The sequence below is a fragment of the Emcibacter sp. SYSU 3D8 genome, from assembly GCF_039655875.1.
Lineage (GTDB): Bacteria > Pseudomonadota > Alphaproteobacteria > SMXS01 > SMXS01 > RI-34.
Genome location: NZ_JBBYXK010000006.1, coordinates 1 through 115,343, shown reverse-complemented (window position 1 = coordinate 115,343; position 115,343 = coordinate 1). Strand labels below are relative to the sequence as shown.

The following is a 115,343-nucleotide window of genomic DNA, read 5'->3' as shown; positions in this document are numbered from 1 at the left end:
ATCGCCGCGCTGGGCATCGATCCGGTGACGGGCAACACCAACAACTGGGGCGGTGAATCGACCGTCAAGGGCGACACCTATTCTGCCTTCGGCCAGGCCATCTGGAAGATCGTGCCGGAAGTGGAACTGGCGGGCGGTGCACGCTGGACCAAGGAAAAGAAGACCTCGATGCAGGTGAACACCTATGTGAACCCGCTGATGGAGTTCTTCTTCGGCAATCCGGCGGCGCCGTTCATGAAGGGCGAGAACGATCCGATCTTCAGCGACTTCAAGGATAGCGACATTTCACCCGAGGTGACGCTGACCTGGACGCCGATGGACGAGTTGACGCTCTATGGTGCGTACAAGACGGGCTACAAGTCGGGCGGCTTCTCGACCAACACCGTGATCGCCTGGAATGCCGACAGCGATTCCGTCCGCTTCGATTCGGAATCCTCTGAAGGTTTCGAAGTGGGCCTGAAGTCCATGCTGCTGGACGGGGCGATGCGCTTCAACCTTACCGGCTATCGCTACAGCTTCAGCAATCTCCAGGTGAGTGCGTTCGACTCCGCCACGACCTCGTTCCAGATCCGCAACGCCGCAAGCGCGCGGACCACGGGTATCGAAGCGGACATGAACTACATGGTGACGCCTGGCCTCGTGCTGAAGGCGTCGGCGGGCTACAACCGGGCACGCTATTCGGCGTTCCCCGGCGCGCCATGCTACCGCGGCCAATCCGCAGCAGCAGGGTGCGTCGGCGGCGTGCAGGATCTGACCGGCCGTCCGCTGGTGTTCGCACCGGACTGGTCGGGCAGCCTGGGATTCACCTACGATACGCCGATCTTCAACGGCTGGAACCTGGGCCTCACCGGCGACCTGGTCTTCTCGAGCGGCTATTACACGTCGCTGGCCGATGACGACCGGGCGCGGCAGGATTCGTTCCAGAAGGTCAACGCCAGCATCCGGCTCTATTCGGATGACGAGCGCTGGGACTTCGCCGTGATCGGGCGAAATCTGGGCAACAAGCGGACCCTTGGTGGCACCGCCGACAAGCCGGGTGGTTTGTCGGGTGACATTTTCGGCAATTCGCTGCGTGCACGGGAAATCACTTTCCAGGTCACGTCGCACTTCTAGGACATCCCTTCGGGATGCGGAACGGGCGCGCCAATACTTGGCGCGCCCGTTTTACGTGGTAAGGTTCCGGGGAGCGCGGAGACGAAACTGGGGAGTGAACGTCGATGCCACAGACAAACACCTTTATCGACTTTGCGGGCGGGCTGCCGGCCAAGGCCGCCAGGCAGGCGACGCTGGACGCGGCGCGCTATACGTCGCGGGATTTCATGCAGCGCGAATGGGACGGCATGTGGACGCGGAACTGGCTGCTGGCCGGGCTCGAATGCGACGTGCGCGAGCCGGGTGACTACTTCGTGTTCGACATCGGCCGGGAGTCGATCATCGTCACCCGGACCGACGAGGGTGCGCTGTCGGCGGTGTATAATGCCTGCCAGCACCGGGGCAACCGGATCCTGACCAACGAACGCGGATCGGTTACGGCCATCGCCTGTCCGTATCATGGCTGGACCTATGAGCTGGACGGCGCGCTGAAAACGGTTCCCGACGCCGAGCGCTTCAGCCAGGGGCTGCCCTGCGAGAGCCTGTCGCTGAAGCCGGTCCAGGTCGACCATTGGGCCGGCATGGTCTGGATCAACATGGATATGGAGGCCGGGCCGCTATCGGAATTCCTAGGCGTGGTGCAGGACCTGGTGGCGCCCTACCGGTGCGAGGACATGACGCTGGTCGGCGATCAGACCGTATGCCTGGATGCCAACTGGAAGACCTGCATCGACAATTTCAACGAGCAGTATCATGTGGACTTCATCCATCCGCAGCATGCCAGCTTCGTGGATTGCTGCAATGCCAGCAACGAGCTGTGGCCCTATGGTCACCGGCGGGTGCTGGTGGAAGGTTATGTGACAAACCCACGCTACGGCGTGCCGGACGAAGTGCCGCCGATCCTGCAGGCGGCGATCCGCCCGCTTGGACTCGATCCGGCCGACTTCAAGGGAAGGGTGTCCGATATCCGCAAGGCGGTGCAGCAGCGCAAGCGGGACGTGGGCGCGGCGCTGGGATTCGACTATTCCGGGTTCACCGACGAGCAGGTGTCGGACGTTCTGCAATACGACCTGTTCCCGAATGTGATCATGACCATCAAGCCGGAAGAACTGTGGGTGATGCGGCCCCGGCCGCACCCCACCGATCCGGACAAGTGCTTCTTCGACAAGTGGACGTTGCGGATCAGTGTGTCCGCGGACGCGGCGCGCGGTCTGAGCCTGGTGGGTGATCCCATGGCCCCGCCGGCCAATGCGGGGGATCGTCCCGCCCATGAAGTGTTCACCCAGGAAGACGTGATCGCGGGAAACAACTCCATGACGATCACCATCGACCAGGACATCCACCTGCTGCGGGACATGCAGGCCGGGATGCATTCGCGCGGCTTCAGCAGGGCCTGGCTGAACGAGGACGAGTCCCGGGTGCAGCATTTCCACGACTGGCTCGACATGTGGCTGGATGGAGGCCCGATGTGGCGGCGCGCTGCCGATGCACAGGCGGCGGAGTAGGCCTTCGCACCGGACCGGATGCGTCAATACTCGTCTGGCTGAGCAGTCCGACCCGCGGCGGGTCTATCTGGCCCGGGAGCCGCAAGCAGTGCGGTGCGTCGCAGCGGATCCGCTGGAAGACTGAGCCAGGCCAGCGGACGAAAAATGCGCTGACGTTACAATGCCCAGACTGCGTCCAAATCCCGCCACAGTTCGACGCGACATTCGTGTTGTTGGCCTCGTCAGTCGGGTCGCCGCATTCGGATCTGTAGCCCCCAAGCCCATTCCGAGTGCGGCGGCCCGACGCTTATCGGGGCGGCACTCCTCCTGGACAGTATCTGACGGGTCAGCGCGGCTTGCGCCGCAGCGGACGGTCGCCCGGCGTGGTGCGTGTGTCGTCGCGTTTCGGATTGAAGCGCTTGGGACGCTCGGCGCCGGGCTTGGCCTTGCCGAAGGCGGGTTTGCCATAGGGCTTGCCTGCGGCGGCAGGCTTGGTGCGATCCCGGAACGATCTTTCCGGACCGGCTTCATCGCGGTTGGGCCGCTGCGCCGGCTTTGAAGGATCACGCTGGGCGGAATCGGCGGCGGGCGCCGCGGTGCGGTCGGGCCGAGGGCCCTGCTTCCACGGCTTTGGCGCATAGCCTGGCTTCTTGCCGGCACGGTCGTCACGGGCCGGCCGCTGACGGTCCGAGGCGGCGTGGTCGACGCGTGATTCGGGGGCAGCGCGGTCGGTATATTCGCGGCGGACCTTGGCATCGCGGCGCTTGGCGCCGTCCCAGCGTTCCTTCTTGCGCGCCGGCTTCTCGCCGCCATGCGGATCGAACGGCGCGCTTGCTTCACGCTGGTACTCGACCTTCGGAGTGTCCTGGCGGGGGACATCGGCAGCGGCAGCCGGTTCATGGGCGACAGATTCAGGCGCGGCCGGTTCGGGCGCGACTGGCGCCGGGGCTGCCGATTGATAGGCCGGTGGCTCGGTTCGTGACGGGGTGACGGGATCAGCCGCACGGACCGGACGCTCGTACCGCTCGCGCCGTTCGGGCCGGGGTGCGCGCTCTCCGTCCCGCTGTTCGCGGTCGCGCGGGGCAGGGGCCTCGGCGGCCTGGACGGTGAATTCCTTGTCGTCGGACTTCTCGACCGCGGCCTTGAAGCGGTCAGCCATGTCCTTGGAAATCTCGAACTTGGTATCGCGATCGAAGATGCGGATGGCGCCGATGTCGCGCTTGGTGACATGGCCAAGTCGGCAGAGCAGCGGCAGGATCCATTTGGGATCGGCGTTCTTCGCGCGGCCGACGTTGAGACGAAACCAGACGGTTTCGCCAGCGGGCCCCCTGTCGTTGAACTGGCGGGGCTCGCGGGGTTCCCGGGGACCACGCTCATCGCGGCGCGGCTCGCGGGCGGCGCCATTGTCGAACAGGTCCTCGGGCTCGGGCAAGCGCGACCGCTGAATGCGGGCCAGCGCCAGGGCAAGCTGCTCGGCTGTGCGGTTTTCGAGCAGCGGCTGGACCAGGCTGAGGTCCTCGTCGGCGCCGGGTTCATTGAAAATCGGGTCGGTGAGAAAGCGCTCGTTGTCGCGCTTGCGGATTTCCTCGGCGGTCGGCGGTCCAGACCAGACGGCATCGACGCCGGCGAGCGACAGGAGTTGCTGGGCGCGGCGGCCCTTGGTGTAGGTGACCAGCAACACGCAGACGCCCTTGCGGCCCGCGCGGCCGGTGCGGCCGCTGCGATGGAGCAGGGTATCCTTGTTGTTGGGCAGCTCGGCGTGGATGACCAGGTCGAGCTGGGGCAGGTCGAGGCCGCGCGCGGCCACATCGGTGGCGACGCAGATCTTGGTGCGGCCATCGCGCAGCGACTGGAGCGCGTTGTTGCGTTCGTTCTGGGTCAACTCGCCGGAAAGGGCGGTAGCGGCAAAGCCTCGCTCGACCAGGCTTGCGTGCAGATGGCGCACGGCGTCACGGGTCGAACAGAACACCAGCGCCGCTGCGGCGTCGAACAGCCGGAGCACGTTGACGACGCCCAGTTCGACTTCGTTGGGGGCGACACGGATGGCGCGATATTCGATGTCGGCATGGGGGCGATTGCGCTCGACCGTGTCGATGCGCAGGGCATCCCGCTGATAGGAGCGCGCCAACGCCGCGATCTCGCGGGCGATGGTGGCGGAGAACATCAGGGTTCGCCTGGCCCGGGGCGTGGCCTCGAGGAGAAACTCCAGATCCTCGCGAAAGCCGAGGTCGAGCATTTCGTCGGCTTCGTCGAGGACGACAGCGCGCAGGGCCGAGGTGTCGAGCCGGCCCCGTTCCATGTGATCGCGCAGGCGTCCAGGCGTGCCGACGACGATGTGGCAGCCAAAATTAAGGGCCCGGGCTTCCTGGCGCGGGTCCATGCCGCCGACGCAGGTGGCGATTTTGGCGCCTGTCTCGTCGTAGAGCCAGCTCAGTTCGCGGTGCACCTGCAGCGCGAGTTCGCGCGTCGGGGCGATGATCAGGGCGAGCGGCGGGCCGGCCTGACCGAAGACCTCCTCCTCGCCGAGCAGGGTCGGCGCAAGCGCCAGGCCGAATGCCACCGTCTTTCCCGATCCGGTCTGAGCCGACACCAGCAGGTCGCGGCCATCGGCGTCCGCCTCGAGCACGGCACGCTGGACGGATGTTGGTTCGTCATAAGCGCGGGCAACGAGCGCGCGGGCGAGGGCGGGATGGGTGGCGGGGAACGGCATGGATTTCGTACTCGTATGGGCCGATGGAACGGCAAGGGCGCGTTCATGCGCCCAACGGTCGACCGGTGCAACCGTATTGTGCCTGTTTGTTATGCAGTTGGCGCGTAGCAGCAGACAACTATGGCCTTCAGCCGGGAAGTAAAGCGAATAAGCGACAGGGTGCCCCTTGCGCGCAGCGGAAGGTGAAGTCCATATTATAGCGTATGAGCCGTGCGATTGCATTCCTGGCGCTGCTGGCCGTCCTGACCCTCCGGTTCGTGGACGGGGCATCGCATATGGTTGCACACGACTATGACGGAACCGTACCGACTGCCGCGGTTTTGCTCGACGTCGACGACGATTGCGAAGACAACGGACTGCATGGTGCGGCGCATTGCGCAAGCCATATGGCCGATTCCATGCAGCGGGCAACCGCACAAGCCGTGTCCCCTGCCGTGACGCTGTCCGCGGGAATTTCGGTGGCGTCGAGCATGATCGAGGACGGCCGAGTTCTCAGCCCGCCGGTTCGTCCGCCCCTAGCCTGATCTTCCGACGATAGCTCCGTGCGGCAGCACGCCTGCCGCGCTCCCCTGTCATCGCGAGAGATCTCGAAATGCGTTTCACCGTTCTGGCGGCCATGACCGCCTTAGGCTGGGCTACCCAGCCTGCAATCGCCTCGCCGACCGCGCCGCTGCTTACCCTTGAAGAGGCGGTCGCCCGGAGCGTGCAAGGGTCGCCCTTGCTCGATGCGCGCGAGGCCAGCATCGCCGCATCCGGCGCCGGCGTGGATCAGGCACGGGCCAGGCCAAACCCCGAACTGGAGGTGGAGTTCGAGAATTTCACCGGTAGCGGTCGCTACTCGGACTTCGGCTCGACAGAAACCACCATTTCCTATCGTCAGACGCTGGAACGCGGCACCAAGCGCCGCGCGCGGACGGCTCTGGCGGAAGCCGATCAAGGGATTGCGCGGCTGGAACGGACCCGGTCCACGGCCGAGGTCGCGTTCGAGACCCAGAAGGCATGGAGCGCCGTGCTGGAGGCCGAGGCATCGCTGCGCGACGCGAAGGAGCGGCTGCGTCTGGCAGAGGATTTGGCCGGGATCGTGCGGCACCGCGTCGAGGCCGCGCGCGATCCGCTGGCTGCCGGGCTCAAGGCCGACAACAAGGTGGCGGCCGCACTTGTCGGCGTCGATCAGAACAGGCTGCGGCTGGAGGCCGCGCGTGCGGCGCTGGCGGCGCGCTGGGAAGGGGATGCCGCGGAGGTTGCGGTGGATGCTACAGCATTCTTCCGGATGCAGGAAGGTCCGGCGGGATCCGGCGCGCCCGACCTGGTGGTGAGCGAGGCCCGGATCGAGCGCGCGGCCAAGGCCTATGAACTTGAAAAGGCGCGGGCAAAGCAGGATCCGACCATCGGTGTCGGGATGCGGCGGTTCGAGGATGGCGGGGAGGTAGCAGGGCTGGTGTCCTTCTCGATCCCGCTCGCCTTCTTCGACAAGAACCGGGGCAATATCAACAAGGCCATGGCTGAGCGGCAGGAAGCGCAATTCCTGCTGGCGGAAGACAGGCGCCGTCATGCGGCAGCCCTTCGCGCGGCGCGGGCCGAACAGGATGCGGCGCGGGCCGAGGCGCTGGCGATCCGTGACGACATGATCCCCCGAGCGGCGGAAGCGGCACGGGGTGCCCGGGACGGCTATGACCGCGGCGCCTTTGCCTATCTGGACGTGGCCGATGCCCAGCACGAGCTGGCCGACCTGCGGACGCGGGAGATCGCCGCCCTGAAGAAATTTCATGCAGCACAGGCCGTCATCGACCGGCTGACCGGCCGCTGGATCTCATCCGACGCGGCACAGGAGTTCTGACTATGCATATTCGACTGAAGTCGATGGTGGCGGGGCTGGCCGTAGTTCTGGCGACGGTGGCGGCGTGTGGTCCGGCTGCCGACAAACAACAGGATCATGGCGATCAAGCAGGGGAGTACGAGAAGGGCCCTCATGGCGGCCGCCTGCTCCGTGACGGTGATTTTGCCCTGGAGGTAACGATCCACGAGTCCGGGGTGCCGCCCCATTTCCGGTTCTATGCCTATGCGGACGGCAAGCCGCTGGCGCCTTCCAGCGTGACGGCCAGCGCGGCGCTGGCCCGGCTTGGCGGGGATGTGGACCGATTTTCGTTTCGGCCAGAGGGAGACTATCTGGTGGGCGACGGCATTGTTCGGGAGCCACATTCCTTCGATGTTTCGGTGGACGCCCGGCATGAGGGTAAACGCCACGCATGGCGCTATGACTCATATGAGGGCCGAACCACAATCGCTGCGGCTAGCGCGGCCCAGGCTGGTGTGGCGACGGAAAAAGCAGGACCGGCCAGCATGCCGGCCACCATCGAGCTGATCGGCAGGCTGGATTTTGCGCCGGGCGCCGAGGCGAGCGTGAAGGCTCGCTTTCCGGGCAGGATCTTGTCGCTGTCGAAGAATGTGGGCGATACGGTTCGAGCGGGCGAGACACTGGCGCGGGTGGAGAGCAACGAGAGCCTCCAGAGCTATCCGGTTGCCGCACCAATCGGCGGCGTTGTCGTCGAGCGGCCCGCCAATCCCGGCGACATAGCGGGCGATGAGCCGCTGTTCGAATTGGGCGACCCGAACCGGCTGGTGGCGGACTTCCATGTCTATGACCGTGACATGGCCAAGGTGCGACCGAGGCAGCCTGTCGACGTAATGCCGGTAAACGGCGGCGATCAGGTGCGCGCGGCGATCGAGGGAGTACTGCCCGTGCGAGAGGCATTGAGCCAGACGAGCATCGCGCGGGTGAGACTGCCAGCAGGGCAAGGCTGGATGCCGGGCATGACTGTTCGCGGCCTGGTCACCGTCGACGTGGCACAGGTGCCGTTGGCGGTGCGGACATCGGCATTGCAGCGTTTCAGAGACTTCGAGGTGGTGTTCGCGAAGGTGGGCGACACCTATGAAGTGCGAATGCTGGAGATCGGCCGGCGCACCAAGGAGTGGGCCGAGGTGCTGGGGGGCCTGAAGCCGGGGGAGGAATATGTCACCGCCAACAGCTTCCTGATCAAGGCCGACATCGAAAAGTCGGGCGCGTCCCATGACCACTGAGATGAGCGTGCCGGACGGGCGGCCCGGTGATGCGCGCGGCGTTCTTGAGCGGGTGGTCATGTTCTCCATCCGCAACCGGTTGCTGGTGCTGGCGGTGGTGCTGGCGCTGGCGGGGCTGGGCGCGTGGAACTTCACGCGGTTGCCGATCGACGCCGTACCCGACATCACGAACGTGCAGGTGCAGATCAATACGGAGGCGGCGGGCTATTCGCCGCTGGAGTCGGAGCAGCGGATAACCTACGCGGTGGAAACCGCTCTTGCCGGCCTGCCAGGGCTGGACTACACGCGATCGGTGTCGCGCTATGGACTTTCCCAGGTCACGGCGGTGTTCAAGGACGGCACTGATGTCTATTTCGCGCGCCAGCTGGTGAACGAGCGGCTGCAGGCGGCGCGATCGGGGCTTCCTGAAGGCGTGGACCCGCAGCCGGGGCCGATCTCGACCGGACTGGGCGAAATCGTCATGTATGTGCTCGAGGCAAAGCCCGGCGCGCGCAAGGCGGATGGCAGCGCCTGGAGCCCGATGGACCTGCGGACTTATCAGGACTGGGTGGTGCGACCCCAGCTTCGAAATATCCCCGGCGTTACGGAAATCAATTCCATAGGCGGCTTTATCAAGGAAATCCATGTGACGCCGTGGCCGGACCGGCTGGCAGCTTATGGGATATCCGCTGGGGAAGTCGCCGAGGCAATCGAGCGCAACAACGCCAATGCCAGCGCCGGATATATCGAGCGCAACGGTGAGCAGGTGCTGATCCGGGTTCCCGGGCAGGCGCAGACCGAGCAGCATCTGGCCGGCATCGTCGTGGGCCTGAGGAACGGCGTGCCAATCCGCGTCGCGGACGTGGCTGACGTGGCGGTGGGCCGGGAATTGCGAACCGGCGCCGCAACCATGGACGGCGAGGAAGTGGTGCTTGGGACTGTTTTCATGCTGGTGGGTGAGAACAGCCGCGCTGTGGCCAAGGCGGCGGTATCCCGGCTCGAAGAGGTCAACCGGAGCCTGCCCGAGGGACTGGTTGCGAGACCGCTCTACGACAGGACGACCCTGGTTGATCGCACGATCGCCACGGTAGAGAAAAACCTGCTCGAGGGCGCAGTGCTGGTGATCGCGGTTCTGTTCCTGCTGCTGGGCAATGTACGCGCAGCGCTGATCACGGCGGCGGTCATTCCCCTGTCCATGCTGCTCGCCGTGAGCGGCATGGTGCAGACCAGGGTGTCGGGCAACCTCATGAGCCTGGGCGCGCTGGATTTCGGACTGATCGTCGATGGCGCGGTCATCATCATCGAGAACTGTCTGAGACGGATCGGGGAGGAACAGCGGCGGCTGGGGCGCCTGCTGAACAAGGACGAGCGATCGGATCTTGTTGCGCGGGCGACGAGCGAGGTGGTCAAACCCAGCCTGTTCGGCGTCTTCATCATTACTGTGGTTTATCTTCCGATCTTCGCGTTGTCGGGTGTCGAAGGCAAAATGTTCCATCCGATGGCGCTGACCGTGGTGATGGCGCTGACGGCCGCACTTTTGCTGTCATTTACGTTTGTGCCGGCGGCGGTGGCGACGTTTGTCACCGGCAAGGTGGATGACAAGGACAACCGGGTCATGCGGGCTGCAGGCCAGGCCTATGCTCCGGCGCTCGCGTTCGCGCTGCGCTACCGGATGTTGGTCGTGGCGGGATCCGCCCTGCTGGTGGTGTTGAGCGGGTTGCTGGCGTCGCGGATGGGATCGGAGTTCATCCCCCAACTCGACGAGGGCGATGTCGCGTTGCACGCGTTGCGCATTCCGGGAACCAGCCTGACACAGGCCGTCGGCATGCAGGCGGCGTTGGAAAAGCGGCTGAAGAAACTACCCGAGGTCGCGATGACCTTCACGAAGATCGGCACCGCCGAAGTCGCAACCGATCCGATGCCGCCAAGCGTGGCGGACGCGTTCGTGATCATGAAAGATCGCAAGGACTGGCCCGATCCCCGCAAACCCAGGATGCAGCTTGTGGCGGAGTTGGAGGCGGCGACAGCGGAGATTCCCGGGAACAACTACGAGTTCACCCAGCCGATCGAGATGCGGTTCAATGAACTGATCGCGGGGGTTCGCTCGGACCTGGCGGTGAAGGTCTATGGCGACGACCTCGACACGCTGGTTGCTACCGGGGAACGGATCGAGGCGGTGCTGAAGGAGGTGCCAGGGGCACACGATGTGAAAGCCGAACAAGCGACGGGCCTGCCGATGCTGCAGGTGACACCGGACAGGGACGCGCTGTCGCGCTACGGCCTGGCGCTGGCAGACGTGCAGGATGTGGTGTCAGGCGCCCTGGGCGGACGGGTTGCCGGGCAGATGTTCGAGGGCGACCGGCGCTTCGACATTGTGGTCCGCCTGCCGGAATCCCTGCGCACCGATCTCGATGCCATCAGGCGACTGCCGGTGCCGCTGCCAAAGGGGACGGAACCGGGATACGTGCCCTTGTCCGAGGTCGCTGCGCTGGAGATGATCGAGGGACCAAACCAGATCAGCCGCGAAAACGGCAAGAGGCGCGTGGTGGTGACGGCGAATGTGCGTGACCGGGACCTTGGCTCGTTCGTCGGTGATGTTCGCGCCGCAGTTGAAGCCGATGTCGACGTGCCGCCCGGATATTGGGTGGAGTATGGCGGCACGTTCGAACAGCTGATGTCGGCGGCAACGCGTCTCCAGGTGGTGGTGCCGCTGGCCCTGCTGCTGATTTTCGGTCTCCTGTTCACCCTGTTCGGCTCCGGACGGGACGCGGCGGTGGTCTTTTCGGCGGTGCCGCTGGCGCTGACTGGCGGAGTCGCGGCGCTATGGCTGCGCGATATCCCGCTGTCGATCTCGGCGGCGGTGGGATTCATTGCCCTGTCGGGCGTGGCGGTGCTGAACGGCGTGGTGATGGTCTCTTTCATCAGGAACCTGATCGCCGGTGGCGCGGGGCTGGATGACGCCATTCGCGGGGGAGCACTGACACGGTTACGGCCGGTGCTGATGACCGCGCTGGTCGCGAGCCTGGGCTTTGTGCCCATGGCGTTCAATGTGGGTGCGGGCAGCGAGGTGCAGCGGCCGCTGGCGACGGTGGTGATCGGCGGTATCGTATCGTCGACATTGTTGACGCTGCTGGTGCTGCCGGCCCTGTACCGGATCGTGCACGGCGCAAAGGGACGGAAATTTCTATTTGGGTAAGTATCGGCTGCGGTAATTTTGTATTGCGAAAAAACACCGTTGACGGATGGTGGCGGCAGGTGTTTCTACCTGCGCCATGGCAAACGCAGCATCCCAGACTTCCTATCAATTGCAGACCGTCTCCCGGGCGCTCGAGACCATGCGCCTGCTGGAGGGGGCGGGCTCGCCACTTTCGCAAACAGAAATCGCGGCGGCCCTGGGCGAACCGGTGCCGGTGGTGTTCCGCATTCTGCACACGCTGGAGAATCATGGCTTTGTCAGCCGACTGCCGGACAAGCGCTATTCTCCGAAAGGCGCCGCTGAACCGGACGGAATGGGGCTGCCGCTCGATATCCTGAAGCTGCTCGCGGCGGCGGGGCCGCACGGTGCGCGGCGTTCGCAACTGGCATCAAGGCTGGACGCCGAACCGGGGCAGGTGGACGCAGCGCTGACCGTGCTGGCCGAGCGCAAGCTTGCGAGCGTGTCGGGACAGGATGTCTGGTCGCCCGGCTTTGGCTTGCTGGAGTTGGCGCGGCCGCTGCTGCGCGGGTCGTTGCGCACGGCGGTCAGGCCGTTGATGGAACGGCTGCGCGACGAAAGCGGCGAGACCGCGACACTTTTCGTGACGTCGGGCCGGCAGCAGGTGGTGGTCGACGTGGCCGCGAGCCGGGAGCCGCTGCGCTATGAACTGGAGATCGGCCGGTCGTTCGACCTGCCGACCGGTGCGGCCGGCAAGGCGGCGCTGGCCGCCATGGCTGATGCCAGGATCCGGGAAATCCTGAACGAGGCGGCGCTTCCGGCAACGGACCAGCGCCGCATCATGGTCGAAATCGGACGTGTTCGGGAGACCGGCTTTGCGACATCGACGGGTGAGCGCATCGAGGGCGCATCGGCGGTGGCGGCGTCGATCCGTGACGAGAGCGGCCGGGCGCGGGGCGTGATGGGGCTGATGATGCCGGCGTTCCGCAATCCACCGGACCGGCTGCAGCATCTGGGCAAGGTGATCGTCAGCCAGCTGGGCAAGTTGAGATTGCCGGAGGACATGGGCGTGAGTGAACCAGACGGAGAGAGCATTTGATCAGGAACCCGGAAGAATTCGAGCGCTTCCTTGCCGATGTCCATGATTGGGTGCGCCGCTACGCTGTTCCCAACGAGGAGCGGGTGGCGCAGGGCGAGTACATGCCGAAAGACATCTCGGCGGAAATGGCGCGCAAGGGATTCTTCGGCTGGAGCATTCCGGAAGAATTCGGCGGGGCGGGCCTGACGGCAGAGGAACTGGTGCTGGGCGCGCTGGAAATCTCGCAGTGCTCGGTGGCGTTCCGCGCCCATGTGGGCACGAATACAGGCATTGGGTCGGAGGCGCTGGTCGTCGACGGCACGCCCGAACAGAAGCGGAAATACCTGCCGAAGATGGCCAAGGGCGAACTGATCGGCTGCCTGGCGGCGACCGAGCCGGAGGCGGGGTCGGACCTGACCGCGCTGCAGACGACGGCGCGCCGGGATGGCGACGGCTATGTGCTGAACGGCACCAAGGCGTTCATCACCAACGCGCCCGTTGCCGACCTGATGACGGTGATGGCGCGCACCGACGAAAGTATCCCGGGCGCCGGTGGCGTGAGTGCGTTCATCGTCGAGCGCGATTGCGCCGGTCTGACTACCGGCAGGCCGTACAGGAAGATGGGCCAGGAAGGCGCGCCGGTTTCGGAGGTGTATTTCGAGGATTGCCGCATTCCGGCCGACGCCCTGATCGGCGGCATCGAGAATGTGGGCTTCAAAACCACCATGAAGATCCTCAACAAGCAGCGCCTGCATCTGTCGGCGCTCTCGACGGGACCGGCGATCCGGATGCTGGACGAGGCGGTGCGGCATGCCATGACCCGCAAGCAGTTCGGCCAGCCGATCGGCGAGTTCCAGCTGGTGCAGGGGCTGATCGCCGACTGCCAGACGGAGATCCATGCGGCGAAAGCGCTGATCCTGGACACGGCGCGCAAGCGCGACCGGGGCGAGGACACCAGCATGGAGGCCTCCATGTCGAAATATTTCGCAACCGAGATGTGCGGCCGGGTTGCGGACCGGGCGGTGCAAATCTTCGGCGGCTCGGGTTACATCGCCGACTACAGCTGCATCGAGCGGTTCTACCGGGATGTGCGGCCGTTTCGGCTGTACGAGGGCACCAGCCAGATCCATCAGACTACCATCGCGCGCATGACCATGAAGCGCGCCGCAACATGACGCGGACGTTCGAGGCATACCGGATCGAGCAGGACGGCAAGGTGGGCCGGGGCGGCATCGTCCCGGTCTCGCTGGACGGGCTGGATGAGGGCGATCTGCTGGTCCGCGTGCTCTATGCGGGCGTCAACTACAAGGATGCGCTGGCGGGCACCGGCCGCGGCCAGATCGTGCGGCGGTTTCCGTGCATAGGCGGGATCGAGGCCGTCGGCGTGGTGGCGGAGTCGGGAACGGACGAACTGCCGCCCGGGACGACCGTGATCCTGCATGGCTACGGGCTGGGCGTGGCGCGGGATGGCGGGCTATCGCCGTGGGTGCGCGTGCCGGGCGCTTTCGCTACCGCGCTGCCCGACGGGATGACGGCGCTCGAGGCGGCGGCGATCGGCGTGGCCGGTCACACGGTGGCCATGTCCATCGACCTGATGGAGTTGAACGGGCTTGCGCCGGGGTATGGGCCGGTTGCGGTGACCGGCGCAACGGGCGGCACGGGCAGCCTGGCTGTATCCATGCTGTCCGGGCTGGGGCACGAGGTCGTGGCGGTCTCGCGCAAGCGCGACGACGGGTTCCTGCGCAGGCTGGGCGCGGCGGACGTGATCGCCGTTCCTGAAGAGTCGGGAAAGCCGCTGGACACCGCGCGCTGGGCGGGTGCGATTGACACCACAGGCGGCGCGCCGCTGGAATGGCTGATCCGGACCACGAAGCAGAACGGTGTGATCGCGGCGTTCGGCAACGCGGCGGGGCTGGAGCTGAGCATGTCCGTGCTGCCTTTTATCCTGCGCGGCGTGCGGCTGATCGGCATCAACGCAGATACCCGCCCGCCGCTTCGGGAACGCCTTTGGCAGCGTCTTGCGACGAATCTTAAGCCCAGGTTCATAAACGACCTGCTAAACATCATAGATATCAAGCAACTGCCGGAGGTCATGGATGAAATGATCGCCGGCCGGACCAGGGGAAGGACCCTGATCCGCTTCCAACCCGAATGAAGAACAATGAAAGACGTACTTCTCAAGACCATCAAGAAACTGCAGGCGCACATCCAGAAGACGCCGCGCTACCAGCCGGAAAAGCACTATATGCGAGGTCCGGGCCCGGCCTGTGCTGCCAAGGTGCAGATCAGCCGTAGTCCCGAGACCCGCTGACCCCGAAGGCAACCTGCCCGAACGAGCCTTCAGGTCATGATGCTGGCGACAGTGCCACCGTCCATGACCGCGTCAGGCGGATGCGACTCGCAGAATTCGCGGACCATGCTGTAGAGCGCCCGAATTCCCTGTGATTCCTTGTATATCTCGATCATGTGTCCGTTGACGGCACTGGTGTCCATGTAGGCGGCGACACCGCCGTCGGGCAATTCGAAGAGCTGCGCGCAAGGGCAGCCTGCAGCTTCGAACGCGGCATAGGCTTTCTCGTAATCCGGGACGAACATGGCGGTGTGGTGGAAGCCCTCCTTGCCGACCGGATAGATGTCCCGGTAGCAGGACGGACCGTCACTGTGAACCTGGATCAACTCGATCTGCACGTCGCCGGCCTGGGTGAACGCGCCCGACATGTCGATGACGGCCGGCTCGCCGCGGTACCAGACGCGGGGCAATTCGACATGGCGGAGCATGAGCCACGGGCCGTAGCCGGCCTGGCGATTGAGGCGGCGCACCGCCTCGTCGAGATCGTTCACCAGATAGGCGTTCTGGATGACCTGGTACCGGGGCAGCGACATGGCCGCCTCCGTTACTTGGCGGTGAAGAAGTCGGCGCGCGGGGTGCCGGAGGGGTCGTAGACCGGTTCGATCAGATCGACGCGGAACTTGCGGATCTGCGAGCCCTTGCGTGGGAACTGGCGCAGATGGCCCCCCATATCCTTGTACCAGTGATTGTCGAAATGGTACTGCAGATCGGCGGTCTCGGACCATTCCTCGTAGACGTGGATGCGGCCGGGAACGAAGACATCCTTGGTCCAGATGTAGTGGATGCAACCGTTTTCGGTGTAGGCGCCGTCGATGTGCGCCTTGGCGCTGGCGATGATGTCGGTGACGTCCTCGACGTCGAGATCGATCCAGCCCGCGATAATGATAGCCATCGGAATCCCCATTCAGTGTAGTCAGCCGCTCTGTTGATCGGCCGATCAGGAGATTGGGGGAGCGGGCCGAGGATGGCAAGACTGGACCGCTACTGTTTCACTTCCACGAGCTCGATGATGTTGTCTTCAGGGTCGGCGAAAAAGCAGAGCCTGAGGTCGCGGTCCTTGCCGATGAGAGCGCGCTCGGACTTCAACACCGCGCCAGCGGCCTCAGCGGCGGCCAGGGTGGCGTCGAGGTCACTGCAATAGAACGTGAGGTAGGCGATGCCGGTGCGGCGGCTCATCCATTCGGGAGCGGGCGGGATCGTCGGTGGTACCGGCGGACGCACCAGTTTGATGACCTCGTTGTTCGGTGTCTTCAGCCAGATGTTGATGTAGCCGTCGGGCGCGACGCCAAGGCTGCGGCTGAGCGTGGACGGGATGTCGGCGCGGCGGGCCTCGGTGCAGGAGAGAACCTGGGTGTAGAACGCGTACATCCGGTCGAGGTCGACGACGGGTATTCCCACTTCCAACGGCATGGTCTGGCGCACTGGTTGACTCCCCTTGTGTCGGTATCCGCGGTGACGGGCCGATTCCGCCCGCCCGGCAGCGCGGTTCGGCCGCAATCCTAGTCGATGCCGGTAGCGCCGAACAGCCCCGCGCCGCTTGTGCGGTTTACCGGTCTAGCGGGTTTGAATCGTCTCGAGATAGCTGATGAGGCTCTGGATGTCGGCGGGTTCCCAAGGGTCGCCGGGCATTTCCGGATGCCCGGCGAAGATGCCTTCCGCCAGGGCCTCCTCCAGGGTTTCGAGAGGGTAGCGCTGGCCCAGGGTCCGGAACGGCGGCGCGGCGGGAAGGGCGCTGCTGTCGCCGCGATCGACGGCGTGGCAGCCGCCACAACGCTGCGCCGCAAGGTCATGGCCGGTCCCGGCGGCCGACAGCGCTTGCTCGGCGGCTGCGGCATGGCCGAGCCCGATCAGCAAGAGGAGGGCGGCCAAGAACATCTTTGTAGGCATGGCGTGTGGACTCCGACGGCAGACGTTCGGGGATGCCGCCATCATCAATGCCCGGATGCGTGAAGTCGAGGAAATGCAGCGGATCGCTTGCCTTAACCGGCGGACCGGAATCGATCGCCTCCGGCCATCCGCGCAAGAGCCCACAAGGCAGGCTGCGCGACCCAGCGAATTGACCCTGACGCAGGATGATCTATGGTGCGCGGTGAATGCGCCGACGGGTATGTTCGGCGTCGATGAATTTTTCCAGAAGGGATGCCTATATGAGCAAGGAAAGCCGTCAGTGGGTGCTGAAGTCGCGGCCACCAGGCCTGGTGGGCCCGGAACATTTCGAGTTGACCACCACGACCGTTCCCGATCCGGGGCCCGGCGAGTTTCTGGTGAAGACGCTTTACCTGTCGTTCGATCCGACCCAGCGCGGCTGGCTCAACGAGGGTCCGGGTTACATGGACCCGCTGAAGATCGGCGCGCCGATGTTCGGCGCGGGGCTTGGCCAGGTGGTCACGTCTAACGATCCGGCCTTCAAGGTGGGTGACGTGGTCAACGGCATGATCCCCTGGCAGGATTACGCGATCCTAAAGAACGGCGCCGGCCTGATGCCGCTTCAGGTGGTGTCGCGGGACTATCCGCTGACCTGGGCGTTCTCGGTATTCGGCATGACGACGCTGACCGCGTATTTCGGCCTGCAGGAAGTGGGTCAGGTGAAAGAGGGCGACGTGGTGCTGGTGTCCGGTGCAGCGGGCGCGACCGGTTCCGCGGTGGCGGAGATTGCCAAGATCCGCGGTGCGAGCAAGGTGATCGGCGTGGCCGGCGGCCCCGAGAAATGCAAGTGGGTGATCGAGGAAGGCGCCTGCGATGCGGCCATCGATTACAAGAGCGATGACATGGAAGCCAAGCTGCGCGAGCTGGCACCCAACGGCGTCAACGTGTTCTACGACAATACGGGCGGACCGATTCTCGATGCGGCGCTGGCCAATCTGGCGCAGGGCGCACGGGTCGCTATCTGCGGCGGCATCGCCTCGGGCTATTCGGGCTGGGGCATGCCGGAAGGGCCGAAGAACTACCTGTTCCTGATCCTCAAAAGCGCGCGGATGGAAGGCTTCCTGCTGTTCAACTATGCGGACAAGTTCCCGCAGGCGATCGCCGACATCGGCAAGTGGGTGAAGGAGGGCAAGCTGAAAGTGCACGAGACGCTTTCGGAGGGGCTGGAGAACGCGCCAGCCGCGCTCCAGGGCCTGTTCACCGGCCAGAACAAGGGCAAGACCATCCTGAAGGTCTCCGACCCGGACTGATATCGCCCGGATGGTGCGTCAGCGCGGCTCCACGGCCGCGCGGCGCAACGCCGCTTCAGGTGTCACTTCAGCATCCAGGCTGAAGCGCATCAGCTCGATCATGAACAGTTCGTCCTCCTCGGCGAGACGCCGGGACAGCTTCAGCCAAACCAGCGCGAAGACCGCCATGATGATGGGCACGATGGCGGCCGGCCAGAGCGGCCCCTTGATGCCCTGATTGACGCCGAACAGGTCAAGGGCCACGGCAAGGCCGACGCCCACACCGATGATCACAAACGAAAACCAGACGATCAGGAAGATCAGGGCGGCGGGGTGCAGGCCGAAGCGACAATGCAGCAGGGTGCCGTCGCCCGTCCGTTCCATGACGCCGAACATGTAGGTCTGGAACCAGTTTCGGTAGGCGAGCCGACGCCTTACGCGTAGCGCGCCATCGGCGATCATGCCGACGAGCGGGTTGTTGCCGCGAAACCGACGCCCGGGATCAGTGACTGTCCGCAATCGCCGGGCGCATTCCTCGGGCCGGTACGGCGAGAGAAGGTCAACGGTTTCGGATCCCATGGCACATCCTCTCCAACTGTGTCGAGGTCGCCTCGAATAAGCCTCTGTAAAAGCATAAGGTTGCCCGAACGCGTTTGGCTAGGGCCGTTCGCGGGACTACTTCGAATTCATAATGCCGGTGAGAAAAAAAAGCAGGTTCCCGACTGGTAAATTCCACTGGAAGAGACGCGTCCGCCATGCTCTAACTGCGGCACCGCCCCATTCAGGGCTTGATATTGGACCCGGACGCAGGGCCGGGAAGTCAACGGAGCAGATCATGACCGAAGCATGGATCATCGACACGGCACGCACGCCGCGCGGCATTGGCAAGGTAGGCAAGGGTTCGCTTGCGGATGTTCACCCGCAGCGGCTGCTGTCGACGGTGCTGAAGGCGCTGGGCGAGCGGAACAACCTGAATACCGACGAGGTCGATGACGTGATCGCCGGCTGCGGCTCGCAGGTGGGCAAGCAGGGCGCCTGCATTGCGCGCATGTCGGCGCTGGACGCGGGCTGGAGCAACCTGGCGACGGGCTTCTCGCTCGACCGTTTCTGCGGCTCGGCGCTGACAGCGGTCCATCTTGGCGCCATGGGCATCATGTCGGGCATGCAGCATCTGGTGGTTTCGGGCGGCGTCGAGTCCATGTCCTATGCCTCGACCCAGCGCGGCGGGTTGCCGACCATGGACCGTGACAATCTGCATCTGCGCGCCATCCATCCGCAGCCGCATCAGGGCGTGTGCGCCGACCTGATCGCGACGCTGGAAGGGATCACCCGCGAAGATACCGAGAACCTGGCGGTCGAGTCGCAAAAGCGTGCCGATAACGCCATCAAGAACGGCTATTTCAACAACAGCGTCGTGCCGGTCTATCACGAAGACGGCACCGTGGCGCTGGACCGTGAGGAATTCCCGCGGCCGCAGACCACGCTGGAAGGGCTGGCGCAGCTGAAGCCGGCGTTCACGGAGCTGTACCAGTATCCGCTCAACGAGGAAGGCCTGACCTACCGCAAGCTGGTCGAGGCGGCCTATCCGGACGTGAAGATCGATTTCATTCACCATGCGGGCAATTCGTCGGGCGTGGTCGACGGCGCGAGCGGCGTTGTGCTGGCGTCGCCGGAATACGCCAAGGCGCATGGCCTGAAGCCGCGGGCGCGTATCATCACGGTGGCGACTGCGGGCGATTCCCCGGAATTGATGCTGAACGCGCCGGTGCCAGCCGCCAAGAAGGCGCTGAAGCAGGCGGGCATGACCCTGAACGATATCGACCTGATGGAAGTGAACGAGGCGTTCGCCGTGGTGCCGCTGAAGTTCATGCGCGATCTCAACGTGGACCCGGAAAAGGTCAACGTGAATGGCGGCGCCATGGCGCTGGGTCACCCGATCGGTGCGACCGGCGCCATGCTGCTGGGCACGCTGCTCGATGAACTGGAGCGCCGCAACCTGGCGACCGGCCTGGTCACCATGTGCACCGGCGGCGGCATGGCGCCCTGCACGATCATCGAGCGCATCTGATCCGTTTTGCGTCCCCGGCGTGTTGCGCGCCGGGGACGTGACTTTCCCAGGCGCCGCAGGCCGCGCGGCTACCGGCGTTCGGGCGGAAGATCGGGCGCGCCGTCAGGCACCGGACGGGCTTCCAGACGATCGATCATCTGTTGCATCTGCCGGATTTCACGCACCTGCGCCTCGATGATTCCATCGGCCAAGCGCCGCACGTCCGGATCCCTGATATGCGCGCGTTCGCTGGTCATGATCGCTATGGAATGATGCGGGATCATGGCCTTCATGTAGCTGACGTCGGAGACGGTTTCCTGGCTGCGGACCAGCCAAAGAGCGCCCGCAAATGCGGCAAGGCTGACGGCCACAATGGCGACATTCAGCCTGGCATTGCCGTACATGCGCCACATGAAACCCATCATGACCACCGCCATCGAGGCGCCCATGACGACGGCCATCCACATCCGTGTCTGGCTGTATTCGACATGACCCAGCGCGTAGGTGTTCAGGTACATCAAGCCGAACATCAGCAGGGTCGATGTCGCGATCATCGCCGCGAAGCGCATGTAACTCATGACGGTTCCTCGCTTTCCTGTAAGGACAACGCAAGTCGTCCGTAAAGGTTGCGCGAGGGCCGGGGAGTCCTGTCCGGGATGGGAGCATGCGCCGAGGCAGTGGCAGCCCACGCTGACTCAGCGTGCGGCGGAGCCTCTGCGACGGGCGTCGTTTGGCTGGCGCCAAGCCTGCGGCCTCAATCGGCCCCTTGTTCTCTCGTGCGGTCGGCCGCCTCGAAATGGCCGATCTGGTCGGCCAGAGCCTTTCGGAAGGCAGGGCGGCTGGTCACGCGAGCGACATAGGCCTCGGTGGCGGGCCGGTTGCCGAAGGCGCGGATGTCCGAAACGCGCAGCACATCCGCCATCAGGAGATCTGCGACGGTGAAGCGGCCGGCGGCGAGCCAGTCCTGCTCGCCCAAAACTCTTTCCAGATGGGCGAGGCGTTGCGCCATCCATCCCCTGAGGCCGTTGTCTTCATCGCCGCCCAGCTTCAGGAACCACCAGGGTACGGTCACCATCTCGACCGAGTTGAGCGCGGCGATCGTCCATTGCAGGGTTTCCGCCTCTCCGACCGGATCGCGCGGCATCAGCTTGTCGCTTTTCCGCGCAAGGTGCAGCAGTCCCGCGCCGCTTTCGAATATCTCGACGCCGCGGTCCTTCAGAAACGGCACCTGGCCAAACGGCTGGTCCGCCAGGTGGTTGGTTGCGCGGCCGTCGAACGGCACCGTGCGCAGTGCATAGGGGAGGCCAGCCTCCTCGCACGCCCATCTCAACCTGAGATCGCGCACGAAACCGCGAGGGCCGGCGGGCACCCAGTCGTAGGTCCAGATGGTCAGTTCGCTCATAGCGGCGCCTCCTTCCTGGATCGGTTGAGGAAACGACCCCGGCTCCGGTCTGACGGAGCCGGGAATAGCGGTGTTCTAGAGCGCAGGATAGTCCACATAACCGGCGGGGCCGCTGGCATAGAACGTCTTCAGGTCGGGCTCATTGAGCGCGGCGTTCTCGGCGAAGCGGCGGGGCAGGTCGGGGTTGGAGATGAAGAGCTGGCCGAAGGCGATGGCGTCGGCCTCGCCGGCGGCAAGGGCGGCTTCGGCTGTCGCCTGGGTGAAGCGCTCGTTGGCGATATAGAGGCCGCCGAACTGCTTTTTCAGCTGCGGCCCAAGGCGGTTGTCGCCGACATATTCCCGGACGCAGAGATAGGCCAGGCCGCGCTTGCCAAGCTCGGCCGCCACATAGCCGAAGGTCGCGGCAGGGTTCTCGTCGCCCATGGAATGAGCGTCGCCGCGCGGCGCGAGATGCATGCCAACCCGGTCGGCACCCCAGACGCCGGTAACGGCGTCGGCCACCTCAAGCATCAGGCGCGCGCGGTTCTCGATGGAGCCGCCGTAGCCATCGTTGCGGTGGTTGGAGGCGGTCTGGAGGAACTGGTCGACCAGGTAGCCGTTGGCGCCGTGAATCTCGACGCCGTCGAAACCGGCACGCAAGGCGTTGCGGGCGCCGTTCTGGAAGGCCTCGACGATGCCGGGGACCTCGGACGTCGCCAGCGAGCGGGGTGTGGGGAAGGCGACCTTGGGGCGCACATGGCTGACATGACCTTCGGCGGCGACGGCGGAGGGCGCGAGGGGCTCGTCGCCATTGAGGAACATGGGGTGCGAAATGCGGCCCACATGCCACAGCTGGAGGGCGATGCGGCCGCCGGCGGCGTGGACAGCATCCGTGATGCGCTTCCAGCCTTCCACCTGGTCGTCGGACCAGATGCCGGGCGTATCGGCATAGCCGACGCCCATGGGCTCGACCGAGGTAGCCTCGGTGAGGATCAGGCCGGCGGAGGCACGCTGAACATAATAGTCGCGCATCAGGTCGTTGGGGATGCGGCTGGCGCCAGCGCGGGCACGGGTGAGCGGCGCCATGATGATGCGGTTGGGCAGGTGGAGCGGTCCGATATCGAGGGGATCGAAGAGTGTGGGCATGGGAGCAAGGCCTTCACAGAATTTACATGTTGCCGACACGTTAATGGGCGCGGCGGCAATGGCAAGCCAACCTTTCGCATGACCTGATGCGGGATGGGTTCAGAGCGGCGATCTGGCGCCGGCCCTGGTGAACATGATGCTTTCGCGCTCGGCGGCGGCGGCGAGATAGACCAGGATGCTGCCGTTCAGGCTCTGGAACCGGTCTTCGCCCAGACTGTCGCGGCCGTCATGGAGGGCGGTGATGGTCTGCTCGAGCACGGTCTTGAGCCGCTGGTTGAAGGCGTCCAGGTCCGCGACGCTCGGATATCCGGCAGGCGGTCTGGTGACATCAAGCGCGAGGGATATGGCGACGGCTGCCTCGGGCAGCGGTTCGGACAGATCGGTGCGCAGCCGGCCGAGCAGGGTGCGCATGTCGGCATTGTCCTCGAACAGAATGCGGCCTTCGTGGACGACCCGCTCTTCCAGATGGGCGAGGAGGCTGAGACAACTGCGGATGGAACTGGCGGTCCAGGTGGCGGTGGCCAGATCGGGCAGTACCTCTTCCTCAAGGGTGCGGGCGATGCCGGCGATGAGATCGCGCGAGGACGGGATCATTTCCTGCTCTCCCCGAAGCGGGCGTAGGTGCTGACCTGATCGCCGGCGATCTCGCGCCAGGCATCGACCAGGTCCTTGCCGAGGCAGCCTGCGAGCCGGCGCTCGTAAGCCTTGACGCTGACCAGACCGAAGGCCGGCCGGTTGAGGCGCGGGTTACCGCGGAGCCAGCCGCCGAGCATGTAGACATTGAGGCAACAGAGCGCCTTGAACATGATCCAGAACATGCAGAAAGCGAGGCGGTGGGGCGAAACCTCGTGGCCGACGCATTGTTCGTAATGGGTGATGGCGTCGCCAAAATTGTCGAGCGCCAGCGTGCCCTGTGAGAAGGCAAGATCGAGGGCGCCGTCGCCGAGGGAGGCCAGTTCCCAGTCGCTCATGGCGACGATCTTGCCGCCTCGCCAGATTTCCTCGCCGACACCGTTGTTGCCCTTGACCAGCGAGATCATGGGCGTGTCGGTGGGCAGGTTTTCCTCGAGCCAGTAGAGTACCTCGGTGATCAGCGGGAAGGGTTCGCTGCGACCGGCGACCCAGAGCTTTTTCCAGATATCGAATTCGGTGCGCAGGGACCGGGCCGGGGTTGCGGGCGCGTCGATGAAATCGCCGAAGCCATGGGCCCGCCAATCCATGCGGTGGAGCGCGGCCAGCTTCTCGACATGCTCGAATACCACGGCGCGGCGCAGGCGCTTGCCCTCGTCGGTCTGGTCGGTGAGGCCGGCGATGTGGGTGCTGCCGTCGACGAGGCGGCGCACCATGTGGGGGCGGCCTTCGGCGAAGTCGATGCTGTCGGCATACCAGAGCGGCTCGGCGACCGGAATTTCGGTGTTCCAGAGCCGCTCATAGACCTTCCATTCGTGTTTCATGTCCTGGGGCACACCGGGGCCACCGGGGCAATCGACACGGACGACAAAGCCTTCAGGCCTGCCGGAGACTTCGGCATCGACCAGCCAGGTTTCGCGGGAGGCGCCTGGAAAGGTCTGACGCAGCGTGCGGATGGCGACGGACGCGCCGAGACCCCGGGACAGATAGGCGGCGACGGCGCCGGGCTGGAGTTCGGGCATGGTTTCCTCAGGTGCGGCGGTTGCTGCCGGGCTTGGACAGGCCGTAGCGTTCGACGACGCCCCAGTTGATCACCGGGAAGTGCGCCAGCCCCTTCTCGCCGTTGACGGTGATCGTGGCGGGCTGCTCGCGGTGCGTGGGCTCGATGATGCGGCCGTCGGGCAGAATGACCTTTTCCGGGTGGGAGACGTCGTAGACGTCGTACTGGGCGGTTTCGCCGCGGTGAAAGCCGAGCCCCATCTCGTCGTCATAGCCGCTGTCGTAGCCCGATCCCTTGTAGCACCAGGGGGCCAGCAGGGCCTGTCCCTCGATATCAAGGGTCTCGCCGTTCTCGAGCAGGACCTTGAGCCGGCAGGTGTTGTAGACGCGGGTGCCGGGAACGAACTCGATATCGTGCTGGATGTCGCGGACCCGGATTTCCTGGCCGTCGCGGAGAATGTAGCCATCCTGCATGAGCGGCTTGCCGCGGCTGTCCTCCTGGCGTTGCATCTGGCCGGCCATGGACGGGGTGCGGAAGGCAAGCCAGATGAAGAGCTGGCCCAGGGTGGCCGGTTCGGCGGCGGCGGGGATGAAGGTGGCCGGCTCGTAGCCGCCCACGCCCGGGCGGACGCCCCAGGAATGGTCGCGGGCGCCGTACCAGTCGCTGATCTCGATCCGTTCGCCGGCGATCTTGAGCCAGCCGTCCAGCCGTCCGATCTGGTCGAAACGGCGGTAATCCTGCTGCAGGCGGCCGGTGATGCGGCGCAGGTGATGGGCTTCCTCGTGGGCCGGATAGAGACCGGTAAAGGTGATGTCGGCCTCGACCGGCTGCCCGTCGGGCGCGGCCAGGGTGAGGCGCAGTTTCTTCAGCGGCTCGACGACATCGAGGGCGAGCGGGCCGACGGACAGATCGCCCAGGCGCGGGATGAACGGGCGGGCGAAGCGGGCGTTGTACTGCCGGCCATCCTTTTGCACGCAGATGAAGCCTTCGAAGGCGTTCATGTTCTTGTAGGCGGCCATGCCGCTGATGAACTTGATATTGTCGGCGCAATGGCCGCCCAGCCACATGCGGTCGAAAAATCGATGGTCGCTGGTCAGGGCATGATCGAAGGTGACCGGGCCCTGATGCATCAGGGTTTCGTCGAGCGGACTGAGCATGTGTTCCCCAATGTTCCGGCACGCCCCTACGGGCATGCGATGGTGGAGCGTGCCCCAATTTTGTGCCGGGTAAAACACATTCCGGCGGGACAGGACGGGCCGATGCTGCATCAGGGCGCCGGGTGCGCGCACCTGTGGTTGTTGACAGGGTGGCGGTTGGCACCGGTAATTCCGGCACCGCAACACTGATCCATGTTAGGGCGATCGATCAAATTTACGTCAAAATGATTGCCGGCGGGCGCGACACCGAGCTGGCGCGTTCCAGGAGGGGGCTGAGTGAACTGGGGGTCCGGGTGTTGCGCCCCGGATCCCGCCACTCACGGCGGGGACGGGGCTGAGCGAACGGTTCATTATAACGCGACAGTGCTTATTGCTACGGTCTCCACGCATCAGCGCTATAGGCCGCTTAAAAATAGTCCAGATTTGCACGCATGGGGTTGCAAGTCTGTCGCTGAAAATATGCTAGATGAACGGTCTCTACGAGCAAGGGTAAGCCCTACCCATTGTTAGAGCCATTGGGGTCGAAACCGAACATTTGAGTTGCCGCACCGTCGGTACTATCGTCTGCGCCTAGCGCAGCGCAGGCACGAAGGAACGCGACTTTGTTAGCAAGATTTTCAGCACCGCGCGCGATAAGCGACGCTGTATTGTTTTTTTTTCCCGCGTCTGTCCTAATCATCATCGTCGTCGTAGGTATGACGTTAGGCAAGGTCGATATAATCGACTCTTCTCACTATCTCTTGCACTCGAATGTGGTTTTCGACGGTGTTGTGCCTCCTAACATGCCCTATGACTATGCCGCTTATCGACCGCCATTTTACTCGGCGGTTATCGCCGCAGCGGGCAAAATCTCGGGCACCTATCAAATTCAGATTGCGTTGCTCGGAAATCTCGCTGTCGCCCTACTCGCTCTCTGGATGATATTCAGAAGCCGGTTGATGGCTTTCGGGACGGTCGGCAAGATCGTGCTTGTTGGACTCCTGTTCACCAATGTCTGGTTTTTCCGCGAAATGCTGGCATTACGGGAGACGGCTTGGTACGCACTTTTCTGTGTTCTGTTCGTATGTCTTTGCCAGCGCCTCTATGCCAGCCCCTTGCTTGGACTTGCGCTCGGGTCGGTCACTGGCTTGGCCATGCTACTCCGCCCGTCTGGGGTCGTTTTCGCTATTGCTGCGTTAATCATTGGTGGTGGGTTGTGGATGACGAAAACCATATCCGCCCGACACCTCCTGCTTTTCCTAAGCAGTTTCTTGCTGATATCTCTCCTAATTCTGGCGCCCTGGCAGATGTACCTGCATGCCAAATTCGATCGGTATGAGCCGACCGGCAGTTGCACTGGCGGAATGAACCTATTCAAGGGCAATCATGAGATGATGGGTGACATAGAGTCGGCTGTGGATGTTGACGTCGCCGGCCAGTTCCTAAATGACTACGCGGACCGCCATGTCCGTATGCTGGATGAGCCGGCAAGTGTATGCGCTCGCGATGACTTTCTAAAATCCGAAGTAATGAGAGGCATTAAGAAGAGACCTGTTAGGTTTATCAAATCAGTCGCGGCATCTTTCACCTACTTCCTTGCTCCGTCGCCGATGCCGCTTGGTTCAGGTGACGTTTCTTTTGACAAAAATGCTCAGGAGCTCAAGATAATCAGTTTTCACCCACGGAAAATCACATCTTTCGTTTCCGTATTTTACTATGCAGGGTTGTTTGCGGCGGCAATTGGAGGTTTCCTCCTAACTCGCCGTAGAAAAGACGAAATACTTTGGGCGGCCCCGGTATTATTATTGTTCTTAGGGCATGCTGCGGTACACGCAGTGACATTTCCAGAGTCACGCTTCAGGATGCCGTTGGAAATCCTGCTCTGTGTTCCGGCCGCGCTGGCGATCCAACATCTGCTGGCCAATCGGACTGGTTCGCGGACGTGAACGAATGAGCGAGAGGGACACTAGTCCTGGGAGCGTGATGTCAACGACCGGACAGCCGGTCTTGGTCGTTGATCTGGACGGCACGCTGATTGGCACCGATCTGCTCTGGGAAACATTCTGGGCAGCGCTCTCCGCCAACGTCGCGCGACTTGCTTCAGTGTTCGGCGGCGGTAGGGCGCGCATAAAGGCGCGCTTGGCCAAGTGGGTCGAGTTAGACCCGGCGGCGCTTCCCTACAACCAAGCAGTGCTCCAACTTGTACGAGAATGGCGTGCCGCGGGTGGGCGGACGGCTTTGGTTACTGCGTCGGATGCTAAATATGCTCTTGCGATCTCTGAGCATCTCGGTCTTTTCGACGAAGTCCATGGTTCAGATGGCACCCGGAACCTCAAAGGCGGGGCAAAAGCTACATTCCTGACCCACCGCTTTGGCGTTACTGGCTACGATTATGTTGGCGACTCACGCGCCGATCTGCCGGTGTGGCGTGGCGCGCATCGCGCTATCACCGTAGGTGTGCCTGCTCGATTGCGTCGCGCAGTTGAAGCTGAGTGCGTAAACGTCGAGCATTTGCAAGCGCCAAGTGGTAGCGCACGAGATTACTTTCGGGCACTGAGACCGCATCAATGGTCAAAAAATCTACTCGTGCTGTTGCCTGCGGTCCTCGCACATTCCTATGCAGTGGACATATGGTTATCGGCACTTGTTGGGTTTGTCGCGTTTTGCATGGTCGCATCCAGCGTTTACCTTCTCAACGATCTACTTGATCTTGCAGTAGATCGTGCCCATCCGCGCAAACGTTATCGTCCTCTCGCGTCAGGTGCTATACCGCTTATTCATGGAATGGCGATGGCTCTCTTGTTATTGATTGGAGGTTTACTTTGCGGGTTAGCGGTTGGACGTTCTGAATTTCTGGTTGTGATTGTCGTTTATTATAGCCTGACTATTGCCTATTCTCTGGTGCTGAAACGCCAGCTAATCATCGATATCTTCGTGCTTGCCGGCTTGTACACCATTCGGGTTATCGCGGGCGGCGCAGCTTCGGACGTGCCACTGTCGGTGTGGCTGCTTGCTTTTTCCATGTTTATGTTTCTGTCTCTTGCTGCGGTGAAGCGCCAGACTGAACTGGTGGACAGCGTCGCAGCAGGTAATGCGCACACATTCGGCCGGGCATATCGAGCCGAAGACCTTGCCGTTGTACCGATGATGGCCGTGGCTTCCGGCTACGTTTCTGTATTAGTCATGGTGCTCTATATTGATTCACCTGAAGTAAAACTTCTTTATGAAAATCCTCCCTTGCTGTGGGGGGTTGCTCCAGTTCTTCTATTCTGGATTAGCCGGATGGTTATGATTGCGCACCGGGGGCTAATGCATGATGATCCAATCGTATTTGCATGGAAGGATCGAATTAGCCGCGTTTGTGGCCTAATTATTGTCAGTCTCGTAATCTCAGGAGCCTTCTACTAGGAAACAGCGTATATCAGTAAGAGTTTGTCATTGTGGAACGCACGTTGTGGGGCGGCGACCTATGGGGCTGGAGAAAATTAGGTTCCCCTATCGAATGCGTTGTCCACCATGGATTTTTCTATAACAAATTTCTTGAACAGGTCATGCAAGCAACCTGATGCTTCGTAAATCAGGCTGGAAATCCGGGCATTGAGCGCAAGCCGCCGAATCCAGCCTTCCTCACTAGATATCGAGGCCGATGGCCGTGATCGGCGAGTTCCCAGCAGGGTATTGGCCCCGGGGGATTTGGCCATGAACTCTGGACGGATCAGGAGCTAAATCATGGCGCGGAGTTGGTACCGAAATCAGACGCTGACTCGGCAGACAACCTCCAGCACCAGCTATGGGAATGTGGTCGATCTTACATATGTGTTCGGTGCGGCGTGGGAGGACATCAGCGCCCGGCGGACCGACCGATATGGCGCGGGATATGGAAGTGGATACTGAAGAGTGATTCTCATCTGATTGATTGAAAGTACTTTTCTGTATTCCTTTGATTGATCTGGTTGGCCTTTCCCATCTGGATCCCGGCGTTTCCTCTGAACAATCAGGAGAGGGCCATGTGGCTGACAGTGTTGCGCTGGGCGGGCGCGCACCGGGTGGCGCTTGCCGTCGCGGCGGCCGTGCTGGCGTTGGCAGGGATTGGCTGGGCCGTCTGGTCTGTACGGCAGGCGGGGTATGAGGCCGGCAAGGCCGAGGTGCAGGCCCGCTGGGACGAAGCGGGACGTGCGGCGGACCAACGGGCGAGAGCCGAGGAACGGCTGGTGCAGCAGGCGGTGGATGCCATCGGCGCCCGGCTGAGCGTCGATCTCGCGCGGCTGCGGATCGAGCACAGAACCATCAACAGGAGAATCGTGGATGAGGTTCATAGCGTACCTGTTTACAGCGAGTGCCGCCTTACTGAGCGGGTGTGGCGGGACCTCAATCACTTGCGGGCGACCACTGATCCCGGCGCTTCCGCCGGAAGCGGCGCAGCCGTGCCGGCCGTTGCCGCCGGTCGCTGATCCGTCCATGGGCGCGCTTGCCATTGCCGATGGAGAAGCCGTGACCGCCTATGCGGAGTGTCAGCGCCGTCATGCTGCGGCGGTGGCGGCCTATGAGTCCGCAATGGAAACTTTGAATGGGGAAAAACGGTGAAAGTAAAAGTGCTTAGATGGTGTGACTTCAAGTATGTGGCGAGGTTTGGTGAGTTCTGGATGGCGCTGACGGCGATGGCCGTGGCGGCGTTCGCGATGGGGCTGGGCATGGCATAGAGCCCGGCGATCCTGTTGACTCAAGATATATCGCGGAGTAGAACAAAAAGTGAACAAATATAATGTGACCAACCATGCCAGGGAACATGAACAGCAGCGTGACGGCGATGTTGCGGGACCGCATCCGCCGGATCGAAGGCATCGGCCAGGCGGCTGGTCATCCAGTTCTGCCGCTGGGCATGAAACCTGTGGATGGCGCGCTGCCGGAAGGCGGACTGCCGCTGGCCGGCGTGCACGAGGTGCGCGGCGACGGGGCGGCGACCGGGTTCTGCGCGGCGCTGCTTGCCCGGCTCCATGACACGGACGGACGGCCGGTACTGTGGCTGGAGCGGGGTAACGATCTCTACATGCCCGGACTGGTACGGTTCGGGCTGCAGGCGGGATCGGTGCTGACCGTCTCGGGCATCAGCCGTGACGCGGACATGCTGTGGGCCATCGAGGAGGCGCTGCATTGCGGTGCCCTTTCGGCGGTGGTGGGCGAGATCCGTGCGGCGGACTTCACCGCCAGCCGGCGGTTGCAGCTGGCGGCGGAGACGGGCGGGGTGACCTGCCTGTTGCTGGGCGAGGCCGGGCGCGGCGGCGCGGCGACGGCATTGAGCCGCTGGCAGGTGACGGCCATGCCCAGCCTGCCGGACGGTTCGGGCGTGGGCTGGCCCTGCTGGCGTGTAGAACTGGCCCGCTGCCGCAACGGCCGGCCGGCGACATGGACGGTGGTGTGGAGTCCCAAAGGCTGGACGGCGATCAGTGCGGCAGAAACCGAGGTTCTCCGGGAAAATCTCAAGATTGCCGGGTAAGCCATGAGAAGGAATAACAAAAAAAGAATTTTAACGATCTGGTTTCCGTGGCTGGTGAGCGAGCGGCTGGTACGGCGGGAGCCGGAACTGGCCAAGCAGGTGCTGGCGGCTATCGAGGAACGGCGCGGCCGACTGGTGCTGGCAGCGGTCAATCGCCGGGCATTTCATGGCGGTCTGAAGCCGGGCATGGTGCTGGCGGATGCGCGGGCGGTGCAGCCGACGCTGCAGACCCGCTTCATCAACGCGGCGGCGGATCGCGCGGCTCTGGTACGGCTCGCCAACTGGACGATGCGCTACACGCCCTGGACCGGGCTGGCGGAGGGTGACAGCCTGTTCCTCGACATTTCGGGCTGTGCGCATCTGTTCGGCGGCGAGGCGGCGCTGGCAGCCGACCTGGTGGCCCGGCTGAAGGGCTTTGGCCTGACGCCGCTGACGGCGATCGCCGACACGCCGGGCGCCGCCTGGGCCGCCTGCCGGACACGGCGGGAGGAAATGACCATCCTGGAGCCGTTCGCGGCGCTGACCGACGCCATGACGGCGATGAAGGACTTTCCGCTGACTGCGTTGCGGCTGTCACCGGATACGCTGGACAGCCTGACTTCGTTCGGGCTGCGCACGTTCGGTGCGCTCTATCCGCTGGAGCGGCGGGCGTTGACCGAGCGGTTTGCGGCCGAACCGGTACAAAGGCTGGACCAGGCGCTGGGCGTGGTGGACGAACCGATTTCACCGATCGTACCGGTACCGGTTCACGAGGCGCGGGTGGCGTGCCTGGAGCCGCTGGTGACACGCGATGGTATCGAAACCGGGCTGAGAAGGCTGCTGGAAGAACTTTGCCGCAACCTCACCCGGTCGGGCGAGGGCGCGCGGCAGCTGACCCTGGCCTGCTATCGGGTGGATGGCACGGCAGCCCGAATCCGCGTGGGGACCAGCCGGCCATCGCGCTGGAGTGAGCCCTTGTTCCGGCTGTTTTATGAGAAACTGGATGAGGTGGATCCGGGCTTCGGCGTAGAGGTCATGACGGTGTCGGCCACGCGCGTGGAAACGCTGAAGCCGGCCCAGGAGAACTGGCAGGTGAAGGGGGACGGGGCGGCTGGCCTGACCGAGCTGGTCGACCGGCTGGGCAACCGCTTCGGCTTTGGGCGGATCGCCCGTCCGGCGCCGCGCCAGAGCTGGCTGCCGGAACGGGCGGTGGAGGATGCCGCGCCGTTTACGGCAACGGAGACACCCGGGTGGCCGACCGGCCGTGAGCGGCCGCTGCGGCTGCTGAAGGTGCCCGAGCCCGTGGAGGCGACCGCGCTGGTACCCGACGATCCGCCGATGATGTTCCGGCGGGGAGGCAAGGCATATCGGGTGCGCGCCGCCGATGGACCGGAGCGGCTGGAAGGCGAATGGTGGCTGAAGGACGAGCCGCCGCGGGACTATTACCAGGTGGAGGACGAGGACGGGCGGCGCTACTGGCTGTTCCGGCAGGGCCTGTATGACGGAAGCACCGCGCCGCGCTGGTTCCTGCACGGGGTGTTCGCGTGACGGCTTATGCGGAACTTCAGATCACCAGTAATTTCAGTTTCTTGCGGGGTGGCTCTCATCCAGAGGAGTTGGTCGGGCAGGCGGCGGCACTGGGCATGGAAGGTGTATCGATCGCCGACCGCAACACGCTGGCCGGGGTGGTGCGGGCGCATCGGGCCGCCAAGGAAATCCATAAGGAGACCGGCACCAGGATCAGGCTTGCGGTGGGTGCGCGGCTCGATCTGACCGATGCGCCCAGCGTGCTGTGCTATCCGCGCAACCGGTCGGGCTATGCGCGGCTGGCGCGGCTGATTACCAGGGGGCGGCGGGCCGCGCCCAAGGGAGATTGCTGGCTGTCCCGAGCGGACGTGCTCGAGGCGGCCGAGGACAATCTGTTCATTGCCGTGCCGCCGGTGGTGCTGGATGAGGGGTATGGGGCCGAGCTGGGAGCCTGGCGGGACGGTTTGAAGGCGCCGCTCTATCTGGCCGCGACCCATTATTACCGGGGCGACGACGCCAAGCGGCTGGAGCGGCTTGAGACGCTGGCGGCGCGGTTTGGAGCGCCGCTGGTGGCGACGGGGGACATCCACTATCACGATCCGGCACGGCGGCGGTTGCAGGATGTGCTGACCTGTATCCGGGAACATTGCACCATTGCCACGGCCGGCTGGCGGCTGGCCGCCAACGCCGAGCGGCACCTGAAGCCGCCCGAGGAAATGGGCCGGCTGTTCCGCCAGCATCCGGAGGCGGTCCGGCGGACCATGGAGGTACTGGAGCAGTGTTGTTTCTCGCTTGACGAGCTGCGGTACGAATACCCCGACGAGATTACAGAGAACGGCCGCAACCCACAGGAAGAATTGGAGAATCTTGCGTGGAAAGGCGCTGCGTGGCGTTATCCGGGCGGCATTCCCGACACGGTGAAGAAGAGCATCAACGATGAATTGAAGCTCATCGCCTACAAGGACTACGCGCCGTACTTTCTGACTGTGAACGATGTGGTCCGGTTCGCCCGCGGCAAGGGCATCCTGTGCCAGGGGCGCGGATCGGCGGCGAATTCCGTCGTCTGTTACTGCCTGGGCATCACATCGGTCGACCCGACCATCGTCGATCTGCTGTTCGAACGTTTCGTGTCGGCGGACCGCAACGAACCGCCCGATATCGACGTGGACTTCGAGCACGAGCGGCGCGAAGAGGTGATGCAGTACATCTACGAGAAATATGGTCGCGAGCGCGCGGGCATTGTGGCCACCGTGATCTGCTATCGAAGCAAGGGCGCGATCCGCGACGTGGCCAAGGCCATGGGACTGAGCACGGACCTGATCGACAAGCTGTCGCAGACCATCACCTGGTGGTCGGGTCCGCTGGATGGTGACCGGGCGCGAGAAGAAGGACTGGATCCGGCGGACCGGACCCTGATGCTGGCGCTGACGCTGGCCGCGGAACTGCGTGGATTCCCACGGCATCTGTCGCAGCATACGGGTGGCTTTGTGATATCGCGCGGGCCGCTGTGCGAGGTGGTGCCGATCGAGAACGCGGCCATGGAAGGCCGCACGGTCATCGAGTGGAACAAGGACGATCTGGAAGAACTGGGACTGATCAAGGTCGACGTGCTGGCTCTGGGCATGTTGACGGCAATCCGGAAGACATTCGAGTTTATTCGCAGGTATCACGGCCAAGTATTTGATCTGGCAACAATTCCACAAGAAGACCAGGACGTCTATGGGATGATCCAGAAGGCTGACACGGTCGGCGTGTTCCAGATCGAGAGCCGGGCGCAAATGGCCATGTTGCCGCGCCTGAAGCCAGCGACGTATTACGACCTGGTGATCGAGGTGGCGATCGTGCGGCCCGGGCCGATCCAGGGCGACATGGTGCACCCCTATCTGCGGCGGCGGAAGGGATTGGAGCCGGTGGCGTTTCCCAAGCCGGAACTGGAGGAGGTGCTGAGGCGCACCCTGGGTGTGCCGCTGTTCCAGGAACAGGCGATGAAGATCGCCATCGTTGCCGCCGGTTTCAGCCCGTCGCGGGCCGACAAGCTGCGCCGCGCCATGGCGACGTTCCGGCATCTTGGCACCATCGACCAGTTCCGCGACGAGTTCATCGAGGGCATGGTCGCGAGAGATTATGAACGGGAGTTCGCGGAGCGTTGCTTCAGCCAGATCGAGGGCTTTGGCGATTACGGCTTTCCCGAAAGCCATGCGGCCAGCTTCGCACTGCTGGCCTATGTATCGTCCTGGCTGAAATATCATTACCCGGAGGCGTTCACCGCAGGACTGCTGAACTCCTATCCGATGGGGTTTTATGCGCCCGCGCAACTGGTGAGGGACCTGCGCGACCATAATGGCGCGGTGCGGCCCGCCGATGTGAACCTGTCGGATTGGGACTGCACGCTGGAGCCAGTGGATGGACAGCGCCCCGCCCTGCGGCTCGGGCTGCGGCAGATCAAGGGTCTGGCCGCGCGCGAAGCCGAGAAGCTGATGGCGTATCGCGGGAGTGGCTACCGGTCGCCGCTGGATTTGTGGCAGAAGGCCGGCTTGACGCCGAGGGCGCTGGAGCGGCTTGCCGAAGCGGATGCGTTCCAGTCATTGGGGCTGGACCGGCGCCAGGCGGCGTGGGCGGTCAAGCGGTTGTCGGAAGCCAAGCCACTGCCATTGTTCGAGGCGCTGGATCACGGCGGCGTGGTGGAGCAGGAATCCCATCTGCCGGGCATGGGACTGGGCGAGCACGTCGTCGCCGATTACCAGACCACGCAGCTTTCCCTGAAGCAGCATCCGGTGGCGCTGTTGCGGGAGCGGCTGTCGGCAGCAGGCGCGCGGCCGACACGGGCTCTGGCGACCGCACGCAACGGCAGCCGGATCATCGTGGCGGGCGTGGTGCTGGCGCGGCAGCGGCCGGGTACGGCCAAGGACGTGATGTTCATTACCCTGGAGGACGAGACCGGTGTCGCCAACCTGGTGGTGTTTCCGGGCGTATATGAGAAATACCGGCGTGAAACGCTGACCTCGCGGCTGATGGCCTGTGAAGGAAAGGTGGAGAGCGCCGATAACGTCATTCACCTGATCGTCGAGAAGGTTCACGAGATCAACGGCTGGTTGACCCTGTTGACCGACAGACCCGAGGACGCGCCGGAAGCATTCCTGGACAAGGGGCGGTTCTTCCACTGACGCTTGTCACGAGCGGCCGCAGCGGCCAATCTGCGCTCCGACGAAACAGGAGTTGCCCATGAAAATCCACGCCTCGCCCGCGTCGCCCTATGTACGCAAGGTTCGCGCGCTTGCCGTTGAACTGGGTGTGCCGCTCGAGATTGTCATGGCCGACGCCGGCGCGGCGAACTCGACCTATGGGCAGATCAATCCGATACACCGGGTGCCGACGCTGGAACTGGACAATGGTGACATGTTGTTCGACAGCCCGGTGATCTGCGAATATTTGGACGCGGCCCACGGCGGCGGCTTCTTTCCGCCGGCAGGCGCGGAACGTTGGCGGGTGCTGAAGCTGCAGGCCCTGGGCGACGGGATCATGGACGCGGCGGTTCCGCGGCGCGGCGAGGTGCTGCGTCCCGAGCAGCAGCAGTCGCCTGCGAGGATCGCCGCCTATGAGCGCTCGATCCGGCAGGTGCTGGATGCGCTGGAAAATGATGTGGCGGGGCTGGATGGCGTCAATATCGGCACGATCGCCGTGGCCTGCGCGCTGGGTTATCTGGATTTCCGGTTCCCGGACGATGCCTGGCACACGACGCGGCCCGCGCTGAAGGCATGGTACGACGCCTTTGCCCAGCGGCTGTCGATGGTCCAGACCGAACCCTACTGACGGCGGCTAAAGCGCCGTCATGATATGCACGTCGTCTTCCTGCCCCTCGAGGCTGAAGCCGATCGCGACCTCGACCTGATAGCTGTCAATCTTGCCGCCGGCGATATGGCCGCGGACCTGCTTGATTTCAAACCAGGACAGGTGCCGCAGGGATTTCGATGCCGTGGCGACAGCGTTCTGGACGGCGCCCTCGATGCTCTGGCGCGAGGTGCCGATGAGCGTGACCTTCTTGTAGACCGGCGATGACATGACTTTCCCCCGATTGCAGGATAACAGTTCTGACATGGTCCGAACGGGGGGTGAGGCGAGCAATTTGAGGGATCAACGCCCATCCTTCGGCGTCCGGGAGCACAGACGTCGATCAGTTGTCTCGCGGCGCCGGCGTCGGCATGGTTGCCGGGGAGACGGCGCCGCGTTAGTGTGCCGCGCATCCACTGGGGAGTAGCCGCCTCCGATGCAGGAGGGGATACGTCAACACACTTGGCTCTGGCCATGGCGTATCCGGCCCGCGGGCATGGCGAGACCATTGGTTCGGCACCCCGATCATGGGTCGGGCGGCGCGCCGGATCATTGTTCGCACCCCGGCCCAGGGTAAGTCCATGAACTCGTTCCTCGTCTCCACCGGTGTCGTCGCCATCGCCGAAATCGGCGACAAGACCCAGCTACTCGCCTTGCTGCTTGCCGCGCGCTTCCGGAAGCCGGGTCCGATTATCCTGGCGATCCTCGTCGCGACGCTGGCCAATCATGCGCTGGCCGCGCTGGCGGGGCTGATGCTGGCCGGATGGCTCAAGGGCGACCTGTTCCAATGGGTGCTCGGCGTCTCGTTCGTCCTCATGGGTTTGTGGACGCTCAAGCCGGACACGCTGGCGGAAGCAGAGCGGCAAAGGGCAACCGGCGCCAGCGCATTTCTGGTGACGCTGGTGGCGTTCTTCCTGGTTGAAATCGGCGACAAGACACAGGTCGCGACCATGGCGCTGGCCGCAAAATACCAGAGCGTCTTGTGGGTGACCGCCGGTACGACGCTGGGCATGATGCTGGCCAATGTGCCTGTCGTCCTGATGGGCGACCGGGCGGCAAACAGGCTGCCGCTGACGGCGATCCGGATGGCGGCCGCGGGGGTCTTCATCCTGCTGGGTGGCATGATCATGTTGAAAGCGGCGGGAATCGCCGGCGGCTGACGGCTGTTGGTACGGCTGGTTTCGCGCTAGCCTGTCGTCGAAGACAAACGGGAGCTGCCGCATGGACCTACCGGCGTTGAATTTTGGCCATGGTGACGAGATCGGCATGCTGCGCGACAGCGTCAGCCGCTTCGCCGCGCAGGAGCTTGCGCCGCGTGCGGCGGCTATCGACGCACACAATGATTTTCCGGCCGACCTCTGGTCCAAACTGGGAATGCTGGGAGTCCTTGGGATCACCGTGCCGGAGGAGGACGGCGGTGCCGGGCTCGGCTACCTGGCGCATGTCATTGCCATGGAGGAGATTTCCCGCGCCTCGGCCAGTGTCGGACTCTCCTACGGCGCCCATTCCAACCTCTGCGTCAATCAGATCGTGCGCAACGGCACGCCCGAGCAGAAGCGCCGGTTTCTGCCGGGGCTGATTGATGGCAGCGTGGTCGGCGCGTTGGCAATGAGCGAGCCGGGGTCGGGATCGGACGTGGTGTCCATGCGGCTGCGTGCCGAGAAGCGAAACGACCGGTTCGTGCTCAATGGGGCCAAGATGTGGATCACCAACGGGCCCGATGCAGGGGTGCTGGTGGTGTATGCCAAGACCGATCCTGCGGCGGGTCCGAAAGGCATAACGGCGTTTCTGATCGAACGGGGCATGAAAGGGTTCTCCAGCGGCGCCAAGCTCGACAAGCTGGGCATGAGGGGATCGAACACCAGCGAACTGATCTTCGAAGATTGCGAAGTCCCTCTCGTGAACGTGCTGGGCGCGGAAGGTCGAGGTGTCCAGGTGCTGATGTCCGGTCTGGACTACGAGCGAGTGGTGCTGGCCGGCGGGCCGCTGGGCATCATGGGCGCCTGCATGGACGCGGTGCTGCCCTATGTGCACCAGCGTGAACAGTTCGGGCAGCCGATCGGCACGTTTCAGCTGATGCAGGGCAAGCTCGCGGACATGTACAGCACCTGGAGCGCGTGCCGGGCCTATGTCTATGCCGTCGCGCAGGCCTGCGACCGGGGCGAGGCGAGCCGCAAGGACGCGGCCGGGTGCATCCTGTATTCTGCGGAGAAGGCGACCTGGATGGCGCTCGAGGCGATCCAGGCGCTGGGCGGCAACGGCTACGTCAACGACTTTCCGACAGGCAGGCTGCTGCGCGACGCCAAGCTCTACGAGATCGGTGCCGGCACCAGCGAGATTCGCCGGATGCTGATCGGGCGTGAACTGTTCGAGGCGACGGCCTGAGAGGCCGCAATTCCCGCGGACCGATCCCTGTCGAGCGGATGATCAGTGAAGCATCGGATCGAGGACGGTTCGCACCTTGGTGGCGAGTGTCTGGAGCGTATAGGGCTTCGGCAGCAGCTCGACATCGTTTTCGAGGCGCGAGCGCATTACCAGGTCGTCGCCGATATAACCTGACGTGAAGAGCACCTTGCCGTTGGGAAAGATCTCCAGGAAACGGTCGGCGACATCGGGGCCGGTCATGCCGCCCGGCAGCACCACGTCGGAAATGAGCAGGTCGATCCCGCCGGATTGATGGGCAACCTCCATGGCCTCGGGACCGTTCTCGGCGGACACGACCGAATAGCCGAGCCGCTTGAGGGCATTGACGACGAACTGGCGCACATCGGGATCGTCCTCGACCACCATGATCCGGTCGCTGCCCTTCTGAATCTCGCGCAAATCAGCCTTTTTGGCCTCTACTTGACCGTCTGCCGCCGCACCATAGGGCAGATACAGCGTGACGACGGTACCCTTGCCTGGCGTGCTGTCGATATCGACGTATCCGTCAGACTGGGCCGCGAAACCGTAGACCATACTGAGCCCGAGCCCGGATCCGACCGCTTCGGATGGTTTCCCCATCTTGGTGGTGAAAAACGGCTCGAAAGCCCTGTCGAGCACTTGCGGGCTCATGCCGGTGCCGGTGTCGCTCACCACGATGGCGACCAGGCGCTCGGCGCTGCCGGTGTAGCCTGCCGCGTGGCGTGGGCGTGCCTGTGTCGAGATGGTCAAGGTGCCGCCATTGGGCATGGCGTCGCGGGCGTTGAGCGCGAGATTGAGGATCGCGTTCTCGAGTTGTCCCGGATCGATCGCCGCGAGCACGGTCTCCCTGTCGAAATTCCGCACAATGGTGACCGTCTCCGGCAATGTACGGCCAAGCATGACGGTAAGGTCATCAAGCAGCTTGTGGACGTCGGTCGCTTGAGGGTGCAACGCCTGCTGGCGCGAGAACGCGAGCAGGCGGTGAGTCAGTTCCGATCCCCGGTTGGCCGCGCGCGAGGCCGAGTCCGCATAGCGTTTAATCTCGGAGTCCGCGCCGGCCAGGTCCAGGACCAGATCAATGTTCCCCAGGATGGTTGTCAGCAGATTGTTGAAATCGTGGGCGACGCCGCCGGTGAGGCGGCCAACCGCCTCGAGCCTTTGCGCCCGGTCAAGCCGTTGTTCGATCTCGACCTGCCGCTTGAGGTTACGCTCGAGCGCGTGCTCGGCGGCGACACGCGTAGACACATCGAGCGCGACGCCGACAATTCCTGTGACCTTGCCGCCGGGTGCGTGCCGCGGACTGATCTGGGCCTCGAACACGACTGAAGGACCGCATTGCCATTCGAATCGCGATGGTCTGCCGAGCAGGGCCCGGCTCACATGCTGCTCGATGTCGGGTACGTTTTGAAACAGATCGTACATCGATGTGCCCGGCGCCGGACGCGCGACGCCGACACCTTCATCGGCCAGCTGCTTGATGCGGTCGAAGCCGCGGCCGCACACCAGGCCAATCTGGCCATCGGAATCGGCGGTCCACAGCAGGATCGGCGCGGTCTCGACCAGATTGGTCAGGAGCGAATTGCTGAATCTCAGCTGACGCTCCTTCTCGCGGCTATGGCTCATATCGGCGAATGAGCCGATGATGGCCGTTGGCGTGCCTTCGGAATCGCGAGTCAGCGAGGCGTGAAGATCCACTTCCTTGCTGCTCCCGTCGGTGCGCCGGACGATTATCTCGCCGCGCCAGCTGCCCTTTTCCCGAATGATATCGAGAACGTCCCTGGCACGCTCAGGGTCCATGAAGAACTCGTGGGTGCGATGTCCTTGCACATCCTTGCTCTCGTCGGCCCCGACGAGTGTCAGGAACGAGTCGTTGGCGTACTGGATTTTGCCGTCGAGCGTGGCAATGGCGACACCGCTGATTGAATTGCCCAGCGCCGTCTCCTGAATGCTGCGCTGGTGCCGGTACTGCGCAGCCAGCAAGACCGACAGAAGCATTGGAATGCTGCTGAGGGTCAGCAACATCTGGCTGCCGCCCATGGACGTGATGTCGAAGCCGCTGAGGTCGATGCCGGTAACGTCAAGGATACCGGCCTGCAGGCTGGCGCCCAGCGCGATCAGGATCAGCGACGCTGCTCCCAGCAGAATCCGCATGCTGCGAATCCTGACCAGCATGAACAGGGATACGCAGGCGGCGGCGCCCCATATGACCGCGCCAACGGCGTTGATGCCGCCTAGATCAGCGCCCTCCAGCATATGCCCAAGCCTTTTCGTCGAACCTCGTCAGCAATAGCCGTACGCCGAGCGCAAAATTATGACAAATATATAGTTTTGGCTAAAACTTGCGCTAAATCCGCTGCGGTTCAACTTGGAGTTTGGTGGGGACACTGTGGTTCGCCGCCTCGATGGGGGCTTGCAGGACCGACCGCAGCGCGGCAATTACCTCGTTCCCCGGCCATATAGTCACATCTTCAGTCTCGAGAACATGCTCGGAGCAGCGCGCGGCGAGCGCGTGCAGGAAACGTGATTGCGGCAGGCCGGCGCCGAGCACGGTCAACTGGCACCGGTCTACGGGAAAGCCGGCCGCCGCGACGGTCTCGGGCGTTACGCACAGCAAGGCGGCGGCGCATTGCCGGTTCTGCAACAATTGCTGAACCTGGTTCTGGGGCCGGTCGCTGAGACAGGTTAGTTCGGTATCACCGACCGTCAGTTTACCGCCGCCCAGAACGCCGAACTGCCATGCATGGCTCTGTCCGATCGTGGCGCGTAACAGCCGGATCAGGACGTTCTGATCCGGTAGCGGGGCAATAATCACGGCGACGGGTATGCGGCCGACCTTGGGACCAAGGATTGCCGCCCCGATTTCTGCTTCGCTGACGCCGCTCGCGATGTGAAGGTCGAGCCCCGGAACTTCGTTGATTTCAATGACGCTGCCGGCAGTGTCCCGCCAGGACCTGGAAATGTCAGGGGTGATATAGTCAATGCCGGCCGCATGGAGCCCCACATTACGGGCAATGGCTTCGGCCATGTCCCGGACATGAGGGTGAACAATGTCCATGACATCCGTGGGTATGCCGCCGGTGCTGACATTGGCATTGCCGCGCAGCTTCAAGGCTACGCCTGCATCTGGAACCGTATCCATGTCGGCGCCCTGCCGGCGCAACTCGCCGAGGAGCGCCTCGTCGACAACGACCTTGAACAGGTATTTCGCCGTGATCGGGTTCGCGGTGCGCGTCCATTCGAGGTCGCGGATCAACCGCCTGACATTGCGCTTTCCGTCTCCGATGACCGTTGGTGTCTTGCGCAAGGCCGCCGCAACGAGCACGCCGTTGATGACCAGAAGGCGGTAATCTTCGCCTGGCACGAAGCGCTCCACGAGAACAGGTTCCGTGGTCCATTCTCGCGCTCCGGCGAATGCCCACCTGATGGCCTGCTCGCTTTCGACATTCACGAAGACGCCATGACCCTTGCCACCATCGGCCGGTTTGATGACGACAGGCCCGCCCATGCGGGCAGCGAGTGCGACCGCTTCGTCCGCGCTGGCTACACTCGCGTGATCGGGGGCCGGATAGCCGAGCGTGCGCACGAACTGGCACGCAACCCTCTTGTCCCTGGCAATCCGCATGCCGATCAAGCCATCGCCGTTGCTGGCGGTTTCCTGGATGTGTCGACCGGCGCGTCCCCAGCCATAATGCCAAAGCCCCGGGTGAAACAGCGAGCGCGCATAGGGAATGTCCCGTGAACGTGCACCCATGCTAACCACACGCCTAGAACGGCTGAGATACGCCGATGCCGCACCGGCCTTGAAATGCAACATCTCGCGCGCCATTGTCTCGGGGGCAACCGGCGTGCCGGCATTCGCTGCGATCGATGAGACGGCGATGACGAGAGCCTGGCGGGCTACCCTTTCATTCTCAAAGCCACACCAGCCGACGACCTGGCCGGACGCGCGATCGGTCGCGCCGGCGTCCTCGACCAGTCCGTTGGTGCTGTTCAGCAGCTCCTTGGTCCATGCAGCGATCAGGAGAGCGACGCGCAGTGTCGGAGAGGCGTTCGCCGCCGGCCTGAGCGGCGTTGCATGAGGAAATTCGGCGTCGAAGGCCGGCCAGCCGGCATTTGCGGCAGCACTGACCTCGTCAGCGTCGCCGTCCAGGGCCCAAAGGATCGCCGACTGCAGCGAGTACCAGCTGGGCCCATGATATATCCTGAGAATCCTGACTTTCACGGGGCGGTCCGGATTCGCGTAACCTCAGGCCCGGAATAATTCGGCTACGAAGCCGATGAGCGATCCGAGCACGAGGATGTAGACCGCTGGCATGCTGGCCAGCAATCCTGGCCTGCGAGCGGGCGCGGATCTGTAGTAGCCATGAGCATAGAACAGGCGGCCGGGTAGCCAGGTGGCGCCAATGACCGCCGCCACGACAGGATTCCAGGCCAGCGAAAAGAGCCACAGGCCAGGCAGGAACAGGACGAGGTGTTCAATGGTGTTCTGATGTGCCCGCACATAGCGTTCGTATTCTTCCGGTCCGGTGTGTGCCGGCGGCTCGATCTTGAATTTGCGCCGCGCAATTCCCGAGCGCAGCAGCGTGTAATAGCAGACCAGCAGCGCCAGGCTGCTGACGATGCCGGGATATACGTAATCACCCATGAATGCCCCTCCCAGATGGTCCCCTGCGCTTCTCTATAAAGCTCGTTGAGCGCCTTGGCCACGCCGGCCTCGCTGCCGTGCAGGATGACGTGTGGCAGCTGCGGGCCGTGAATCCTGATTTCGTGAGAATGATGCAGTTCGAACCATTGGCATTGGCCGCGCGCGTGGCATGATGTGCACCGAACGGAACGGGAGCAAATCATGGAACAGTTGAACGGCCGCGTGGCGGTCATAACCGGCGGCGCGAGCGGCATCGGTCTTGCAACTGCACGGCGCCTTGCAGCGGAAGGCATGAAGCTGGTGCTTGCGGACATCGAGCAGAACTCGCTGGACAAGGCAGTGGCAGAGTTCAAGGGGCAGGGGACGCCGGTTATCGGCGTCAAGACCGATGTCAGCAAGCGCGACCAGGTCAAGGCGCTGGCCGACGCGGCATGGGATGCGTTTGGCGGTGTCAACGTGCTGTTCAACAATGCAGGTGTCGCGGTCTATGGCCCGCTGCAGGAAATGAAGCACGAGGACTGGGAGTGGTCCATCAACGTCAATCTGTGGGGCGTGATCCACGGCATCGAAGCCTTCGTGCCGCGCATGCTGGAACAGGGCGAGGAAGGCCATATCATCAGCACTGCCTCGTTCGCCGGGCTGGTCCCCAATAGCGGCTTGGGGGTCTATTGCGTGACAAAATATGGCGTGGTCGCCCTGGCCGAGTGCCTGTACAGGGACCTGCGAGGCACCAAGCTCAGCGCGTCGGTGCTCTGTCCCATGCTGGTCAAGACGAATATCGGCGACAGTGCACGCAACCGGCCGTCGGAGCTGGGCGGCACGAGCATGGTGAGGCGGCGTAACCAGGAGGAGCAGAATTCCCTCCAGGGCCGCACGCTTGAGACGCCGGAAGTCGCCGAGCGCGTATTGCGTGCCATTCGCCGGCAGGAACTCTACATCATCACGCACGAAGAGAGCCGCGAGTTCGTTCGCCGGCGGTTCGAACGCATCGACCGATCCTTCGACCTCGACTGAGCCTGACAGGTAGCCCCGCTGCTCCAACGCTGCTAGTTCTTGCAGAATGGAGAAACGCGTGTCTAAGTTATCGTCAAAAGTCACCTCCGCTGAATTTTACGGAATTCGAGCGGTGTATGGTGTATTTGTGATGGCCGACAGTTCGTGCAACGGACGACACGCAGCAATGACGGAGGCAACGTGCAAACCCTGCTGACCACCGGCCGCGCCCGGTCCCGCGAAGGAACCCGGCAAGCGGAAAAGAGCGATCAGACCCGGCGGCTGATTCTGGATGCGGCGATCATCTGTCTGGGCGAAATCGGTTACACCAAGACAACCATGACCGTTATCGCCAAGACGGCCGGCTTGTCGCGCGGCGCCATGCAATATCACTTCGAGACCATGACCGATGTGTTGCGGGCGACGCTCGCGCATATCCAGGAGTTGCGCCTCGAGAGGTTGCGGCAAACCGCCCGGGAAACCATGCGCGGTGCGAACGGCGATGGCTTTGCCGCCCGAGTAGAGGGGTTGTGGAATTTCATGTTCGAGCCTCTGAGCGTCGCCTATCTCGAGATTTCGGTGGCGTCGCGGACCGATAACGACCTGGCGTCGCTGATGCAGCAAGCACATGAGTCCTTCTGGAACGAATGGGTTGCTACTGCGCTCGAGGCGTTTCCGGAATGGGAAGGGCGCCAGAGCGATCTGGAACTGGCATGTGGTCTCGCCCATGCGGTTCTCGAGGGACTGGCGTTGCAGCGGCTGACCCATCAGGGCAGTCTGGTGCGGTCTGAGAGTGTACGCACCTACCTGGTCGACAGGGTTCGTGAAATCTTCGAACACGGCACCCCGGGCGCTTCCCGCAACTGAGTTTCCTCAACGTCCGGCTGGGACCGGTCTTGGCGACGCAGAAAAGCATCGGCGATGAATTTATGTGTTGCATCTGCAAGCCTCTCGATAGAAGCTTTGGATACCTAATCGGTTCTGAGCGCGGCTCTCCCCTGTGCACGCGCGAAAAGGCCGCCCGGAGCGATCCGGGCGGCCTTTTCTTTTTTCGGCGATATGGCGGCGCAGCGTCGTAGCGCCGAAACGGCTCGGCGAACCGGTAAATGTCCCGATCCGTCAAGGCATGTGGATAACAAGCTTTCCGAAGTTGTCACCGCTGAAGAGCCTGGCGAACGCCGCTGGCGCGTTCTCGATGCCCGCCACGATCGTCTCGCGGTATTTCAGCTTGCCGTCCCGCAGCCAGCCCGCCGCCTCGTCGATGTAGTCGTTGATCTCGGCCGCATGATCGCGGACCGAGAACCCCCGCATGGTCAGCCGCTTGCCGATGAAGTCGGCGATGTTGGGCACGCAAGGACTGGGCTCGCGCTCGTATTGCGAGATCGCGCCGCAGACCACGATGCGTCCGCCCAGGCGCATGTTGCGGAACACGGCATCGAACACCTCGCCGCCCACATTTTCGTAATCGATGTCGATGCCTTCGGGGCAGGCGCGTGCCACGGATTCGGTAATGTCGGACGCTGTGCGATGGTTGAATGCGGCGTCGAATCCCAGTTCTTCGGTCAGCCAGGCAACCTTGGCATCGGTGCCGGCGCATCCCGCGACTCGCATTCCCCCGATCTTGCCGATCTGGCCGGCGATCGATCCGACCGCTCCCGAGGCGGCAGAGACAAACAGGGTTTCTCCTTCGCGGAGCCCGCCATAGTGGCGCAGGCCCGACCAGGCCGTGAGACCGGTGAAGCCGAGGACGCCCAGATAGGCTGACGCCGGCGCGATATTGATGTCTACGTGCCTTGCCGCGGCACCCTCGACCAGCGAAATTTCCTCCCATCGGCCCATGGCAAACACCCAATCGCCTTCGCGAAAGCCCGGATGGCGCGAGGCCATGATCTGGCCGACCACGCGACCCTCGATCGGCTTTCCCAGATTGTCGGCGTTGTTGAGGGCGCTTCGCATATATGGGTCCAGCGACAGATAATGATTGCGAATCACTACCTGTCCGGTAGACGCTTCTGGTGCCGGACGGCTGATTAATTCGAAACTGTCGGCACTAATAGGCCCTTTGGGGCGTTTGGTAAGCTTGATCTGCCTAGCGTCGCGGCTGGACATGTGGTGTTCTCCCGTGCAGGCCGGTCGTTGTGGGCGGCTGAGCCCAATTCTGTAACGGAGTACGACATGAAGATCACGACATGGATTGCCGCTGCGGCACTTCTGGGGGGCATGGCGGTAGCCGGCTGCGATACCAACGAAGGTCCGATGGAGAAGGCCGGCGAGCAGATGGATAATGCCGCCGAAGACGCATACGACGCCAGCAAGGATGCTGCCGAGCAGGCCGGTGAAGCAGCCGAAGAGGCGGGCGAGGACGCTATGGACGCCGCCGAGGGTGCGGCCGACAGCGCGGCTGGCGCGGCCGAAGAGGCCGCCGAAAAGGCCGACGAAGCCGCCGAGAAGGCTGGTGAAGCGGCTCACGACGCCACGCACTAACGGTTTCGACAGACTGACGTAAAAAGGGGCGCACCTTGCGGTGCGCCCCTCGATACGCGTCATGCCGAAAAAAGGCACTTAGGTGAAGGGGTTGGCCCTGACGGGTCTAGCCTCTTCTGCGCATCAGCCAAGGTCCACTCTGGTCGATAGGGCGCGGCCGGAGCAACCTAGCCGCTTCCGTAGGATTTGCCGCAATATTGCCACAGGATTGCCGCAACTACTCGCCGGGCGCGAGTTTTGGCGGGACGATTGCGGCCAGCGGTTTCAGCATGACCATGACCAGCGCTGCTGGCACCAATATGGCCAACAGCGCGATCAGGGCTGTCTCGAACGTGCCGCTGAGATCGCGGATGTGGCTGGCCGCCGAGGGTGCGAACGCGGTCAGCACCGTGAACGGCCCGACGAGGCCCATGACCCTTCCGAACGACCCAGGCCCGAACCGGGTGCTGATGATCGCGGCCAGTAGCGGCAGGAAGCCGCCGCCGGCGAATCCAAGCAGCACGCTGGCCACCAGCAGGATTGGATAGGCCGGCTGGAGAGCGAATACCCAGATGGCGACGAACAGCGTCAAATTCGCGCCCCAGTAGAGCCGGCGCAGGTCGACACGGTCCGTGACAAGGCCGAAGAATATCTTGCCCAGGGCCGCGCAGCCGCCAGCTGCCGATACCAGATAAGACGCGCGCAGCGGGTCGATGCCCGAGTCCTTCGCCAGCGGTGCAAGATTGTGCATCACGCCGGTAAGGGCGGTCGCCATGGGCACCAGTGAAATAACCATGATCCAGAAGGTCGGCTCGCGCAGAATCGTCGCGGTTGTCCATTCCGGAAACGCGGCCGTCGCCGCGCGAGCCACGCTGATATGCGATTCGGGATCCGGCTCGATGCCCATTTCCTCGGGACCGTTCCTGATGATCCACCAGACCGGCGGCCCGACAAGCAGCAGCGCGGCGGCCGCCAGGATCAGGTGCGTGTCGCGCCAGCCATATTCGAGAAACAGCTTGGTCACCACGGGCGGCATCAGGGTGGCGCCCAGGGATGTGCCGACCGTCGAAATGCCGATCGCGAAGCCGCGCCTGCCGCGAAACCACTTCGCCGCGAGCGTCTGAGCCGCCAGGGGGCCAGCGAGCAGGGTGCCGAAGGCGATCAGCGTGCTGTAGAGCGCCACGATCTGCCAGGGCGCCGTCACCAGGGAGATCAGCGCAATGCCTGCGGCGGAACCGATCACGCCGATGGTGACCAGCAGGCGGATCGAGAACTTGTCCATCGCCTTGCCCGCGAACGGAGCGAGGCCGCCCTGGATCATGATGAAAATCGTGATGCCGATCATGAAATCGGTAAGCGGCGCCCGGAAGCTTTCGGCCCAGACGTTCACCCACAGCGTATATGAGGAAATGGTGAAGCCGAACAGGATGGCCTGGAACGCAATCGCAATGGCGATGACATTCCACCCGTAATACCAGCGCATGGCTTACTCCCGCTTCGCCTGCCTATTCGGCCGGCGTGACCAACGGCTTTTCGTTCATGTCCGTGTCCCGAAGGAAGATTACCGCCACGCCCGCGATCACGATCATCCCCAGGAAGAGTTCGAACGCCTGAACATAGCTGCCGGTAAGATCGAAGATGTAGCCAGCCAGCGGCGGACCAAGCACTGCGACGGGCATGGTGAATGGGCCAAGCAGGCCCATCACACGTCCAAAGGCGATGGGGCCGAATTGTCCGGCCACGACGGCGCCGATCAACGGCAGGAAGCCGCCCGTCGCCAGCCCGAGAAGCGCGCTTGCCACGATCAGCACATCGAAGCTTGGCAGCAGACGCAGCAAGATCAGTGCCGCGGCCAGAACGACCGACGCCGAGTAAAACAGCAGCCGGTGACTCAGGCGGTCGGTGGCGGCGCCGAAAAGGATCTTGCCGATGATGCCCGCGAACGCCATGACCGACATCAGGATCGCCGGATTTTCGCCCGCAAGTCCTCTGTCCTGCACATAGGGCACCAGATGCGCCTGTACGCCGCCAAACACCATGGTGAGAAAGCCGAAGGCGATGGCGGCGGCCCAGAAGCTGCGTTCGCTCAGGATTTGCCCGGTGGTCCATGGCCTGGCTTTTGCCGCCTGGGCGATCAGGTGAGGCTTGGTGGATTCGGGCTCGGGCTCGATGCCCTTGTCCTCAGGCGTGTTGGCAACGATCAGCCATACCACAGGCACGATTCCCACCAGCACGATCAGCGCCATGGCGAAGTGAGCATTCCGCCAGCCTTCGTTCAGGATCAGCCAGGTGACGACGGCCGGCATGGCCAGTCCCCCGATCGACGTGCCGACCGAAGACCAGCCGATCGCCAATCCGCGGCGGGCGCGAAACCACTTGGCGGACAGCGTCGACGACGCCAGCGGCCCGGCCAGCAGGACACCCATGGAGACCAGCAGCGCATAGGCGCCGACGAATACCCAGAGGGCAGGGGCTAAGCCGGCGATCACGAATCCGGCAGCCATGGCGAGTGCGCCGCCGATGATCAGCAGCCGGATCGGCTTGATGTCCATCGCCCGGCCAGCGAAGGGCGCGGCCAGTCCCATGACCACGTTCAGCAGCATGAGACCGAGCATGATATCGAAGCGGCTGGCGCCAAACTCGTCGGCCAGCGGCTTGACCCAAAATCCATAGACGTAAAGCGTTAGCCCGAACGTGATGGCCTGGAATGACATTCCAACGCCGACCACGTTCCATCCGTAGTACCAAGGCATCCCGCTTGTCTCCCCGATAAGCGTGAGGCCAAGCTTAGGCAGGGCGCTCCCGCCCCGTCCACATTTATGTATGCTTTTCTTACCGGCCGGTAATCTTCGGCGTGGTTGCCTTGTAGACGACCATGGTCACGGTCTTTGAATCGATGGAGTCGGTCATGTTCAGCTTGCCGCCGCGCACCGCGCTCATCAAGCCGCCCATGGCGGTGTCCGCGTCGCCTTCGATTTCGTAAACCGCCATGTAGCGGTTCGGCGCATCATCCGACAGCGGCGCCGGCGCAAAGCGCTGGGCCGAAACGAAGCCGGGCAGGGCGAGCACTTCCGGCATGTGGATGGTCTCGTACCAGGTGCTGTATTCGTCGTCGCGTCCGGGCTGGGCGTTGCTGATCGCCACCAACAGATGATCGGCCATGATTGTCTCCCCAAAATGGCTTAAGTCAGCTGACAGGTTAGCGGATGCGGAGCGGTGAGGGCTAGATTTCTTCGGTCTTGCGGATCACCCGGCCAACCACCTCGACTCCGTCCAGCGGCACAATGGGACGGTATTCGGGATCGGTACTCTGCGGCTCCAGCCGTTCAGGCGGGCCTTTCCGCCAGGTCTTGAAGGTTGCGCGGCCCTCGTGGCGGAACACGTAATGCCTGCCGTCCACCAGGGCCCTGTCGTCCAGGTCGACGATCACCACGGTGCCTTCCGGCGCCAGCCGGTCCATGCTCTGACCCTTTACCCGGAGCGCGATGAGATTGTCGTGGTTGTGGACCACCGGCAGCCATTCCGCAGCGTCGCCGGGACCGTAGGGTTCCACAGCGTCGGCGAGGCCGCCGGCTTCCACCCAACTCACCAGCGGCACGCGCACGATGCCGGCCGGCACTTTCGTGCGGGGGGGAGACGCGCGGCCGCCATGGCCTGACAGCCAGGCCACGTCCACCTCGAGCGCCTCGGCCAATTCCAGCAGGTAACGCGGCGCGTCGACTCCACCCTGTTCCAGCTGGTTGACCGACTGCTGCCTGACTGCACCCTTGCCGCGGGCGCGCCGGCGCGCGCTGACTCGCCGCGCCAGTTCCGCCTGGCTCCAGCCTCGCGCTTCCCGGGCCTTGGCCACACGTTCCGCAAGTTCGCTCATAATGGCCTGAATACAATATTATTTGTGGGACATCAATCAAAACCAGCTGTACCTACCAGAATAATTGTTGACCGCGAGCCTGGGACTCGCCTAGCATGAGATTGTTCCTGTTTTGTTCGATTATGGAGGGTCCATTGAAGCAGTCCGCATATAAGAGCTGGGCCCGTTCAAAGGAGATGAAGGTCCGCTGCCGGCTATGCCAGATCGTGCTGGTGAAGGGGTGGCCGCCCAGCCCATGCTTCCGCCGGGAATGCCGGTTTGCCACGGACTCGCCAGTCACCGAGCCGGCCAGCGCGATATCGAGTTCCCTGGGCGGCGGTGATTATTCCGAAATCCGCTAGGTGATCGTGGCAGGGGCGGATCGAAGCACCTAAACTATGATGAATGATCAATAACGACCGGGAGCCGGAATGAAGCGGACAAGCACCCTACGCATGATAGGCGCCGCGTTTGCCTGCCTTATGGCGGCGCCGTCGGTGGCGCAAACCGCGCAATACGGCGGTGTCGACGTTCAGTTGCGCATGGATGATGTCGTCGAGTCGTATTGGTCGTCGAAGACGTCGCTGGCATTCATGGTGCGCGACATCAGCTTTGGCTACCAGATGTCGGGCACCGGCCGCGGCGCGCTCGGCTCACAGAAATTCAGCGTCGACCGTCAGGATGTCGATCAGCCGATCACACCGGGCAAGGAGCCTCGCGGCATCATCATCGAGAAAGGCGCGGGCGACCAGCCCACGTTGCGCATTCGCATGTCGGGCAAGAAGGGCGACGTCCTGGTGAAGGGCAAGTTCATCCGCAGCGACTGGAACATGCTCACCGAAGGCCGCACCATTACCATCATCGCCCCGGTCGAGGACATGCAGGTCTTGCGGAGTATTCTCGACCAGATCAGGGCGCCGATCACCAAGGAGGTCAGCAATCAACTGACGAGTCTTCCAAAACCCGGCCTTGAGATGCTGGAGTTGCGCACGATGCGCACCGACGGCGACCAGGTCATCATCCAGGGGAACAAGATGGGCTTCACCATCAGTTATCCCTCGGCGACGGCCACTTACAGCGCCGAACTGAAAGCCGCGCCCTGAGGCGCCCCCGGACATCCGCGCTGCTGCGCGTTCTGGCCGTCGCCGGTCTGGCCCTGACGCCGGCGCCCGCGCTGGCCCAGTCGGACACGGCCGGTATCGACGTTCATATTGGCATCAGCGGCGTCACCGAAGAATACGCTGGCGATCCTGCCCGGTTGAGTTATGCCGTAAGCCGTACCCGGCTGCACTACACCCTGTCGGCGAATGGTAGCGGCATGCTGGCAAGCCAGCGTATCGGCAGCGCACCGCAGTCCCGCGACGACAGCTTCGCGCCAGGTCAGGAACCGCGTGGATTTGTTGTGGGCAAGGCGGTGAACGGTCAACCGCTGCTGCGTATCTGGGCCCGCGATCTGCCGAACGAGGTGACGGTGCCCGCCCGGTTCGTCAAGGGCGACTGGGCGGCGCTTCGTGCCGGGCGCCGTATTGCGCTGGCCGCGTCGGCGCGAAATCTGCAGCAGGCGCACGGTGTGGCCGAGCGGGTCGGCCAGGTCGCGACGGCCTGGCTGCGGCAGAATTTCGCCGATGCCATACCGTTTGTGAGACTCAATTTCGGGGACCTGACGCTTCGCCGAATGAACCTGTCGAGGGACGACGTGGTGATCGACGGCACCGCCGCGCGGATGACCGCGACCTATCCCGATGGCGAGTTAAGCTACAGCGCTCCGGTGAGCATGGGCCGCTAGCTCACGCAGCGGTCGCGGCCCGTTCCCTGGGCACGACCAGGTTGGCGATCACGAAGATCAGGAAGAAGCCGGCCAGCCCGTAGACCAGACCGTCAGGGTCGACCAGATCCATGGCCTGCCCCAGCAGGGGGGGACCGCCCATGGCGCCCGCATTGTAGGCCAGGATCAACGCCGCATTGGCCGAGGCCAGCGCCAGGCCGGTATATTTGCGACCGAGCATGGTCAGCGCCACGGTGTACATGCCGGTGATGGTGCCGCCCCAGAAGAACAGCAGCGGCCACATCAGGAGCGAGTCCTTCACCGCCGGCAGCAGCAGGCCGCCCAGTACGCCGGTGACGGCGCACAACATCAGGACGCGGCGTGCGGGCGCCTTGTCGGCCAGCCAGCCCACCGGATATTGCAGCAGGATGTTGCCCGCCGCGATCACCGTCAATTGCGCCGCCGCCATGCCCTCGCTAAAGCCCGAGCGCACGCCGAAAACCGGCAACAGGCCGAAAATGCCGGTTTCGATGGCGCCATACATCAGGCCGGCCAGAATGGCGATTGGCGCCGCACGCATATAGGGCAGCGGCGACTTGTGGCCTTTCGGATCCAGGTAGGGCCGGTCGCTGCGCGCCATGGTGATGGCGCCGATCGCGACCAGCACCAGCAGAGCCGCGACAATGAAGGGTGTCCAGCCGTCCACGCCGGTCAGCTGCATCAGCAGCGGCCCGGCGCCGAACCCGGCCGATATGCTGGCGGCATAGATGCCCAGCAAGCGTCCCCGGTTCTCGGGCGTGGCGATCTGGTTGATCCAGATCTCGCTGATCAGGAAGGGCACGACAATGGCGATTCCCATCAGGAAACGCAGCGCGAACCACAACCGATAGTCGTCGAGCAGTTTGAATGCGAGCAGCAGGAGCGCGGTTGCGCTCAGGGTGAAGAACAGCACGCGGAAGGGGCCAAGCCTGACCGCGACCGACGGAATGAACGGCGTGAAGATCAGTGCGCCAAACGCCGTCATGGCGCCATTCAGGCCGATCATCCGGCCGCTCAGGCCCTGACGCTCGAGCAGCAGGTTGAGCAGCGGTGCAGTGAGACCGAACACCAGACCGACCACGCTGATCATGCCGATGATGGCCGCCAGACTGCGAGTGCGCGAGCGGCCGGTCATGGGGTCAGAGGTCGGCGTGGGCCTTGTGCTCGTCGCCGAAGCCGTGCATCTGCTTGGCCCACTGGAACGCCACAAGCGCGCCCTTGATCCGGGGCAGGAGGAGCAGGCAAGCGGCGATGGTGCCGAAGACCGCGAGAACCATCTGGTGCCAGAGCGGCGGCGTGGCCATCCGGTCATACACGATCATCAGCGGCACGATGACGTGGCCGACGATCAGGATGGTGAAATAGGGGGGCGCATCATCGGCCCGGTGGTGCGACAACTCCAGCCCGCACATTTCGCAATTGTCCCGGACCTTCAGATAGGCCCTGAAGATGTGTCCCTTGCCGCAGCGCGGGCACTTGCCCAGCCAGCCACGCTTCAGGCTTTCGCCGGTGGACCGCTCGGCGTGGCCGCCGAACTGCAGGGTGGTGTTGTCGGTGCTGGCCGTCATGTTGTTCCTCACCGTCGGCGCCGTGGCGGACCGCCCGATTTCCGCGGCTTTCCGCGAGACCGGCGTGGACCGGCATCATAGATGACTTCGAAACGAAGGCCACCCGTTATCGGCGCGGCCTCCGCCAGGCGCACGTCAACGGGGTCGCCCAATCGGAACATGGTGCCGCTGTCACGGCCGACAAGGGCATGCGTCTTTTCATCGTGGGTGAAGAATTCCCAGCCCAAGGTGCTGATCGGCGCGAGGCCTTCGGCACCGGTCTCGTCAAGCGCGATGAACAGACCGAAGCGCGAAACCCCGGAAATCCGCCCTCTGAACTGGCTGCCGACCTTGTCCGACATGAATTGCGCCATGTATCGGTCGTTGGCATCGCGTTCGGCGACCATGGCGCGCCGCTCGGTCCTGGAGATGTGTTCGCCGGTTTCGTTGAAGCTCGATCCTGCATCCTCGCGCAGGCCGTCATGCCCCAGACGCAGGGCTCGAATCAGCCCGCGGTGCACCAGCAAGTCCGCATAGCGCCGGATCGGCGAGGTGAAATGGGCGTAGCGCGCCAATGCGAGCCCGAAGTGACCCTGATTGTCGGGGCCGTAATAGGCCTGGCTCTGGCTGCGCAGCACCACGGTGCTGACGATATGCGACTGGGCGGTCTCGTTCGCCCTCTGCAGGACCTTGTTGAAGTGGTTCGGACTCAGCTTCTGGCCCTTGGGCAGCTTGAGACTCAGCGTCTCCAGGAATTCGCGCAGCGAGGACAGCTTCTCCTCGCCTGGCGGCTCGTGGACCCGGTACATGCACGGCGTGCGGTGCTTCTCCAGTTCCTCGGCGGCCGCGACATTGGCCGCGATCATGAATTCCTCGATCAGCCTGTGCGCATCGAACCGTTCGCGCAGCGCGATACGCCTGACCTTGCCTTCCTCGTCCAGTTCCACCTTGCGCTCCGGCAGGTCGAGGTCGAGGGGACCGCGCGCGGTGCGTTCCTTCACCCGGGCGAAATAGGCGGCATAGAGCGGCTTGATCACCGGCTCCAGCAGCGGGCCAGTCTCGTCGTCCGGATGGCCGTCATAGGCGGCCTGCACCCGCTCGTAGCTCATATTGCCGGCCGAGCGCATCAGGCCGCGCATGAACTTGTGGGCCAGCTTGTTGCCGCTGGCGTCGAACCACATGGAGACGGCAAGGCAGGCGCGGTCGACGCCCGGCATCAACGAGCACAGATCCGAGGACAGCTCATGCGGCAGCATGGGCACGACCCGGTCAGGGAAATACACGGAATTGCCGCGCCGGTAGGCCTCACGGTCGAGCGCGCTGCCCTGCGTCACATAGTGAGCCACGTCAGCGATGGCGACGATGACGTGCCAGCCGCCGGGATTCTTCGGGTCCGGGTCCGGTTCGGCCCAGACCGCGTCGTCGTGGTCGCGTGCATCGGCCGGATCGATGGTCACCAGCGGTACGGCGCGCAGGTCGGTGCGGCCCTCAAGCCCAACCGGCTTCGCCGCATTCGCCTCGTCGATCGTGTCGGCGGGAAATTCGGTCGGAATGCCGTGCGCATGGATGGCGATCAGGCTGGTGCTGCGCGGTGCGTTCAGGTCGCCCAGCCGCTCGATGACGCGGGCATGTTTCAGGCCCAGCCGGTTGTTCCTCGATCCTCTGACCTCGACCAGCACCAGTTCGCCGTCCTGGGCGCCGTTGCTGTCCTCCTGTTCGACGATCAGTTCGTGGCGCTCTCGCTTGTCGGTGGGAACGACGCGTGCGTCCTTGCGCCGGTAAACGCCCAGGGTGCGGTCGCTTGCCGCTTCCAGCTTCTTGAGGATCTTGGCTTCGTAACCGTCGTCAAGGCGCTCCAGCCGCACCAGAACCCGGTCGCCGGGACCCAGCGTGCCGGTGACCTGCTTGCCCGGCGCGACCAGGATGCGCGGCGGATCCTCGTTCTTGTCGGTCCATTTCACGGGCCTGGCCAGCAATTCGCCGTCCACATCCTGGCCAGTGATTTCGACCACGGTCACATTGGGCAGCGCCGAAGCCGTCTTGAGCGAGCGGCGATGGCCCTTCTCCAGCAAACCTTCCAGCGCCATGTCGCGCAGCAGGTCCTTCAGCACCGCGCGGTTGTCGCCGCGAACGTGAAAGGCGCGGGCAATGTCGTTCTTGCCGACGAGGCCCGGGTTCTCCTCGACGAAGCGGATAATGTCTGCCTTGGTCGGGAAGGGCGGCGATTTCGTCCTGTCCTTCGTCACCGGCCCTACTTCGCTTTCGCCGCCGGCTTGGTGGCCTTCGTGGCTGCCGGCTTCTTGGCAGCCGGCTTCTTGGCCTTTGCCTTTTTCGGCGCTGCCGCCTTTGCCTTGGGGGCGGCCCTGGCCTTGCCCTTCTTGGGCTGGCTTGCCTTGGCCTCGAGCAGCGGTATGGCGGCCTCCAGTGTGAATTCTTCCGGGTCGGAATCCCGCGGCAAGGTCGCGTTGACCTTGTTGTGGGTCACATAGGGCCCGAAGCGGCCTTTCATGACATTCACCGGCTTGCCATCGGCCGGATGATCGCCCAGCGCCTTGATTACGCTCGAACTGGCCTGGCGGCCGGGCCGCTCGGCGGCCAGCATGTCGACCGCGCGGTTGATGCCGATGGTGAACACCTCGTCACTGGTCGGCAGATTGACGTATTTCTTTTCGTGATGGATATACGGCCCGTAGCGCCCGACACCTGCCAGGATCGGCTTGCCCGTCTCGGGATGCATGCCCACCTCGCGCGGCAGCGCCAGCAGCGCGACCGCCTTTTCCAGGTCGATGGTGTCGGCCGGGAGATCCTTCGGGATCGATACGCGCGACGGCTTGACGCCGTCCTTGGCCTCGCCCCGCTGCAGATACTGGCCAAACCGGCCACCCCGCAGGCTGATCTCGTCGCCGTCTGACTCACCCAGAACCTTGGTGCTGTTGGCATCGCCATTGGCGCCGTCGCCATTGGTGCCAAGCTGACGGGTGAACTTGCATTCCGGATAATTCGAGCAGCCGATGAACGCGCCGAACTTGCCCAATTTCAGGCTCAGCCGGCCTGCGCTGCAGGATGGGCAGGCCCGCGGGTCGCCGCCGCCTTCGGGCGCCGGGAAGATATGCGGGCCCAGAATTTCGTTGATCGCTTCCAGTACCTGGGTGACACGCAACTCTGCGGTGCCCTCGATGGCGTTGCTGAAATCGCCCCAGAACTCGCGCAGCACCGACTTCCACTCGATCTTGCCGGCCGAAATCTCGTCGAGCTTCTCTTCCATCTGGGCGGTGAAATCGTATTCCACATAACGGCGGAAGAAACTCTCGAGGAACGCGGTGACCAGACGGCCCTTGTCCTCGGGCACGAAGCGGTTGCGGTCCATCTTCACATAGGACCGGTCGCGCAGCACATCGAGGATCGAGGCGTAGGTGGACGGCCGGCCGATGCCCAGCTCTTCCATCCGGCGCACCAGACTTGCTTCCGTAAAGCGCGGCGGCGGTTCGGTGAAGTGCTGTTCCGGTTTGACCGCGTGGCGGTTAACCGCGTCGCCGCTCGCCAGCGCGGGCAGGCGGCGGTCGGCGTCGGAATCCTCGCTGTCGTCGAGGCCTTCCTGGTAAAGCGCCAGGAAACCGGGAAAGGTCAGCACCGAGCCACGCGCGCGCAGCATGACATTGCCGTCCGGCGCCTTGATGTCGGCCACGGTGCGCTCGAACTGGGCGCTTTCCATCTGGCTCGCCACGGTCCGCTTCCAGATCAGGTCGTAGAGCTTGAGTTGCTCTTCGCTCAGCTGCCGGGTCACCTGCGCCGGCAGCCGGTGCAGGTCGGTGGGGCGGATGGCCTCGTGAGCCTCCTGGGCGTTCTTCGCCTTGGTTTTGTAGATGCGGGGCTGCGGCGGCACGTAGCGGTCGCCGTAATCCCTGGCGATCAGCGTGCGGGCGCCGGCGATGGCCTCGCCCGCGAGCTGCACGCCATCGGTTCGCATATAGGTGATCAGGCCAACGGTCTCGCCATCGACTTCCATGCCCTCATAGAGCTTCTGGGCAATGCGCATGGTGCGCGAGGCCGAGAAGCCAAGCTTGCGGGACGCTTCCTGCTGCAAGGTCGAGGTGGTGAACGGCGGCGCGGGATTGCGGCGGGCCGGTTTGCTCTCAACCGTCGCCACCGAGAAATCGCGCGCCTCGATGGCGGCGACAGCCGCCTTGGCGGCGGCTTCGTCGGCCAGGTCGAACTTGTCCAGCTTCCGGCCGTCGAGTTCGGTCAGCGCGGCGGTGAACGGCTCGCCGGACGGCGTTGTCAGGTCGACATCGACGCTCCAGTACTCACGCGCCCGGAATGCCTCGATGTCCAGTTCGCGCTCGCAGATCAGCCGCAGCGCAACCGATTGCACCCGTCCCGCCGACCGTGCGCCCGGCAGCTTGCGCCACAGCACGGGCGACAGCGTGAAGCCCACCAGATAGTCGAGCGCCCGGCGCGCCAGATAGGCGTCCACCAGTTCCTGGTCGACGTCGCGCGGATTGGCGATCGCTTCCAGTACCGCCGACTTGGTGATCTCGTTGAACACCACCCGCTTCACGGGCGTACCGGCAAGACCCTTGGTGTTCTTCAGGATCTCCTGCACATGCCAGGAGATGGCCTCGCCCTCGCGATCCGGATCGGTTGCCAGATAGAGCATCTCGACACCCTTGGCGGCGTCGGCGATGTCCTTCATCCGCTTCTTGGAATCGCTATCAACCTCCCAGTCCATGGCAAAGTCTTCGGCCGGCCGCACCGAACCGTCCTTCGACGGCAGGTCGCGCACGTGACCGAAGCTGGCCAGCACCTTGAAGTTGCTGCCCAGATATTTGTTGATGGTCTTTGCCTTCGCCGGCGATTCGACGATAACCAGGTTCATGACGTCCGTTCTGCGGGTTGATCGCTGAGAGGGGTCTGGCGTCAGGCCAGAGAAACCTTGTTTCCTGCATGCCGGTCAAGGCGACCGGCTAATTCGAGTTCCAGCAAAATGGTCAAAACAACCTCGGGTGTCAAACCGCTTTGCCGGATGAGTTCATCCACCTCCATCGGCGTAGGCCCGAGTTTCTCCATCAACGACCCACGAGCGGCGTCGTCGGCCTCGGCAGGATTCTGCTCCAGGCCGAGGCTTGGCTGCGTCGCTGAAACCGGCCGCCGGCGCCACGACTGAAGGTTCGAAAGAATGTCCTCGGCGCCCTCGGTCAGCACAGCACCCTCGCGGATAAGGTTATTGGTGCCGCGGCACCGCGGGTCAAGGGGCGAGCCGGGAACGGCGAATACTTCGCGGCCCTGTTCGATGGCGTAATTGGCGGTGATCAGGGAGCCGGACTTCAGCGCCGCCTCCACCACGACGAGACCCTGCGAAAGGCCGGAAATCAGCCGGTTGCGGCGGGGAAAGTGTCGCGCCTGCGGCCTGGTGCCGAGTGGCATTTCGCAGACGATGACCCCCGTCGCGGCAATCGCTTCATATAGCGCCTGATTTTCCGCCGGATAGACCACATCGACGCCGCCGGCCATGACGGCGACTGTCCCGGTCGGCAGCGCGGCCTGGTGCGCGGCGGTGTCGATGCCGCGTGCCATGCCCGAGACTATGACGAAACCCTGCGCGCCCAGGTCTCCGGATAATTGTCTGGTAAACCGGATGCCTGCGGCCGACGCGTTGCGTGCGCCAACCATGCCGATGCCGGGCGCGCTCAGCAGCGCGGCATTGCCCAGCACGGTCAGGATGGGCGGTGCGCCGGTAATCTCCGCCAGCAACGGCGGGTAGGCGTCGTCGTCGAATTGCAGAAGCTGGGCGCCAAGCTTCTCGATGGCCGCGATCTCGTCGTCGGCTTCGTCGGCCGAGCAGAGCGCCGTGCCCTGATAGCCGCCCTTGCGCACCAGGCCCGGCAAGGCATCGAGCGCCCGGCCCGCGGTGCCATAACGCGCGAGAAGCTGCCGGAAGGCCGACGACCCCACATTGGCGCTGCGGATCAGCCGCAGGCGGTCGCGCAGATCACGATCGGTGAGCGTGACGGTTGCCATGGGTTATTTCTGACCGATCCGCGGCTCCTCGCCGCGCAGCAGCCGGCGGATGTTCGACGAGTGCCGCTGAAAGATCATCAGCGCCAGCAACAGGAACAACACGGCCGTCTCCAGCGGCGGCACCATCACCATGGCATAGACCGGCGCGATGGCCGCGGCGGCAAGCGCCGCCATGGACGAATAACGGAACAGCAGCCCGGTCAGCAGCCAGACGCCGCAGCAGAGGGCGCCCAGAGCCAGATTGACCGCCAGTGCGATGCCCAGGAAAACCGCCACACCCTTGCCACCCCGGAAATTCAGCCACATGGGATAGAGGTGCCCGAAGAACGCCGACGCGGCGGCGATCAGGGTGGCGTCCGGCGCGATTTCACGGGCCGCCAGAACCGCCACCGCGCCCTTGCCGGCGTCCAGCAGCAGGGTTGCCAGGGCCAGCCACTTGTTGCCGGTGCGCAGCACGTTGGTGGCGCCGATGTTGCCCGAGCCCATGGCGCGAATATCGCCCATGCCGGCTGCCTTGGTCAGCAACAGGCCGAACGGAATGGAGCCCAGCAGATAGCCCATCACCGCCGCGATAATGACTCCGAGTATCCCGTCCATCACTTACCCCGACTGGTAGACGGTGTGTCCGCCCACGATGGTGCGCACTATTCTACCCTGTACGGGCCGGCCTTCGAAGGGGCTGTTCTTCGCCTTGCTGTGAAACAATTCGGGGTCGATGCGCCACGGCGTGTCCGGATTGAACAGCACCAGGTCGGCGGGTTCGCCCTTGGCCAGTTTGCCGCCGGGGATGCCGAGAATCTCGGCGGGCCTCGAGGTCAGCGCCGCGAGGAGACGCTGCAGCGGCGCATGGCCGCCATGATGCAGCTCCAGCATCATCGGCAGCAACGTTTCCAGCCCGATCACGCCCGAGGCCGCCAGGTCGAACGGCAGGCGCTTGCTTTCCACATCGTGCGGATCGTGCGAGCTGACGATCACGTCGATGGTGCCGTCGGCCAGGCCCTCGACCACGGCGCGGCGATCCTCCTCGGTGCGCAGCGGCGGCGAGGTGCGGGCAAAGGTGCGGTACTCGGCAACGGCCAGCTCGTTGAGCGCGAAATAGTGGGGCGCCGTGCCGCAGGTCACCGGCAAGCCGGTGGCCTTTGCCTTGCGGACGGCATCGACCGCGGCCGCTGTCGTCACCAGCCCCACGTGATAGCGGCAACCGGTCAGCTCGACCAGCCGCAGGTCGCGCTCGATGATGATCACTTCGGCGATGGCGGGAATGCCGGGCAGGCCGAGCCGCGTCGCGATCTCGCCTTCGTTCATCACGCCCTCGCGAGCAAGCATGGGGTCTTCGGCATGCTGGATCACCAGCGCATCGTGGGCCTTGGCATAGGTCAGGATGCGGCGCATCACCTGCGAATCGGCGATCGCCGCGCGCCCGTCGGTAAACGCCAATGCGCCGGCCTGCCGCAGCAGGCCGATCTCGGCCATCTCCTCGCCGCCCAGATCCTTGGTGGCGGCGGCGATGGGGTGGATGCGCACGCCGGAATCGCGAGCCAGCCGCTCCACATAGTCGACCAGCGATGGACGATCGACCACCGGAATCATGTTGGGCATGGTGGCGATGGCGGTGATGCCGCCTGCCGCCGCCGCCTTGGCCGTGGTGTCGATCGGCTCGCCGAGAAACACCTGCATGTCGATGAAGCCTGGCGTCAGGCACAGACCCTTGCAGTCGATCACCTGGCTGCCGTCAGTGATGCCGTCGGCGAAAAGCTCGGCCCCCAGCTCCCAGATCTTGCCGCCCACGGTCAGCAATGCGCCGCGTTCGTCGCGGCCGCTCGACGGATCGATCAGCCTGGCGTTCAGATAGACGATGCGGCGGTCGGCGGCCATCAGTCGTCCTCCTCGGCTTCGAGGTCCCGGCACAGCATGTCGAGGCAGGCCATGCGGATGGCGACGCCGGTTTCCACCTGTTCCCGGATGGCGCTGCGGTCGATGTCGTCGGCCACCGCCGTGTCGATCTCGACGCCCCGGTTCATGGGGCCGGGATGCATGATCATGGCGTCGGGCTTGGCCATGGCCAGCTTTTCGGTGTCGAGACCGTAGAAGTGGAAATATTCCCGCGGACTGGGCACGAAGGCGCCCTTCATCCGTTCGGTCTGGAGCCGCAGCATCATCACGATGTCGGCCCCCTCGAGGCCGCCGCGCATGTCGTGGAACACGTCCACGCCCAGCCTGTCGACTTCGACGGGCATCAGGGTGGGCGGCGCCACCACGCGCACCCGGGCGCCCATGGCGCTCAGCAGGTGGATGTTCGAGCGCGCCACCCGGCTGTGCAGGATGTCGCCGCAGATCGCCACGGTCAGGCCGGCGATCCTGCCTTTGCGCCGGCGGATGGTCGCCGCGTCCAGCAGTGCCTGGGTTGGATGCTCGTGGCGGCCGTCGCCCGCATTGATCACCGCGCAGTTCACCTTCTGCGCCAGCAGCGCCGCCGCGCCTGACGATCCGTGCCGGATCACCAGCACGCTCGGGCGCATGGCGTTCAGGGTCATGGCGGTGTCGATCAGCGTCTCGCCCTTCTTGATGGACGAGGTCGAGGTCACCATGTTGATGACGTCCGCGCCCAGCCGCTTGCCGGCCAGTTCGAACGAGGTCGAGGTGCGGGTGGATTCCTCGAAGAACAGATTGATCTGGGTCCGGTTCTTCAGGACCTTCCTGATCTTCTTGCCGGATCGGTAGCGGTCCAGATAGGAATCGCCAAGGTCGAGGAGCGCAGCGATCTCCTGCGGTTTCATCCCCTCGATTCCGAGAAGATGCCTGATGCCGTCTGTTTTTGTCATTGAAGCCGGGTGTATAGGGTCAAGCAGGTTCTCCGGCAAGCGTCAGTTGCGGCGCAGAAAATCCAGCGCGCCCTGAAGGATATACCCGGCGGCCATCTGGTCAACGACCTTGGCTCGTTTCGCCCGCGTTACGTCGGCCTCGATCATGGCGCGCTGCACGGCGGCGGTGGACAGCCGCTCGTCCCAATAGGCAATGGCGACGTCGCGGATGCCCAGCAGGTTGCGGGCGAATTGCCGGGTCGACTGGCAACGCGGTCCTTCCGTGCCGTCCATGTTGACCGGCAGGCCGAGCACAAGTCCCGCGATCTGCCGTCCGTCGACGATGGCCAGCAGCTTTTGTGCATCGGCGGTGAACTTGGTGCGCTGGATGGTCTCGATGGGGCTTGCCACCATCAGCGCGCCATCGCTGACGGCAAGGCCGATTGTCTTGCTGCCCAGGTCGAGGCCCAGCAAACGCCCGCCGCGCGGCAGCGATGCTTTCAGGTCGGTCAGGCTCATTTCAGGCATTGGCCGTCGGCTCCGATCCTGCCCAGTCCATCGCCGTGGCTTCCATGCGCGCCACCCAGTCCCACTTTTCCCGGTTGTAGGCCGAGGAATCGTGTGGATGGAGCGCCGCGGCACGGTGCTTCTCGGTTTCGTAGTCGCGGGCTGCGGCGGGATTCGCCCGCAGATAGTTCCTGAATGCGAGGTGCCGGGTGATCTGCGGCGATCCCTGTTGGAAGACGTGCAGATGAACGGTCCGCTTGCCGTTCCTGTCGAGACTGCAGAATCGCCGTCCCTCGATGCCGTATTCGCCGAACCATGCATAGCCCAGCGCCTCGACGTTCGGTCGCTTCCAGTCCAGATCATCGAGATTCGCGACGACGGGGATCATGTCGATGATCGGCTTGGCGGCCAGTCCAGGCACCGACGTCGAGCCGACATGCTCGATGCGCAGCAGGGTGCCGCCGAGCACGCCGGCCAGCCGGACGGACTCCAGTTCGGCCAGACTCGGCCATGCCGGATCGTAAGGAACGATTTCAACATCATGGATGGCAGGTTCGCGCATGGGGCGACGATACCCTTAGTTGTTATCCGGGCGAAAGCGGCGACGACGGTGATCGGCCGCAACATGCACATATTGCATTACCCCTCGCACCTTGCCGCGACGCCCCATCCGGGCTAATTTCCGCGCCTTCGGAACAGGGGGCGGCTGCCGCCCCGGCATAATTTGGAACATCCATGTCGGTTGATACGAAAACGGTCGCACGCATCGCCCATCTGGCGCGCCTCAAGGTGCCGGAAGACAGGCTCGAGCCCCTGGCGGGCGAGTTGAACCAATTGCTGTCCTGGGTCGAGCAACTCTCCGAGGTCAATACCGACAACGTGCCGCCGCTGACCAGCGTGGTGCATGTGCGGTTGCCGCGGCGTGACGATGTCGTCACCGATGGCGACCGGCAGGCCGACGTGCTGGCCAACGCGCCCGATGCCCAGAACGGCTTCTTCGCCGTGCCGAAAGTGATCGAATAATGACCAGCCTCACCGACCTGACCATTGCCGGCGCGCTCGCCGGCCTCGCCAAGGGCGAATTCACCTCCCGCGAACTGACCCAGGCCTACCTTGCCGAGGTCGAGAACGGCCGGGCGCTCAACGCCTTCACCACCGAGACGCCCGACAAGGCGCTGGAGATGGCCGATGCCGCCGACACAGCGCGCCGCGCGGGTGACGCCGGGCCGCTGGGCGGCATTCCGGTCGCCATCAAGGACCTGTTCTGCACCAAGGATATCCTCACCACCGCCTCGAGCCACATCCTCGACGGCTTCAAGCCGCCCTATGAATCATCGGTCACCGCCAATCTCTGGCGCGACGGCGCGGTGATGCTGGGCAAGGTGAGCCTTGACGAATTCGCCATGGGCTCGTCGAACGAGACCAGCTTCTACGGCCCGGTCGAGAATCCGTGGCGCGCCAGCGACGGCAAGGCCCGCGTGCCGGGCGGTTCGTCGGGCGGCTCGGCCGCCGCGGTCGCGGCGCACATGGCCGCTGCGGCCACCGGTACCGATACCGGCGGCTCGATCCGCCAGCCTGCCAGCTTCTGCGGTCTTGCCGGCATCAAGCCGACCTATGGCCGCTGCTCGCGCTGGGGCATCATCGCCTTCGCCTCGTCGCTGGACCAGGCGGGCCCGCTTGCCCGCACCGTCGAGGACGCGGCGATCATGCTGCGTTCCATGGCTGGTCACGATCCGAAGGACTCGACATCCATCAATCTGCCGGTGCCGGATTACGCCAAGGCGCTGACCGGCGACATCCGCGGCATGAAGATCGGCATTCCCCGCGAATATCGTCTCGACGGCGCGCCGCAGGACATTCTCGATCTGTGGGATCGCGGCATCCAGTGGATGAAGGACGCCGGCGCCCAGATCGTCGACATCTCGCTGCCCCACACCAAATACGCGCTGGCGACCTATTACGTGGTCGCCCCGGCCGAGGCCAGCTCCAACCTGGCGCGGTATGACGGCGTGCGCTACGGTCTGCGCGAGACCGGGAACAGCCTCAGCGAGATGTACGAGAACACCCGCGGCGCCGGCTTCGGCCACGAGGTGCAGCGCCGCATCCTGATCGGCACCTATGTGCTGTCGGCGGGCTACTACGATGCCTATTACCTGAAGGCGCAGAAGGTCCGGACCCTGATCGCCCAGGATTTCGAGCAGGCGTTCGGCCAGGTCGACGCCATCCTGACGCCGACGGCGCCGTGCTCGGCCTTCTCGCCGGGCGAAAAGTCGGCCGATCCGATCTCCATGTATCTCAACGACGTGTTCACCGTGCCGGCCTCGCTGGCCGGCATCCCGGGCATGTCGGTGCCTGCGGGCATGTGCAGCGCCGGTATGCCGTTGGGCCTGCAGGTCCTTGGCCGTCCGTTCGAGGAAGAGACCGTGCTGAAGGTGGGACACGTCATCGAGCAGGCCGCCGGACTCGGCGCCCGGCCCAAGGCGTGGTGGAAGGAGGCCGCGTGATGTCCAAGCTGATTTCCGGCGCGACCGGCGAGTGGGAAGTGGTCATCGGCCTCGAGGTCCACGCCCAGATCACCTCCAATTCCAAGCTGTTCTCCGGCGCGTCCACCGAATTCGGCGCCGAACCCAACACCCAGGTCAGCCTGGTGGACGCCGCCATGCCTGGCATGCTGCCGGTGATCAACGGCTATTGCGTCGAGCAGGCGGTGCGCACCGGCCTGGCGCTTGAGGCACAGATCAACTTCTATTCGATCTTCGACCGGAAGAACTATTTCTACGCCGACCTGCCGCAGGGCTACCAGATTTCCCAGTACAAGCAGCCGGTGGTGGGCGAGGGGATCATTACCCTCGACCTGAAGGACGGCGAGACCAAGGAGGTCGGCATCGAGCGCCTGCATCTCGAGCAGGACGCCGGCAAGTCCATGCACGACCAGCATCCGAGCATGACCTATGTGGACCTGAACCGGTCGGGCGTGGCGCTGATGGAGATCGTGTCCAAGCCCGACATGCGATCGTCGGAAGAGGCGGGGGCCTATCTGAAGAAGCTGCGCACCATCCTGCGCTATATCGGCACCTGCGACGGCAACATGGAGCAGGGCTCCATGCGCGCCGACGTCAACGTATCGGTGCGCAAGCCGGGCGGTCCGCTGGGCACGCGCTGCGAGATCAAGAACGTCAATTCGGTGCGTTTCGTGCAGCAGGCCATCGAATACGAGGCGCGCCGCCAGATCGACGTGATCGAGGACGGCGGCGCCATCGTCCAGCAGACCCGTCTCTACGACGTGGCGCAGGGCGTAACCCGCTCCATGCGCTCGAAGGAAGAGGCGCACGACTACCGCTACTTCCCCGATCCGGACCTGCTGCCGCTGGAACTCGATCCCGACTGGGTCGAGGAGATCAGGGCCGGCCTGCCCGAGCTGCCCGACGAGAAGAAGAACCGCCTGATGCGCGACTTCGGCCTGTCGGTCTATGACGCGGGCGTGATGGTCTCCGAGCCCGAGATCGGCGTCTATTTCGAGGAAGTGGCCAAGGGCCGCGATGCCAAGCAGGCGTCCAACTGGGTCACCGGCAGCCTGTTCGCCGCGCTCAACGCCAAAGGCGTGTCGATCACCGAAAGCCCGGTGACCGCCGCCAACCTGGGCAAGCTGATCGACCTGATCGCCGACAACACCATCTCCGGCCGCATCGCCAAGGACGTGTTCGAGATCATGGCGGAAACCGGCGGCGACCCGGCGGTGATCGTCGAGGAAAAGGGCCTGAAGCAGATCACCGACACCGGCTTCATCGAAGGCATCGTCGACAAGATCATCGCCGACAATCCCGGCCAGGTCGCCCAGTATGACGGCGGCGCCAATCCGAAGGTCATCGGCTGGTTCGTCGGCCAGGTGATGAAGCAGAGCCAGGGCAAGGCGAATCCGGCCCAGGTCAACGAGCTGCTGAAAAAGAAGCTGGGATAAGGACTCACTTTAATCTAACCTTGTGATCAATATACCATGTGCCTTAGGCTATTCTCTTTCTAATATTGCAGGAGCAGTTCGTGAGTGAAGACGAGCTTCCCAGAGCAGTGGCAATTATGGATCCTGCCGACTTTGAGCAATTGTATTCCCTCTTCAATGATTGTAATTGGCTGAAGAGGTCCAGCGCTGGCGTGCTGGCGCTTTGGAATAAGTGCCAAACTCAGGGGGAAAGAGATTTAATTAATGATCTAATTCGAAGATTCTATGTTGCTGATAGTAACTTGCAGAATGATATGGCAACCTCTATTGCTAAGGTGATTGAGAGGAGGTGGAATTTGTCCGCTGATGACTCAATAATTGTGGCTATTAGCGATGACGGAGATGCTGATGGATCTCAGGCGTTTTTGCAGATTATAAAGAATAAATTTGATCCCGATGACAATTGGACCGGCAGATCATTTGTTAATAGCGTGCCTGAGGGCCTAAAAAGACTGAATGGTAAGAACAATATGGTTCTTCTTGATGACTTTATTGGCACCGGCGAAACGATGATTTCGAGATATAGATCGCTTGAGAATCGGTTGGCAGCCATGGGCATGGCACACGTTAAAATGTATGTGACGGCGGCAGCCGGTATGGAAAATGCTAGAGATCGGCTTTTGGATGAAAAAATTGACACCTATTGTCCGGTTTGGTTGAAAAAAGGTATTTCGGGAAATTACTCTGGAGTAGAGCTTCCAAATAATATTGCTCATATGAAGCGTCTTGAGCAGGATTTGGCAAAAACCATTAAACGCGCCCCTCTTCAAAGCTTTGGATATCAGCAATCGGAATCATTATTTTGTATGCAAGATTGGAATGTGCCAGATAACGTCTTTCCAATATTTTGGTGGCCAAAGTACATAGATAAATCGAGACGACCAGTGATATTTAGGAGAATTTGAATGTTGAGAGAGTTGACATCTGCCGACAGAGAAATTTTGCGTAGCCTTTTTGCTAACCGGAATGGTTTGGTGCCATATGACTTTCATTTGAAATATCGGCTGTCTCCCATTCAAATAATTTCTGCTCTTGAGTGGCTAAGAGAAAATAAAGTGGTTGTCGAGGAATCGGGGAGGTTCATAATGACTAGGTACGGCCGAACTTGGGCGCTTCGGATGCGTAAACAGCTGTTCATTAATGTTGCGGCTCCTTGGAAAGATCCAATTGGTTTAGCGCCACGTACTGACACATACACACCGAAGAGGAAGGCGTTGGCGCGAGCCTATTTCGCGAATTGACCGACCGTTCTAAACTTAATAACCTTTGTACGTGCAGCGTTGGCGGCTAGAGCCAGGGAGGCGAGTCGCCTCTGGTCCGAATGGTCGCGTTAACGATGAGGGTGGCGAAGTCCGCCACCCTCGCGCTTTACAAGCGCACGAAACTGCCTCGCTTGGGGTGGGTTCGGCGTTTCGCAGGATGAATCAGTAAGTAGGTAGCGGTCAGCGCTGCACACCATGACGCTGGGGGCCAATGTCTGCGCTTGATGATTTTCTCGACGCTTTATCGAAGTGGAATCTACGCCTCGATCAAACACGGGGAATAGAGACTGCGCTCAGAAGACTCTCTGACAACGAGCTGCCAGTCGTTCTAGATTTTGGTCAATTGGCAGAATATTTGGGAGTTCAGGATGAATTGTTAGCAGATATTATTAATAGGTCTAATGGCTTCTACCGGAATTTCAATATTGCGAAGCGAACCGGTGGCTCGCGCGAGATAGCAGTTCCAAAACCATCTCTAATGGCCATACAGCGCGTAATTCTAACGGAAATATTAGAAAAAATAGACGTTCATTATGCGGCTCATGGTTTTATAAAAGGAAAAGGCATTTTGTCCAATGCCTCCCAGCATCTCGGTTGCGGCAGGCTTCTCAAAATGGACATAAAGGATTTCTTTCCGAGCATTTCCTTGCCACGGGTGATTGGGATGTTCCGGCAGTTCGGGTATCCTTTAAACGCGGCATTCTACCTGGCATCGATATGCTGTTTAAATGGAAAACTTCCACAAGGTGCGCCTACAAGCCCTTATGTTAGTAATATAATCGCTCGGAAGCTTGACAATAGGTTGTTCAGTCTCGCGAGTGCGAAAGGCGCGAAATACACAAGATATGCAGACGATATTGCAATTTCTGGTTTTAGTATAGAACCTAGCTGGATAAATTTTGTCAGTGAGATTGTTAGGGGGGAGGGGTTCGAAATAAATGGCAGAAAAACCCATTTTATCTGGGAAAATAGTAGAAAAATCGTAACTGGAATCGTCGTGAATGGATTGAAACCTCGTCTGCCGCGGGCCTTTAAGAAAAGTGTTCGTCAAGAGATTTATTATCTAGAAAAGTTTGGAGTGATATCCAGTAGCGAGCGATTAAATTTGGATCCACTATATCTCGAGCAGTTACAAGGTAGGGTTTCTTATCTTGCCCTTGTAGAGGGGCAAAGTGATGTGATGACTCATTACATGGAAGCAATTGCAGTGGAGAAACAAATTTTGGACGGTGAAGAGCTGTAGGTTGGTCGGACTCAAATTCACGCGTGAAGGCTTGGCCCTCTCCGGCCCATGCGCTAGGCTCGCCGCCGAACCGCAGGGGAGGAATGCCATGACCATCGAGGAGCTGCTGGAGATCGAGGCCATCAAGCAGATGCGCCATCTCTATTCTCACTATTACGACGGCAACAAGCTGGACGAGCTGGTCAGCCTGTTCACCGACGACGCCATCTGCGAGTTCGGCCCGAATTTCGGCGGCGACTGGGTCGGCAAGGACCAGATCCGCGCCCGCTACCACGATTTCCTTTATGGCAGCGGCCGTCTGGAGCACTCCCAGATGCACGCGGTCACCAACCCCTGGATCCGGCTGATCGACAAGGACACCGCCAATGGGCGCTGGTACCAGCTCAACCTGAACGTGTCGCCCGGCGCGCCCAAACCGCTCACCCTGTTCGGCGTCTATGACGACGTCTACAAGAAGGTGGACGGCGCCTGGAAGATCCACCGCACCCGCATCGATTTCCTGTGGCCGACGCGGGAATTCTACGGCCTGCGCGACACGTTCGACTGATCCGGCCTTTCCCGCCGGCGGCGCACGGCGTCCCGGCGAGGCGGCACGGCTAGTCCAGGTCGTAGCGTTCCTTGTAGTCGGGCACCATGCAGTCCCAGCCCAGCCCCTCCTCGATGCGGTGGCGCAGGGCGTCGGCGGCGGCCGGCTCGCCATGGGTCACGAAGGTCATCTTTGGCGGGCGGCGGAAGCCGCCCAGCCATGCCATGATCTCGTCGGCATCCGCATGGGCCGAGAACATGTCCATGTTCTGCACCTCGGCCCTGACCGGCACGTAATTGCCGAAAATCTTCACCTCACGGGCGCCGGCGACTATGGCCGCGCCCCGCGTGCCGCCGGCCTGGAATCCTGCGAACAGGATGGTGTTGCGCGGATCCGGGGCGAAATGCATCAGGTGGTGCAGCACCCGACCGCCGGTCGCCATGCCGCTGGCCGACACCAGCACCATGGGCATGGCCGAGCGGTCCAGCGCCTTTGAGTCCTCCGGATCCCGCACATAGGTGGCGACGTCGAACGCCTCGTGGCATTGCTTGCGCGTCAGCTTGTGCTCGTTGGGATGCCGCTCGAATGTCTCCGTGGCGTTGATCGCCATGGGGCTGTCGAGAAAGATGGGCAGGTCGGGAATCCGCTGCTCGTGCTTCAGCCGCGCCAGGTGATAGAGCAGCGTCTGGGTGCGGCCCACGGCGAAGGCCGGGATCACCACGGAGCCGCCCCGGCCGCTGGTCCGGTTGATCACATCCGCCAGCATGGTCTCCGGATCGACATGCGGATGTTGCCGGTCGCCATAGGTGGATTCCACCACCAGGTAGTCAGCTTCCTCGATTGTCGCCGGCGCGGGCAGGGTGGCGGATTCGGGCCGGCCAAGGTCGCCCGAGAACTGCAGGCTGGTGCCCTTCCAGGTCAGCCGGGTCAATGCCGAGCCCAGGATGTGGCCGGCCTGGTCGAAGCGCAGCGTGACACCCTTGCCGATGCGGGCGTCCTCGCCATAGTTCATGCAGCGCAGCTGTCCCAGCGCGCGCTCGGCATCCTTTCTGGTATAGAGCGGCTGTGCCGGGTGATGCTTCGAGGTGCCGTGTCGGTTGGCGAAGTCCGCGTCCCGTTCCTGCAGCATGGCGCTGTCCGGCAGCAGGATGCGGCACAGATCGGCGGTGCCGGGCGTGCACAGGACGGGCCCGTGGAAGCCGTTGCGAACCAGCAGAGGCAGGTAGCCGGAATGATCCAGATGGGCATGGGTCAGGATTACCGCGTCCAGCGAAGCCGGATCCAGCGGCAGGGGCGCCCGGTTTCGCAGCCGCAGATTCTTGAAGCCCTGAAACAATCCGCAGTCCACCAGCAGGCGGGCCTTGCCGGCGCGCACCAGATATTTCGAGCCGGTCACGGTTCCCACGGCGCCGAGAAAGGTGATCCGCATCAAGTTTTTTGATGTCATGGGAGCGTCGCCAGGTCAGCTGCAGGGCCGCGCAGTATGAGGGCTGGAACCCGCAGGTCCAACAGGAACACGTGTCCGGGCGCAGCGATGCACTCGGCGCTTGCGGACCTGCGCGGGTGAATTTTCTTTGCCAGTACCGGGCCGCTCGGCCATCCTGCCGTCGAATTGAAATTCGAGGAGCGAGCGATGATCGACGTGCATTACTGGCCGACGCCCAACGGGTGGAAGGTCACCATCATGCTGGAGGAAACCGGCCTGCCTTACACCGTCGTGCCGGTGGACATCGGCGGCGGCGACCAGTTCACCGCCGGTTTCCTTCGCATCAGCCCCAACAACCGCATGCCCGCCATTGTCGACCACGACCCGATCGGCGGCGGCGCGCCCCTGTCGATCTTCGAATCGGGCGCCATCCTGGAATACCTGGCCGACAAGACCGGCCAGTTCCTGCCGGCCAGCGGCCCCGGCCGCTACAAGGTGCTGCAATGGGTGCACTGGCAGATGGCCAATCTGGGGCCGATGATGGGCAACGCCAACCACTTCAAGAACTACGCCAAGAACCTGACCGACAAGCCGGAGCAACTGGAATACGGCACGCGGCGTTTCGTCGGCGAGGTGGATCGCCTTTCGGGCGTCATGGATGCCCAGCTTTCGGTGAACGAGTACTTGGCCGGCCCCGATTACAGCATCGCCGACATGGTCAGCTGGCCCTGGGCGTTCCTGTTACCGCGGCTGATCGACGAGAATGTGCTGGAGCCGTTTCCCAACCTGAAGCGCTGGATCGATCTGGTGGGCGCTCGGCCGGCCGTCGACAAGGGCCGCAAGGTCGGCCGCGAGCTCGGCGACCGCAAGCTGACCGAGGCAGAGGAAAAGGAGCGGCGCGCGCTGCTGTTCAACCAGACCAACGACAAGGTCCGCGCCGCGCGGGAGGCTGCCGTCAAGGCGGCTTCCTGAAGCGATCCCGGCGGCATTTTCACTGTCGAAACGGCGGCTTGTGGCCGCCGTTTCTTTTTTGGTATCATGGAGTTCTGATGGTGGCCCGCCGTATCGGCAGCCATGGGGAATTTGGGGGAAGTTCATGTTGAAGCGCCTTTGCACGCTATCGATTCTGCCGGCTGTCGCTGCTCTCTCGGGATGCGCCACTTTCCTCGACGGAACCGACCAGGCGATTCCCGTCAACACCGATCCGGTCCATGCGATCTGCGACATCTACAAGGGTGGCAAGCTGATTGGCTCCACATCGGACAAGACGCCAATTGTCTACGTCACGAAAAGCGTCCGGAAGCTCGAAGTCGTCTGTAGTGCACCTGGCTACGATACCAAGACGGTGAAAGTTATCTCGGCCACCAGCGGTTGGGGGGCTGTCAGCTTCTGGGCCTGGGATCTGGCGGTTACCGACTGGATCAGCGGCGCCTTGAACAAGTACCCCGAAGGTATCAGCGTGGCGCTCAATCCCACACCCGGCCCGACCGCAGAGCGTATCCGCCAGAGCATGAACGACGAGCTTCGCACCAGGCCCACCGTGCGCGCCGGTGCGCAAGTGGCGCAGGACCAGGTCCGGCCTGGTATTCAGGTGCCCTACAGCCTCGCGGGCGCCGAAGCCGATGAGCCTTTCGCGTTGGTCCAGGACCGGACCTCGGCCGCACCCTGAAAAGTGACTTTCCGAAGAAATTTCCATGCGCCCGGATGGCCCATAACCGCTGCGGTATTCCGATAACGCTGGCCTAAGTCATTGATATGGGACCAGAAGTCCATCTGATGCGGCGGCGCGCAGGCAGTTTTTCCGCGCCGGTTCGTTAACATGGCGTTCATGGAACCGGCCGCAGGATATCCGTGTTGTGAACATACAGACACGGAGAACCAGTCATGTTCGATGCAACCCACAGCTTCTCGTACAGCGCGCCGGCGCCGACCACGACCCATGCGCCTGTAACCGAAGGTGCGGACGATTATTTCGAGCTGGGCCTGGCGTATGCGACAGGCCACGGCGAGCCGGTCGACTACATCCGCGCCCACAAGTGGTTCAATATCGCCGCCATGCTGGGCGATGCGAGGGCGCGCGAGGAACGCGCCGACCTCGCCGAGGTCATGAGCCCGGCCGAGATCGCCGAAGCCCAGCGCCTGGCCCGCGAATGGGTGCTCAGCCACTGAACCGCTCGCTCCCCGGGGGCAATGGTCCCCGGGTGGCGCAGCCCGGTGCGACAGGCTATGCTGCCGATCCGAACGGGAAACGGGAGCTCTCATGCGTACTCAACTCACACTGGCCGCGCTGCTGACGGCAGCCCTTCTTGTCGCCTGTGACGGCGCAACCCAGGACGCGCCGCCGCCGCCGGCTCCCACGCCCGAGTCAACCGGCGACGTACCGGCCGCCAAACAGCCGGCCGCGGGTTCCCTCGAAGCGATCGTGATGGGGCAGCATCGCCGGCCCGAAGACAGGGCTCGCGACAAGTACCGCCACCCCGAGCAGACACTGGCGTTCTTTGGCCTGAAGCCGGACATGAACGTGGTCGAGATCTGGCCGGGTGGTGGCTGGTACACCGATATCATCGCGCCTTATGTCGCCGGCAAGGGAACCTATACGGCCGCCATCTTCGATGAGGGTGACGGCACCGGCTATGGCCCCAAGCTCAACAAGGCGCTCAAGGACAAGATCGCGGCCAATCCGGACGTGTATGGCACGGTCAGCTACACCACCCTGACACCCGCCACCATCGATCTGGTGACCGAGGGCTCGGCCGACATGGTGCTGACCTTCCGCAACGTCCACAACTGGATGTCGGGCGGCTATGCCGACAAGGTGTTCGCCGCCATGTTCCGGGCGCTGAAGCCCGGCGGCATCCTCGGCGTCGAGGAGCATCGGGGCGACCCTGAATTGCCGCAGGATCCGCTCGCCGCCACCGGCTACGTAACCGAGGAACATGTGATCAGGCTGGCCGAGGCCGCAGGGTTCCAGGCCGCCGAGCATTCCGAGATCAACGCCAATCCGCTCGATACCCGCGACCATCCCAAGGGCGTGTGGACCCTGCCGCCGACGCTGCGTCTCGGCGACCAGGATCGCGAAAAATACATCCAGATCGGGGAAAGCGACCGCATGACCCTCAAGTTCGTCAAGCCCGCAACCACGGGCATGGCGGCCGCCGAATCGCCGTAGCCAGAACCCGTGGCCGCGGGTGGATTGACCTGGTCGGGATTTTTGCTGCGCTGGCTGGGTGCGGCCTTCCTGGTATTCGCCGCCTACAACCCGACGGGCTGGTCCTATGCCGGCTGGCTGGCCGCCGGCGGCGCCGACCCGGGCGGCGGTAACGTTCCGCTTAAAATTCTTGCCGGACTGCTTCTCCTGGGCGGTTTCGCGGTCTATTTCCGCGCCACCTGGCTGTCGCTTGGAATCCTGGGAATTGCTCTTGTTGTCGCGGTATTCGGCGTTTTCGTGTGGCTGCTCGCGGACTATGACCTGGTCGACGTGGGCTCGCCCATGGTGGGCGTCATGGTGGTCGAGGTGATCCTCACCATCGTCATGGGCGTGGGCATGTCGTGGTCCCACGTGCAGCGCCGGCTGACCGGGCAACTGGATGTGGACCACCTCGATCAGCCCTGAAATTCAGTGACGCTGGCTAAACCGTTGACACCAATCCGCCGCTTCGCTACCAACGGCGGCGGAGAGGTGGCCGAGTGGCCGAAGGCGGCGGTTTGCTAAACCGTTATACGGTCAAAAGCCGTATCGTGGGTTCGAATCCCATCCTCTCCGCCACTCCCCTTTCATAAATGGTCTCTCTCCGCCAGCCGTGGGCGCGCGAAGCCCGCATAACCCAAGGGTTTTGCGTCGAACCTCTGAACTGCTGAAACGGGTCTATTCCCGAGAACCGTTCTCACTTCGGCACTATTCTCTGAAGCTGTGGACTGCCGGTGGAAAGTACGGGTTTCAAAAGTCCTTATCGTTCAGTGGCTTCTAGACGCACTATGCCCTCACTTTTAGCAGGCTCTTGCGGCAGGCGGGCGATACTGAGGTCGAAAAGCGGAACGTCTACTTTCGCGTCGCATTCCCGAGCCACGTCCGGAACGGGGAAGTGGCTGGAGTCGTCCCAATGAACGCTATGATAGCGGCCGGTCCGCTCAGCGCCCATCTAGGACATTCGCGCTCGCTTTCACGTTTCCCGAAACCGGCCATTGATTTTGCCACTCATACCTGCCGTCGTGGCCCATTAACATGGCGCATCGTTCATGATATGTACCGGGCAAGCACAGCAACCTCGGATTTTATGTTTAGAAATCTGCAACGCGAACTTGAGCGGCTATCTGGCACCATGCAGGTCACGGTTCCACTGGAAGCGGACCCTGAGGGCTATGCGGATAAGGAGTGCCCGTCGCCGACGTGCCTCTTTCAGTTCAAAATCCACGGCGACGACTGGAAGGCCATCGTTCGTGATGAGGAGGTCTTCTGCCCGAGCTGCCGCCACGCTGCCCCCGCCAAGTCGTGGTACACCACCCAGCAGATCGAGGCGGCGAAGGAGTACGCTCGCGGCTTGCTGGTCAACAAAATCAACGGCGCGATCCGGGCCGATGCAGCAGCATCAAAACGGAATCAACGACCAGGCGCCTTTCTCAGCATCACGCTTGAGGCAAAGGGAGGGCGCGATGCCCTGCTAGTGCCGGTCGCCGCCGCAGAGCCGATGCGGCTCCGTGCGACATGCGATGCCTGCGGCTGCCGGTACTCGTTCGTCGGGGCCGCTTACTTCTGTCCGAGCTGCGGGAAGAATTCCGCGAGCCACACCTTTGGCCAAACCCTGAAGGCCATTCGGACAGCGGCAGGGCTAGGCGATACGCTTAAGGCGACGCTTGATGCCGACGAAGCGGAGGTGATGACCCGCACATTGCTTGAGAAGGCGATGCAAGATACGGTGACCTCATTCCAGCGCTTGTCGGAACAGCTTTACGAGGAGCGCACTGGCGCACCCGCCCGTCGGAACGCATTTCAGAACCTTGAAGCGGGATCGGATCTATGGGCTCCAGTGATAGGTGCCACGTACGAACAATTGCTCGATGCCGCCGCGCTCGGGCGCCTGCGCATCTATTACCAACAGCGTCATCTGCTCGCCCACCAGCAGGGCATTGTGGATGCGGACTATCTGACGAGGAGTGGCGATAAGACGTATGCTGTAGGCCAGAGGCTCCTCATCAAGTCGGCCAGCGTGTTGGAGTTTGCCGGCCTGATCGAGCGCTTGGGCACCGCCTTACTTTCCCGTTTGAAGCCTTGAGGTGGAGGTAATCTGCAGCCCTGCCACGTGGCGAACGGGCTGTGCAAGCGGAGCACGGACTTTGCGGTGAACCGGCTGCAGGGAGCTAGGCGACCGAAGCTGGGCTAGGCCATCGAAGCGCGCGGAGGACGAAGCCCTAAGCCCTCATTCTGCTGCTTGTAGTTGTTATATGCTGCCCTAGATGACCTGATGCACCAATACAGAGAAGATGGCGAAGAAGACTGCAGATACTACGAAGCTGAATGTCTCGCGAGGGACTAAGGCAGTCGATGCGCGTAGAGGAGCAGCGACAACCCGGTCTACCGCTGGTCCTGGTTTCGATTTTGAAGATCGGGTCGCTTCCTCACTTTTACTTCGGATGTTATCGGGTGTAGCGCAGCCCGCCATCGAAGGGTCCGGCATCCAAATACAGACGCAGACCGAGCCCTTAGGCTGGAAGATTGACGACCTCCTCGTCACCACAGTGTCGGCCGGGACGTACCAACGGCTTGCTATCTCCTGCAAGAGCAACGTGCAGGTGACGAGGAACGGTCTGCCGCCCGAATTCGCGGGGCGCGTCCTGCAGCAGTGGCGTGAGGAAAGCGGACCGTTCTATCGAGCGACCGATCACCTTGCCCTAGCTACGCGCGGGCATAACGCTGACTTCGAGGCCACGTGGGCCGATATCAAAGGTTGGTGCGAGGGGGCCGATCCGGCGCTCGCCCTCAGCAGGATCAATGTGTCGCGCAAGCACCAGACGGTGTTCGATAGCTTGCGAAGCCCGGCAGGGTATGAAGCGGCCTCGGATGCGGAAACCGTCGAAATCATCCGCCAGCTTCATGTCCTGCCTTTCGACTTCCAGCTTGCGCAGTCGAATGACAATTCGCGGGCTATTGCTCAATGTCGGCAGCTTCTTGCCAGCCGTAGCCAGGCGGACGCGGAGAACCTCTGGAAGGACCTCATCGATGCAGCGCGAGACACGAGGCTGGTTTCGGGCACCCTGCCGCTTACCGAGGTGTGGAATCGGCTGAGGAAGAAATATGCGTTGCAAGCGCTTCCCGACTATGCGGCCTCGTGGGATGCGCTTTCGAAGCTCACCATCGACTACCGCGACAGCATCCAAACCGAGCTGCCAGCAGGATACGCCGTTGACCGTTCCCACCGGCCGGCCGAACTGGAAGGGCTGATCAAGTCCACCAGTGTGGCAGTCGTTCTCGGCGACTCGGGCGTTGGGAAGTCTGCCCTGGTCAAGGACACGCTCGACGACCGTTTTGCGGACTGGAATCAGGTCTGGCTTGGACCGGACGAATTGGCTGCAACACTGAGCGCCGCTAAGCGTTCCAGTCTGCCACTCTCACATCCGCTGCCCGAAATCCTAAACGCCACAAGCCAGGCACGTAACGTTCTGGTGCTGGATTCCGCTGAGCGGTTCAGCGCCACCGACCTGCCCGCCGCGAAACGACTGATCGAACTGATAACCCCTCCGCTCGAAGGCGTGGAGAACGCCACATGGCGTGTTGTCATCGTAAGCCAGCCGCAGCGCTGGGGAGCAATGTCCCAGCAACTGCTGGGTTCAATACCACCAAAAGTCGTTGCCCTAGATGCGCTGGATGCAGAGCAGGTGCGGGCCGCACTTCGATCCAGCCTCACGCTTCGCTGGCTTGCGTCCCACGACGAGACCGTTGCCGCGCTCGCCAACCTTAAAACCCTGTCCTGGGTGATGACCGCCGGCGGCGCGATGGGTGCCGATAGCGGCGCGCTTGCTTCCCATACAGCGGTTGCTGACCACCTGTGGGATTTTTGGACAGACGGTCGGATCGATGTGCAGGGATTGATTATGCGCCTTGCCCGGCGCGAAGCCTCCTTCGAGCGGAGCTTTGCGATCTCGGAGCTTGAGCCTGCAGATGCGACCATCTTTCAGAACAGGCCGTCGCAACTACCACTGTCCATCCGCCGCAACCGGATCGAATTCGAGCACGACCTCGCGGCCGATTGGGCACGGTTCCAACATCTCAAGGAGATCGTGGACGATGTGCCGGCGTGGGCCGCATACGCGGCAAACCCCCTGTGGGCCGGCGCCCTTCGCATGTTGGGCCAGTACCTTCTGCGAGAAAAGGTCGGTGCCGAAACCGCCTGGGACCAAGCGTTTCGAGCGGTTGAGGGAGGACAACCTCCCCTCGCCATGGACGTGTTGCTCGATGCGATTTGCCTAGACCCGGAAGCGGAGCGCTTCCTGAAGGAGCGCGCCGAATTCCTTTTCGCGAACGGCGGAAGATGGCTCGACAGGTTGCTCCACCGCTTTCGGTATGTCGCATCCGTCCCAAGCGTAGCGCCGGCATTGTTGAGCGCCGACACGTCGATGGGCCTTTACCTCGACGCCAATTACCGCGAGCTGGTTATTGGGCGATGGCCGCCCATGGCGAACTTTCTAGCCCGGCACGAAGCGCGCGTCGCGGATTTGATGCTGTCTTCCGTGTCCGCCGTTTGCGAGGCATGGCTCAACGGCGTTCCGCCCCTTATCGGTGATACTCCCACACTGTACCGCAAGGAATTTGCGCAGCTTGCGCTTCGGGCCGCCCAGGTAGTTCAGGCGGCTAAAATGAGCGGCACGATCCACATCGGTCACGACGACCCGCCCTTCTTTTCTTCCGCCCTGGCAGGCGCGCCCGACCTCCCGGAGGAGGTGGCGGGATGGGCTCTTGAAATGGCAGGCCGTCGGGAACCCTCGGATCTTGTGCGCGAGAGGGTAGCGGAAGCCAACCGTAAGAAGGCCGAGGAGCGAGCGGAGCGGCTTCGGACCGATCCGGCCTATCGGGGGGATCAAGAGCGCAGGCGTGCGTCGAGAGGCCCGATGAATATCTCGTCGAGTCGCGCGCTCCCTGCGTGGCCGCTCGGACCACAGCGTCGGCTCGACCGCAATTTCGAAGATATGGCGTTCAAATCCAATCCGCTCGCGGCGCTGATGCGTGCAAACCCAGCGGCGGCGGCCGAGGTGCTGATAGCCGTTCACATTGATGACAACCCCGAAGAGGAATTTGGTTCTTCTACCCGTATCGAACCTGAGCTGGGTCTTTCCGATCAGCGGGAAGCGTACCCGAGTGCCTTCTGGAAGAGCCCGTTCTTCTCCTTCCTCCAAATTGCACCCAACGAGGCTCTGGGTGCTCTGATCGCGCTCGTCAACTTTAGTACCGAGCGTTGGGCTGCTGATCGATCTGACTCTTCGGGCACGGTGCCGAGCATCGGCCTTCCCGTCGGGGATGTGATCATCACCTACACTGGCGCTGGTTCGGTGTTCGGCTGGGGTCAGACCAACTCACATCAGAACGGTACGCTGTTCTCCGCCCTTGATGCATTGGAGCGGTGGCTGACGCTTCAACTACAGGGGAATGACTGCTCGGAATATATCGAACGGGTGTTGGCACAGGGCAAATCGACGGCCTTCCTAGGCGTCCTCGTCAACGTCGCGAAATTTAAGCCGGAGCTTCTGGCCGGCCAATTAGCCCCCCTCCTTGCGCATCCTGCGATCTTCATCTGGGATGGAGATAGGGTGAAGGAGATCGGGCTCAGCTTCGTCGCGTGGCACTGGGCTAAGCTCGGCGACACGATCTTCGAGTTTGCGAAGGCATGGGCCTTTGCACCTCATCGGAAGCGCACCTTACACGAGGTGACAGTCGATCTTCTCAAGAATGATCCGGGCGTAGCAGCCGCTCTGAAGCAGTCATGCGCTGCATGGGAATTTCCCCAAGACGCGGCACGTGCCATGGAAATCCGAACCCTTCAGGCGACGCTCGACAGAGACAATTATCGCCCCGTTGAAGCATCGGGCGTGGGCGACGGCGAGCTAACGTTCGAATGCCCCGACGATCTTTTCAATGAGATCGAAGAGCGATGTTCAGAGGGGGAGGATCTAACCCTCGGCGTCGTCATCCCCTATCGGTGTCAGGAGTGGCTCAACAAGGGCTTATTGCTCAGCGATCAGAATGCACAGGAGATCGCCGACTATCTTCAGACGGTCGAGGCGAACAACTTGCACGACGAAGAGGTCAAAACGCTGAACGTGCTGGCGCTCTCTTCGGCGCTCATCGGGTGTTGCTATCAGTGGATTTCGGATCGCTCGGAATCTTTTGAGCGTGCCTGCGCAGTCGTAAAGACCGCCGCGCTCTCGACACCCGACGAGGCGGAAGGAATCCGCCGTTACCGGATCGGTGCGTCTGACCAAAGCATCGTGCTTTGGGGTCACGCCGTCATGCAGCTATGGCTGCACGACGTGGAGAACCGCGACGTCTGGGAACCTCTCGTCCTTGGGCTCCTATCGAGTGGCGATGAGCGCGCCGTCGGCATCGTACGTGACGCTGCCTATCAAAACCGTGCAGCCTTGGGCGATGCGTGGTGGAGGGTCCTGCAACTAGGATTGTTCTGGTCTGCGCTTGTGATGCTGGCGCCGCATCGCGACGACGATGGGATCGCGCCTGCTGTTTGGAATCGGTGGCTCGCGAAGTTTCGGCGAATGAAGATCTTCGGCGTGAAGGCAAATGCCGATGCCCTCGACCTTCAGCGGATCATCGAGGGTTACGAGCGGCTGGAGGCTGACAGTTGGCGCCGCGAGTTCGCCTCAGACGGACCGAGCTGGCGTCATCGCGCCCCGGCCGACAGGACGTCTATTGGGCTCGAAACGCGGTTCCTCAACATCCTCTTCCAATGGCTTCTCGGCCGTGAGCAGCCGTTCGGAGAAGACAACGCAGCGACCGAATTCAACCTTTGCCTGAAGCTTTGGGACGCGGAGGTCCGCAGGATGAAGGCGCGGCAGAAAGAGGATGGCGAATACCCTCTGCCAAGCGACCTCGGCTACGATCTCGTCCGCAAATTCGCATCGATGATTGTCGTAGGACCAGCGGACCAGGCCCCCAGACTGTGGGAGGCGGTCTTCGAGCTTGGGAATGACGGCCATGCCGCCGTCGAGCAATTTATCAACGCGTTCATGCTCCTTCCGGGCAAATGCGACGACGTCAGGTTCTGCGCCGCATGGCGTGAGATGATCGTCTTTGGTCTCGCGCAGGGCTGGGAGAAACGCGACCGCTGGTATTACGGCGAACGCTATTTGCGCAGCCTGCTCGGCTTTGGGCACACTGCGCTGACGAAACTGAGGGACCGGGCAGCGGCAGTCGGCGGCCTCAAGGATCTCTATAAACTGTGGGTCGCAACGCACCTGCGCTTTGAAGAGGATAACGTTGCGGGCTTTGCCTACTTCCTCGCGGGCGGGTTCGCTGCGACGCTCCGTCTGGAAGGGGTTCAGTGGATCGCATCGGGCATAGCGGACGGAACCGTGTCCACGCGGTTCTCACGCGATCAAGCAGGCCCTGCATTGGTCGAGTTGCTGGACACCGTGACAAACGAGAACAGTGCCGAGCTGCAGCGCAACCGGCTTGCCTTGGACGCAGTAATCGCGATCGCTGCGGTGCTGGCCGCAAAGAACGTCAACGCCTCACTCGCGCTGCAGGAGCGTATCAAGCTCCTCAGATAGGGCTCCTGAATATCCGCTGCAGAGTTTGTTCTGCTCAAAACCTGTCAGACCGCAATCGGCCACTTCCAGCCATAAGTTGTCATTCAGCTCTCATATTATTGTCTCTCTCCAGCATCATTTTATGCGCGGCGACACAGCTCAGCTTAGACGATTGGCGAAGTAGGACTGTGATCGAGGGCGCCTAATTGTCATTCAGGCCCCACGGCGCGCGCGTATGCAGCCGTTCCTTCCATGTACCCTCCAGTCGGATGACCTCTTCAGCCTCCAGATCCGGAGAAGCCCGTTGGAGGATGGTAAATCGGAAATTCCTAGGGTCCCGCTGGCGAAGCAGCCTGTTCCCGCCATGCCCGGATGCGGCATAGCTCAGCCACCGGCCCAAAAGGTTTGAACTCCCGTAGGCCGAGCCGACGTAGGACTTACCATCACTTTGGTCGAAGATGAGGTAGATACCGCGCCATTGCCTCAATATGTCTTGCCATCGCATGGGGAGAACCGCCAGTTCCTCCCAGGAGAGGTCTATCTGATCCCACTCCGGCATCGCCGCGTCCAAGGCGCTTTGTTCCAAGACAGCAAGCACAGGCATCACGTTCCTGTGGGAGCGGCGCCACCACGACCGCTCTGGAGGCGGCCAGCCTACGATCAGCTTGCCTTTCCAGTCGGCGTAGAAGTCAGTCAGTGCCAGGTCGAACCAGAGGACGTGTTCGCGTCCGTCGTTCTCGGAGAAGCCGTACATCCCGAACGCCTTCATCTCCTGATATGCGGGCACGGACCAATACTGCTCCGGGGTGAGAGGCGTTGTCGCTCCTATTTTGTAGACGCCCACGAACAGCGCCTTTGTTGGCGCATGGCGAATGAATGAGGCGATGTACCCCTTTCCCTGAAGCTGCCGCATAGCGTTCTCAGCGGCCGTACCTTGTGTCTGCTGATAGGCGTTGAATGTGTCGGGCTTCTCGGCCGCTAGCCAAGGCAGAACCTTGTTGAGTTCCGGCTCCTGGGGCCGGTGGCGCATCACGATGACCTGACTAGGATCTATTCCCTCGCTGGCCAGTAAATCATTTAAATTCATGCGCGGATTATACATTGTTGGTGGGAGCGTTGCCCATGTCGCCTGGGACCGGCGGCATTCGGGCTTTAGGCTGTCAGCATGAGCGGTAGGGCGCTGCTACGTCACCACTTGATTCTCCAGGAGCCTCAAAAACGCCCCCGACCAAGGTTCGTGGACGTGGTTCTGGTTCCACAATGCGGACTCTCTGACTGCCGGACGGGACCAATGTCCAAGCCAATCTTGGCCCGACTTGATCAAACCTCGCCTCGCTGCCTCAGCCAACAGGGAGATCGTGCCCCGTTCGATCAGGCCGCGCGCGGAGGCCGTGCCAGGCTCATCGCCGACTGGAACGAAGACGACTTCCAGGTGGGCGAGGTAGAGCGACACGGCGCGCTCCACCGGCCTTTCCACTGCAGCTAACGCTTCTGAACCCAAGGTCAGCGCTGTAGCTGCGGCGGACCGCGCACCTTTCAGACCCCACGATGGACATGTTCCTAACGTGCCTTTTGCGAGAAAGGCCTCGCCCACCAAACGGCGAAAGACCGAACCGCGGTGGTTGCCACCCGGTTCCGACACTCTGCCTCTATGTTGAGCCAGCCGCTGTTTGAGGGTGGACTTGGAACCCGCGCTGATGGCGTGCGTCCCCACACGGACGATCCGAGGATGTCCAAGGATCTGGGGCTCAGCGGGATCGATGAAGAAATAAACGCCCCGGCGTGGCAGTGCCTTGCTTCGTATGACCTCCTGCAGAGTCTGGCCGCCTTCTTGCTCTGCACGAAGCGCTGCGACCGACCCAAGTAGTTGGTGAAGGGCATCTTCCAGCATTATCGGGATCGGGACAGCCAAGCGAGCTGCTCCCCTTGCCTGAGGCCAATCATCGGCACACACACCTCGAATCCGGCTTGGCGCAATGGGCTGACTAGAAACTCCCGGTACCTTTGGCCGGCGAAGAAGATGAGGCGGGTGTGGCCATTGAGTCGAGGCATCAGATCCTGCAGTACCTTTCTTGCCCAGTCTTTCCTGTAGGCAATGCCTTGTTTGTTGAGGGTGAGGTCGTATGGCTGGATTACCTCATGGGGAGGTACGAGCCCATACAGAGCGGAAAGTACGTACCACGGCGAGCCATGCGCTTCGACGAGGTCGCGGGCCTTCAAAAACAAGGATGAAATGTACAGCTCCCGTGCGGGCGCAGCCTTGGGCTGTTTGGTTTTCACACAGGATATGAGGCACACCGCATCCGTGAAATCTACTGGCGTGGCTTCGGCCCGGGCGCCGCGGCCGAGGCCTCGAAGGTGTTGGTTGTCTGCTCCTCCGGCATTCGCCGGTGGTGCGGAGGTGCGTGTCGGAGGTTCAGTGAACTCAAATTCAAACTTGGCATTTGGTCCGGCATGTGGCCCCACGCGGTGCACCAGACGCACACCAGCGGCTGTCTCAAACTTCTTGCTGCCGATCGCGCTGCACACATTGGGCATTGCATTCGAGAGGCCCGTCGCGTGGTGCACATCGCCTGCCCGGACAGAGAAGCGCAGTTTTCCTGCAGCGCGAACCGGATCGGCAATCTGCTTTATCACATACGCCCTGATTTGATCCGCTTGCGACATGGCAGGACACTCGTACGGGTGTGACGGGCTGGGTTCCGACTTGAGATTAACCGTCCTCGCCGTTGCTGAAAAGAAGCACTCGCTGAGTTTTCCATTCGCACGGAAACGGCTCCATAACCTTTGCCAGCGCCAGCCACTCCGGCTGCCGCCCATCGAGTATCGCCTCAATGATATCCGGCGCCAGCATCGTTAGCCGGTAGACCCGGAACACGTAGCTCTCGTTGATCTGCTCGGCCTTGGCGATGTCGCGGATACAGGTATGGACGCCGGTCTCGAGCTGCTTGCGCCAGCGGAATGCCCGGGCTAGGGCCTTGACCAGCGTGCTGTCGATTCTGGCCTGCTCCGGCGCCCATGGCCCGCTACCCTCCGGCGAGATCACCAGCTTGCGCCCGCCGCGTCTGGTCAGCTTCAGGGGCACCCGCACAGTGAGCGTCGCCTCAGTCATGCCGCACTCCCGCGATCATGTCCGATGCCCGAGAGGTCTCGCGCGAGGCCGGAGAGCCCCTCGACCCTCAGGCGGATGTCGACGCCATCGGCGCTCAGGTCGACCCGTTCCACCAGCAGCTGCATCACACGCGCCTGCTCGGCGGGGAACAGTTCCTCCCAGAGTGGATCCAGCCGGGTCAGGGCCTCGCGAACTTCCGCCTCGCCGATGCCGCCGGACTTCTTCCACGTTGCCACCACCACCTCTGGCGAGCGGAGCAGCGCACGCATCTGCGCGATAACGGCTCCCTCGATCTCCGCCGCGGCGATACGTCCGATTGGGCAGGCACCCGTTCCGCGCTTCAGTATGGCCTGGCTGACATAGTAGCGGTAGAGCCGGCCGTTCCGGCGGGTGTGGGTGGGTGACATGGCGTCTCCGGTTGGCCCGAACAACAACCCCTTCAGCAGCGAGGGTGTTTGAGCCCGGCTGTTGGCGGCCCGGCTTCGGGCTGGCGTGGTGAGGATGGACTTTACCTTGTCCCACAGGTCCTGAGGGATGATGGCTTCGTGCTGGCCGTCATAGGGAATGCCCTTGTGCACGGCCTTGCCGATATAGACCTGGTTGCGCAGCAGGCGGTGTAGGTAGCCCCTGTCGATGGGCTTGCCCCGACGCGTGTACACACCTGCCGCCGCAAGTTCCCGGGCCAGGGCAGTGAGCGAGCCGAGCCGCACGAAGCGCTCGAAGATCATGCGCACTGTGGCGGAGTATTCCGGGTCAACCACCAGCCTGCGGTCCGCGACCACATAACCAATCGGCGTGCTCCCGCCCATCCACATGCCCTTGCGCCGGCTGGCGGCGATCTTGTCGCGGATGCGCTCGCCGCTCACCTCCCGCTCGAACTGGGCGAAGGAGAGCAGCATGTTGAGGGTCAGCCGTCCCATTGAGGTGGTGGTGCTGAAGCTCTGGGTGATCGAGACGAAGCTGACCTCGTTGCGGTCGAACACCTCGACCAGTTTGGAGAAGTCCATCAGTGAGCGGGTGAGGCGATCGATCTTGTAGACGACGATCACATCGACCAGCCCCTCTTCGATGTCCGCGAGCAGACGCTTGAGGGCAGGGCGCTCCAGCGTGCCGCCGGAGACGCCGCCGTCGTCGTAGCGGTCGCGCACCAGCACCCAGCCCTCGCTCTTCTGGCTGGTGATGTAGGCCTCGCAGGCCTCCCGCTGGGCATCGAGCGAGTTGAAGGCCATGTCGAGGCCTTCCTCGCTGGACTTGCGGGTGTAGACGGCGCAGCGGCGCTTCAGGATCATGCCCCGCCTCCGGAACGGCGGATGCCGAAGAAGGTCCATCCATTCCAGCGCGTCCCGGTGATGGCGCGGGCGACGGCGGACAGCGACTTGTATGGCCTGCCCTGCCACTCGTAGCCGTCCACAAGCACGGTGACGCAATGCTCGGTGCCCTGCCACTCCCGGATCAGCTGCGTGCCTGCGAGGGGCCGGTCGTCGGCCCGCCTTTTGCGCACCGAGACATTACCGCCATCCAGCTGTTCACCCAGCGCCTCCAGGCGGGCCACCACCTCGGGCTTCAGCCCGCCATAGGCCAGCTCCTGCACCCGGTAGGCGAGACGGCTCTCCAGGAAGCGGCGATTAAAGGCGGGCGGCTCGGTGTCGAACAGGTCGCGCCAGCGCTGCTTGAGCGCCTTTACCTCCATGGTCTTGAAGGAGGCGATCTCGGCCAGGATGTCGTTCATGCGGTTCTCCGAGTTGGACGTTCCGCATGTCCGCTCCGGTCGCCGGGACAGTCCACTGAACTGTCTCCGCAGTCCGCAGATAGTTGGCTTGACTGCCGAACCTTCACCCTCACCAGCCCACGGGCCAGAATCTCGGCCAACTCGGAGAGCCGTTCGGCGGGGGACATATGGACAGGTGAGAGCGCGTTCATACCACATCTGGAGAGGCTGTTTCTCTCGATGTTGGCTTCGCTGTCCGAAAAGAACAGCAAAAACAATCTCTTGGTGTAGAGTTGCGCAGACAAAGTGACCCGTGCGCAAGATTGCGTATTCCGCCACAGTGGGGACCGACCGTGTTGGCGCACCGGAGCGTGGAGATGGCTGAAGAAATCGTCAGGGAACTGGATCATCTGGAGGCGCAGTTTGGCGCCGATCGGCTGGAGGAAGCCTTTCTCGGGCGATATCCGAAAGGCACGCGAGGTCGCCGCCGATTGCAGGACGAATGGCTGCTCAACAGCATGGCGGAGATGCTCGTCCGGCGAGAGGCTACGTCGGAGCGCGCCGCTGCCCGCAAACTGGCTGCTGCGCAAAATCGCAGGCAGGGGCAACTGGCGAACTCGGAGGATGCGCTTTTCCGCCGGCTCGTCAGAAAGTTCCGCTCGCGCCGGCAGGAACTTTTGATGTCGGCGCGGCGCCGTCAGCAAGATCACATCATCAACCGGTACATCGCCTTCCTGAGCGCCGCGTCTGAACGAGGATCCGACTTCGGCCTAAGCGGTCCGGTCCGGGCATTTGTCAGCATGCTCATGAAGGAGGGATACGGAGTCCTCGAGGTCGCCGCAGCCTATCAATTTGCCTCGAGCTCCATGGCGGAAGCGACGTCAACGCCGAAGGGGATGAGCGGTCTGTCTGGTCGTAGCTCGCAGGGGCCGGGATCGCTGCCTCACGACCTCCTCGACGACTTGGCCTCTCCGAAGGTTGGGCTGACGGCGTTTTCCGACGAGACCCTCGATAAACTCAGGACAGTTACTTCGGGTTTTGCCAGCGTTCGCGGACCGAATACGCCTGATTGAGCTGATGTCTGACAATTATCCGCCCCGTAAATGTGATTGGTTGGAGCCAAAATCCTTTTTTATATCAAGGATATAAATGGGCACAAAAATAGGCGCTATTTAAATGCACTTAAATCTACTGACCGCGCCTTCGACATGTGAATAATAGGAAAGCATCAGGTTCGATCCAATCGCCGGTGCAGCACCCATGTTGACAACAGCTTTCTCGGACGTAAAGCATCTCCACCAGAGTGATCTGGCGAGGCGCTGGTGTATCAGCCCCAGGACACTCGAGCGCTGGCGCGTGGAAGGTCACGGTCCTGCCTATCTGAAGATTCGCGGCCGGGTTGTCTACCGCCTGGAAGACATCGAGGCTTACGAAGCCGCACAGATCCATTGTCCAGCGAACGAGCCACGGGCGGGTGCGGCCGGGACCTAGCCGATGGACGCCCGGCCAGTCGCGGTAGTTGCCGATTATCCGGCCGTCGACCCCGACCGTGATCAGATCGCGATCTTTCTCGATGTCGTGTTCGGATATTGCGATGGCTGGATTCCCCTGCGCGCTCTGGCAGAGCAGGGACACACATCGACACCGGTACCGCGCATGACCTGGGTCCAGACGAGCGGCGATGTGACCGAAGGGGCGTTCGCCTTCGCCAGGCAAGCGGCCCGTGATGGCGCGGCGTTCTACGTCGTGCCGGGGACCGTGAAGAAAGAGGGTGCGGCCAAGGCGGCCGATATCCAGCAGATGCAGGCCGTTCTGACCGATCTGGATCATGGCGACATCCCGGCAAAGCTTGCGCACCTCGTCCGATACCTCGGCCGGCCCACCATGATCGTGGAAAGCGGCGGCATCACGCCAGAAGGCCACGACAAGCTGCATGTCTGGTGGCGCCTGAGCGAGGCTGTCCAAGACGAAGATCTGCAACGCGTCTGCAGACTCCGGGAGCAGATTGCCAGCAAGGTGGGCGGGGACCGGCACTTTGCGTCAGCGCACCAGCCGATCCGCGTCGCCGGATCGATCTATCACAAGCATGGCGTCAGTAAACTGGTGCGGATCCGCGACCACTCTCGGCTCGAAGTTGATCTCGACGAGTTCGCCGCCCGGGTCGAGGAGATGCCGGCATTGGAGGTGGCCGCCGGGGACGAGGCGGCGCGTCTGAAGCCCTCAGTCAAAGAGGTGCTGACGACACCGGTTCGCGAGGGCGGCGAGGACGCGTGGACGCGCTTTGAAGGCGCCAGCGCAGCCATTGGTCATTACGTGCGCCAGAGTCATGAAGGCCGCATGAGCCGCGATGACGCGTGGGAGGCCGTGTGCGGCTATAACGCTGCGATGCTGAGACCCTCCTGGTCCGCCGACCGGCTCGGTCAGGAGTTTGCCCGACTTTGGCGAAAGCACGTCGAGCGGAACGGGCTACCGCTGCCTCCCCGGCCGCGAACGGACACGCCGGATCGGGCCCTGCCGGTCTTCCGTCTTGCCGCCCTGCTCGATGACACAAGCCCTATGCCAGGGGATATCATCTCCCCGCGCGTCCTGACCCCGGGCGGGCTGCTGGTGTTGGGCGGTGCCCCAAAGGTCGGCAAGAGCGACCTGCTGATCTCCTGGCTTGTTCATATGGCCGCAGGTGCGCCCTTCCTCGGCTTTACGCCCGCGCGTCCCTTGCGGGTCTTCTATCTGCAGGCCGAGATCCAGTATCACTATCTTCGCGAACGGCTGAAGCAGATTGCCTTGCCGCCAGAGGTGCTGCGCGGCGCAGGCGATAACTTCGTCGCCACGCCGAAGTTGAAGATGCTGCTCGACAGCGACGGCGTCACGCGTACTGCGCGCGCCGTCCAGGCAGCGTTCCCCGAGGTGCCGCCCGACGTCATCTGTCTCGACCCGATCCGTAATCTGTTCGACGGCGGCCCCGATGGTGGCGGCGAGAACGACAATACCGCGATGATGTTCTTCCTGAAGGAACGGGTGGAGAGCCTGCGTGATCAGATTGATCCGGACTGCGGTGTCATCCTTGTCCATCACACCAGAAAACTCGGCAAGCAGCACATCAAGGATGACCCGTTCCTTGCGTTGTCAGGCGCCAGCGCCCTGCGCGGCTTCTACACCTCCGGCCTGATCCTGCATCGACCCGACGAGACTTGCTCACAACGCAGGCTTGAGATCGAGCTGCGCAATGGTCCCGCCCTGCCTGCCAAGCTGATCGACAAGGTCGCCGGTCAGTGGGTCGAGCTGAACCCGATTAACGAGCGTCTGGTGCGCCAGGAGGTCGGGGCCAGGCACGATGCCGAGCGCGACCGAAAGAGGGATGTGATCCTGTCTATTCTCCTCGAGGAGGCGGCTGAGGGAAGACTCTACACCTCTACACAATTCCGTGAGGCATTTGAGAACCAGCGCGGGCTTGGCAGCCAGTCCACGATCCGCGACCGGATCAGCGTGTTGGCGACGAAAGGCCACATCCGCTTCCTGCGCGACGGTACCGAATTCGGCCATTCCATCGTGCGCTCCCGGTTCGGCTATCTCTGTGCCGAAGGCATGGTGTTCGGCCGAGAAGGGCGGATCGATCCCGAGACAGGAGAGGTCCTGAACAGCGTCATTCCAGTCGTTCCGAGCCACTATAAATCGGCCTCGAACGGGCAGTGCTTGGACCTCGCAGACCCCTCCGACTGGTCGGTCCGGGAGGCTGAAGATGCCTGATTCTGATTTGTACGTCCTCTGTTCGACCTCAGGACAAACATGTTCGTCCTCCGCCCTTGTTCGTCCTCATCCCAATGAAATCAAGGAGTTGATCTCAAATGAGGTCGAACATGTCCGTCCCCTTGTCTGTCCTCTGTTCGTTCTAAAAACTCAAATGAATTCAGCGGTTTACCTTGAGCGGAGGACGAACAATGAAACCCCATACTACGTATGGGGAGGCCAACCGGCAGGTTTGGCCTCTCCCAGACGTCGAGGGGTGTTCGCGCGGGATCTCTGAGGCTCCCGGCACATCCCGATCCGACAAGGGCGGCCCGTACCGCCAAGCACATGACCGTCGACGTCTTCGACCCCGCAGCCAGCCAGTAAAGGAGACCACGATGGCTGAAACCATTCAGACTGCTCTGAGATGGGAGGCGACCCCCGATCTGTTCCATAGTCGTCTCCCACTGCGGCGGGCGGAGAAGGTCTGTGAGCCAAGGAAACCGATCCGTGGCGGTTTATGTGACTAGCTCCATGTCAGCTGGTCGAGCCTTGGCTAGGCGCCTCTGGACCGCCGATGCAGTGGCGGCTCACTTCGCGGAAGCCTTCCAGACCCTGCGTCTGCTGCCCGCAGCAAAGGTCCGCGGCTACTTCAACACCTGGCCGAGTATCGTCCGCACGCGGCAGGAGGTTGCGGCCATGGAGGCAGAGCCCATGCGGTTCACCCCATCGCCTGCTGCCATCACGAGGCTGGAGCAGACCTTCGACTGGGTGCTGTGGGTGGAAGAAGCCGAGCGCAAGCTGATCTGGTCGCGTGCAGCCCGTGTCCCATGGAAGCGGATCACGGGTGAACTGGGCTGCGACCGGACGACGGCGTGGCGGCGTTGGCAGAACGCGTTGAGCAAGATCGCGGTGCGGCTGAATGCGTAGTGAATCCAGTGAGTTGCATGAGCATTGCAGATTGACATCTGCAACAAGAATCTGATACAAATAGAGAACGCTGGATTGGTGCGCCAATCGCACGTCCTGGTCACTCATTGCATTTCCGTCACAGCCGGCGCGCCCTGCGTTCCGGTCCAGTTTGTCTGGAGAGATACCCGGCTTGATCTGCACGCGACCCGCAACGGCGACCGATTGGCCGCTGGAACAGAAAGATGCTTCGGCAGCACCATGAAAGCGACCAACGAGACTTTGGATGACCTCGGCTGGAAGACCTGTTTCAGTGAGCAGGTCACGCGCGAGGAGACCCGGCGATGCCACCCCGTCCGGGTGATGGACGTTCATCGGGGCCAACTCGCTGTCGCGGGCGCGCGTGGAGAACATCTCATCACGCCCTATATTCCCGGCGCCCTGCCTTCGGACGATCATCCCACGGTCGGTGACTGGGTGCTTGTCGATGGCGAGACGCCTGTCCGTGTTCTTGGGCGGATGAACCTGTTCAAGCGGCGCGCCCCGGGCGATCCGCGCAAGGACCAGATGATCGCCGCCAACGTCGACACGTTGTTCATCGTCGCTTCGTGCAATCAGGACTTCAGCATCGCACGGCTGGAGCGCTATCTGGTGCTGGCGCGGGAGGTTGGAGTGGACCCGGTAGTGGTTCTCACCAAGACCGACTTGACGGACACACCGGAGACCTTTGCGGCGGCTGCACGTGGTCTCGAACCGGGACTGTGCGTCGAGATGGTCAACGGCCGCGATCCTGCCAGTGTCGCCCACCTCACTCAGTGGTGCGGCAAGGGGGAGACCGTTGCGCTCGTGGGATCCTCGGGTGTTGGCAAGTCCACACTGGTCAACACGTTGCGTGGGTCAGATAGCATCACCACCCAGACGATCAGGGCCGGCGACGATACAGGGCGCCACACCACCACCGTTCGCGAGATGCACCGGCTTGCTTGCGGCGGCTGGCTGCTGGACACACCGGGCATGCGCGAGCTGGAGCTGTCGGATGCCGCTGCCGGGATATCGGAAGTGTTCGACGACTTCGTTCTCGCATCGCAGAACTGCCGGTTCTCCGACTGTGCGCACGGCGTCGAGCCAGGCTGCGCTGTACGGGCAGGGATTGCCGAAGGGGCACTGACGTCCTTGCGCTTCGACCGTTGGCGTTCACTGGCGGCAGAGAACAGCGCCAACAGCGGACGGGTAGAGAAGCGTCATCGATAGCGGGGTGCGAGCCGCGCTCAACATCATCGCCACGGGACGGAATGCGCAGTGACTCCAATGCGTTGCAACATCACCGGCATTTACATCTGCAACAGGATCGTGGTAGTCTTCAAGCACGGTGGATGACTGTGTGACCAACAGCTCAACCAGCCATACCCCCTATCATCACTCCCTCTAACCCATTGATTTCATGGGTCCCTCCTGTGGGTACCCCCCTGCGGAAAGCAGCCGCTCGAGATAACGGCACCGTCAGCCCTGTTTTTTGGGAAGCCACCCGGGGTCCAGTGAGCGGACGCCGAAGCTAAAACTGCCTGCATATCAAAGGCTTGAACCGCCTCCGGGGTGGATACCTCGTGGAAGCCAGGGATCCACCTGGACTCCACTTTTAGGGTCCAGCCGGAGCCCCGCCGGTATCTACCGGATCCACCATCAATTCGGAATCGACAATGACCCTCAGCTTTGCCCCTGAGGCGATCGAGGCATGGCCGCTCGATCGCCTGATGCCCTATGCCCACAACGCCAAGCAGCACGATGACGCGCAGGTTGCCAAGATCGCCGCAAGCATGGCCGAGTTCGGCTGGACCGTGCCGTGCCTGGTGGCGGACGACGGGGAGCTGATCGCCGGCCATGGCCGTGTCCTCGCGGCGCGGCAGCTGGGACTGACCGAAGCGCCGGTGATCGTGCTGGGACATCTCAGCGAGGCGCAGCGCCGGGCCTACCGGATCGCCGACAACAAGCTGACCGAGCTGGGTACGTGGGACGAGGCGCTGCTGTCGGCCGAGCTGCGCGACCTGCTGGCCGAGGACGTCGATCTTTCGCTGACAGGCTTCTCCGATGGCGAGCTCGACGCGCTGCTGGCGTATTCGGCGGACGATGGCGAGAGCACAACGCCGGTGGTGATCCCGGAGCCCCCGCGTAATCCGGCGTCGCGTACAGGCGACCTGTGGCTGCTGGGCGATCACCGGCTTCTCTGCGGCGACAGCACGAGCCATGAAGACGTGCGCCGGCTGATGAACGGGGAGCGGGCGGTGCTGTTCGCGACCGACCCGCCGTATCTGGTCGACTATGACGGCTCCAACCATCCCACCCGGAACAAGGACTGGTCGAGCAGCTACGGCGTCACCTGGGACGACAGCAGCCAGGGTACCGAGCTGTACGACGGCTTCATCGCGGCGGCGGTGGCCGAGGCAATCACGGAGGATGCGGCCTGGTACTGTTGGCACGCCTCAAGGCGTCAGGCGATGCTGGAGGCGTGCTGGGAGCGGGCAGGGGCGTTCGTGCATCAGCAGATCATCTGGGTGAAGGACCGGGGCGTGCTGACAAGGTCCCACTATCTGTGGAAGCACGAGCCGTGCTTCATGGGCTGGATCAAGGGCAACCGTCCGCCCAAGGTCGCCGACAATACTCTCTCCTCGACGTGGGAGATGCCCAGCTTCGCCAAGGTCGAGCGGCCCGACCACCCGACACCCAAGCCACTGGAGGCCTTCGGCATCCCGATGCGCCAGCACGTCGAGCGGGGCGGGGTCTGCTACGAACCGTTCTCCGGCTCGGGCTCGCAGATCATGGCGGGGGAGGCCAACGGACGGCGCGTCTTTGCGATGGAGATCAGCCCGGCCTATGTGGACGTGGCGATCGAGCGGTGGCAGGCAGAGACGGGAAGGGAGGCCGTGCTGGAGTGCGATGGGCGAAGCTTTATGCTAGTGAAAACAGCGCGCCAATGTGCCTAATATGTGGGGAGATCAGCAAAAATTGTATAAAGTAGGATTAATATCTGCTGGCCAATGCCTGGACCTGTTGCAGACCATGGAGCTTCGCAAGATCGACGAACTTCCTCGCACAACTGGATTGTATGCCCTCGCCGACCATGAAGGCACACTCCACTACATTGGTATTACAGCCGCAGGCTCATTCGTGGACCGCATCTACAGTCGTCACATCAACGGTAGTGAAGAGCGCAGTCATAAGCTCGCCTGCAATTACAATATCGGAAGAATGTGGCGTGATCGGAACTCGGCGGATCACAACCCTGCCGACGCGGCGCTGGCAAAGCGAGTACGTAAGGAGTTCATACGCCGCCATTGTCGCGCGGTTTGTATCCCAATGGAGGGATCGAAGGCAGAACTGGAGGCGTTGGAAAGTGAAGTGATCAGGTTGGCGCCCCCAGACATGGTGAGTTGGAATTCAACCCGAAAAAGGGTGAACCGCCTCCCTGAACCCCGCGAATTGGTCGATGCAATTATATTGGAGCTTGGCCTAGGATCAGGCGAACAAGCGGCGCTGGAGAGACAAGCTCAACTTTTCGATCTGCACGGCTTTAAAGACCTCGCTCCCTGACAGGGAGTGGAAAGAGAGGAAGCAACGGACAGTGAGTTGCCTCCCCTCTCCCATCAGTTCGCAATCCGGTAGACCCGGCCGCGGCCTTCGACCTTCTCGGAGACGACCTCGAGCCCGAGCTTCTTCTTGAGCGCACCGGCGATGGCGCCGCGCACCGTATGCTGCTGCCAGCCGGTGGCGGCGACCACCTCGGCGATGGTCGCGCCCTCGGGTGAGCGCAGCATGGCGATCAGCGCCGCCTGCTTGGTGCCCTCGCGCGGCGTGCGGGCCGTGGGCGCGGGTTCGTCCGCCGGTGCGGTCTTGGTTGCCGCCGGAGCCTCGGGCGCGTCAGCGTCGCCCGTGGGTGAAGTGTCGGCCGGTTCAATGCCGATGGCCGCAAGGCCTGCGTCGGTGATGCGAAGCAGGATGCGCTGACCGTCCTCTCTGGTGCGCCAGACATGATCGGTCGCCAGCGGGGCGAGGACCTCTTCGATCAGTCCGCGCGAGAGCAGGGCGCCCACCACCTTGTGGGCGGCACCGCCCTTCAGGCTGTCGGGCAGTGGCAGGGCCTCGTGGCCGTCGCGCTGGGCGGCGGCGCCGAGGATGACGAGTTGGGTGTCGGTAAGCATGTGGACCTCCTGGTAGAGGAGCGCGACCACCGCGCCCCTTCTACCAGGCCGAGCCCGCGTTGGCGGGCCGGCCCTGATGGCCGTGACGACACGTGTCGCTCTGGTGGCACGGCTTATCAACTCAATCAGACATCATGTTCGGAATAATCGGAGGAACGCCGTGCAGGGCATGAGCGAGCGGGAGTATGCGGCCCGTGTCGGACTGTCGCGGGGCGCGGTCCAGAAGGCCAAGACATCGGGTCGGCTGGTGCTGCACCCGGATGGTTCGATTGATCCAGACAAGAGCGATGCACGGCGCCAGGCCAGCACCGATCCGTCGAAGCAGCGGCAGAAGATGAAGCCGGTGCCCGAGGCAGCGCTGTCGTCGGTTGGCGAGACCCTGCGCGAGAACGGGCTGGGCACGCTGGCCAGCGGCGGGACCACGTTCCTGCAGGCGCGGACCGCCAACGAGGTGCTGAAGGCGCAGGAGCGCCGGCTGCGGCTGCAGAAGTTGAAGGGGGATCTGATCGACCGGTCGCGGGTCACCGCGCTGGTCTTCCGGCTGGCCCGCGATGAGCGGGATGGCTGGATCAACTGGCCCGCCCGCGCCGCTGCCCTGATGGCGGCGGAACTGGGCGTCGACGTGGCCGCGATGCAAACCGTGCTGGAGAAGCATGTCCGACTTCACCTCTCAGAACTCGCCGACGTCAGACCCGAGTTCCGCTGAGGTCACAGCCGCGGCCGGCGCGGCCGGCGCGGCCGGTGCGGCCTTCGAGGGCACCGAGGATGTGCTGCGCGCGTGGGGCGCGGGATTGCGGCCCGATGCCGACCTCACCGTCTCGGAATGGTCCGACCGGCACCGCATGCTGAGCAACCGCGCCTCCGCCGAGCCGGGGCGCTACCGCACCGCCAGAACGCCGTACATGGGGGCGATCATGGATGCGCTGTCCACCCGGCACCCGGCACAGCGGGTGGTGTTCATGAAGGCGGCGCAGGTGGGCGCGACCGAAGCCGGGAACAACTGGATCGGCTACGTCATCCACCAGGCGCCCGGTCCCATGCTGGCGGTGCAGCCCACGGTGGAGCTGGCCAAGCGCAATTCGCGCCAGCGCATTGATCCGCTGATCGAGGAAAGCGCCGCGCTCAGGGACAGGGTCAAGCCGGCGCGCTCGCGCGATGCCGGCAACACCATGCTGTCGAAGGAGTTCGACGGCGGCATCCTGATCATGACCGGCGCCAACTCGGCGGTGGGGCTGCGCTCCACCCCGGCGCGTTACCTGTTCCTCGACGAGGTCGATGCCTATCCGGCCTCGGCGGACGAGGAGGGCGATCCGGTGAGTCTCGCCGAGATGCGCTCGCTCACCTTCGCCCACCGGCGCAAGGTGTTCCTGGTCTCTACCCCCACCATCCGGGGCCGCTCGCGCATCGAGCGGGAGTTCGAGGCCTCCGACCAGCGGCGCTACCATGTGCCGTGTCCCCATTGCGGCCAGTTGCAGTGGCTGAAGTTCGAGCGGCTGCGCTGGGAGAAGGGACACCCCGAGACGGCGGCCTATCTCTGCGAAGGCTGTGACGAGCCGATCCCGGAGCATCACAAGAGCGCCATGCTGTCCAACGGTGAATGGCTGGCGACGGCCAATACGACCGATCCCGATACTATCGGCTTCCACCTGTCGGCGCTGTACTCGCCGGTCGGCTGGCTCAGCTGGGCGCGCATCGCCCGCGGTTGGGAGGCCGCGCAGGTTTCCGACGAGGCGCACAAGGTGTTCCGCAACACCGTCCTTGCGCAGACCTGGGAGGAGAGGGGTGAGGCGCCCGACTGGCAGCGGCTCTATGACCGCAGGGAAGTCTGGCCGGTCGGCACCGTGCCCACGGACGGGCTGGTGCTGACCTCGTTCACTGACGTACAGGGCGACCGGCTGGAGACCTCCGTCTGGGCCTGGGGTGAGGGACTGGAGAGCTGGTTGATCGAGCACGCCGTGATCCGCGGCGCCCCCAATGAGGCTGAGACCTGGCTCCAGCTCCACGACCTGCTCAACGACCGGACCTGGCGGCAGGAGAGCGGTCACCTGATGCGCATCGCCGTCGGCATGGTGGACAGCGGCGCCTACACGTCTGAGGTCTACAAGTTCATCCGCTCGCAGGATGCGCGCCGCATTCACGCCTCCAAGGGCCAGAAGCACGGCAAGAACGTCTCGTGGATCGGCTCGGACATCGACGATGCCACCCGTAGGCATGGCGGGCGCAAGATCCGCAACATCGCCACCTCGTCGCTCAAGCATGAGTTCTACCGCCAGCTGCGGCTCGAGCGGCCGACCAGGGAGAGCGGCGACCCGTTCCCTGCAGGGTATGTCCATCTCTCCGAGGCAGTGCCGGAGGACGGCTGCCGGCAGCTGGTCTCGGAGGTTTACGATGCGGGGAAAGGTGTCTGGAGCGTGCGCCAGAGTGAGCGCAACGAGTGGCTCGACTGCCGCGTCGGCGCCCGCGCCGCCGCCTACTGGGCCGGTGTCGACATGATGTCGGAGGACGACTGGCAGTCCCTGCGCGATGAATACGCCGGGCCCACGCCCGAGCAGGTCAGGGCGGCGCCGGAGCGGCACCGACGCGAGCCGGCGCCACGTAAGGATAATTGGATACCGAGAAGGGACAAGCGGTGGCTGTAAAGCGAAATGTCTGGCCTTAATGTTCATGGTCAAGGCGCGGGCCGAATGGCGGCGGATGGCGAAGCACCTGTATGGCCTGGGCCTGTTGACAGACATCGACCGGGCCGCACTTGCTGGCTATTGCCAGGCCTACGGACGCTGGGTTGAGGCGGAGGAAGCCATCGCCAAACATGGAATTGTCGTGCGCTCGCCTAGCGGCTTTCCGATGTCGTCGCCGTTCCTGGCCATCGCCAACAAGGCGCTGGAGCAGATCCACCGGTTCGGTATCGAGTTTGGAATGACGCCCGCCTCGAGGAGCCGGGTTTCGGCGATCCCGCCACACCGGTCGGGCAACCCGTTCATGCGCAACGGCCGGCGGGAGCCCAATCCGTTCGAGGGAATGTGAGATTTGATCGACGACCTTGGCGCGCGGACGCCGGAGACTGCGGTCTCAGGCGGCGTGTCCGCCTTCGTGGAAGGCCTTGTCGGTGAGCTCGCGCAGGCGGTCCCGGTAGTAGTGGAGCGTGGTGACGTCGGCCCAGTTGATCCTCGCTGGTGAAGCCATTTGGAAGGCTTGGTCATCGGCATGCCCGGTCTCTTCCAGGACACCCAGCGAGTGCTTCAGACTTACCCCAGCGGTCTTGGAAATATGAATGAAGATCGCCCGATTGTCGCCGAATATGCCTCTTGCTTGGTTCATAGCCCTGGCACCAGACCGTGAAAAACCGCATTCTGCTGGAGAACTACTTCCTGCCCGGCGACGTCGAGGCCCGGATCGAGGCCACCGGCGAGCATGACAACGGCCAGCTTTACCACGAGAGCCTGGGCAAAGTGACCGCCGCCGACGCCTACTTCGGCAGGGCCCAGGCCATCATCAAACAGCGCGAAAGGATCAAGCGACAGACCATCGAATACCGGCGCTTGCAACACCGCAAGCTCGCCGCCTAACATCAACCCCAAGACGAGACCGATCCTCCGCTAATCAAAGCTGAGATCTGGGCTAAATGTTCTGACGACGGACATTAGTGATGGGAGAGAGACATGACGCAAGGAATTACACCATCGGCGTTTCGTTCAAGAGCTTTGCTTTCGGCAGCTTTTCTGGGCTTCACACTCTTGGGAATGAGTTTTGCCCAGGCTCAGGAATCGGCCCCTGAGCGCGAGGCCGCAACCGCGTCTCAAGGCGACGATGCCATGCGAGGGATCGAGAAATCCGACATTAGGCGCGGGCAAACGGGCGTTGGTGATGTCGATGGCGATGGACTTGCGGATCCGGATCAAGTCAGCCGAACCGGTAAATTCAAAGCAGGCAAAGCCCTCGCCGAAACCGTTAAAAGTGTGGGCCAGCCCTCCGCTGGCGGGGGAGATCAGGAAGCGCCGATCGCGCCAGGCAAGGTTGATTCCGGAAACGCTCTGAACGCCGTAAGTGGCAATGACGCAGGATCAACGGCCCAGCAGCGCATAAAGATGAAGAAGCTCAAGCCGACCGAAGTGACCTTGGAGCCGATGGATGAGACTGATACCTGCCCCACGCTCCCTTGTCCGTAAATGACAAGCCATGAGGTGAACGTAGCGCGAACTGCTCTGCGGGGTCAGCAGGGTCGCAGCCTTCATTTGTTCGCCCTGGGCCTGCTCACCGACATCGATCGGGCGGCGTTTGCCGGATATTGCCTGGCCTAAGGACGATGGGGCGACGCCGAGGAGGCACTGGCCAAGCACGGCATGGTGGTGCGCTCACCGAGCGGGTTCCCGATGCCGTCGCCGTTTCTGGCCGTCGCCAACAAGGCTCTCGAACAGGTTCGCCGGTTTGGCATCGAGTTTAGAATGACCCCGGCATCGAGGAGCCGCGTCTCCGCCATCCCGCCGCACCGGTCGAGCAACCCGTTCATGCGGAACGGTCGGCGGGAGCCCAATCCGTTCGAGGGAATGTGAGAGCCGAGGTACCCCTCACTACACGGAGGTGCTGCTGGCAGCTCCATGCCGCAATCCGCGCCGCCTCGGGCCCGGTCTCAGAAGCTGAGCAAGACGCCGCCGGTCACCGTCAGCGGCTTGCCCGGGCGCAGGCCGTAGGGCTGGCGCGCGACCGGATAGGTCTTGTCGAACAGGTTCACCGTCAGGGCGACACCAGTTCGCTTCCTGGGACGCTGGGGAGCCCAGGCATGCTGCTTGGCTTTGAAGGCTGGCTGAGGCTGCCTTCTGAGTCAGCATCCGGGCACACTTTCAGAAACTACCTATTACGGCCCATTGTCATGATACCGGGTAAATGACTGCGCCGTCCTCCCGCAAGCGCGCCCCCTCAGACGGTTCCGCCATGACGGCACGGCCGGGTGCCATCAGATGTCGCACCTCATGGCCGTTTAGGAGGAGGTAATCAGTGATAATCCTTCGATGACAGCGCCACCAGACGGCTTCCGAACACATCATGACCAGGGGGTGTTCGTGGCCGAACTCCACCAACTGCCGGAATGCATCCTGAAAGTCACTGCCAAGAGCGTAGTCGGCATAATTGTGGAAGGCCGGCACCCTCCAGAATGCGTTAAGGCTCTCGGCGACATGCGGCTGCTTCGGACGGCGTCCGCCAAGAGCAACCATATGACGATAACCAATCTGATGTTCGGCCAGCATCTCCGGAAACTTATCGTTGTTGAAGTCGGGATTGCTGCGTGATTTCGGGAACGAGCGCACATCGATGAGAAGGCGGATATCAGCCTCGTGCAACATGCCGATGACCGTCTCCACCGATCTGTTCGAATGCCCAATGGTTGCGAAGCACGCGCTCATGAACTGAGCCTTGTCAATGCGCCCTCCTTATGCGCCGCGATGTGATCGGTCTTGTCGCTTTGTATCTCGTACTGCGGATCCTTTGCCGAAGCGCGGTGACGATGGCCCTTGTAGTCGAAATCCGCCTCGTGAACTTTCACGATGTGGCCGCTGACGCGTCCAGCCTCGGAATTCCAGCTTACATGATCGCCAATTGAATATTTTGCCATAGGCAGCCTCTTTTACTCACCCAACATATGCCCTCGCCGCAATGTTCCGATGATTACCAGTTCGGTCGAGGCTACGTTGGGCGCTCGAGGCCACGTTGGGCGCCTTCAAGAGGTGCTTGGCTTCCCTGAATGCCGCCCGTCCAACGACGAGTTCGTCCAGGGATTGATCCCTGAAACGCGCTGATGTGTGTGCCTCTGCCCTGACAACCATCCAGCCTTTTGCCTGCCACCAGTAACCGGTCTTAAGATATTGGAGGGTGTGCCTACTATGCATCAGGCCGGGAGTTGCGGTAGCACAACAGCCGGCGCACATTGTTCCCCGATGCCTCGGGAGGTTGAAGTGGAACCTGCAACAGATCTATTGACTGTAACACGCCGCCTCATCTTGATGACGGGGGCAGCGCTCCTGATCGTGACTGCAATCTTCGTCCCCCCCTTCGTGTTTGGCGGTCGTCTTATGCTCACGCCCTTGGCGTTTGCTTGCGGCATCATCGGGGGATTCGTCAGTATGCAGCAGCGACTTAGAAAGGTTCCGCCCGAGGAACTTCGGCTTCTCGCTGGTTCCTGGTTCCAGGTTGTCCTGGTGCCGATCTTCGGCGGAATATTTGCACTCGTGCTCTACTGCATGTTTCTGGGGGGCATCCTTGCCGGAAACCTCTTTCCGGTCTTTTACGTGCCGGCGCCAGATCACGCTCCGCCAGATTCGAGTTTCATGATCGAAGTTTTGGTCAGGACCTATCCGGAAAAAGGCGCGGATCTGGCGAAATTCATCTTCTGGTCCTTTGTGGCAGGTTTTTCGGAAAGGCTTGTGCCTCAGTTCATAGACAACCTGGCATCCTCGGCGTCTAGCCAGGCTCAGGAGCCCCCGGATAAGCGAGAACCTGAAAACGGTTCTAGCGAAGAGGGCCTGGCAGATCGTTCGAACCGGCTCAGGAAATAATCAGCTCCGATGGGGGAGAAGCGTGAGACCGAACTTCGAAGTGGCCTGGAGCCCGCCCTCATTGCGGTGACGGCGTTGATCCTCACACTCTTCTCTCTGACGGCGTGGCCCGCCATGGCGGATCCTTGCATGGCGATCCCGGACAAGGGTCCACTTCCGGCCTATCTGACCAAAGGCTCGAATTTCTCGGGACCAGTGGTTTATGTCGGTGACGGCGACAGCCTTTGTGTCGCGCTCGGCAGCGGACCAGAACACTGGATCGAAGTCCGTATCAGCGACTTCTACGCCCCCGAACTTAGGGAGCAAGGAGGCGGTGACGCCAAGCGCGCCTTGGAGAAAATTGCGCTGGGCAAGAAGGCAGATTGCGTATCGGGCAAACGCAGCTACGACAGGATTGTTGCCCACTGCCGCATCTCCGGCACCTCGATCGGCGATCAAATGCGCGCTGCCGGGATTAGGGAAGGTGGCCGTGGTCGCTGATTGATCCAGATGTTCCTCGCGGAGCGCGATTTTATCGGACACGCCGCGATCAAATGTGGGAGACGTCCTTTTTTACAAGCGCTCCAACGACCACAGCGGCGCCAAGCCCCAGCGCACCATTAACCCGCGATGCCTCGGCGCTGCCCGTCACAATCAAAACGTCCTGCGTTAGCGCAACATTCTAAGCCGGCTCCAGGTTCGTTGGCGCGGCCGAGAACGAGCTGTAGTGAGCATGAACCTTCTCCCGCGTGGGTAGCTTCACTTGTCCGCGCGCGGTCAGTCCTCCTGCTTCTTGGGAGCAACCACTTGGGCGGCGCCGTCCCGCCACATGCTGTCGTCCTGATGGCCGAGCGCGTGCGCTCCGCCATCGCTTGCGCCCCGAATCATAAGTTCATGGTTTGTTCATCGTGGTGTGGTAGATGCTGGCGAGTGGCCGCCGATGGGAATGTGACCGCTTCAGGCGGCGTGCCCTGGGACAGGACCGGGGCCGCCCAGGCAAAGATGACAATGACAATGCGGATTTGGTGGATTAGCCCACCATGAATGTTCAGGTGGAACTTAAGGCGCGGGAATCTCAATCGGATATTCAGGTTCATGGAATGCTCCTTGGATGAAGGAGCATTATCCAGCCTTGAATGACGCGATTTGTAATCGATTTTGTATTAAGCGCGCGATATCAGCGAGTTAAAGTCTAGCAGCGGAGGGGGGCGACCTGTAAGACGCTGGATCCCTGTAAGCACCGATTGCTTGAACTGAGCCGATCGCGTTGACCGCCAAGGACCTCATTGAGTTCATAATCCCTGGTTGGCATGCTTGTCGGTGAATAGTGGAACTTGTCCTGAGCATGGGGCGCGGGGATTCACATGATGAATGTTTCTCTCGTGGCTATCGCCGCGGCAAGTCTGGTGTTTGCCTCGTCCGGTCACGCTCTTGATCTCGCACTGACCTGCCAGGGCACCGCGACGATAAGTCGCGACAACCAGGCGAATGTCCGGGCCAAGAGTTCGACTGGCGAAACGGCAACTGGGACGGTCGATTTTGGTCCAAGCCTCCAAAGGTTTGACGCAGTCGTTCAGGTCAGCATCCGCGAGGGACACGCCAAGGTTAAGATTCCGGCCGAACTGGTGGGCATCTTCGTCCGGAAGAGGGATGGCTGGTACAACATCGACGGTATGAGCGTAACGGATGAGGAAATTCGAGGGCACCTGCCGATGATGTTTAATCCTCCCGTAGTCATCGATCGCATGACGGGGCGAATTGAAATCGGACGGGCTACCGGGTTCAATGGCCAGTGCGAAGTCGAGGAGCGTCCGTCCGTGCCGAAGTTCTAGGGGTAGTGAGCTCATTCTGGTCGATGCCGATAGCAGCGCGTTGGCGGCAGGCCAGCCCGGTAGCATTGACCATCGCTTTTGCCGCGCATCTGTGTTCCTTTGACCGCTTCCTCGGGAGACAGGCATGCGCATACGGGTCGGCTACGAATTCACCTACGATTTCCCACAGCCAACGCCGATGATCGCCCTGCTCAACGTGCACTATTCGCGCGTCGCCAGCCTCGAGGGTCCCGACCACCTGACGACCGTCCCGCCCGTGCCCGTCGAAAGCTACCGCGACAGCTTCGGCAACTGGTGCAGCCGGCTGGTCGCCCCCGCGGGCCGGTTCACCATGACCACTGACGCCGTGATCGACGACGACGGCCTGCCCGACCCGATTGACCTCGACGCTGTCCAGCACCCGGTGGAGGACCTGCCGGCCGACACCCTTCAGTTCCTGCTCGGCAGCCGGTACTGCGAAACCGACCGCCTAGCCGACGAGGCCTGGCGGCTGTTCCAGCACACGCCACTCGGCTGGCAGCGTGTCCAGGCGGTCTGCGATTTCGTCCATAACCACATTCGCTTTGATTACCAGCAGGCCCGCAACACTCGCACCGCCGCCGAAGCCTATTTCGAGGGCACCGGCGTCTGCCGCGACTTCGCCCATCTGGCGGTGACATTCTGCCGATGCCTCAACATTCCCACCCGCTACTGCACCGGCTATATCAGCGACATCGGGACGCCCCAGCCCTGGGGCATCGGTGATTTCGCCGCGTGGATAGAAGTGTTTCTCGGCGGCCGGTGGCGCACCTTCGATCCGCGCAACAACACCAGGCGCATCGGCCGCGTTCTCATCGCCCACGGCCGCGACGCCGCTGACGTCCCGCTCACGCACACCTTCGGCCCTAATAATCTGGCCGGCTTCCGGGTCTGGACCGACGAAATCGCCGGCTGATCTTACCTGACGGTCGCCCCTGTGTTAGATGCACCACGAGATCAAATGCGCCGACGGCTTAAACGGCGCCCTGCGTAATCTCCGCACAATCTGCGGTGAATAGGCCACTTAATCTCCGCAAAACATGCGGCGAATAAGGGATGCGATTCTGCTGTCGCCTCCACATTCGCTCGGATTGGGCATGGTCCTGTGGCGATACCTGAGATCGCGATTCACGGTCATGCGCCTAAGCGGGGGGCAACCCGGCCTCTTACCACACAAGAACATTTTTGTGTGGTAAGAGGGGGGGCGCTTCCACGTGGGTGAGTATCGCGGCTTGCCACCGCGCTTCCCCGTATAGTCGCCCTGAAGATTGCCATGGAACGAACCCGAACGCCCCGGCTGCCGGAAGCTGTCTTGAGGCGACACCATAAACTGAACCAGCTATCCCAGACTGAGCTCGGTTTGCTGTCGGGAGTGGGTCAGAAGACGGTTTCAAAGATCGCGAACGGCAATGCCGCGGCAAAGCTCGATACTCTTTACGAGCTGCTTGCCGCTCTCGACCCGGAAATCGTCGTGATGCCGCGAACCAATGGCTCTGCTCAGGAAATCGAGGAATTATTCTCCTAGATGCCCAGATGCTGTCGGACCAACATCCTACTCTGGCAGCTTGCGCACGGCGCCCTGCGCCGCGCTGGTCGCGAACGCCGCATAGGCTCTCAGCGCCGTCGTCACCTTGCGCTTGCGCATCTCGGCCGGCTTCCAGCCGGTCTGGTCCTGCGCCGACCGGCGTGCCGCCAGTTCCGTGTCGTCCACCGCCAGGTGAATGGTGCGGTTTGGAATGTCGATCTCGATCCTGTCGCCTTCGCGCACCAGGCCGATCAGCCCGCCGTCCGCCGCCTCGGGCGAAACATGCCCGATGGAAAGTCCCGAAGTGCCGCCCGAAAACCGTCCATCGGTGATCAGCGCGCATTCCTTGCCCAAGCCCTTCGACTTCAGGTAGCTGGTTGGATACAGCATCTCCTGCATGCCCGGCCCGCCGCGCGGGCCCTCATAACGGATCACCACCACGTCGCCCGCTTTGACCTGATTGAACAGGATCGCCTGAACCGTCGCATCTTGGCTCTCGAACACCCGCGCCGGTCCGGAAAACTTCAGGATGCTCTCGTCCACGCCGGCGGTCTTCACGATGCAGCCTTCCGGTGCCAGATTGCCCTTCAGCACGGCCAGGCCGCCATCCTTCGAGAACGGATGCTCGGCGCTGCGGATCACGCCGTCGCGGCGATCAACGTCCAGCTCTTCCCAGCGCCGTTCCTGGCTGAATGCGGTCTGGGTCGGCACGCCGCCAGGCGCTGCCAGGAACAGGTCCTTCACCTTCTGGCTGGTGGTGCGGGTGATATCCCAGTGGTCGATGGCGTCGCCGATCGTCTTTGTATGCACGGTCGGCAGCTCGCGGTTGATCAGCCCCGCACGGTCCAGTTCACCCAGAATCGACATGATGCCGCCCGCACGGTGCACGTCCTCCATGTGGACGTCCGCCTTGGCCGGTGCCACCTTGCACAGCACCGGCACCTTGCGCGAAAGGCGGTCGATGTCCTCCATGGTGAAATCCAGTTCGGCCTCGTGCGCCGCGGCCAGGATGTGCAGCACCGTATTGGTCGAGCCGCCCATGGCGATATCGAGCGCCATGGCGTTCTCGAACGCACCCTTCGAGGCGATGTTGCGCGGCAGCGCGGTCTCGTCGTCCTGCTCATAATAGCGGCGCGCCAGATCCACGATCAGGTGCCCGGCCTCCAGGAACAGGCCCCTGCGGTCCGCATGGGTCGCCAGCGTCGAACCGTTCCCCGGCAGAGACAGGCCCAGCGCCTCGGTCAGGCAGTTCATCGAGTTGGCGGTGAACATGCCCGAGCACGAGCCACAGGTCGGGCAGGCCGACCGCTCGATCTTCTCCACGTCCTCGTCGCTCACCGAATCGTCGGCGGCCGCCACCATGGCGTCGACCAGGTCCATGGCCTGCATCTTGCCCGCCAGCACCACCTTGCCCGCTTCCATGGGCCCGCCCGACACGAACACCACCGGGATGTTCAGCCGGAGCGCGGCCATCAGCATGCCGGGCGTGATTTTGTCGCAATTCGAGATGCACACCATGGCGTCGGCGCAATGCGCGTTCACCATGTACTCGACGCTGTCGGCGATCAGCTCGCGCGACGGCAGCGAATACAGCATGCCGTCATGGCCCATGGCGATGCCGTCATCGACCGCGATGGTGTTGAATTCTTTCGCCACGCCGCCCGCCGCCTCAATCTCGCGGGCGACCAGCTGTCCGAGGTCCTTCAGGTGCACATGCCCCGGCACGAATTGGGTGAACGAGTTCACCACCGCGATGATCGGCTTGCCGAAGTCGCTGTCCTTCATACCGGTGGCGCGCCAGAGGCCGCGCGCGCCTGCCATGTTGCGTCCGTGGGTCGTGGTTCGTGAGCGATAAGCGGGCATTGTCGTTCCAGGCTGGAGTTTGATGTGCCCTATATGGACCACCCGGCATGGATTCGGAATATCTTTCCGGCTAATTCAAATGTGCACACGGAACATGAATCTCGATGTCGCCGATCGCGAAACCGTCGATCAGTTCGACGGTCTCCAGCAGTTGGTCGCGAATGCCGCTGAGGGCGAGGGCTGGCACCAGGCGCTCTTTTCCCGTAAGCGCGAGCACCGCGAGAGTGACGGTGTGAGAGTGCCGCATCAATCGCACAAGGTGGAGGCCGTTAGGGCCGGAACTACCGCAGAGCCAGTTCCTCGCTGACCGCTCGGAGGCGCCTGTCCACGACATCACTGTCTTGATGGCTCTGTGGCTATCCCCGAGATCGGATCGCAACGCACGGGAAATGGTTGCCGTATAGGCTTCGATCGTCCCCGAAGAATGCATATTTCTGCCCATTACCGGCAACCTCTTCCGCAACCGAGTACGCTACCCTGAGTTCAGTATCGTGGTCGCGAATGGTGTCGGCAGCGTGGCGCCGACGAAAGGGCCCTGATGGCAACGTCCGCACGCGCACGGCGCAAGCCGCCTGAAAACGACCAGGCAAATCTCGCGGCTGTCTATTTGAGGGTGTCAACGGAGCACCAGAAATACTCCACCGAGTTCCAGGCGGTCGAGATCGCAAAATACGCCCAGACGGCGGGGCTGGCGATAATCCGGACCTATACCGACGAGGCCAGGAGCGGGCTGAACATCCGGGGCAGGCCCGGTTTGCAGCGGCTCATATTCGATGTCGGATCCGGCCATGCGCCTTTTGGCGTGATCCTCGTTTATGACGTGAGCAGGTGGGGCCGCTTTCAGGACACGGATGAAAGCGCCCACTATGAGTTTCTCTGCCGTACCATGGGGATCCGGGTGGTTTATTGCGCGGAGCCATTCCAGGACGACGGCTCGCCCCTGACGCTTCTCGTCAAGAACATCAAACGCGTGATGGCCGCGGAGTATAGCCGCGAGTTGTCCGCAAAAGTGTTTGCCGCAAAAAGGCGTCAGGCGCTGCGGGGCGTCCACACAGGCGGCCCACCCATCTATGGCTTGCGCCGGTTGCTGGTCAGTCAGAACGGCGAGCCCAAAGGGCTGCTAGCTCCGGGCGAGTACAGATCCATCAAATCCGATTGCGTGCATCTCGTCCACGGTGCGCAGGAAGAGGTGGATACTGTCCGGTGGATATTTGCTGCCTTGGTCGAAGAGGGGCTCACACAGAAGCAAATTGTAGATGTTTTGAATGAGCGCGGCTGCCGACACCCAAGCGGTAAACCTTGGCACCGAAGCATGATCTGCAAGATTCTCGACAATGAAAAGTACGCCGGCGTCAGTGTCTGGAACCGGGCATCATACAAGCTCAAAGGCCCTCGTGTAGCGAACGAGCGCCACGACTGGGTGCGAGTGCCCGCAGCTATCGAGCCTATGATTTCCGAAGAGCTCTTCAGGAGGGCTCAGGACTGCCGGCGCGAGCGTCGTAGTCGAACCGATCCTACCCTGATGCTTAATGGGCTCCGCGCACTGCTGCGAGAGCAGGGACACCTGTCGATCGAGATTATCGATGGGTGTCCGGCAATACCATGTGCGGACACCTATGCCCGGATCTTTGGAGGCCTTTTGAAGGCCTATCGCCTCGTCGGCTACAGCCCCCGGCGCAACTACCGGACCCATGAGGCAGACCTGCGTCGTGTCGCACGCCAACGTGAGCTTCTCCGCAAGATTGCGGCCCGGGTCAGGGAATGTGGTATCAGCTGCGATCTTCAGTCGGGCATGAAACGCCTCCTTGTCAGTGATGAAGTGACCATTATTACCAAGGTTCTGCCTCCGGTCGAGGCGAGTAGCGGACAGGTGCTGTGGTACTGCGCCCGGATTCCGAAAGGGGGCGATATATACATCGTCGCACGCGAGTTGCCGGAAGCCCCTGGCGCGGAGGACTACTACGTTGTGCCGGCGTGCAAGATGCCTAGGCCCCCGTTCAACATGGCGCGTGATTCAGGACCGATACCCCAGGTCTTTCACGCAACCAGCCTCGATCGGACCGTGGCTCTGCTCGCGCGCAAACCGCTTTCAGAGGTGTGATATGGCGGCGCTGGTCACCGAGCTTGTCCCCATCGAGAGAATCAAGATTCCCAATCCCCGCAGCCGCAACCAACATCTCTTCCAGGAAATTGTCGACAGCATCGGGAAGGTAGGATTGAAGCGGCCCATTACCGTGTCGCGGCGAGCAAAAGGTCGTAATTTCGATCTTATCTGTGGCCAAGGCCGGATCGAGGCGTTTCGCGCGCTCGGACAATCGCTCATTCCAGCGATCGTGCTCGACGCAACTGTCAGCGAGTGCATGGTCAAAAGTCTGGTCGAGAACGTAGCGCGGCGCAGACACACACATATGGAATTGCTGGGTGATATCGCCGGGCTCAAGCAGCGCGGCTACGACAACCAACAAGTCGCTATCAAGACCGGCCTTAGTCCCGAATACGTTGCCGGCATAACCAGGCTTCTGGAGAACGGCGAGCAACGTCTGATCAATGGCGTCGAGCGCGGGACGATACCGCTCACTGTCGCCATCGACATTGCGGCGGCTAACCGGCCTGACATTCAAAGCATTCTGCAGAGCGCTTATGAGTCCGGCGTCCTACGGGGTCACAAGCTCATTGCCGCCCGGCGCCTGGTGGAGAGCAGGCAGCGCAAGGGCAAGTCGACCGTACTTCCTTCGCGCGGCGGCGAAAAGATGACCGTGGCCGGGCTGGTTCGGACCTACGAACGGGACGCTGAACGAAAACGCCACCTCATCCGGGAGGTGCGCAACAGTGATGAGCATTTGGCGGTCCTTGCCCATATCCTGAAAAGCCTGCTTGCCGATCCTGGCTTCGTGGCGGTCCTGGATGTTGAGGGGCTCTCTTCCCTGCCGGAGTGTCTCGCTAGGCGCATCAAGGGAGAGGAGGGCACCGATGCCAACAGGTGAGGACGTCGCTGTGGGGTTTCATCCACAAGGTCGAAGGGTATCAATCAGTGATCTGGTTCCTACCAAGCGCATCTCCTCGCAAGTGTATCAAAGCAGGAAATACGCTCAGATCGTTGCCTCTGTCCTCCAGGTGGGCCTCGTGGAGCCGCCTGTGGTCTCTCCCGATGACGATGGAACCTACCTAATCGTTGACGGACACATCAGGATCAACGTGTTGCGGGAGATCGGGGAAACTGAGGTGGAATGCCTGGTTGCGACGGATGATGAGGCATTCACGTACAACAAGCGCGTTAATCGGCTCACACTCGTCCAGGAGCATCAGATGATACGGCAGGCTATCAGGCGCGGAGCAGCGGAAGCGACGATCGCGGCTGCTTTGTCAATGGACCTCACGACGCTGCGGCAACGCAATCGGCTGCTCGACGGCATTTGCCCAGAAGCCGTGGACCTTATCAAGGATGCCAACGTCCCGCGCGCCGTGTTCCGGGTGCTCAAGAGAATGAAGCCGGTGCGCCAGATCGAGGCCGCCGGGCTCATGGCTGATTTGAACAAATTTACCGGTCGCTACGCTGAGGCCCTTCTTGCCGCAACCCCTGACGAGCAGCTGGTATCTCGGCGGATAAAGCACGTTCCGCCCGAACGCGGTTTCGCACGTCTGGCCCAATTGGAAGGTGAGGCTCGGAATATCGAAGCACAGTATAGGGCGGTGGAGGAGTCATACGGTCAGGGTCAACTCGACCTAGTCGTGGCAACCGCTTACGCTTCGCGCCTGCTTCAGAACGCTGAAGTTTTGCGTTATTTGGCGAGGTGCCACATCGATTTTCTCGGCGGTTTGCAGCGCATTTGTGGAGGGACCAGGGTCGAGCCGGATCAGTTGGCGGCAAGGTGAAGGGCTAGCAGTTTGCATGTGCTCTCTTCGCGATCCAGACGATGTGAGGCGCCCTGAGTTGGACACCCACTGCCGGATATTGCCGCTGCTCAATGCCCTTCGCCGTACCCACGTGACATTCTTCAAGCACGGTCTCGCACCATCCAGGAGGTTTGCTGGCGCTGCTTGCGGCGGGCCGGCATCAGTCTATGGGCATTGCCGCACCGCGTTCGCGTAGCAATGAAACGCCATGCTAGAATCCACGCCGATATTTGATTCGGGGGCTACGTGGAGCATACGGAACGGGACCGGCTGTTAATCGAGCGCATGCCGGAAATTATGTCAGACGAGATAGTCCACGTTTTGAGAGATGGCCGTGGTGTCGAGCTTTCGATGGTGGTCTCAAAGTCCTTGGCGAGGCGGCCGTTGCGGCCGAACCAGGCGAAGGTGCGCTCGACGACCCATCGTTGCGGCAGCAGTTCGAAGCCCTTGGCGGTGTCGGATCACTTGATGATTTCGAGCGTCCAGCCGCCTTTCCCTTGAGCGTGGTTCGGAGTTTCTCGCCGGCGTAGCCGCCCCCCGCATTCGCAGAGGCAGGCTTGGCGAACACATGGCGCAGCCAGGGGAAGCTGTGGCGGATGTCGGCGAGCACCAGGGGCGCGCCATCCCTGTCCCGGATGTCGGCGCCATGAACCACGGCATGAGCCAGATATCCGAGGGTGTCGGTAAGGATATGGCGCTTGCGGCCTTTGACCTTCTTGCCCGCGTCCCCCCGGGTCCGGCTTTGCCGGCCCGAGGGCAGGCTGCCCCGCGGGGCCCGCCGCTTTCAGCGGTTTTCACGATCTGGCTGTCGATCACGCTGGCGTTGGGCGAGGCCTTACGGCCTTCGGCCTCTCGTGCCCGTCATCAGACAATGATTGATGTGATGCCACAGCCCGCTGTCGCGCAATTAGTAGAAGTACCGCTGCACGGTCGAGACCGGGGGAAACACGCCCGGCGGCAGCATCCGCCAGGGAAGGCCGCCGCGGATCAGATACAGCAATCCGTCCATGACCTGGCGCAACGGCCATTTGCGCGGCCGGCCAACGCACGATGCCGCCGGCAGGTACGGCTCGACAATCGACCATTCGCCGTCCGTCAGATCGCTTGGCAACCGCTGTCCGCTTCGAGCATGCTGTGCCCGGGTGATGTCAGTCCACATGTGCAAACTCTGTCGTTTCTCGCATATCCGATAGAATCACAACCGGCTGATATCACTCAGCTTAATTTCGGGTTAGACACTCAGAGAAAAGCTATAAACTCAATCAGTCGATGTCCCGCAAGATCGTCGATCCTACAAACGGAATCGACTGCCAGCGGCAAAGGGAGACAAAGCAGGTAAAACCCTGTCATCGCGCCGCGTGATCATCGTCATGACGCACCGTTTCCTGTATAATTATTGCAATCAGGCGGGACTGTAATCCCGTTTCCTAGACAGGAGGGTCCAATGATCACGGTTAAGCAAGCGATGCATCGCGGAGTCGACTGGTGCCCACCAGAAACCCCGCTTTCGGATGTTGCCAAGCTTATGCGCGACAAGGATGTAGGCGCAATTCCCATTGGCGAGAACGACAGACTTATTGGCATGGTGACCGACCGTGACATCGTCTGTCGCGCGATTTCGGACGGCAGGGATCTGGATTCGATAACCGCGGGCGACGTGATGACATGCGGCATCATCTACTGCACCGAGGACGAGGACATCGAGGACGCCATCTACCTAATGGAAATGAAGCAAGTTCGTCGACTGCCGGTCGTTAACCGAGAGAAGCGCTTGGTCGGTATGTTGAGCCTGGGCGATGTCTCTCACCGAGTGTCCCGGGAACTCTCTGGAGAATTCGCCGGGGCGGTTTCCGCGCATCACTGAGGAGCGTGACCGTCTTGCAGTGGCGGGTGACAGATTGGCGGTAGGATGCGCCGGCAATGCGATTGTAAGTTTGCGGCGCGCTTGATTTCTGGCGGGGCCTGTGGGCTGCTCTATATAGAGTCGGCGGTCTTCTGAGGCTTTTACCATCTAGGGATACGCGACCAGCGGCTGCAGGCCGTCATAACCCCAGTCCCGGCGCGTCGGGTAGATCGCCCAGGAAGGGCAGAAGGAAGCTTCCTGTGGGGCGACGAGTGCGCGGCATCCGGTTTCCAGATTGACGATGTGCCCGTCGAACGTTGGATTGGAGTGACTGGCTGCGTATATCGCAACGCCGCCGTCATATACGAGGACTGAGCCCACGAGATAGCGGCTCAGCGTTTGCGGTGTCCTGAACTCGCGTAGCACCAAGGTCGCATCCGGAAACACCAAGCAGCGATCCGGGTGCAGGTGGCATGGTGAAATAAACTCAGGCATCCCAGATTTGCTATCTAGGTGAACCAGCCAGATATTTTCCGGCCCGTCTGGAACCTCGGCCTTCAGGAACGTCCCCGAAACGTCTCCAAGATCGCATTTGAAGACGGTTCCAGGCCTAATTTTTTCGTCGGTGCTGACAGCCGCTCCGAATGCGTCGATGTGCATGGACTTGGCCTCGCGAATTGGGTTCGCTCTGTCCCGAAACAGTGCGCTCCGCGTCGACATACGTCAATCCATCCGGCTCCAGGTCGCTTCTCCGTTTGAGGCTTACGACCGGAAGACACAAGCCGTGACCTGATTGACGCCGCCGCCGGTGGCGCCGATGCCCTGCAATGCGTTCGAGCCGTAGATCACCTCGACGCGCTCGATGAAGAAAGGGTCGATGGTGTAGCCATCTCGCGCCCCGTCACGGATCGGTGTCGACTGCGGGATTCCGTTCACGGCATAGAGCGGCGAGCGTCCGCGCAGGGTTTCGCCCGCCCCCTAAAGCTTCTGCCGGGTCGGCGAAAAGGAGGGCGACAGTGCGGACACGGCATCGACGATGGAGCCGCTGATCGACACCTGCTGCTCAAGCGTGATCTCGTCGATCACATTGATGGTCAACGGCAGCGCGCTTGGCGGCAGCACGTTACGCGCCGCGGTGACGATGATTGTATCCTCGTCCCCCCGAACGCGAGAAGGCCGACGATCGTTCCTGCGCGAAGACTGCGGCGGGGATCAGGAGTGCGGATGCGGCGAGGGCATGACGAATAGAGCGAGTGGCGGGCATTTTCCGCCCCTTATTAACTTTACCGCCAGCCTATTAATCCACATGCAAACGCCTAGCAATAGCAAATATGGGCCAAACCATGTTTCGGAAGGAGGCTGCCATGGCCTCTAATGGAAGTCATGGCAGCCGGATCGTCGGGCCTAGAAGCTCCCCTGCCACCGCAATGTGATCGCGCGGCCCCGGCCGGCGACGTAGTCTCGGTTGGTTACAAAGGTCGCGGTCTGCGAGAAATACGTGACGTAGGTCTTGTTCAGCAGATTCTGGACGGCGAGCGTGAAGCGCCCGAGATTGTCTGTCTGATAGAATACCATGGCGTCCACCAGGGTGTATCCGGAGAAGTCATGCTTCGGCAGGCCGCCATCGAAATGCCGGTCGAACAGGTGAGACATCTGTACCCGCCCGCTGAGGCCCCCGAAGATAGGACCCTGGATATAGGCGTTGAGCCGATTG

The 115,343-nt window shown here is 62.7% G+C and carries 103 protein-coding genes, 1 tRNA gene, 4 pseudogenes and 1 riboswitch (1 of these 109 running past the window's edge); of the genes and pseudogenes, 61 read left to right on the top strand and 47 right to left on the bottom strand.

Annotation, left to right across the window (positions count from 1 at the left end):
- Together WJU21_RS17910 and WJU21_RS17905 are read left to right on the top strand one after the other, a co-directional pair.
- Positions 1–1,113: the 3' portion of a TonB-dependent receptor gene (locus WJU21_RS17910; protein ID WP_346324834.1), read on the top strand. It extends 1,317 nt beyond the left edge of the window; 1,113 of the gene's 2,430 nt are visible here — the last part of the coding sequence; the start codon falls outside the window, past its left edge; it ends in the stop codon at positions 1,111–1,113.
- Positions 1,114–1,217: 104 nt separating this feature from the next.
- Complete coding sequence (locus WJU21_RS17905) at positions 1,218–2,597, top strand: aromatic ring-hydroxylating dioxygenase subunit alpha (protein ID WP_346324833.1); 1,380 nt, start codon at positions 1,218–1,220, stop codon at positions 2,595–2,597.
- A gap of 325 nt (positions 2,598–2,922) precedes the next feature.
- On the opposite strand, the gene WJU21_RS17900 is transcribed toward WJU21_RS17905, so the two are convergent.
- Entirely contained in the window at positions 2,923–5,286 is a 2,364-nt protein-coding gene (locus WJU21_RS17900; RefSeq protein ID WP_346324832.1) for a DEAD/DEAH box helicase, read from the bottom strand.
- A gap of 203 nt (positions 5,287–5,489) precedes the next feature.
- Between WJU21_RS17900 and WJU21_RS17895 the strand changes: the two genes are divergently transcribed.
- The 8 genes from WJU21_RS17895 (at position 5,490) to WJU21_RS17860 (ending at position 14,886) form a co-directional block, all read left to right on the top strand.
- Entirely contained in the window at positions 5,490–5,810 is a 321-nt protein-coding gene (locus WJU21_RS17895; RefSeq protein ID WP_346324831.1) for a hypothetical protein, read from the top strand.
- 68 nt (positions 5,811–5,878) lie between these two features.
- Positions 5,879–7,123 carry a TolC family protein gene (locus WJU21_RS17890; RefSeq protein WP_346324830.1) on the top strand — a complete coding sequence of 415 codons (1,245 nt, stop codon included), beginning with the start codon at positions 5,879–5,881 and terminating at the stop codon, positions 7,121–7,123.
- Positions 7,124–7,125: 2 nt separating this feature from the next.
- Complete coding sequence (locus WJU21_RS17885) at positions 7,126–8,364, top strand: HlyD family efflux transporter periplasmic adaptor subunit (RefSeq protein WP_346324829.1); 1,239 nt, start codon at positions 7,126–7,128, stop codon at positions 8,362–8,364.
- Positions 8,354–11,539: a CusA/CzcA family heavy metal efflux RND transporter gene (locus WJU21_RS17880; RefSeq protein WP_346324828.1), complete on the top strand. Its 3,186-nt coding sequence runs from the start codon at positions 8,354–8,356 to the stop codon at positions 11,537–11,539. The genes WJU21_RS17885 and WJU21_RS17880 overlap by 11 nt, the downstream gene beginning before the upstream one ends.
- Positions 11,540–11,615: 76 nt before the next feature.
- Entirely contained in the window at positions 11,616–12,596 is a 981-nt protein-coding gene (locus WJU21_RS17875; protein WP_346324827.1) for an IclR family transcriptional regulator C-terminal domain-containing protein, read from the top strand.
- On the top strand, positions 12,593–13,750 hold the full coding sequence (locus WJU21_RS17870; RefSeq protein ID WP_346324826.1) for an acyl-CoA dehydrogenase family protein: 1,158 nt from the start codon (positions 12,593–12,595) through the stop codon (positions 13,748–13,750). Before WJU21_RS17875 ends, WJU21_RS17870 begins: the two co-directional genes overlap by 4 nt.
- Positions 13,747–14,730 carry an acryloyl-CoA reductase gene (locus WJU21_RS17865; RefSeq protein WP_346324825.1) on the top strand — a complete coding sequence of 328 codons (984 nt, stop codon included), beginning with the start codon at positions 13,747–13,749 and terminating at the stop codon, positions 14,728–14,730. Before WJU21_RS17870 ends, WJU21_RS17865 begins: the two co-directional genes overlap by 4 nt.
- A gap of 6 nt (positions 14,731–14,736) precedes the next feature.
- Positions 14,737–14,886 (top strand): hypothetical protein, encoded by a 150-nt coding sequence (locus WJU21_RS17860; RefSeq protein WP_346324824.1) that lies wholly within the window; start codon positions 14,737–14,739, stop codon positions 14,884–14,886.
- A 29-nt stretch (positions 14,887–14,915) separates the two neighbouring features.
- On the opposite strand, the gene WJU21_RS17855 is transcribed toward WJU21_RS17860, so the two are convergent.
- From WJU21_RS17855 to WJU21_RS17840, 4 genes are all read right to left on the bottom strand, one after another.
- Positions 14,916–15,458: a VOC family protein gene (locus WJU21_RS17855; protein ID WP_346324823.1), complete on the bottom strand. Its 543-nt coding sequence runs from the start codon at positions 15,456–15,458 to the stop codon at positions 14,916–14,918.
- An 11-nt stretch (positions 15,459–15,469) separates the two neighbouring features.
- Entirely contained in the window at positions 15,470–15,817 is a 348-nt protein-coding gene (locus WJU21_RS17850; protein WP_346324822.1) for an antibiotic biosynthesis monooxygenase, read from the bottom strand.
- Between the two features lie 89 nt (positions 15,818–15,906).
- Positions 15,907–16,347 (bottom strand): VOC family protein, encoded by a 441-nt coding sequence (locus WJU21_RS17845; protein WP_346324821.1) that lies wholly within the window; start codon positions 16,345–16,347, stop codon positions 15,907–15,909.
- Positions 16,348–16,479: 132 nt separating this feature from the next.
- The gene (locus WJU21_RS17840; protein WP_346324820.1) at positions 16,480–16,812 is read right to left on the bottom strand and encodes a cytochrome c; all 333 of its coding nucleotides are present in this window, start codon (positions 16,810–16,812) and stop codon (positions 16,480–16,482) included.
- Between the two features lie 260 nt (positions 16,813–17,072).
- Between WJU21_RS17840 and WJU21_RS17835 the strand changes: the two genes are divergently transcribed.
- Positions 17,073–18,101, top strand: a complete 1,029-nt coding sequence (locus WJU21_RS17835; RefSeq protein ID WP_346324819.1) for an NADP-dependent oxidoreductase — start codon at positions 17,073–17,075, stop codon at positions 18,099–18,101.
- Between the two features lie 18 nt (positions 18,102–18,119).
- Here WJU21_RS17835 and WJU21_RS17830 read toward each other — a convergent pair whose 3' ends face one another.
- A complete protein-coding gene (locus WJU21_RS17830) occupies positions 18,120–18,659 on the bottom strand; it encodes a hypothetical protein (RefSeq protein ID WP_346324818.1) in 540 nt (179 codons plus the stop codon).
- A gap of 256 nt (positions 18,660–18,915) precedes the next feature.
- On the opposite strand from WJU21_RS17830, the gene WJU21_RS17825 reads away from it, so the two are divergent.
- Complete coding sequence (locus WJU21_RS17825) at positions 18,916–20,148, top strand: acetyl-CoA C-acetyltransferase (protein ID WP_346324817.1); 1,233 nt, start codon at positions 18,916–18,918, stop codon at positions 20,146–20,148.
- Positions 20,149–20,216: 68 nt separating this feature from the next.
- On the opposite strand, the gene WJU21_RS17820 is transcribed toward WJU21_RS17825, so the two are convergent.
- The 6 genes from WJU21_RS17820 to WJU21_RS17795 all read right to left on the bottom strand — a co-directional run bounded on the left by WJU21_RS17820 (position 20,217) and on the right by WJU21_RS17795 (position 25,441).
- Positions 20,217–20,705 carry a DUF305 domain-containing protein gene (locus WJU21_RS17820; protein ID WP_346324816.1) on the bottom strand — a complete coding sequence of 163 codons (489 nt, stop codon included), beginning with the start codon at positions 20,703–20,705 and terminating at the stop codon, positions 20,217–20,219.
- A gap of 176 nt (positions 20,706–20,881) precedes the next feature.
- Positions 20,882–21,529, bottom strand: a complete 648-nt coding sequence (locus tag WJU21_RS17815) for a glutathione S-transferase family protein (RefSeq protein WP_346324815.1) — start codon at positions 21,527–21,529, stop codon at positions 20,882–20,884.
- 75 nt (positions 21,530–21,604) lie between these two features.
- Complete coding sequence (locus WJU21_RS17810) at positions 21,605–22,654, bottom strand: alkene reductase (protein ID WP_346324814.1); 1,050 nt, start codon at positions 22,652–22,654, stop codon at positions 21,605–21,607.
- A 99-nt stretch (positions 22,655–22,753) separates the two neighbouring features.
- Complete coding sequence (locus WJU21_RS17805; RefSeq protein WP_346324813.1) at positions 22,754–23,248, bottom strand: hypothetical protein; 495 nt, start codon at positions 23,246–23,248, stop codon at positions 22,754–22,756.
- The gene (locus tag WJU21_RS17800) at positions 23,245–24,306 is read right to left on the bottom strand and encodes a phosphotransferase family protein (protein WP_346324812.1); all 1,062 of its coding nucleotides are present in this window, start codon (positions 24,304–24,306) and stop codon (positions 23,245–23,247) included. The genes WJU21_RS17805 and WJU21_RS17800 overlap by 4 nt, the downstream gene beginning before the upstream one ends.
- Before the next feature lie 7 nt (positions 24,307–24,313).
- Positions 24,314–25,441 (bottom strand): hypothetical protein, encoded by a 1,128-nt coding sequence (locus WJU21_RS17795; protein ID WP_346324811.1) that lies wholly within the window; start codon positions 25,439–25,441, stop codon positions 24,314–24,316.
- Between the two features lie 602 nt (positions 25,442–26,043).
- Between WJU21_RS17795 and WJU21_RS17790 the strand changes: the two genes are divergently transcribed.
- The 7 genes from WJU21_RS17790 to WJU21_RS17760 all read left to right on the top strand — a co-directional run bounded on the left by WJU21_RS17790 (position 26,044) and on the right by WJU21_RS17760 (position 36,230).
- A complete protein-coding gene (locus WJU21_RS17790; RefSeq protein WP_346324810.1) occupies positions 26,044–27,366 on the top strand; it encodes a hypothetical protein in 1,323 nt (440 codons plus the stop codon).
- A gap of 37 nt (positions 27,367–27,403) precedes the next feature.
- Positions 27,404–28,828 carry a UbiA family prenyltransferase gene (locus WJU21_RS17785; RefSeq protein ID WP_346324809.1) on the top strand — a complete coding sequence of 475 codons (1,425 nt, stop codon included), beginning with the start codon at positions 27,404–27,406 and terminating at the stop codon, positions 28,826–28,828.
- Between the two features lie 599 nt (positions 28,829–29,427).
- The gene (locus WJU21_RS17780; protein ID WP_346324808.1) at positions 29,428–29,871 is read left to right on the top strand and encodes a hypothetical protein; all 444 of its coding nucleotides are present in this window, start codon (positions 29,428–29,430) and stop codon (positions 29,869–29,871) included.
- A gap of 347 nt (positions 29,872–30,218) precedes the next feature.
- Positions 30,219–30,914: a hypothetical protein gene (locus WJU21_RS17775; protein ID WP_346324807.1), complete on the top strand. Its 696-nt coding sequence runs from the start codon at positions 30,219–30,221 to the stop codon at positions 30,912–30,914.
- A gap of 3 nt (positions 30,915–30,917) precedes the next feature.
- The gene (locus WJU21_RS17770) at positions 30,918–32,441 is read left to right on the top strand and encodes a DNA polymerase Y family protein (RefSeq protein WP_346324806.1); all 1,524 of its coding nucleotides are present in this window, start codon (positions 30,918–30,920) and stop codon (positions 32,439–32,441) included.
- Complete coding sequence (locus tag WJU21_RS17765; protein ID WP_346324805.1) at positions 32,438–35,584, top strand: error-prone DNA polymerase; 3,147 nt, start codon at positions 32,438–32,440, stop codon at positions 35,582–35,584. Before WJU21_RS17770 ends, WJU21_RS17765 begins: the two co-directional genes overlap by 4 nt.
- Positions 35,585–35,642: 58 nt before the next feature.
- The gene (locus WJU21_RS17760) at positions 35,643–36,230 is read left to right on the top strand and encodes a glutathione S-transferase N-terminal domain-containing protein (RefSeq protein WP_346324804.1); all 588 of its coding nucleotides are present in this window, start codon (positions 35,643–35,645) and stop codon (positions 36,228–36,230) included.
- Between the two features lie 6 nt (positions 36,231–36,236).
- On the opposite strand, the gene WJU21_RS17755 is transcribed toward WJU21_RS17760, so the two are convergent.
- Positions 36,237–36,479, bottom strand: coding sequence for a dodecin (locus WJU21_RS17755; RefSeq protein WP_346324803.1), 243 nt, complete (start codon positions 36,477–36,479; stop codon positions 36,237–36,239).
- A gap of 174 nt (positions 36,480–36,653) precedes the next feature.
- Positions 36,654–36,820: riboswitch (yybP-ykoY riboswitch) on the top strand.
- 9 nt (positions 36,821–36,829) lie between these two features.
- On the opposite strand from WJU21_RS17755, the gene WJU21_RS17750 reads away from it, so the two are divergent.
- Both WJU21_RS17750 and WJU21_RS17745 read left to right on the top strand, forming a co-directional pair.
- Complete coding sequence (locus WJU21_RS17750) at positions 36,830–37,408, top strand: TMEM165/GDT1 family protein (protein ID WP_346324802.1); 579 nt, start codon at positions 36,830–36,832, stop codon at positions 37,406–37,408.
- A gap of 61 nt (positions 37,409–37,469) precedes the next feature.
- A complete protein-coding gene (locus tag WJU21_RS17745; protein WP_346324801.1) occupies positions 37,470–38,633 on the top strand; it encodes an isovaleryl-CoA dehydrogenase in 1,164 nt (387 codons plus the stop codon).
- Between the two features lie 42 nt (positions 38,634–38,675).
- Here the strand turns inward: WJU21_RS17745 and WJU21_RS17740 are convergent, their stop codons facing one another.
- From WJU21_RS17740 to WJU21_RS17730, 3 genes are all read right to left on the bottom strand, one after another.
- The gene (locus WJU21_RS17740; RefSeq protein WP_346324800.1) at positions 38,676–40,904 is read right to left on the bottom strand and encodes an ATP-binding protein; all 2,229 of its coding nucleotides are present in this window, start codon (positions 40,902–40,904) and stop codon (positions 38,676–38,678) included.
- A 91-nt stretch (positions 40,905–40,995) separates the two neighbouring features.
- Complete coding sequence (locus WJU21_RS17735; RefSeq protein WP_346324799.1) at positions 40,996–42,873, bottom strand: hypothetical protein; 1,878 nt, start codon at positions 42,871–42,873, stop codon at positions 40,996–40,998.
- 24 nt (positions 42,874–42,897) lie between these two features.
- A complete protein-coding gene (locus WJU21_RS17730; RefSeq protein WP_346324798.1) occupies positions 42,898–43,296 on the bottom strand; it encodes an MAPEG family protein in 399 nt (132 codons plus the stop codon).
- A gap of 201 nt (positions 43,297–43,497) precedes the next feature.
- Here WJU21_RS17730 and WJU21_RS17725 point away from each other — a divergent pair, with 201 nt between their 5' ends.
- Together WJU21_RS17725 and WJU21_RS17720 are read left to right on the top strand one after the other, a co-directional pair.
- Positions 43,498–44,310 carry an SDR family NAD(P)-dependent oxidoreductase gene (locus WJU21_RS17725; protein ID WP_346324797.1) on the top strand — a complete coding sequence of 271 codons (813 nt, stop codon included), beginning with the start codon at positions 43,498–43,500 and terminating at the stop codon, positions 44,308–44,310.
- A gap of 180 nt (positions 44,311–44,490) precedes the next feature.
- Complete coding sequence (locus WJU21_RS17720) at positions 44,491–45,156, top strand: TetR/AcrR family transcriptional regulator (protein WP_346324796.1); 666 nt, start codon at positions 44,491–44,493, stop codon at positions 45,154–45,156.
- Between the two features lie 252 nt (positions 45,157–45,408).
- On the opposite strand, the gene WJU21_RS17715 is transcribed toward WJU21_RS17720, so the two are convergent.
- Positions 45,409–46,398, bottom strand: a complete 990-nt coding sequence (locus WJU21_RS17715; protein WP_346324795.1) for an NADP-dependent oxidoreductase — start codon at positions 46,396–46,398, stop codon at positions 45,409–45,411.
- A gap of 66 nt (positions 46,399–46,464) precedes the next feature.
- Here WJU21_RS17715 and WJU21_RS17710 point away from each other — a divergent pair, with 66 nt between their 5' ends.
- Complete coding sequence (locus WJU21_RS17710) at positions 46,465–46,773, top strand: hypothetical protein (RefSeq protein ID WP_346324794.1); 309 nt, start codon at positions 46,465–46,467, stop codon at positions 46,771–46,773.
- Positions 46,774–46,990: 217 nt separating this feature from the next.
- Here the strand turns inward: WJU21_RS17710 and WJU21_RS17705 are convergent, their stop codons facing one another.
- From WJU21_RS17705 to WJU21_RS17690, 4 genes are all read right to left on the bottom strand, one after another.
- A complete protein-coding gene (locus tag WJU21_RS17705; protein ID WP_346324793.1) occupies positions 46,991–48,235 on the bottom strand; it encodes an MFS transporter in 1,245 nt (414 codons plus the stop codon).
- A 22-nt stretch (positions 48,236–48,257) separates the two neighbouring features.
- Positions 48,258–49,505 (bottom strand): MFS transporter, encoded by a 1,248-nt coding sequence (locus tag WJU21_RS17700; protein ID WP_346324792.1) that lies wholly within the window; start codon positions 49,503–49,505, stop codon positions 48,258–48,260.
- Positions 49,506–49,584: 79 nt separating this feature from the next.
- Positions 49,585–49,914 carry a hypothetical protein gene (locus WJU21_RS17695; RefSeq protein ID WP_346324791.1) on the bottom strand — a complete coding sequence of 110 codons (330 nt, stop codon included), beginning with the start codon at positions 49,912–49,914 and terminating at the stop codon, positions 49,585–49,587.
- A 61-nt stretch (positions 49,915–49,975) separates the two neighbouring features.
- Entirely contained in the window at positions 49,976–50,623 is a 648-nt protein-coding gene (locus tag WJU21_RS17690; protein ID WP_346324790.1) for an XRE family transcriptional regulator, read from the bottom strand.
- Positions 50,624–51,033: 410 nt separating this feature from the next.
- Here WJU21_RS17690 and WJU21_RS17685 point away from each other — a divergent pair, with 410 nt between their 5' ends.
- Both WJU21_RS17685 and WJU21_RS17680 read left to right on the top strand, forming a co-directional pair.
- Positions 51,034–51,705 carry a hypothetical protein gene (locus WJU21_RS17685; protein WP_346324789.1) on the top strand — a complete coding sequence of 224 codons (672 nt, stop codon included), beginning with the start codon at positions 51,034–51,036 and terminating at the stop codon, positions 51,703–51,705.
- A 155-nt stretch (positions 51,706–51,860) separates the two neighbouring features.
- Positions 51,861–52,388, top strand: a complete 528-nt coding sequence (locus WJU21_RS17680) for a hypothetical protein (protein ID WP_346324788.1) — start codon at positions 51,861–51,863, stop codon at positions 52,386–52,388.
- A 1-nt stretch (position 52,389) separates the two neighbouring features.
- Here the strand turns inward: WJU21_RS17680 and WJU21_RS17675 are convergent, their stop codons facing one another.
- Genes WJU21_RS17675 through WJU21_RS17630 form a run of 10 tightly spaced genes read right to left on the bottom strand, consistent with a single transcriptional unit; the run spans position 52,390 to position 63,841 of the window.
- The gene (locus WJU21_RS17675; protein WP_346324787.1) at positions 52,390–53,541 is read right to left on the bottom strand and encodes an MFS transporter; all 1,152 of its coding nucleotides are present in this window, start codon (positions 53,539–53,541) and stop codon (positions 52,390–52,392) included.
- Between the two features lie 4 nt (positions 53,542–53,545).
- Positions 53,546–53,974, bottom strand: coding sequence for a DUF983 domain-containing protein (locus tag WJU21_RS17670; protein WP_346324786.1), 429 nt, complete (start codon positions 53,972–53,974; stop codon positions 53,546–53,548).
- Between the two features lie 8 nt (positions 53,975–53,982).
- Complete coding sequence (gene rnr, locus WJU21_RS17665; protein ID WP_346324785.1) at positions 53,983–56,199, bottom strand: ribonuclease R; 2,217 nt, start codon at positions 56,197–56,199, stop codon at positions 53,983–53,985.
- Between the two features lie 5 nt (positions 56,200–56,204).
- A complete protein-coding gene (gene topA / locus WJU21_RS17660) occupies positions 56,205–58,829 on the bottom strand; it encodes a type I DNA topoisomerase (protein ID WP_346324784.1) in 2,625 nt (874 codons plus the stop codon).
- A gap of 41 nt (positions 58,830–58,870) precedes the next feature.
- Positions 58,871–59,971, bottom strand: a complete 1,101-nt coding sequence (gene dprA / locus WJU21_RS17655) for a DNA-processing protein DprA (RefSeq protein ID WP_346324783.1) — start codon at positions 59,969–59,971, stop codon at positions 58,871–58,873.
- 3 nt (positions 59,972–59,974) lie between these two features.
- On the bottom strand, positions 59,975–60,568 hold the full coding sequence (gene plsY, locus WJU21_RS17650; protein ID WP_346324782.1) for a glycerol-3-phosphate 1-O-acyltransferase PlsY: 594 nt from the start codon (positions 60,566–60,568) through the stop codon (positions 59,975–59,977).
- A gap of 3 nt (positions 60,569–60,571) precedes the next feature.
- Positions 60,572–61,846 (bottom strand): dihydroorotase, encoded by a 1,275-nt coding sequence (gene pyrC, locus WJU21_RS17645; protein ID WP_346324781.1) that lies wholly within the window; start codon positions 61,844–61,846, stop codon positions 60,572–60,574.
- Positions 61,846–62,793 (bottom strand): aspartate carbamoyltransferase catalytic subunit, encoded by a 948-nt coding sequence (locus WJU21_RS17640; RefSeq protein ID WP_346324780.1) that lies wholly within the window; start codon positions 62,791–62,793, stop codon positions 61,846–61,848. Before WJU21_RS17640 ends, pyrC begins: the two co-directional genes overlap by 1 nt.
- Before the next feature lie 42 nt (positions 62,794–62,835).
- Positions 62,836–63,300: a Holliday junction resolvase RuvX gene (gene ruvX / locus WJU21_RS17635; RefSeq protein ID WP_346324779.1), complete on the bottom strand. Its 465-nt coding sequence runs from the start codon at positions 63,298–63,300 to the stop codon at positions 62,836–62,838.
- Positions 63,293–63,841 (bottom strand): GrpB family protein, encoded by a 549-nt coding sequence (locus WJU21_RS17630; protein ID WP_346324778.1) that lies wholly within the window; start codon positions 63,839–63,841, stop codon positions 63,293–63,295. The genes ruvX and WJU21_RS17630 overlap by 8 nt, the downstream gene beginning before the upstream one ends.
- Before the next feature lie 173 nt (positions 63,842–64,014).
- Between WJU21_RS17630 and gatC the strand changes: the two genes are divergently transcribed.
- The 6 genes from gatC (at position 64,015) to WJU21_RS17600 (ending at position 70,328) form a co-directional block, all read left to right on the top strand.
- Entirely contained in the window at positions 64,015–64,302 is a 288-nt protein-coding gene (gatC, locus tag WJU21_RS17625) for an Asp-tRNA(Asn)/Glu-tRNA(Gln) amidotransferase subunit GatC (protein ID WP_346324777.1), read from the top strand.
- Complete coding sequence (gene gatA / locus WJU21_RS17620; RefSeq protein WP_346324776.1) at positions 64,302–65,783, top strand: Asp-tRNA(Asn)/Glu-tRNA(Gln) amidotransferase subunit GatA; 1,482 nt, start codon at positions 64,302–64,304, stop codon at positions 65,781–65,783. The genes gatC and gatA overlap by 1 nt, the downstream gene beginning before the upstream one ends.
- The gene (gatB, locus tag WJU21_RS17615; RefSeq protein ID WP_346324775.1) at positions 65,783–67,237 is read left to right on the top strand and encodes an Asp-tRNA(Asn)/Glu-tRNA(Gln) amidotransferase subunit GatB; all 1,455 of its coding nucleotides are present in this window, start codon (positions 65,783–65,785) and stop codon (positions 67,235–67,237) included. The genes gatA and gatB overlap by 1 nt, the downstream gene beginning before the upstream one ends.
- Before the next feature lie 80 nt (positions 67,238–67,317).
- Positions 67,318–68,181, top strand: coding sequence for a hypothetical protein (locus tag WJU21_RS17610; RefSeq protein WP_346324774.1), 864 nt, complete (start codon positions 67,318–67,320; stop codon positions 68,179–68,181).
- 568 nt (positions 68,182–68,749) lie between these two features.
- On the top strand, positions 68,750–69,781 hold the full coding sequence (locus tag WJU21_RS17605; RefSeq protein WP_346324773.1) for a reverse transcriptase family protein: 1,032 nt from the start codon (positions 68,750–68,752) through the stop codon (positions 69,779–69,781).
- An 88-nt stretch (positions 69,782–69,869) separates the two neighbouring features.
- Positions 69,870–70,328 (top strand): nuclear transport factor 2 family protein, encoded by a 459-nt coding sequence (locus WJU21_RS17600; protein ID WP_346324772.1) that lies wholly within the window; start codon positions 69,870–69,872, stop codon positions 70,326–70,328.
- 49 nt (positions 70,329–70,377) lie between these two features.
- Here the strand turns inward: WJU21_RS17600 and WJU21_RS17595 are convergent, their stop codons facing one another.
- Positions 70,378–71,736: an MBL fold metallo-hydrolase gene (locus tag WJU21_RS17595; RefSeq protein ID WP_346324859.1), complete on the bottom strand. Its 1,359-nt coding sequence runs from the start codon at positions 71,734–71,736 to the stop codon at positions 70,378–70,380.
- A gap of 204 nt (positions 71,737–71,940) precedes the next feature.
- Here WJU21_RS17595 and WJU21_RS17590 point away from each other — a divergent pair, with 204 nt between their 5' ends.
- From WJU21_RS17590 to WJU21_RS17555, 8 genes are all read left to right on the top strand, one after another.
- Positions 71,941–72,705, top strand: coding sequence for a glutathione S-transferase N-terminal domain-containing protein (locus WJU21_RS17590; protein ID WP_346324771.1), 765 nt, complete (start codon positions 71,941–71,943; stop codon positions 72,703–72,705).
- Between the two features lie 124 nt (positions 72,706–72,829).
- Positions 72,830–73,402, top strand: a complete 573-nt coding sequence (locus tag WJU21_RS17585) for a hypothetical protein (protein WP_346324770.1) — start codon at positions 72,830–72,832, stop codon at positions 73,400–73,402.
- A gap of 215 nt (positions 73,403–73,617) precedes the next feature.
- On the top strand, positions 73,618–73,902 hold the full coding sequence (locus tag WJU21_RS17580) for a hypothetical protein (protein WP_346324769.1): 285 nt from the start codon (positions 73,618–73,620) through the stop codon (positions 73,900–73,902).
- A gap of 91 nt (positions 73,903–73,993) precedes the next feature.
- Positions 73,994–74,902, top strand: coding sequence for a methyltransferase (locus WJU21_RS17575; RefSeq protein WP_346324768.1), 909 nt, complete (start codon positions 73,994–73,996; stop codon positions 74,900–74,902).
- A gap of 9 nt (positions 74,903–74,911) precedes the next feature.
- A complete protein-coding gene (locus WJU21_RS17570) occupies positions 74,912–75,346 on the top strand; it encodes a DUF6524 family protein (protein ID WP_346324767.1) in 435 nt (144 codons plus the stop codon).
- A gap of 60 nt (positions 75,347–75,406) precedes the next feature.
- Positions 75,407–75,499, top strand: a tRNA-Ser gene (locus WJU21_RS17565).
- A gap of 334 nt (positions 75,500–75,833) precedes the next feature.
- Positions 75,834–77,003 carry a hypothetical protein gene (locus tag WJU21_RS17560; protein WP_346324766.1) on the top strand — a complete coding sequence of 390 codons (1,170 nt, stop codon included), beginning with the start codon at positions 75,834–75,836 and terminating at the stop codon, positions 77,001–77,003.
- A 511-nt stretch (positions 77,004–77,514) separates the two neighbouring features.
- On the top strand, positions 77,515–82,503 hold the full coding sequence (locus WJU21_RS17555) for a hypothetical protein (RefSeq protein WP_346324765.1): 4,989 nt from the start codon (positions 77,515–77,517) through the stop codon (positions 82,501–82,503).
- 181 nt (positions 82,504–82,684) lie between these two features.
- Here the strand turns inward: WJU21_RS17555 and WJU21_RS17550 are convergent, their stop codons facing one another.
- The 5 genes from WJU21_RS17550 to WJU21_RS17530 all read right to left on the bottom strand — a co-directional run bounded on the left by WJU21_RS17550 (position 82,685) and on the right by WJU21_RS17530 (position 87,323).
- Entirely contained in the window at positions 82,685–83,569 is an 885-nt protein-coding gene (locus WJU21_RS17550; protein ID WP_346324764.1) for a GIY-YIG nuclease family protein, read from the bottom strand.
- 803 nt (positions 83,570–84,372) lie between these two features.
- Positions 84,373–85,149 (bottom strand): DUF6884 domain-containing protein, encoded by a 777-nt coding sequence (locus tag WJU21_RS17545; RefSeq protein WP_346324763.1) that lies wholly within the window; start codon positions 85,147–85,149, stop codon positions 84,373–84,375.
- A 46-nt stretch (positions 85,150–85,195) separates the two neighbouring features.
- Complete coding sequence (locus WJU21_RS17540) at positions 85,196–85,594, bottom strand: hypothetical protein (protein ID WP_346324762.1); 399 nt, start codon at positions 85,592–85,594, stop codon at positions 85,196–85,198.
- Positions 85,591–86,922, bottom strand: coding sequence for a recombinase family protein (locus WJU21_RS17535; protein WP_346324761.1), 1,332 nt, complete (start codon positions 86,920–86,922; stop codon positions 85,591–85,593). Before WJU21_RS17535 ends, WJU21_RS17540 begins: the two co-directional genes overlap by 4 nt.
- A complete protein-coding gene (locus tag WJU21_RS17530) occupies positions 86,880–87,323 on the bottom strand; it encodes a DUF2924 domain-containing protein (protein ID WP_346324760.1) in 444 nt (147 codons plus the stop codon). The genes WJU21_RS17535 and WJU21_RS17530 overlap by 43 nt, the downstream gene beginning before the upstream one ends.
- A 356-nt stretch (positions 87,324–87,679) precedes the next feature.
- Between WJU21_RS17530 and WJU21_RS17525 the strand changes: the two genes are divergently transcribed.
- The 7 genes from WJU21_RS17525 (at position 87,680) to WJU21_RS17495 (ending at position 95,519) form a co-directional block, all read left to right on the top strand.
- A complete protein-coding gene (locus WJU21_RS17525) occupies positions 87,680–88,375 on the top strand; it encodes a hypothetical protein (protein ID WP_346324759.1) in 696 nt (231 codons plus the stop codon).
- Positions 88,376–88,562: 187 nt separating this feature from the next.
- A complete protein-coding gene (locus tag WJU21_RS17520; protein ID WP_346324758.1) occupies positions 88,563–88,793 on the top strand; it encodes a helix-turn-helix domain-containing protein in 231 nt (76 codons plus the stop codon).
- Between the two features lie 3 nt (positions 88,794–88,796).
- On the top strand, positions 88,797–91,046 hold the full coding sequence (locus WJU21_RS17515; RefSeq protein WP_346324757.1) for an AAA family ATPase: 2,250 nt from the start codon (positions 88,797–88,799) through the stop codon (positions 91,044–91,046).
- A gap of 531 nt (positions 91,047–91,577) precedes the next feature.
- Entirely contained in the window at positions 91,578–91,955 is a 378-nt protein-coding gene (locus tag WJU21_RS17510; RefSeq protein ID WP_346324756.1) for a DUF6362 family protein, read from the top strand.
- A gap of 24 nt (positions 91,956–91,979) precedes the next feature.
- The gene (gene rsgA, locus WJU21_RS17505) at positions 91,980–93,185 is read left to right on the top strand and encodes a ribosome small subunit-dependent GTPase A (RefSeq protein ID WP_346324755.1); all 1,206 of its coding nucleotides are present in this window, start codon (positions 91,980–91,982) and stop codon (positions 93,183–93,185) included.
- A gap of 446 nt (positions 93,186–93,631) precedes the next feature.
- Complete coding sequence (locus WJU21_RS17500; protein WP_346324754.1) at positions 93,632–94,912, top strand: DNA methyltransferase; 1,281 nt, start codon at positions 93,632–93,634, stop codon at positions 94,910–94,912.
- A 1-nt stretch (position 94,913) separates the two neighbouring features.
- On the top strand, positions 94,914–95,519 hold the full coding sequence (locus WJU21_RS17495; RefSeq protein WP_346324753.1) for a hypothetical protein: 606 nt from the start codon (positions 94,914–94,916) through the stop codon (positions 95,517–95,519).
- A gap of 53 nt (positions 95,520–95,572) precedes the next feature.
- Here WJU21_RS17495 and WJU21_RS17490 read toward each other — a convergent pair whose 3' ends face one another.
- A complete protein-coding gene (locus WJU21_RS17490) occupies positions 95,573–96,127 on the bottom strand; it encodes a DUF3489 domain-containing protein (protein WP_346324752.1) in 555 nt (184 codons plus the stop codon).
- A gap of 160 nt (positions 96,128–96,287) precedes the next feature.
- Between WJU21_RS17490 and WJU21_RS17485 the strand changes: the two genes are divergently transcribed.
- Genes WJU21_RS17485 through WJU21_RS17475 form a run of 3 tightly spaced genes read left to right on the top strand, consistent with a single transcriptional unit; the run spans position 96,288 to position 99,151 of the window.
- Complete coding sequence (locus tag WJU21_RS17485) at positions 96,288–96,833, top strand: hypothetical protein (RefSeq protein ID WP_346324751.1); 546 nt, start codon at positions 96,288–96,290, stop codon at positions 96,831–96,833.
- Positions 96,781–98,766 carry a phage terminase large subunit family protein gene (locus WJU21_RS17480; RefSeq protein WP_346324750.1) on the top strand — a complete coding sequence of 662 codons (1,986 nt, stop codon included), beginning with the start codon at positions 96,781–96,783 and terminating at the stop codon, positions 98,764–98,766. The genes WJU21_RS17485 and WJU21_RS17480 overlap by 53 nt, the downstream gene beginning before the upstream one ends.
- Positions 98,651–99,151, top strand: coding sequence for a phage terminase small subunit P27 family (locus WJU21_RS17475; protein WP_346324749.1), 501 nt, complete (start codon positions 98,651–98,653; stop codon positions 99,149–99,151). The genes WJU21_RS17480 and WJU21_RS17475 overlap by 116 nt, the downstream gene beginning before the upstream one ends.
- 45 nt (positions 99,152–99,196) lie before the next feature.
- Here WJU21_RS17475 and WJU21_RS17470 read toward each other — a convergent pair whose 3' ends face one another.
- Positions 99,197–99,445 carry a hypothetical protein gene (locus WJU21_RS17470; RefSeq protein WP_346324748.1) on the bottom strand — a complete coding sequence of 83 codons (249 nt, stop codon included), beginning with the start codon at positions 99,443–99,445 and terminating at the stop codon, positions 99,197–99,199.
- 5 nt (positions 99,446–99,450) lie between these two features.
- Between WJU21_RS17470 and WJU21_RS17465 the strand changes: the two are divergent.
- Both WJU21_RS17465 and WJU21_RS17460 read left to right on the top strand, forming a co-directional pair.
- Positions 99,451–99,693, top strand: a pseudogene (locus WJU21_RS17465) (IS3 family transposase); the annotation flags it as partial.
- A gap of 93 nt (positions 99,694–99,786) precedes the next feature.
- Entirely contained in the window at positions 99,787–100,293 is a 507-nt protein-coding gene (locus tag WJU21_RS17460) for a hypothetical protein (RefSeq protein WP_346324747.1), read from the top strand.
- Between the two features lie 699 nt (positions 100,294–100,992).
- On the opposite strand, the gene WJU21_RS17455 is transcribed toward WJU21_RS17460, so the two are convergent.
- Together WJU21_RS17455 and WJU21_RS17450 are read right to left on the bottom strand one after the other, a co-directional pair.
- Positions 100,993–101,526 (bottom strand): DUF488 domain-containing protein, encoded by a 534-nt coding sequence (locus WJU21_RS17455; protein WP_346324746.1) that lies wholly within the window; start codon positions 101,524–101,526, stop codon positions 100,993–100,995.
- Positions 101,523–101,735: a DUF2945 domain-containing protein gene (locus WJU21_RS17450; protein ID WP_346324745.1), complete on the bottom strand. Its 213-nt coding sequence runs from the start codon at positions 101,733–101,735 to the stop codon at positions 101,523–101,525. The genes WJU21_RS17455 and WJU21_RS17450 overlap by 4 nt, the downstream gene beginning before the upstream one ends.
- Before the next feature lie 340 nt (positions 101,736–102,075).
- On the opposite strand from WJU21_RS17450, the gene WJU21_RS17445 reads away from it, so the two are divergent.
- Entirely contained in the window at positions 102,076–102,675 is a 600-nt protein-coding gene (locus tag WJU21_RS17445) for a hypothetical protein (RefSeq protein WP_346324744.1), read from the top strand.
- Positions 102,676–102,684: 9 nt separating this feature from the next.
- Complete coding sequence (locus tag WJU21_RS17440; protein ID WP_346324743.1) at positions 102,685–103,155, top strand: nuclease; 471 nt, start codon at positions 102,685–102,687, stop codon at positions 103,153–103,155.
- Positions 103,156–103,538: 383 nt separating this feature from the next.
- Here WJU21_RS17440 and WJU21_RS17435 read toward each other — a convergent pair whose 3' ends face one another.
- Positions 103,539–103,751, bottom strand: a complete 213-nt coding sequence (locus WJU21_RS17435) for a hypothetical protein (RefSeq protein ID WP_346324742.1) — start codon at positions 103,749–103,751, stop codon at positions 103,539–103,541.
- A 267-nt stretch (positions 103,752–104,018) separates the two neighbouring features.
- On the opposite strand from WJU21_RS17435, the gene WJU21_RS17430 reads away from it, so the two are divergent.
- From WJU21_RS17430 to WJU21_RS17420, 3 genes are all read left to right on the top strand, one after another.
- Positions 104,019–104,486, top strand: a complete 468-nt coding sequence (locus WJU21_RS17430) for a hypothetical protein (protein WP_346324741.1) — start codon at positions 104,019–104,021, stop codon at positions 104,484–104,486.
- Positions 104,487–104,610: 124 nt separating this feature from the next.
- Positions 104,611–105,420, top strand: a complete 810-nt coding sequence (locus WJU21_RS17425) for a transglutaminase family protein (protein WP_346324740.1) — start codon at positions 104,611–104,613, stop codon at positions 105,418–105,420.
- A gap of 357 nt (positions 105,421–105,777) precedes the next feature.
- Entirely contained in the window at positions 105,778–106,029 is a 252-nt protein-coding gene (locus WJU21_RS17420; RefSeq protein WP_346324739.1) for a helix-turn-helix domain-containing protein, read from the top strand.
- 27 nt (positions 106,030–106,056) lie between these two features.
- Here the strand turns inward: WJU21_RS17420 and ilvD are convergent, their stop codons facing one another.
- Complete coding sequence (ilvD, locus tag WJU21_RS17415) at positions 106,057–107,892, bottom strand: dihydroxy-acid dehydratase (protein WP_346324738.1); 1,836 nt, start codon at positions 107,890–107,892, stop codon at positions 106,057–106,059.
- Positions 107,893–108,430: 538 nt separating this feature from the next.
- Here ilvD and WJU21_RS17410 point away from each other — a divergent pair.
- Genes WJU21_RS17410 through WJU21_RS17400 form a run of 3 tightly spaced genes read left to right on the top strand, consistent with a single transcriptional unit; the run spans position 108,431 to position 111,765 of the window.
- Positions 108,431–109,993 carry a recombinase family protein gene (locus WJU21_RS17410; protein ID WP_346324737.1) on the top strand — a complete coding sequence of 521 codons (1,563 nt, stop codon included), beginning with the start codon at positions 108,431–108,433 and terminating at the stop codon, positions 109,991–109,993.
- A 1-nt stretch (position 109,994) separates the two neighbouring features.
- A complete protein-coding gene (locus WJU21_RS17405) occupies positions 109,995–110,876 on the top strand; it encodes a ParB N-terminal domain-containing protein (protein WP_346324736.1) in 882 nt (293 codons plus the stop codon).
- Positions 110,863–111,765, top strand: coding sequence for a plasmid partitioning protein RepB C-terminal domain-containing protein (locus WJU21_RS17400; RefSeq protein WP_346324735.1), 903 nt, complete (start codon positions 110,863–110,865; stop codon positions 111,763–111,765). Before WJU21_RS17405 ends, WJU21_RS17400 begins: the two co-directional genes overlap by 14 nt.
- A 263-nt stretch (positions 111,766–112,028) precedes the next feature.
- Here WJU21_RS17400 and WJU21_RS17395 read toward each other — a convergent pair.
- Positions 112,029–112,945: pseudogene (locus tag WJU21_RS17395) on the bottom strand (IS5 family transposase).
- A gap of 288 nt (positions 112,946–113,233) precedes the next feature.
- Here WJU21_RS17395 and WJU21_RS17390 point away from each other — a divergent pair.
- Positions 113,234–113,650, top strand: a complete 417-nt coding sequence (locus tag WJU21_RS17390; protein WP_346324858.1) for a CBS domain-containing protein — start codon at positions 113,234–113,236, stop codon at positions 113,648–113,650.
- Positions 113,651–113,797: 147 nt separating this feature from the next.
- Here WJU21_RS17390 and WJU21_RS17385 read toward each other — a convergent pair whose 3' ends face one another.
- From WJU21_RS17385 to WJU21_RS17375, 3 genes and pseudogenes are all read right to left on the bottom strand, one after another.
- Complete coding sequence (locus tag WJU21_RS17385) at positions 113,798–114,289, bottom strand: hypothetical protein (RefSeq protein WP_346324734.1); 492 nt, start codon at positions 114,287–114,289, stop codon at positions 113,798–113,800.
- Positions 114,290–114,412: 123 nt separating this feature from the next.
- A pseudogene (locus WJU21_RS17380) lies at positions 114,413–114,775 on the bottom strand (TonB-dependent receptor plug domain-containing protein); the annotation flags it as partial.
- A gap of 258 nt (positions 114,776–115,033) precedes the next feature.
- A pseudogene (locus tag WJU21_RS17375) lies at positions 115,034–115,343 on the bottom strand (TonB-dependent receptor); the annotation flags it as partial.

Coding starts and splice junctions, on each gene's coding strand:
- WJU21_RS17905 (WP_346324833.1), top strand. CDS start 1,218: ATGCCACAGACAAACACCTTTATCGACTTTGCGGGCGGGCTGCCGGCC.
- WJU21_RS17900 (WP_346324832.1), bottom strand. CDS start 5,286: ATGCCGTTCCCCGCCACCCATCCCGCCCTCGCCCGCGCGCTCGTTGCC.
- WJU21_RS17895 (WP_346324831.1), top strand. CDS start 5,490: ATGAGCCGTGCGATTGCATTCCTGGCGCTGCTGGCCGTCCTGACCCTC.
- WJU21_RS17890 (WP_346324830.1), top strand. CDS start 5,879: ATGCGTTTCACCGTTCTGGCGGCCATGACCGCCTTAGGCTGGGCTACC.
- WJU21_RS17885 (WP_346324829.1), top strand. CDS start 7,126: ATGCATATTCGACTGAAGTCGATGGTGGCGGGGCTGGCCGTAGTTCTG.
- WJU21_RS17880 (WP_346324828.1), top strand. CDS start 8,354: ATGACCACTGAGATGAGCGTGCCGGACGGGCGGCCCGGTGATGCGCGC.
- WJU21_RS17875 (WP_346324827.1), top strand. CDS start 11,616: ATGGCAAACGCAGCATCCCAGACTTCCTATCAATTGCAGACCGTCTCC.
- WJU21_RS17865 (WP_346324825.1), top strand. CDS start 13,747: ATGACGCGGACGTTCGAGGCATACCGGATCGAGCAGGACGGCAAGGTG.
- WJU21_RS17860 (WP_346324824.1), top strand. CDS start 14,737: ATGAAAGACGTACTTCTCAAGACCATCAAGAAACTGCAGGCGCACATC.
- WJU21_RS17855 (WP_346324823.1), bottom strand. CDS start 15,458: ATGTCGCTGCCCCGGTACCAGGTCATCCAGAACGCCTATCTGGTGAAC.
- WJU21_RS17850 (WP_346324822.1), bottom strand. CDS start 15,817: ATGGCTATCATTATCGCGGGCTGGATCGATCTCGACGTCGAGGACGTC.
- WJU21_RS17840 (WP_346324820.1), bottom strand. CDS start 16,812: ATGCCTACAAAGATGTTCTTGGCCGCCCTCCTCTTGCTGATCGGGCTC.
- WJU21_RS17835 (WP_346324819.1), top strand. CDS start 17,073: ATGAGCAAGGAAAGCCGTCAGTGGGTGCTGAAGTCGCGGCCACCAGGC.
- WJU21_RS17830 (WP_346324818.1), bottom strand. CDS start 18,659: ATGGGATCCGAAACCGTTGACCTTCTCTCGCCGTACCGGCCCGAGGAA.
- WJU21_RS17825 (WP_346324817.1), top strand. CDS start 18,916: ATGACCGAAGCATGGATCATCGACACGGCACGCACGCCGCGCGGCATT.
- WJU21_RS17820 (WP_346324816.1), bottom strand. CDS start 20,705: ATGAGTTACATGCGCTTCGCGGCGATGATCGCGACATCGACCCTGCTG.
- WJU21_RS17815 (WP_346324815.1), bottom strand. CDS start 21,529: ATGAGCGAACTGACCATCTGGACCTACGACTGGGTGCCCGCCGGCCCT.
- WJU21_RS17810 (WP_346324814.1), bottom strand. CDS start 22,654: ATGCCCACACTCTTCGATCCCCTCGATATCGGACCGCTCCACCTGCCC.
- WJU21_RS17805 (WP_346324813.1), bottom strand. CDS start 23,248: ATGATCCCGTCCTCGCGCGATCTCATCGCCGGCATCGCCCGCACCCTT.
- WJU21_RS17800 (WP_346324812.1), bottom strand. CDS start 24,306: ATGCCCGAACTCCAGCCCGGCGCCGTCGCCGCCTATCTGTCCCGGGGT.
- WJU21_RS17795 (WP_346324811.1), bottom strand. CDS start 25,441: ATGCTCAGTCCGCTCGACGAAACCCTGATGCATCAGGGCCCGGTCACC.
- WJU21_RS17785 (WP_346324809.1), top strand. CDS start 27,404: ATGTCAACGACCGGACAGCCGGTCTTGGTCGTTGATCTGGACGGCACG.
- WJU21_RS17780 (WP_346324808.1), top strand. CDS start 29,428: ATGTGGCTGACAGTGTTGCGCTGGGCGGGCGCGCACCGGGTGGCGCTT.
- WJU21_RS17770 (WP_346324806.1), top strand. CDS start 30,918: ATGAGAAGGAATAACAAAAAAAGAATTTTAACGATCTGGTTTCCGTGG.
- WJU21_RS17760 (WP_346324804.1), top strand. CDS start 35,643: ATGAAAATCCACGCCTCGCCCGCGTCGCCCTATGTACGCAAGGTTCGC.
- WJU21_RS17755 (WP_346324803.1), bottom strand. CDS start 36,479: ATGTCATCGCCGGTCTACAAGAAGGTCACGCTCATCGGCACCTCGCGC.
- WJU21_RS17750 (WP_346324802.1), top strand. CDS start 36,830: ATGAACTCGTTCCTCGTCTCCACCGGTGTCGTCGCCATCGCCGAAATC.
- WJU21_RS17745 (WP_346324801.1), top strand. CDS start 37,470: ATGGACCTACCGGCGTTGAATTTTGGCCATGGTGACGAGATCGGCATG.
- WJU21_RS17740 (WP_346324800.1), bottom strand. CDS start 40,904: ATGCTGGAGGGCGCTGATCTAGGCGGCATCAACGCCGTTGGCGCGGTC.
- WJU21_RS17730 (WP_346324798.1), bottom strand. CDS start 43,296: ATGGGTGATTACGTATATCCCGGCATCGTCAGCAGCCTGGCGCTGCTG.
- WJU21_RS17725 (WP_346324797.1), top strand. CDS start 43,498: ATGGAACAGTTGAACGGCCGCGTGGCGGTCATAACCGGCGGCGCGAGC.
- WJU21_RS17715 (WP_346324795.1), bottom strand. CDS start 46,398: ATGTCCAGCCGCGACGCTAGGCAGATCAAGCTTACCAAACGCCCCAAA.
- WJU21_RS17710 (WP_346324794.1), top strand. CDS start 46,465: ATGAAGATCACGACATGGATTGCCGCTGCGGCACTTCTGGGGGGCATG.
- WJU21_RS17705 (WP_346324793.1), bottom strand. CDS start 48,235: ATGCGCTGGTATTACGGGTGGAATGTCATCGCCATTGCGATTGCGTTC.
- WJU21_RS17700 (WP_346324792.1), bottom strand. CDS start 49,505: ATGCCTTGGTACTACGGATGGAACGTGGTCGGCGTTGGAATGTCATTC.
- WJU21_RS17695 (WP_346324791.1), bottom strand. CDS start 49,914: ATGGCCGATCATCTGTTGGTGGCGATCAGCAACGCCCAGCCCGGACGC.
- WJU21_RS17690 (WP_346324790.1), bottom strand. CDS start 50,623: ATGAGCGAACTTGCGGAACGTGTGGCCAAGGCCCGGGAAGCGCGAGGC.
- WJU21_RS17685 (WP_346324789.1), top strand. CDS start 51,034: ATGAAGCGGACAAGCACCCTACGCATGATAGGCGCCGCGTTTGCCTGC.
- WJU21_RS17675 (WP_346324787.1), bottom strand. CDS start 53,541: ATGACCGGCCGCTCGCGCACTCGCAGTCTGGCGGCCATCATCGGCATG.
- WJU21_RS17670 (WP_346324786.1), bottom strand. CDS start 53,974: ATGACGGCCAGCACCGACAACACCACCCTGCAGTTCGGCGGCCACGCC.
- topA (WP_346324784.1), bottom strand. CDS start 58,829: ATGAACCTGGTTATCGTCGAATCGCCGGCGAAGGCAAAGACCATCAAC.
- dprA (WP_346324783.1), bottom strand. CDS start 59,971: ATGGCAACCGTCACGCTCACCGATCGTGATCTGCGCGACCGCCTGCGG.
- plsY (WP_346324782.1), bottom strand. CDS start 60,568: ATGGACGGGATACTCGGAGTCATTATCGCGGCGGTGATGGGCTATCTG.
- pyrC (WP_346324781.1), bottom strand. CDS start 61,846: ATGGCCGCCGACCGCCGCATCGTCTATCTGAACGCCAGGCTGATCGAT.
- WJU21_RS17640 (WP_346324780.1), bottom strand. CDS start 62,793: ATGACAAAAACAGACGGCATCAGGCATCTTCTCGGAATCGAGGGGATG.
- ruvX (WP_346324779.1), bottom strand. CDS start 63,300: ATGCCTGAAATGAGCCTGACCGACCTGAAAGCATCGCTGCCGCGCGGC.
- WJU21_RS17630 (WP_346324778.1), bottom strand. CDS start 63,841: ATGCGCGAACCTGCCATCCATGATGTTGAAATCGTTCCTTACGATCCG.
- gatC (WP_346324777.1), top strand. CDS start 64,015: ATGTCGGTTGATACGAAAACGGTCGCACGCATCGCCCATCTGGCGCGC.
- gatA (WP_346324776.1), top strand. CDS start 64,302: ATGACCAGCCTCACCGACCTGACCATTGCCGGCGCGCTCGCCGGCCTC.
- gatB (WP_346324775.1), top strand. CDS start 65,783: ATGTCCAAGCTGATTTCCGGCGCGACCGGCGAGTGGGAAGTGGTCATC.
- WJU21_RS17605 (WP_346324773.1), top strand. CDS start 68,750: ATGTCTGCGCTTGATGATTTTCTCGACGCTTTATCGAAGTGGAATCTA.
- WJU21_RS17600 (WP_346324772.1), top strand. CDS start 69,870: ATGACCATCGAGGAGCTGCTGGAGATCGAGGCCATCAAGCAGATGCGC.
- WJU21_RS17595 (WP_346324859.1), bottom strand. CDS start 71,736: ATGCGGATCACCTTTCTCGGCGCCGTGGGAACCGTGACCGGCTCGAAA.
- WJU21_RS17590 (WP_346324771.1), top strand. CDS start 71,941: ATGATCGACGTGCATTACTGGCCGACGCCCAACGGGTGGAAGGTCACC.
- WJU21_RS17585 (WP_346324770.1), top strand. CDS start 72,830: ATGTTGAAGCGCCTTTGCACGCTATCGATTCTGCCGGCTGTCGCTGCT.
- WJU21_RS17580 (WP_346324769.1), top strand. CDS start 73,618: ATGTTCGATGCAACCCACAGCTTCTCGTACAGCGCGCCGGCGCCGACC.
- WJU21_RS17575 (WP_346324768.1), top strand. CDS start 73,994: ATGCGTACTCAACTCACACTGGCCGCGCTGCTGACGGCAGCCCTTCTT.
- WJU21_RS17560 (WP_346324766.1), top strand. CDS start 75,834: ATGAACGCTATGATAGCGGCCGGTCCGCTCAGCGCCCATCTAGGACAT.
- WJU21_RS17550 (WP_346324764.1), bottom strand. CDS start 83,569: ATGAATTTAAATGATTTACTGGCCAGCGAGGGAATAGATCCTAGTCAG.
- WJU21_RS17545 (WP_346324763.1), bottom strand. CDS start 85,149: ATGTCGCAAGCGGATCAAATCAGGGCGTATGTGATAAAGCAGATTGCC.
- WJU21_RS17540 (WP_346324762.1), bottom strand. CDS start 85,594: ATGACTGAGGCGACGCTCACTGTGCGGGTGCCCCTGAAGCTGACCAGA.
- WJU21_RS17535 (WP_346324761.1), bottom strand. CDS start 86,922: ATGGACCTTCTTCGGCATCCGCCGTTCCGGAGGCGGGGCATGATCCTG.
- WJU21_RS17530 (WP_346324760.1), bottom strand. CDS start 87,323: ATGAACGACATCCTGGCCGAGATCGCCTCCTTCAAGACCATGGAGGTA.
- WJU21_RS17525 (WP_346324759.1), top strand. CDS start 87,680: ATGGCTGAAGAAATCGTCAGGGAACTGGATCATCTGGAGGCGCAGTTT.
- WJU21_RS17520 (WP_346324758.1), top strand. CDS start 88,563: ATGTTGACAACAGCTTTCTCGGACGTAAAGCATCTCCACCAGAGTGAT.
- WJU21_RS17515 (WP_346324757.1), top strand. CDS start 88,797: ATGGACGCCCGGCCAGTCGCGGTAGTTGCCGATTATCCGGCCGTCGAC.
- WJU21_RS17500 (WP_346324754.1), top strand. CDS start 93,632: ATGACCCTCAGCTTTGCCCCTGAGGCGATCGAGGCATGGCCGCTCGAT.
- WJU21_RS17495 (WP_346324753.1), top strand. CDS start 94,914: ATGTGGGGAGATCAGCAAAAATTGTATAAAGTAGGATTAATATCTGCT.
- WJU21_RS17490 (WP_346324752.1), bottom strand. CDS start 96,127: ATGCTTACCGACACCCAACTCGTCATCCTCGGCGCCGCCGCCCAGCGC.
- WJU21_RS17480 (WP_346324750.1), top strand. CDS start 96,781: ATGTCCGACTTCACCTCTCAGAACTCGCCGACGTCAGACCCGAGTTCC.
- WJU21_RS17475 (WP_346324749.1), top strand. CDS start 98,651: ATGAATACGCCGGGCCCACGCCCGAGCAGGTCAGGGCGGCGCCGGAGC.
- WJU21_RS17470 (WP_346324748.1), bottom strand. CDS start 99,445: ATGAACCAAGCAAGAGGCATATTCGGCGACAATCGGGCGATCTTCATT.
- WJU21_RS17460 (WP_346324747.1), top strand. CDS start 99,787: ATGACGCAAGGAATTACACCATCGGCGTTTCGTTCAAGAGCTTTGCTT.
- WJU21_RS17455 (WP_346324746.1), bottom strand. CDS start 101,526: ATGAGCGCGTGCTTCGCAACCATTGGGCATTCGAACAGATCGGTGGAG.
- WJU21_RS17450 (WP_346324745.1), bottom strand. CDS start 101,735: ATGGCAAAATATTCAATTGGCGATCATGTAAGCTGGAATTCCGAGGCT.
- WJU21_RS17440 (WP_346324743.1), top strand. CDS start 102,685: ATGGGGGAGAAGCGTGAGACCGAACTTCGAAGTGGCCTGGAGCCCGCC.
- WJU21_RS17435 (WP_346324742.1), bottom strand. CDS start 103,751: ATGAACCTGAATATCCGATTGAGATTCCCGCGCCTTAAGTTCCACCTG.
- WJU21_RS17430 (WP_346324741.1), top strand. CDS start 104,019: ATGATGAATGTTTCTCTCGTGGCTATCGCCGCGGCAAGTCTGGTGTTT.
- WJU21_RS17425 (WP_346324740.1), top strand. CDS start 104,611: ATGCGCATACGGGTCGGCTACGAATTCACCTACGATTTCCCACAGCCA.
- WJU21_RS17420 (WP_346324739.1), top strand. CDS start 105,778: ATGGAACGAACCCGAACGCCCCGGCTGCCGGAAGCTGTCTTGAGGCGA.
- ilvD (WP_346324738.1), bottom strand. CDS start 107,892: ATGCCCGCTTATCGCTCACGAACCACGACCCACGGACGCAACATGGCA.
- WJU21_RS17410 (WP_346324737.1), top strand. CDS start 108,431: ATGGCAACGTCCGCACGCGCACGGCGCAAGCCGCCTGAAAACGACCAG.
- WJU21_RS17405 (WP_346324736.1), top strand. CDS start 109,995: ATGGCGGCGCTGGTCACCGAGCTTGTCCCCATCGAGAGAATCAAGATT.
- WJU21_RS17400 (WP_346324735.1), top strand. CDS start 110,863: ATGCCAACAGGTGAGGACGTCGCTGTGGGGTTTCATCCACAAGGTCGA.
- WJU21_RS17385 (WP_346324734.1), bottom strand. CDS start 114,289: ATGCACATCGACGCATTCGGAGCGGCTGTCAGCACCGACGAAAAAATT.